At 72.2% G+C, this 113,036-nt stretch carries 102 protein-coding genes and 1 tRNA gene (1 of these 103 running past the window's edge); 29 read left to right on the top strand and 74 right to left on the bottom strand.

Going from position 1 to position 113,036, the window contains the following annotated elements; genetic code table 11:
* Nucleotides 1–1,009: the 5' portion of a pyruvate kinase gene (gene pyk / locus ABZ883_RS31340; protein ID WP_360912090.1), read on the bottom strand. 440 nt of this gene lie to the left of the window's left edge; only the first 1,009 of its 1,449 coding nucleotides appear in the window; its start codon is at nt 1,007–1,009; its stop codon lies off the left edge, out of view.
* A gap of 175 nt (nt 1,010–1,184) precedes the next feature.
* Nucleotides 1,185–1,913, bottom strand: a complete 729-nt coding sequence (locus ABZ883_RS31335; protein ID WP_360912088.1) for an SIMPL domain-containing protein — start codon at nt 1,911–1,913, stop codon at nt 1,185–1,187.
* A gap of 149 nt (nt 1,914–2,062) precedes the next feature.
* Here ABZ883_RS31335 and ABZ883_RS31330 point away from each other — a divergent pair, with 149 nt between their 5' ends.
* Nucleotides 2,063–3,874, top strand: coding sequence for a 5'-nucleotidase C-terminal domain-containing protein (locus ABZ883_RS31330; protein WP_360912086.1), 1,812 nt, complete (start codon nt 2,063–2,065; stop codon nt 3,872–3,874).
* A gap of 4 nt (nt 3,875–3,878) precedes the next feature.
* On the opposite strand, the gene ABZ883_RS31325 is transcribed toward ABZ883_RS31330, so the two are convergent.
* Nucleotides 3,879–4,799, bottom strand: coding sequence for a LysR substrate-binding domain-containing protein (locus ABZ883_RS31325; protein WP_360912084.1), 921 nt, complete (start codon nt 4,797–4,799; stop codon nt 3,879–3,881).
* Between the two features lie 94 nt (nt 4,800–4,893).
* On the opposite strand from ABZ883_RS31325, the gene ABZ883_RS31320 reads away from it, so the two are divergent.
* Genes ABZ883_RS31320 through ABZ883_RS31310 form a run of 3 tightly spaced genes read left to right on the top strand, consistent with a single transcriptional unit; the run spans nt 4,894 to nt 8,275 of the window.
* Nucleotides 4,894–5,595: a succinate dehydrogenase cytochrome b subunit gene (locus ABZ883_RS31320; RefSeq protein WP_360912082.1), complete on the top strand. Its 702-nt coding sequence runs from the start codon at nt 4,894–4,896 to the stop codon at nt 5,593–5,595.
* Between the two features lie 2 nt (nt 5,596–5,597).
* The gene (locus ABZ883_RS31315; RefSeq protein ID WP_360912080.1) at nt 5,598–7,532 is read left to right on the top strand and encodes a fumarate reductase/succinate dehydrogenase flavoprotein subunit; all 1,935 of its coding nucleotides are present in this window, start codon (nt 5,598–5,600) and stop codon (nt 7,530–7,532) included.
* Nucleotides 7,529–8,275 carry a succinate dehydrogenase/fumarate reductase iron-sulfur subunit gene (locus ABZ883_RS31310; RefSeq protein ID WP_360912077.1) on the top strand — a complete coding sequence of 249 codons (747 nt, stop codon included), beginning with the start codon at nt 7,529–7,531 and terminating at the stop codon, nt 8,273–8,275. Before ABZ883_RS31315 ends, ABZ883_RS31310 begins: the two co-directional genes overlap by 4 nt.
* Here ABZ883_RS31310 and ABZ883_RS31305 read toward each other — a convergent pair.
* The 5 genes from ABZ883_RS31305 to ABZ883_RS31285 all read right to left on the bottom strand — a co-directional run bounded on the left by ABZ883_RS31305 (nt 8,229) and on the right by ABZ883_RS31285 (nt 14,667).
* Nucleotides 8,229–9,746: a SidA/IucD/PvdA family monooxygenase gene (locus ABZ883_RS31305; RefSeq protein ID WP_360912074.1), complete on the bottom strand. Its 1,518-nt coding sequence runs from the start codon at nt 9,744–9,746 to the stop codon at nt 8,229–8,231. The two genes, ABZ883_RS31310 and ABZ883_RS31305, sit on opposite strands and share 47 nt — an antisense overlap.
* Nucleotides 9,733–11,127 carry an aminotransferase class V-fold PLP-dependent enzyme gene (locus tag ABZ883_RS31300; protein WP_360912071.1) on the bottom strand — a complete coding sequence of 465 codons (1,395 nt, stop codon included), beginning with the start codon at nt 11,125–11,127 and terminating at the stop codon, nt 9,733–9,735. Before ABZ883_RS31300 ends, ABZ883_RS31305 begins: the two co-directional genes overlap by 14 nt.
* Nucleotides 11,128–11,314: 187 nt before the next feature.
* On the bottom strand, nt 11,315–13,810 hold the full coding sequence (pepN, locus tag ABZ883_RS31295) for an aminopeptidase N (protein WP_360912070.1): 2,496 nt from the start codon (nt 13,808–13,810) through the stop codon (nt 11,315–11,317).
* Nucleotides 13,811–13,886: 76 nt separating this feature from the next.
* A complete protein-coding gene (locus ABZ883_RS31290; protein WP_360912068.1) occupies nt 13,887–14,495 on the bottom strand; it encodes a sortase in 609 nt (202 codons plus the stop codon).
* Between the two features lie 4 nt (nt 14,496–14,499).
* On the bottom strand, nt 14,500–14,667 hold the full coding sequence (locus ABZ883_RS31285; protein ID WP_360912065.1) for a hypothetical protein: 168 nt from the start codon (nt 14,665–14,667) through the stop codon (nt 14,500–14,502).
* 162 nt (nt 14,668–14,829) lie between these two features.
* On the opposite strand from ABZ883_RS31285, the gene ABZ883_RS31280 reads away from it, so the two are divergent.
* The 3 genes from ABZ883_RS31280 to ABZ883_RS31270 all read left to right on the top strand — a co-directional run bounded on the left by ABZ883_RS31280 (nt 14,830) and on the right by ABZ883_RS31270 (nt 17,328).
* A complete protein-coding gene (locus ABZ883_RS31280; RefSeq protein ID WP_360912063.1) occupies nt 14,830–15,234 on the top strand; it encodes a VOC family protein in 405 nt (134 codons plus the stop codon).
* 129 nt (nt 15,235–15,363) lie between these two features.
* Nucleotides 15,364–16,392: a class I SAM-dependent methyltransferase gene (locus ABZ883_RS31275; protein ID WP_360912061.1), complete on the top strand. Its 1,029-nt coding sequence runs from the start codon at nt 15,364–15,366 to the stop codon at nt 16,390–16,392.
* A gap of 33 nt (nt 16,393–16,425) precedes the next feature.
* Nucleotides 16,426–17,328 carry a hypothetical protein gene (locus ABZ883_RS31270; protein ID WP_360912059.1) on the top strand — a complete coding sequence of 301 codons (903 nt, stop codon included), beginning with the start codon at nt 16,426–16,428 and terminating at the stop codon, nt 17,326–17,328.
* A 47-nt stretch (nt 17,329–17,375) separates the two neighbouring features.
* Here the strand turns inward: ABZ883_RS31270 and ABZ883_RS31265 are convergent, their stop codons facing one another.
* From ABZ883_RS31265 to ABZ883_RS31250, 4 genes are all read right to left on the bottom strand, one after another.
* Nucleotides 17,376–18,356, bottom strand: a complete 981-nt coding sequence (locus ABZ883_RS31265; RefSeq protein WP_360912057.1) for an alpha/beta hydrolase — start codon at nt 18,354–18,356, stop codon at nt 17,376–17,378.
* 79 nt (nt 18,357–18,435) lie between these two features.
* Nucleotides 18,436–20,262: an alkyl sulfatase dimerization domain-containing protein gene (locus ABZ883_RS31260; protein ID WP_360912054.1), complete on the bottom strand. Its 1,827-nt coding sequence runs from the start codon at nt 20,260–20,262 to the stop codon at nt 18,436–18,438.
* 38 nt (nt 20,263–20,300) lie between these two features.
* Nucleotides 20,301–21,371: a hypothetical protein gene (locus ABZ883_RS31255; protein WP_360912052.1), complete on the bottom strand. Its 1,071-nt coding sequence runs from the start codon at nt 21,369–21,371 to the stop codon at nt 20,301–20,303.
* Nucleotides 21,368–23,200, bottom strand: a complete 1,833-nt coding sequence (locus tag ABZ883_RS31250; RefSeq protein WP_360912050.1) for a polysaccharide deacetylase family protein — start codon at nt 23,198–23,200, stop codon at nt 21,368–21,370. The genes ABZ883_RS31255 and ABZ883_RS31250 overlap by 4 nt, the downstream gene beginning before the upstream one ends.
* A gap of 523 nt (nt 23,201–23,723) precedes the next feature.
* On the opposite strand from ABZ883_RS31250, the gene ABZ883_RS31245 reads away from it, so the two are divergent.
* The 3 genes from ABZ883_RS31245 (at nt 23,724) to ABZ883_RS31235 (ending at nt 26,977) form a co-directional block, all read left to right on the top strand.
* Nucleotides 23,724–24,974 (top strand): glycosyltransferase family 2 protein, encoded by a 1,251-nt coding sequence (locus ABZ883_RS31245; protein WP_360912048.1) that lies wholly within the window; start codon nt 23,724–23,726, stop codon nt 24,972–24,974.
* Nucleotides 24,975–25,043: 69 nt separating this feature from the next.
* Complete coding sequence (gene wecB / locus ABZ883_RS31240; protein WP_360912045.1) at nt 25,044–26,267, top strand: UDP-N-acetylglucosamine 2-epimerase (non-hydrolyzing); 1,224 nt, start codon at nt 25,044–25,046, stop codon at nt 26,265–26,267.
* Nucleotides 26,264–26,977 carry a calcium-binding protein gene (locus ABZ883_RS31235; protein ID WP_360912042.1) on the top strand — a complete coding sequence of 238 codons (714 nt, stop codon included), beginning with the start codon at nt 26,264–26,266 and terminating at the stop codon, nt 26,975–26,977. The genes wecB and ABZ883_RS31235 overlap by 4 nt, the downstream gene beginning before the upstream one ends.
* A 67-nt stretch (nt 26,978–27,044) precedes the next feature.
* Here ABZ883_RS31235 and ABZ883_RS31230 read toward each other — a convergent pair whose 3' ends face one another.
* From ABZ883_RS31230 to hisI, 13 genes are all read right to left on the bottom strand, one after another.
* Complete coding sequence (locus ABZ883_RS31230; RefSeq protein WP_360912040.1) at nt 27,045–28,505, bottom strand: glutamate synthase subunit beta; 1,461 nt, start codon at nt 28,503–28,505, stop codon at nt 27,045–27,047.
* Nucleotides 28,498–33,039, bottom strand: a complete 4,542-nt coding sequence (gene gltB, locus ABZ883_RS31225) for a glutamate synthase large subunit (RefSeq protein ID WP_360912168.1) — start codon at nt 33,037–33,039, stop codon at nt 28,498–28,500. The genes ABZ883_RS31230 and gltB overlap by 8 nt, the downstream gene beginning before the upstream one ends.
* A 345-nt stretch (nt 33,040–33,384) precedes the next feature.
* The gene (locus ABZ883_RS31220; protein WP_360912038.1) at nt 33,385–34,125 is read right to left on the bottom strand and encodes a VIT1/CCC1 transporter family protein; all 741 of its coding nucleotides are present in this window, start codon (nt 34,123–34,125) and stop codon (nt 33,385–33,387) included.
* 184 nt (nt 34,126–34,309) lie between these two features.
* Nucleotides 34,310–35,371, bottom strand: coding sequence for a prolipoprotein diacylglyceryl transferase (gene lgt / locus ABZ883_RS31215; RefSeq protein WP_360912036.1), 1,062 nt, complete (start codon nt 35,369–35,371; stop codon nt 34,310–34,312).
* 86 nt (nt 35,372–35,457) lie between these two features.
* Nucleotides 35,458–36,381 (bottom strand): thioredoxin domain-containing protein, encoded by a 924-nt coding sequence (locus ABZ883_RS31210; protein ID WP_360912034.1) that lies wholly within the window; start codon nt 36,379–36,381, stop codon nt 35,458–35,460.
* A 76-nt stretch (nt 36,382–36,457) separates the two neighbouring features.
* The gene (gene trpA / locus ABZ883_RS31205; RefSeq protein ID WP_360912032.1) at nt 36,458–37,267 is read right to left on the bottom strand and encodes a tryptophan synthase subunit alpha; all 810 of its coding nucleotides are present in this window, start codon (nt 37,265–37,267) and stop codon (nt 36,458–36,460) included.
* On the bottom strand, nt 37,264–38,508 hold the full coding sequence (gene trpB, locus ABZ883_RS31200) for a tryptophan synthase subunit beta (protein ID WP_360912030.1): 1,245 nt from the start codon (nt 38,506–38,508) through the stop codon (nt 37,264–37,266). The genes trpA and trpB overlap by 4 nt, the downstream gene beginning before the upstream one ends.
* A gap of 345 nt (nt 38,509–38,853) precedes the next feature.
* Nucleotides 38,854–39,663, bottom strand: coding sequence for an indole-3-glycerol phosphate synthase TrpC (gene trpC, locus ABZ883_RS31195; RefSeq protein WP_360912028.1), 810 nt, complete (start codon nt 39,661–39,663; stop codon nt 38,854–38,856).
* Between the two features lie 170 nt (nt 39,664–39,833).
* A complete protein-coding gene (locus tag ABZ883_RS31190) occupies nt 39,834–40,250 on the bottom strand; it encodes a DUF2752 domain-containing protein (protein ID WP_360912026.1) in 417 nt (138 codons plus the stop codon).
* A gap of 111 nt (nt 40,251–40,361) precedes the next feature.
* Entirely contained in the window at nt 40,362–40,577 is a 216-nt protein-coding gene (locus tag ABZ883_RS31185) for an HGxxPAAW family protein (RefSeq protein WP_360912024.1), read from the bottom strand.
* A 120-nt stretch (nt 40,578–40,697) separates the two neighbouring features.
* Nucleotides 40,698–41,378, bottom strand: coding sequence for a TIGR02234 family membrane protein (locus ABZ883_RS31180; RefSeq protein ID WP_360912022.1), 681 nt, complete (start codon nt 41,376–41,378; stop codon nt 40,698–40,700).
* A 43-nt stretch (nt 41,379–41,421) separates the two neighbouring features.
* A complete protein-coding gene (locus tag ABZ883_RS31175; protein ID WP_360912020.1) occupies nt 41,422–42,942 on the bottom strand; it encodes an anthranilate synthase component I in 1,521 nt (506 codons plus the stop codon).
* 326 nt (nt 42,943–43,268) lie between these two features.
* Nucleotides 43,269–43,616 (bottom strand): phosphoribosyl-AMP cyclohydrolase, encoded by a 348-nt coding sequence (gene hisI / locus ABZ883_RS31170; RefSeq protein WP_360912018.1) that lies wholly within the window; start codon nt 43,614–43,616, stop codon nt 43,269–43,271.
* Nucleotides 43,617–43,699: 83 nt separating this feature from the next.
* Here hisI and ABZ883_RS31165 point away from each other — a divergent pair, with 83 nt between their 5' ends.
* Both ABZ883_RS31165 and ABZ883_RS31160 read left to right on the top strand, forming a co-directional pair.
* Nucleotides 43,700–44,494: a hypothetical protein gene (locus tag ABZ883_RS31165; protein WP_360912016.1), complete on the top strand. Its 795-nt coding sequence runs from the start codon at nt 43,700–43,702 to the stop codon at nt 44,492–44,494.
* Between the two features lie 39 nt (nt 44,495–44,533).
* Nucleotides 44,534–45,172: a TIGR03085 family metal-binding protein gene (locus tag ABZ883_RS31160; protein ID WP_360912013.1), complete on the top strand. Its 639-nt coding sequence runs from the start codon at nt 44,534–44,536 to the stop codon at nt 45,170–45,172.
* Here ABZ883_RS31160 and ABZ883_RS31155 read toward each other — a convergent pair.
* The 10 genes from ABZ883_RS31155 to hisD all read right to left on the bottom strand — a co-directional run bounded on the left by ABZ883_RS31155 (nt 45,169) and on the right by hisD (nt 52,934).
* Nucleotides 45,169–46,434, bottom strand: coding sequence for an MFS transporter (locus ABZ883_RS31155; protein ID WP_360912010.1), 1,266 nt, complete (start codon nt 46,432–46,434; stop codon nt 45,169–45,171). The genes ABZ883_RS31160 and ABZ883_RS31155 overlap by 4 nt on opposite strands.
* 32 nt (nt 46,435–46,466) lie before the next feature.
* Nucleotides 46,467–47,081 (bottom strand): helix-turn-helix domain-containing protein, encoded by a 615-nt coding sequence (locus tag ABZ883_RS31150; RefSeq protein WP_360912008.1) that lies wholly within the window; start codon nt 47,079–47,081, stop codon nt 46,467–46,469.
* Nucleotides 47,082–47,186: 105 nt separating this feature from the next.
* The gene (gene hisF, locus ABZ883_RS31145; protein ID WP_360912006.1) at nt 47,187–47,951 is read right to left on the bottom strand and encodes an imidazole glycerol phosphate synthase subunit HisF; all 765 of its coding nucleotides are present in this window, start codon (nt 47,949–47,951) and stop codon (nt 47,187–47,189) included.
* Nucleotides 47,948–48,358, bottom strand: a complete 411-nt coding sequence (locus tag ABZ883_RS31140) for a RidA family protein (protein WP_360912004.1) — start codon at nt 48,356–48,358, stop codon at nt 47,948–47,950. Before ABZ883_RS31140 ends, hisF begins: the two co-directional genes overlap by 4 nt.
* Nucleotides 48,355–49,089 carry a bifunctional 1-(5-phosphoribosyl)-5-((5-phosphoribosylamino)methylideneamino)imidazole-4-carboxamide isomerase/phosphoribosylanthranilate isomerase PriA gene (gene priA, locus ABZ883_RS31135; RefSeq protein WP_360912002.1) on the bottom strand — a complete coding sequence of 245 codons (735 nt, stop codon included), beginning with the start codon at nt 49,087–49,089 and terminating at the stop codon, nt 48,355–48,357. Before priA ends, ABZ883_RS31140 begins: the two co-directional genes overlap by 4 nt.
* Nucleotides 49,090–49,103: 14 nt before the next feature.
* Complete coding sequence (hisH, locus tag ABZ883_RS31130; protein ID WP_360911999.1) at nt 49,104–49,754, bottom strand: imidazole glycerol phosphate synthase subunit HisH; 651 nt, start codon at nt 49,752–49,754, stop codon at nt 49,104–49,106.
* A 13-nt stretch (nt 49,755–49,767) separates the two neighbouring features.
* Nucleotides 49,768–49,920: a hypothetical protein gene (locus tag ABZ883_RS31125; RefSeq protein WP_319661089.1), complete on the bottom strand. Its 153-nt coding sequence runs from the start codon at nt 49,918–49,920 to the stop codon at nt 49,768–49,770.
* Entirely contained in the window at nt 49,917–50,510 is a 594-nt protein-coding gene (hisB, locus tag ABZ883_RS31120) for an imidazoleglycerol-phosphate dehydratase HisB (RefSeq protein ID WP_319661088.1), read from the bottom strand. The genes ABZ883_RS31125 and hisB overlap by 4 nt, the downstream gene beginning before the upstream one ends.
* 4 nt (nt 50,511–50,514) lie before the next feature.
* Complete coding sequence (locus tag ABZ883_RS31115) at nt 50,515–51,633, bottom strand: histidinol-phosphate transaminase (RefSeq protein ID WP_360912166.1); 1,119 nt, start codon at nt 51,631–51,633, stop codon at nt 50,515–50,517.
* Entirely contained in the window at nt 51,612–52,934 is a 1,323-nt protein-coding gene (gene hisD, locus ABZ883_RS31110; protein ID WP_360911996.1) for a histidinol dehydrogenase, read from the bottom strand. The genes ABZ883_RS31115 and hisD overlap by 22 nt, the downstream gene beginning before the upstream one ends.
* 130 nt (nt 52,935–53,064) lie before the next feature.
* On the opposite strand from hisD, the gene ABZ883_RS31105 reads away from it, so the two are divergent.
* From ABZ883_RS31105 to ybaK, 3 genes are all read left to right on the top strand, one after another.
* The gene (locus tag ABZ883_RS31105; RefSeq protein WP_360911994.1) at nt 53,065–54,588 is read left to right on the top strand and encodes an oxidoreductase; all 1,524 of its coding nucleotides are present in this window, start codon (nt 53,065–53,067) and stop codon (nt 54,586–54,588) included.
* A 597-nt stretch (nt 54,589–55,185) separates the two neighbouring features.
* Nucleotides 55,186–55,905: an LON peptidase substrate-binding domain-containing protein gene (locus tag ABZ883_RS31100; protein ID WP_360911992.1), complete on the top strand. Its 720-nt coding sequence runs from the start codon at nt 55,186–55,188 to the stop codon at nt 55,903–55,905.
* A 17-nt stretch (nt 55,906–55,922) separates the two neighbouring features.
* Nucleotides 55,923–56,423, top strand: coding sequence for a Cys-tRNA(Pro) deacylase (gene ybaK, locus ABZ883_RS31095; protein ID WP_360911990.1), 501 nt, complete (start codon nt 55,923–55,925; stop codon nt 56,421–56,423).
* A gap of 10 nt (nt 56,424–56,433) precedes the next feature.
* Here the strand turns inward: ybaK and ABZ883_RS31090 are convergent, their stop codons facing one another.
* The 4 genes from ABZ883_RS31090 to ABZ883_RS31075 form a co-directional block, all read right to left on the bottom strand.
* On the bottom strand, nt 56,434–57,018 hold the full coding sequence (locus ABZ883_RS31090; protein WP_360912164.1) for an ABC transporter permease: 585 nt from the start codon (nt 57,016–57,018) through the stop codon (nt 56,434–56,436).
* An 84-nt stretch (nt 57,019–57,102) separates the two neighbouring features.
* A complete protein-coding gene (locus tag ABZ883_RS31085; protein WP_360911988.1) occupies nt 57,103–57,936 on the bottom strand; it encodes an ABC transporter permease in 834 nt (277 codons plus the stop codon).
* A gap of 88 nt (nt 57,937–58,024) precedes the next feature.
* Nucleotides 58,025–59,038 (bottom strand): ABC transporter ATP-binding protein, encoded by a 1,014-nt coding sequence (locus ABZ883_RS31080; RefSeq protein ID WP_360911986.1) that lies wholly within the window; start codon nt 59,036–59,038, stop codon nt 58,025–58,027.
* Nucleotides 59,039–59,099: 61 nt separating this feature from the next.
* Nucleotides 59,100–60,338, bottom strand: a complete 1,239-nt coding sequence (locus ABZ883_RS31075; protein WP_360911984.1) for an NYN domain-containing protein — start codon at nt 60,336–60,338, stop codon at nt 59,100–59,102.
* Nucleotides 60,339–60,535: 197 nt separating this feature from the next.
* Here ABZ883_RS31075 and ABZ883_RS31070 point away from each other — a divergent pair, with 197 nt between their 5' ends.
* Nucleotides 60,536–60,709 carry a hypothetical protein gene (locus ABZ883_RS31070; protein WP_360911982.1) on the top strand — a complete coding sequence of 58 codons (174 nt, stop codon included), beginning with the start codon at nt 60,536–60,538 and terminating at the stop codon, nt 60,707–60,709.
* Nucleotides 60,710–60,808: 99 nt separating this feature from the next.
* Here the strand turns inward: ABZ883_RS31070 and dnaE are convergent, their stop codons facing one another.
* The 5 genes from dnaE to ABZ883_RS31045 all read right to left on the bottom strand — a co-directional run bounded on the left by dnaE (nt 60,809) and on the right by ABZ883_RS31045 (nt 69,411).
* The gene (dnaE, locus tag ABZ883_RS31065; protein WP_360911980.1) at nt 60,809–64,384 is read right to left on the bottom strand and encodes a DNA polymerase III subunit alpha; all 3,576 of its coding nucleotides are present in this window, start codon (nt 64,382–64,384) and stop codon (nt 60,809–60,811) included.
* A gap of 325 nt (nt 64,385–64,709) precedes the next feature.
* A complete protein-coding gene (locus ABZ883_RS31060; protein WP_360911978.1) occupies nt 64,710–66,374 on the bottom strand; it encodes an alkaline phosphatase D family protein in 1,665 nt (554 codons plus the stop codon).
* A 127-nt stretch (nt 66,375–66,501) separates the two neighbouring features.
* Nucleotides 66,502–67,311, bottom strand: coding sequence for a thioredoxin domain-containing protein (locus ABZ883_RS31055; protein ID WP_360911976.1), 810 nt, complete (start codon nt 67,309–67,311; stop codon nt 66,502–66,504).
* Nucleotides 67,312–67,385: 74 nt separating this feature from the next.
* The gene (locus ABZ883_RS31050) at nt 67,386–68,036 is read right to left on the bottom strand and encodes a hypothetical protein (RefSeq protein WP_360911974.1); all 651 of its coding nucleotides are present in this window, start codon (nt 68,034–68,036) and stop codon (nt 67,386–67,388) included.
* A 58-nt stretch (nt 68,037–68,094) separates the two neighbouring features.
* Nucleotides 68,095–69,411, bottom strand: a complete 1,317-nt coding sequence (locus tag ABZ883_RS31045; protein WP_360911972.1) for a DUF2252 domain-containing protein — start codon at nt 69,409–69,411, stop codon at nt 68,095–68,097.
* Nucleotides 69,412–69,581: 170 nt separating this feature from the next.
* Here ABZ883_RS31045 and ABZ883_RS31040 point away from each other — a divergent pair, with 170 nt between their 5' ends.
* The 4 genes from ABZ883_RS31040 (at nt 69,582) to ABZ883_RS31025 (ending at nt 71,286) form a co-directional block, all read left to right on the top strand.
* A complete protein-coding gene (locus ABZ883_RS31040; protein ID WP_360911970.1) occupies nt 69,582–70,121 on the top strand; it encodes a hypothetical protein in 540 nt (179 codons plus the stop codon).
* Nucleotides 70,122–70,428: 307 nt separating this feature from the next.
* Nucleotides 70,429–70,563, top strand: coding sequence for a DUF5958 family protein (locus ABZ883_RS31035; RefSeq protein ID WP_360912162.1), 135 nt, complete (start codon nt 70,429–70,431; stop codon nt 70,561–70,563).
* Between the two features lie 199 nt (nt 70,564–70,762).
* Nucleotides 70,763–71,236, top strand: coding sequence for a hypothetical protein (locus tag ABZ883_RS31030; RefSeq protein WP_360911968.1), 474 nt, complete (start codon nt 70,763–70,765; stop codon nt 71,234–71,236).
* Nucleotides 71,210–71,286: transfer RNA gene (locus tag ABZ883_RS31025), tRNA-OTHER, on the top strand. Before ABZ883_RS31030 ends, ABZ883_RS31025 begins: the two co-directional genes overlap by 27 nt.
* A gap of 248 nt (nt 71,287–71,534) precedes the next feature.
* Here the strand turns inward: ABZ883_RS31025 and ABZ883_RS31020 are convergent.
* The 4 genes from ABZ883_RS31020 to ABZ883_RS31005 form a co-directional block, all read right to left on the bottom strand.
* Nucleotides 71,535–71,714, bottom strand: a complete 180-nt coding sequence (locus ABZ883_RS31020) for a hypothetical protein (RefSeq protein ID WP_360911966.1) — start codon at nt 71,712–71,714, stop codon at nt 71,535–71,537.
* A gap of 326 nt (nt 71,715–72,040) precedes the next feature.
* Nucleotides 72,041–72,445, bottom strand: a complete 405-nt coding sequence (locus ABZ883_RS31015; protein WP_360911964.1) for a DUF6221 family protein — start codon at nt 72,443–72,445, stop codon at nt 72,041–72,043.
* Between the two features lie 40 nt (nt 72,446–72,485).
* On the bottom strand, nt 72,486–73,046 hold the full coding sequence (locus tag ABZ883_RS31010) for an SMI1/KNR4 family protein (protein WP_360911962.1): 561 nt from the start codon (nt 73,044–73,046) through the stop codon (nt 72,486–72,488).
* Nucleotides 73,047–74,087: 1,041 nt separating this feature from the next.
* Nucleotides 74,088–74,552 (bottom strand): hypothetical protein, encoded by a 465-nt coding sequence (locus ABZ883_RS31005; protein ID WP_360911960.1) that lies wholly within the window; start codon nt 74,550–74,552, stop codon nt 74,088–74,090.
* Nucleotides 74,553–75,154: 602 nt separating this feature from the next.
* Here ABZ883_RS31005 and ABZ883_RS31000 point away from each other — a divergent pair.
* Both ABZ883_RS31000 and ABZ883_RS30995 read left to right on the top strand, forming a co-directional pair.
* On the top strand, nt 75,155–75,559 hold the full coding sequence (locus ABZ883_RS31000) for a hypothetical protein (RefSeq protein WP_360911958.1): 405 nt from the start codon (nt 75,155–75,157) through the stop codon (nt 75,557–75,559).
* Between the two features lie 9 nt (nt 75,560–75,568).
* Complete coding sequence (locus ABZ883_RS30995) at nt 75,569–76,306, top strand: hypothetical protein (protein ID WP_360911956.1); 738 nt, start codon at nt 75,569–75,571, stop codon at nt 76,304–76,306.
* 139 nt (nt 76,307–76,445) lie between these two features.
* Here the strand turns inward: ABZ883_RS30995 and ABZ883_RS30990 are convergent, their stop codons facing one another.
* The 4 genes from ABZ883_RS30990 to ABZ883_RS30975 form a co-directional block, all read right to left on the bottom strand.
* On the bottom strand, nt 76,446–76,817 hold the full coding sequence (locus tag ABZ883_RS30990; RefSeq protein WP_360912160.1) for a hypothetical protein: 372 nt from the start codon (nt 76,815–76,817) through the stop codon (nt 76,446–76,448).
* A 62-nt stretch (nt 76,818–76,879) separates the two neighbouring features.
* Complete coding sequence (locus ABZ883_RS30985; RefSeq protein ID WP_360911954.1) at nt 76,880–77,095, bottom strand: hypothetical protein; 216 nt, start codon at nt 77,093–77,095, stop codon at nt 76,880–76,882.
* Nucleotides 77,096–77,158: 63 nt separating this feature from the next.
* Nucleotides 77,159–77,641 (bottom strand): hypothetical protein, encoded by a 483-nt coding sequence (locus tag ABZ883_RS30980; RefSeq protein WP_360911952.1) that lies wholly within the window; start codon nt 77,639–77,641, stop codon nt 77,159–77,161.
* 66 nt (nt 77,642–77,707) lie between these two features.
* Complete coding sequence (locus ABZ883_RS30975; RefSeq protein ID WP_360912157.1) at nt 77,708–78,289, bottom strand: dienelactone hydrolase family protein; 582 nt, start codon at nt 78,287–78,289, stop codon at nt 77,708–77,710.
* A gap of 80 nt (nt 78,290–78,369) precedes the next feature.
* Here ABZ883_RS30975 and ABZ883_RS30970 point away from each other — a divergent pair, with 80 nt between their 5' ends.
* Nucleotides 78,370–79,473, top strand: a complete 1,104-nt coding sequence (locus ABZ883_RS30970) for a mechanosensitive ion channel domain-containing protein (protein WP_360911950.1) — start codon at nt 78,370–78,372, stop codon at nt 79,471–79,473.
* Between the two features lie 25 nt (nt 79,474–79,498).
* Here the strand turns inward: ABZ883_RS30970 and ABZ883_RS30965 are convergent, their stop codons facing one another.
* The 5 genes from ABZ883_RS30965 to ABZ883_RS30945 form a co-directional block, all read right to left on the bottom strand.
* Entirely contained in the window at nt 79,499–81,094 is a 1,596-nt protein-coding gene (locus tag ABZ883_RS30965; protein WP_360911947.1) for a Na+/H+ antiporter, read from the bottom strand.
* Nucleotides 81,095–81,138: 44 nt separating this feature from the next.
* Nucleotides 81,139–81,576 carry a GNAT family N-acetyltransferase gene (locus ABZ883_RS30960; protein ID WP_360911945.1) on the bottom strand — a complete coding sequence of 146 codons (438 nt, stop codon included), beginning with the start codon at nt 81,574–81,576 and terminating at the stop codon, nt 81,139–81,141.
* Complete coding sequence (locus tag ABZ883_RS30955) at nt 81,569–82,510, bottom strand: RluA family pseudouridine synthase (RefSeq protein ID WP_360911943.1); 942 nt, start codon at nt 82,508–82,510, stop codon at nt 81,569–81,571. Before ABZ883_RS30955 ends, ABZ883_RS30960 begins: the two co-directional genes overlap by 8 nt.
* Before the next feature lie 117 nt (nt 82,511–82,627).
* Nucleotides 82,628–83,188, bottom strand: a complete 561-nt coding sequence (gene lspA / locus ABZ883_RS30950; protein ID WP_360911941.1) for a signal peptidase II — start codon at nt 83,186–83,188, stop codon at nt 82,628–82,630.
* Nucleotides 83,189–83,297: 109 nt separating this feature from the next.
* Nucleotides 83,298–84,086, bottom strand: coding sequence for a TraR/DksA family transcriptional regulator (locus ABZ883_RS30945; protein ID WP_360911939.1), 789 nt, complete (start codon nt 84,084–84,086; stop codon nt 83,298–83,300).
* 22 nt (nt 84,087–84,108) lie between these two features.
* On the opposite strand from ABZ883_RS30945, the gene ABZ883_RS30940 reads away from it, so the two are divergent.
* Nucleotides 84,109–84,735, top strand: coding sequence for a hypothetical protein (locus tag ABZ883_RS30940; protein WP_360911937.1), 627 nt, complete (start codon nt 84,109–84,111; stop codon nt 84,733–84,735).
* Nucleotides 84,736–85,141: 406 nt separating this feature from the next.
* Complete coding sequence (gene ileS, locus ABZ883_RS30935; RefSeq protein ID WP_360911935.1) at nt 85,142–88,270, top strand: isoleucine--tRNA ligase; 3,129 nt, start codon at nt 85,142–85,144, stop codon at nt 88,268–88,270.
* Nucleotides 88,271–88,577: 307 nt separating this feature from the next.
* Here the strand turns inward: ileS and ABZ883_RS30930 are convergent, their stop codons facing one another.
* The 17 genes from ABZ883_RS30930 to mraZ all read right to left on the bottom strand — a co-directional run bounded on the left by ABZ883_RS30930 (nt 88,578) and on the right by mraZ (nt 107,150).
* On the bottom strand, nt 88,578–89,759 hold the full coding sequence (locus ABZ883_RS30930; protein WP_360911933.1) for a DivIVA domain-containing protein: 1,182 nt from the start codon (nt 89,757–89,759) through the stop codon (nt 88,578–88,580).
* A gap of 46 nt (nt 89,760–89,805) precedes the next feature.
* Entirely contained in the window at nt 89,806–90,093 is a 288-nt protein-coding gene (locus ABZ883_RS30925) for a YggT family protein (RefSeq protein WP_319661048.1), read from the bottom strand.
* A gap of 62 nt (nt 90,094–90,155) precedes the next feature.
* Entirely contained in the window at nt 90,156–90,755 is a 600-nt protein-coding gene (gene sepF, locus ABZ883_RS30920) for a cell division protein SepF (protein WP_360911931.1), read from the bottom strand.
* A gap of 63 nt (nt 90,756–90,818) precedes the next feature.
* Nucleotides 90,819–91,559 carry a YggS family pyridoxal phosphate-dependent enzyme gene (locus ABZ883_RS30915; protein WP_360911929.1) on the bottom strand — a complete coding sequence of 247 codons (741 nt, stop codon included), beginning with the start codon at nt 91,557–91,559 and terminating at the stop codon, nt 90,819–90,821.
* Between the two features lie 12 nt (nt 91,560–91,571).
* On the bottom strand, nt 91,572–92,309 hold the full coding sequence (pgeF, locus tag ABZ883_RS30910; protein WP_360912155.1) for a peptidoglycan editing factor PgeF: 738 nt from the start codon (nt 92,307–92,309) through the stop codon (nt 91,572–91,574).
* A gap of 15 nt (nt 92,310–92,324) precedes the next feature.
* The gene (gene ftsZ, locus ABZ883_RS30905; RefSeq protein ID WP_360911927.1) at nt 92,325–93,560 is read right to left on the bottom strand and encodes a cell division protein FtsZ; all 1,236 of its coding nucleotides are present in this window, start codon (nt 93,558–93,560) and stop codon (nt 92,325–92,327) included.
* Between the two features lie 246 nt (nt 93,561–93,806).
* Complete coding sequence (locus ABZ883_RS30900) at nt 93,807–94,577, bottom strand: FtsQ-type POTRA domain-containing protein (protein WP_360911924.1); 771 nt, start codon at nt 94,575–94,577, stop codon at nt 93,807–93,809.
* 113 nt (nt 94,578–94,690) lie between these two features.
* Nucleotides 94,691–95,782, bottom strand: a complete 1,092-nt coding sequence (murG, locus tag ABZ883_RS30895) for an undecaprenyldiphospho-muramoylpentapeptide beta-N-acetylglucosaminyltransferase (RefSeq protein WP_360911922.1) — start codon at nt 95,780–95,782, stop codon at nt 94,691–94,693.
* 6 nt (nt 95,783–95,788) lie between these two features.
* Nucleotides 95,789–97,195, bottom strand: a complete 1,407-nt coding sequence (ftsW, locus tag ABZ883_RS30890; RefSeq protein ID WP_360911920.1) for a putative lipid II flippase FtsW — start codon at nt 97,193–97,195, stop codon at nt 95,789–95,791.
* 41 nt (nt 97,196–97,236) lie between these two features.
* Complete coding sequence (gene murD / locus ABZ883_RS30885; RefSeq protein ID WP_360912153.1) at nt 97,237–98,646, bottom strand: UDP-N-acetylmuramoyl-L-alanine--D-glutamate ligase; 1,410 nt, start codon at nt 98,644–98,646, stop codon at nt 97,237–97,239.
* A gap of 71 nt (nt 98,647–98,717) precedes the next feature.
* Entirely contained in the window at nt 98,718–99,782 is a 1,065-nt protein-coding gene (gene mraY, locus ABZ883_RS30880; protein WP_360911918.1) for a phospho-N-acetylmuramoyl-pentapeptide-transferase, read from the bottom strand.
* Nucleotides 99,782–101,206: a UDP-N-acetylmuramoyl-tripeptide--D-alanyl-D-alanine ligase gene (gene murF / locus ABZ883_RS30875; RefSeq protein WP_360911916.1), complete on the bottom strand. Its 1,425-nt coding sequence runs from the start codon at nt 101,204–101,206 to the stop codon at nt 99,782–99,784. Before murF ends, mraY begins: the two co-directional genes overlap by 1 nt.
* Nucleotides 101,203–102,948 (bottom strand): UDP-N-acetylmuramoyl-L-alanyl-D-glutamate--2,6-diaminopimelate ligase, encoded by a 1,746-nt coding sequence (locus ABZ883_RS30870; RefSeq protein WP_360911914.1) that lies wholly within the window; start codon nt 102,946–102,948, stop codon nt 101,203–101,205. Before ABZ883_RS30870 ends, murF begins: the two co-directional genes overlap by 4 nt.
* Before the next feature lie 47 nt (nt 102,949–102,995).
* Nucleotides 102,996–104,870, bottom strand: coding sequence for a penicillin-binding protein 2 (locus ABZ883_RS30865; RefSeq protein WP_360912151.1), 1,875 nt, complete (start codon nt 104,868–104,870; stop codon nt 102,996–102,998).
* Between the two features lie 220 nt (nt 104,871–105,090).
* Nucleotides 105,091–105,564, bottom strand: a complete 474-nt coding sequence (locus ABZ883_RS30860) for a hypothetical protein (RefSeq protein WP_360911912.1) — start codon at nt 105,562–105,564, stop codon at nt 105,091–105,093.
* The gene (gene rsmH / locus ABZ883_RS30855; protein ID WP_360911910.1) at nt 105,561–106,529 is read right to left on the bottom strand and encodes a 16S rRNA (cytosine(1402)-N(4))-methyltransferase RsmH; all 969 of its coding nucleotides are present in this window, start codon (nt 106,527–106,529) and stop codon (nt 105,561–105,563) included. The genes ABZ883_RS30860 and rsmH overlap by 4 nt, the downstream gene beginning before the upstream one ends.
* 189 nt (nt 106,530–106,718) lie before the next feature.
* Nucleotides 106,719–107,150 carry a division/cell wall cluster transcriptional repressor MraZ gene (gene mraZ, locus ABZ883_RS30850; protein WP_360911908.1) on the bottom strand — a complete coding sequence of 144 codons (432 nt, stop codon included), beginning with the start codon at nt 107,148–107,150 and terminating at the stop codon, nt 106,719–106,721.
* A gap of 244 nt (nt 107,151–107,394) precedes the next feature.
* Between mraZ and ABZ883_RS30845 the strand changes: the two genes are divergently transcribed.
* The 4 genes from ABZ883_RS30845 to ABZ883_RS30830 all read left to right on the top strand — a co-directional run bounded on the left by ABZ883_RS30845 (nt 107,395) and on the right by ABZ883_RS30830 (nt 112,887).
* Nucleotides 107,395–107,937, top strand: coding sequence for a carbonic anhydrase (locus ABZ883_RS30845; protein WP_360911906.1), 543 nt, complete (start codon nt 107,395–107,397; stop codon nt 107,935–107,937).
* A 109-nt stretch (nt 107,938–108,046) separates the two neighbouring features.
* Nucleotides 108,047–109,024, top strand: coding sequence for a MoxR family ATPase (locus tag ABZ883_RS30840; protein WP_360911904.1), 978 nt, complete (start codon nt 108,047–108,049; stop codon nt 109,022–109,024).
* Between the two features lie 33 nt (nt 109,025–109,057).
* Complete coding sequence (locus ABZ883_RS30835; RefSeq protein ID WP_360911902.1) at nt 109,058–110,401, top strand: DUF58 domain-containing protein; 1,344 nt, start codon at nt 109,058–109,060, stop codon at nt 110,399–110,401.
* Entirely contained in the window at nt 110,398–112,887 is a 2,490-nt protein-coding gene (locus ABZ883_RS30830; protein ID WP_360911900.1) for a DUF3488 and transglutaminase-like domain-containing protein, read from the top strand. Before ABZ883_RS30835 ends, ABZ883_RS30830 begins: the two co-directional genes overlap by 4 nt.
* Nucleotides 112,888–113,036: the final 149 nt, after the last annotated feature.

Here is a 113,036-nt window from a genome sequence, read left to right as displayed (position 1 = left end):
GCATGTCCTCCTCGGCGGAGGCGACGATCCGGCTCATGGTCTTCACCGTCTCGACGGGGTGCTTGCCGACGCTGGTCTCGCCGGACAGCATGACCGCGTCCGCGCCGTCCATGACGGCGTTGGCGACGTCGGATGCCTCGGCGCGGGTGGGCCGGGAGGACTCGATCATCGACTCCAGCATCTGGGTCGCCACGATCACCGGCTTGGCGTTGCGCCGGGCGAGGGTGACCGCGCGCTTCTGGACCAGGGGAACGGCCTCCAGCGGCATCTCGACCCCGAGGTCGCCGCGGGCAACCATGATGCCGTCGAAGGCGGCGACGATGTCCTCCAGGTTCTCCACCGCCTGCGGCTTCTCGATCTTGGCGATGACGGGGACCCGCCGGTCCTCCTCGCGCATGATCCGCAGGACTTCCTCGGCGTCCCGGCCGCTGCGCACGAAGGAGAGCGCGATGAGGTCGACCCCGGTGCGCAGCGCCCAGCGCAGGTCGGTCACGTCCTTCTCGGACAGGGCCGGCACGGACACGGCGACGCCGGGGAGGTTCAGGCCCTTGTGGTCGGAGATCAGACCGCCCTCGATGCACATGGTGCGCACGCGGGGGCCGTCGACCTCGGTGACCTCGAGGGTGACGCGGCCGTCGTCGACGAGGATCCGCTCACCGCGCGTGACGTCGCCGGCGAGACCGGCGTACGTCGTGCCGCAGATCAGCCGGTCTCCCTGGACTTCCTCGGTGGTGATGGTGAACTCGTCACCACGTTCAAGGAGTACGGGTCCTTCGGCGAAACGTCCCAGTCGGATCTTCGGGCCTTGAAGGTCCGCGAGGATCCCGACACTGCGGCCGCTCTCGTCGGAGGCCTTGCGCACGCGCTGGTACCGCTCTTCGTGATCGGCAAGGCAGCCATGGCTCATGTTCAGGCGGGCGACGTCCATTCCGGCCTCGACCAGAGCCTTGATCTGGTCGTAGCCGTCGGTGGCGGGCCCGAGGGTGCAGACGATTTTTGCTCGGCGCATGGAGCGAGCCTATGACCTACTTCACAGTAGAGAGCCCGCGGAAGGCGACTGTCCCGCGTCGCCATGATTAACGCTTGCCGACAACCGATGAACAGACGTCCGCGACATTCGGGATGATGCCGTGCGAACAGCACACATGCCCCCAAGAGCCGCGCCGGACGGCCGCCCCGCGCCCTCAGCCGCCGGACGCGGCGGGCCCGCCCGACAGGTCCGGGGCCGTCATGGTGAAGTGCGCCGTGACCTGTGCGTACACGCTCTGTTGCTCCGGTTCCATGTCGAGGGGCCGGGCCATGTCCTCCGCGCCTCCGGGCGCGCCGGCGAAGGCGGCGGCCCGCATCGCCGGGCGGCCCGGGAAGGCCAGTGTCTGCTGCATGCCCTCGTCGGCCAGTTCGACCAGGGCGAGCAGCCGGGCGCCGAGCGCCTCGGCGTACTCGCGGGCGCGCTGCACGGCGTCGCGCACGGCCTGCTGCCGGGCCGCGCGGTAGGCCGGGGAGTCGGGGCGCAGCGACCACCAGGGGCCGTCGACGCGGGTGAGGTCGAGGTCGGCCAGCCGGGTGGCGAGTTCGCCCAGGGCGGTGAAGTCGGTGAGGGTGACGCCGATGCGAACGCTGCCGTGGTAGGCCCGGATCCGCTCGCCGCGCCGGCGTTCGCGCAGCTCCGGGGTGATCACGAAGGCGCCGGTCTCCAGCTTGTCGACCGCCTCGCCGTAGCTCTTGACCAGGTCGAGCACCGCCGCGTTGCGGGCGCCGAGGTCGTCCAGGGTGCCGCGGCGGTCAGTGCCGCGGGCGCTGACGGTGACGGCGATCCGGGCGAGTTCGGGCTCGGCCTCGAGGGTCGCCTCGCCGCGGACGCCCACGTGCGGGACCTCGGGGGTCGGGTACGTCCTGGCCGCTTCGTTCGTCATGCGTCCCACTGTCCCAGGGCGGGACGTCGCTGACGAGTCATCTGATCGCAACGTGGGGGGGTGTTGCGGGGTGTAGTGACGGGGCCAGAATCTACGCGCGTTACCGCAAAGAACCGCCCATCGTTCCGTCAACAAACGGGAGCCGACGTATGCCGCTCAACCGCAGGGACTTCCTCAACCGTTCCGCCGCCACCGGGGCGGGCATCGCGCTGACCGGTGCGGCAGGCGTGCTGGCCTCGGCGGCTCCGGCCCAGGCCAGGAGCCACAAGCCGGAGGAGCCCGAGCGCTACTCGTTCAGTGTCCTCGGCACCACCGACCTGCACGGCAACGTCTTCAACTGGGACTACTTCACCGACGCCGAGTTCGACGACAAGCCGCACAACGACGTCGGCCTCGCCAAGATCTCCACGCTGGTCAAGCAGCAGCGGGCCGCCAAGGGCCGCCGTAATGTGCTGCTGATCGACGCGGGCGACACCATCCAGGGCACCCAGCTGTCGTACTACTACGCCCGGGTCGACCCGATCACCGCCAAGCACGGCCCCAAGCACCCCATGGCCCAGGCCATGAACGCCATGGACTACGACGCGGCGGCCCTCGGCAACCACGAGTTCAACTACGGCATCCCGCTGCTGCGCGAGTTCGAGGACCAGTGCAAGTTCCCGCTCCTGGGCGCCAACGCCCTGGACGCGAAGACCGGGCAGCCCGCCTTCGCGCCGTACTCCCTGCACCGTATGCGGGTGCAGGGCGCGCCGGACGTGACGGTGGCGGTCCTCGGGCTGACGAACCCGGGCATCGCGATCTGGGACAAGGGCAACGTCCAGGGCCGGATGACGTTCCCGGGCCTGGAGGAGCAGGCGGCGAAGTACGTGCCGCGGCTGCGCGCGATGGGCGCGGACGTGGTGGTCGTCTCGGCGCACAGCGGCACCTCGGGCACCTCCTCCTGGGGTGACCAGCTGCCGTACGTGGAGAACGCGGCGGCGCTGGTGGCCGAGCAGGTGCCAGGCATCGACGCGATCCTCGTGGGCCACGCGCACAACGAGATCCCCGAGTACGTGGTGGCGAACAAGCAGACCGGCCAGGGCGTGGTGCTGTCCGAGCCGTCCAAGTGGGGCCAGCGGCTGACCGTCTTCGACTTCGAGATGGAGTTGGTGAACGGCGCGTGGGAGGTCGTCACGGTCGGCGCGTCCGTGCTCAACTCCAACACGGTCGAGGAGGACCCGGAGATCACCGGGCTGCTGCGCGACGAGCACGCGAAGGTCGTCGCGTACGTGAACCAGGTGATCGGCGACTCCGCCGCGGCGATGACGGCGGCCGAGTCCCCGTACAAGGACACCCCGATCATCGACTTCATCAACCATGTGCAGGCCGAGACGGTCAAGGCCGCACTGGCGGGCACCGAGTACGCCGCGCTGCCGGTGCTGTCGCAGGCCGCGTGCTTCTCCCGCACGGCCGCCATCCCGGCGGGCCGGGTGACCCTGCGCGACGTGGCCGGCCTGTACGTGTACGAGAACACGCTGGAGGCCCGCATCCTGACGGGCGCCCAGATCACGGCGTACCTGGAGTTCTCGGCGAACTACTTCGTGCGGACCCCGGCCGGCGCCCCGGTCGACGTCGCGAAGCTGACCAACGCCGCCAACACCCCGGACTACAACTACGACGTGGTCAGCGGTGTCAGCTACGAGATCGACATCGCCAGGCCGGCCGGCTCGCGCGTCTCGAACGTGCGGTTCGGCGGTGCGCCGATCGACGAGTCCGCGCGCTTTGTGTTCGCCGTCAACAACTACCGCGCCAACGGCGGCGGCAACTTCCCCGGTGTCGCCTCCGCGCCGCAGGTGTGGGCGAACTCCGAGGAGATCCGCAACACGATCATCACCTACGTGCAGGCGACCGGCACCATCGACCCGTCGCGGTTCGCCGGCGTGGACTGGCGGCTGACCCGCGACGGCGTGCCGGTGTTCTGATCCGTCACTCCGGCGCAGCGCACCGGGTCGCGCAGTCCCTGTCCCGTACGTGCTCCAGCAGCACCCGGCGCAGTTCGCGGGCGGCGCGCGGGGGTTCGGCGTCCTTGCGGTGGGCGAGGGCGACGGTGCGGTGCAGCCCCGGTGGCGTGAAGGGCGTCGTCCGCAGCCGCGGGCGGCGCCCGGCCACCATGCTGGGTACGACGGCGTGGCCGAGCCCCGCCTCGACGAAGCCGAGGACGGCGTCCATCTCGCCGCCCTCGATGGCGAAGCGGGGCTCGAAGCCGGCCGCCCGGCACGCGCCGACGGTCAGTTCCCGCAGGTCGTAGCCGCGGCGGAACATCACCAGCGGCTGGTCGCGCAGATCGGCCACGTCGACGTGGGGTCCCGGCCAGGGGGGCGGCGTGTCGGCCGCGGTGACCACGACCAGGTCCTCGTGGAGCAGCGGGGTGGCGTCCAGCGCGGGGTCGTGGCTCTGCAGGGGCAGCACGATCAGCGCCAGGTCCAGGCTGCCGGAGGCCAGCTCCCGCACCAGGTCGCGGGAGCCGCCCTCCTCCACGACCAGCCGGATGCCCGGGTAGCGGGTGTGGAAGTCGCGCAGCAGGTCGGGGAGCAGCCCGGTGCACAGGCTCGGTGTGGCGCCGAGGCGCACCCGTCCGCGGCGCAGCTGCACCAGTTCCTGCACCTCCTGTGTGGCGGCCTCGGTGTCCGCGACGATGCGCCGGGCGATCGGCAGCAGCGCCTCCCCGGCGTCGGTGAGGGCGATGTTGCCCCGGGCGCGGCTGAACAGCTCCGCGCCGAGCTCCCGTTCCAGGGCCTTGATCTGCTGCGACAGCGAGGGCTGGGCCACGTGGACGCGCTCGGCGGCCCGGGTGAAGTGCCGGGTGTCGGTGACGGCGAGGAAGTACACGAGTTGTTGCAGTTGCACGCCGCCCACGGTAATCGACGATAGGGCCGACCTATCGAAACGAGCCCGAACGCGTCTTGGACCTTTCAATACGAGGGGATCTAGCGTCAGCCGCATGGCTTTGGCGACGAGAGCGGTGCGTCCGTCCGCGGTGCGGGCGCTGTGGGGCTCGACCGTGGGCAAGAAGGCGGTCATGGCCGCGACCGGCGTGATCATGCTGCTGTTCCTGGTCGCGCACATGGCGGGCAATCTGAAGATCTTCTTCGGCCCGACGGAGTTCAACGGGTACGCGGCATGGCTGCGCACCATCGGCGAGCCCGCGCTGCACAACGGCTGGTACCTGTACATCCAGCGGACGGGCCTGGTGGCCGCGGTCGTCCTGCACGGCGTGGCCGCCTACCAGCTCAGCAGGCGCGACATCAAGGCGCGCCCGGCGAAGTACGCACACACCAGGGCGCGCGCGAGCTACGCGACGCGCACGATGCGCTGGGGCGGGGTGATCCTCGGCCTGTTCATCGTGTGGCACATCCTCGACCTGACGACGCTCACCGTGAACCCGCGCGGCCAGGCGGAGCACCCCTACGAGAACGTGGTGGCCGACTTCCGGCTGTGGTGGGTGAACGTCGTCTACATCACGGCGATGCTCGCCCTCGGCCTGCACATCAGGCACGGCTTCTGGAGCGCGGCGCAGACCCTCGGGGCGGTCACCAAGCGCAGCGACCGGGCCCTGAAGGCCACCGCGAACGTGCTGGCGCTGGTGCTGACCGCGGGATTCGTCCTGGTACCCGTCTCCGTGATGACCGGATTGGTGGACTGACCATGCTGTACCGCGAGGGCGACCCGCTCGCCGACACCAAGGCGCCTGCCGCGCCCATCGAGGAGCGCTGGAGCCGCCGCAAGTTCGAGGCGAAGCTCGTCAACCCGGCCAACCGCCGCAAGCACAAGGTCATCGTCGTCGGCACGGGCCTGGCGGGCGGCTCCGCCGGCGCCACGCTGGCCGAACAGGGCTACCACGTCGTGCAGTTCTGCTACCAGGACTCGCCGCGCCGGGCGCACTCCATCGCCGCCCAGGGCGGCATCAACGCGGCGAAGAACTACCGCAACGACGGCGACAGCGTGCACCGGCTGTTCTACGACACCGTCAAGGGCGGCGACTTCCGGGCCCGCGAGTCCAATGTGCACCGCCTGGCCGAGGTGTCGCTGCAGATCATCGACCAGTGCGTGGCCCAGGGCGTGCCCTTCGCCCGCGAGTACGGCGGTCTGCTGGACACCCGCTCCTTCGGCGGCGTGCAGGTCTCCCGGACCTTCTACGCCCGGGGCCAGACGGGCCAGCAGCTGCTGCTCGGCGCCTACCAGGCGCTGTCCCGGCAGATCGACGCCGGGAACGTGGAGCTGCACGCCCGCACCGAGATGCTGGACCTGATCGTGGTGGACGGCCGGGCCCGCGGCATCGTCGCCCGCGACCTGGTCAGCGGTGAGATCTCGGTGCACCTGGGCGACGCCGTGGTGCTGGCGAGCGGCGGCTACGGCAACGTCTTCTACCTGTCGACCAACGCCAAGGGCTCCAACGCGACCGCGATCTGGCGGGCGCACCGCCGGGGCGCGTACTTCGCCAACCCCTGCTTCACGCAGATCCACCCGACCTGCATCCCGCGCTCCGGCGACCACCAGTCGAAGCTGACGCTGATGAGCGAGTCGCTGCGCAACGACGGCCGCATCTGGGTGCCCAAGGCCAAGGGCGACGACCGCCCGCCGCACGAGATCCCCGAGGACGAGCGGGACTACTACCTGGAGCGGATCTACCCCTCCTTCGGCAACCTGGTGCCCCGCGACATCGCCTCGCGGGCCGCCAAGAACGTCTGCGACGAGGGTCGCGGCGTCGGCCCCGGCGGCCAGGGCGTCTACCTGGACTTCGCCGACGCGATCGCCCGGCTGGGCCGCGCCGAGGTGGAGGCGAAGTACGGCAACCTCTTCGAGATGTACGAGCGGATCACCGCCGAGGACCCGTACACCCGGCCGATGCGGATCTACCCCGCCGTGCACTACACCATGGGCGGCCTGTGGGTGGACTACGACCTGCAGACCACGGTCCCCGGTCTGTTCGCGATCGGCGAGGCCAACTTCTCCGACCACGGCGCCAACCGGCTCGGCGCCAGCGCCCTGATGCAGGGCCTGGCCGACGGCTACTTCGTGCTGCCGTCCACGATCAACGACTACCTGGCGCGCGGCCCGCACGACGCCATCGCCGCGGACCACCCGGCGGTCACGGAGGCCGTCGCCGACGTCGAGGACCGGCTGAACCTGCTGCTGGCCGTGGACGGCGACCGCACCCCGGACTCCTTCCACCGCGAGCTCGGCGAGCTGATGTGGGACGAGTGCGGCATGGCCCGCACCGAGGCCGGGCTGCGCAAGGCACTGGAGCGCATCCCCGCGCTGCGCGAGGAGTTCTGGCGCCGCATCAAGGTGCCCGGCAGCGGCGAGGAGTTCAACCAGTCGCTGGAGAAGGCCAACCGGGTCGCGGACTTCCTGGAGCTGGCCGAGCTGATGTGCCTGGACGCGCTGCACCGGGCCGAGTCCTGCGGCGGCCACTTCCGCGAGGAGAGCCAGACCCCCGACGGCGAGGCGCTGCGCGACGACGAGAACTTCTCGTACGCCGCCGCCTGGGAGCACCCCGGCGACGGCGGCACGCCGGTGCTCCACAAGGAGGCGCTCGCCTTCGAGTACGTACACCCCACCCAGCGGAGCTACGCGTGAACCTCACCCTGCGCATCTGGCGCCAGCGGTCCTCGCAGGAGGACGGCGCCATGGTCACCTACCGCGTCGAGGACATCAGTCCCGACATGTCGTTCCTGGAGATGCTCGACGTCCTCAACGAGGAGCTGATCCTCGCCGGCGACGAGCCCGTCGCCTTCGACCACGACTGCCGCGAGGGCATCTGCGGCGCCTGCGGCATGGTCATCAACGGGCAGGCGCACGGCCCGGAGCGGACCACCACCTGCCAGCTGCACATGCGGCACTTCCAGGACGGCGACACCGTCGACGTCGAACCGTGGCGGGCGGCCGCCTTCCCGGTGGTCAAGGACCTGGTGGTGGACCGCTCGGCCTTCGACCGGGTGATCCAGGCCGGCGGGTACATCTCGGTGCCGACCGGCAGTGCGCCCGAGGCGCACGCCACCGCCGTCCCCAAGGCGACGGCGGACGTGGCCTTCGAGCACGCGGAGTGCATCGGCTGCGGGGCGTGCGTGGCGGCCTGCCCCAACGGCTCGGCGATGCTGTTCACCTCCGCGAAGGTCAACCACCTCAATGTGCTGCCGCAGGGCGGCCCGGAGCGGGAGACCCGGGTGCTGAACATGGTCGCCGCCATGGACGACCAGGGCTTCGGCGGCTGCACCAACACCGGCGAGTGCGCCACGGCCTGCCCCAAGGGCATCCCGCTGCCGTCGATCGCCGCTATGAACCGCGAATACCTGCGGGCCGTGCGGAAGGGATCTCGCTGACCGGTGCCGTGGCCGAGGTCAGGCCGTACGTCGTGAAGGCCGTGCGGGCGGGGAGCGGACAGGGCTCCTTGCCCGTCACGGAGTTGAGGATGACGGCCGAGCGCCACGCGGCCAGGCCCAGGTCGGGGGCGCCGACGCCGTGCGCGTGTCGGTCGGCGTTCTGCACGTACACCGATCCGCCGACCACCGGGTCCAGCACGATCCGGTGCTGCTCGTCGATCCGCGGCCGGCCCGCCGCGTCGTGCCGGATGTACGGGTCCAGCGCCGCGAGCAGCCCGCCGGCGGGCCGTTCGCGGTAGCCGGTGGCGAGCACCACCGCGTTGGTGACGATCCGGGTGCGGGTGCCCTGCTCCTGGTGCTCCAGGTGGAGTTCGACGGCGCTCATGCCCATCCGCCCGGCGGTCCGCACGGTGACACCGGGGGTGAGGACGGCGTCCGGCCAGCCGCCGCCGAGGGAGCGGCGGTACAGCTCGTCGTGGATGGCGGCGATGGTGCCGTGGTCGACGGCCCGGTGCAGCTGCCACTGCCGGGGCAGCAGGCTGTCGCGCACCGGCTCGGCCAGGCCGTGGAAGAAGCGCGCGTAGTCGGGGGTGAACTGCTCCAGGCCGAGCTTGCTGTACTCCATCGGCGCGAAGGCGGGGCTGCGCGCGATCCACGTCAGCCGCTCGCTCCCGGCGGGACGGGCGCGCAGCAGGTCGAGGAAGACCTCGGCCCCGGACTGGCCGGCGCCGACGACGGTGACATGGCCGGCGGCCAGCAGCCGGTCGCGCTGCGCGAGGTAGTCCGCGGAGTGCACGACCGGCACCACCGGCGCCTCGGCGAGCGGGCGCAGCGGCTCGGGGACGTACGGCTCGGAACCGATGCCGAGGACGAGGTTGCGGGCGTGGCCGCGGCCCCGCGACTGCGCCTTCCCGTCGGCGTCCAGCCGGGTGTGGGCGACCTCGAACAGGCCGCGGCCCGGGTCCCAGCGGACGGAGTCGACCCGGTGGCCGAAGTGGGTGCTGGTCAGCGACTCGGCGACCCAGCGGCAGTAGGCGTCGTACTCGGCGCGGTGCACCTGGAAGCGCTCGGCGAAGTAGAACGGGAACAGCCGCTCCCGGGCTTTCAGCCAGTTCAGGTAGCTCCAGCGGCTGGTCGGGTCGGCCAGGCTCACCAGATCGGCCAGGAAGGGCACTTGGAGCGTGGCGCCCTCGATCAGCAGCCCGGGGTGCCAGTGGAAGGCGGGCTCCTGCTCGTAGAAGGCGGCGCTGAGGTACGGGACGCCGTCGGCGAGTGCGGCCAAGGAGAGGTTGAACGGCCCGATGCCGATGCCGAGCAGGTCGAAGGGCTGCTCGGCGTACGGGGCGGTCTCCGCGGCGCGCTCGGCGGACGCGTACGGGGTGTACGCGGTGCGTCCCGGGTGCCCGCTGTATCCGCTGTGTCCGTTGTGTTGGGGGTACGCGGTGTACTCAGGGTCTTCAGCCACGGTCATCGGACGTGCTGCCTTCCTGGTGGGTCGCGCACACGAGCGCGAGGAGTGCCTGGAGGTCGCCGGCGGTCAGCGCCGGGTTGAGGAGGGTCGCCTTGAGCCACAGCCGCCCGCCGGCGCGGGCCCGGCCGAGGACCGCCCGTCCGTCGAGCATCAGCCGGCGCCGGATCGCGGCGACGTCCGCGTCGCCGGCCCCGGTGGGGCGCAGCAGCACGGTGCTGATCCCAGGGCGGGCGTACAAGGTGAGGTCCGGGTGCCGTTCCACCAGGTCGGCCAGCTCGTGGGCGCGGTCGCAGACGGTGTCCACCAGCCGGCCCAGGCCCTGCCTGCCGAGGGCGCGCAGCGTCACGGCGATCTTCAGCACGTCCGGGCGGCGCGTGGTGCGCAGCGAGCGGCCGAGCAGGTCGGGGATGCCGGCCTCGGTGTCGTCGGCGGCGTTGAGGTAGTCCGCCTGGTGCCCGAGCGGTCGCAGCGACTCCCCCTCGCGCACGGCGAGCACGCCCGCGGCGACCGGCTGCCAGCCCAGCTTGTGCAGGTCCAGGGTGACGGTGCCGGCCTCCGCCAGGCCGGCCAGCCGCGGCGCCCGACGGTCGCTGAACAGCAGGGCGCCGCCGTAGGCCGCGTCCACGTGCAGGGCGGCGCCGTACTCCCGCGCGGCGCGGGCCAGTTCGGGCAGCGGGTCGAGCGCGCCGGTGTCGGTGGTCCCGGCCGTGGCGACGAGCAGGGCGGGGCCCGGAACCGCGGCGAGCGCGGCGCGGGCCCGGGCGGGGTCGAGCACCCCGGCGGGAGTGTCCAGGACGACCGGCTCCGGCAGCCCGAGCAGCCATGCGGCGCGGGGCACGCTGTGGTGGACGTTGGCCCCGGTCACGATCCGCACACCGGGGGCGCGTTCGCGGGCGAGCAGCAGCGCGAGCTGGTTGGACTCGGTGCCGCCGGTCGTGATCAGGGCGTCGGGCGCGGCCGCCGCGGGGTGCACGAGCCGCGCCAGCGCCGCCGTCACCGCCGCCTCCAGGGCGGTCGCGGCCGGGGCCTGGTCCCAGGAGTCCATCGACGGGTTCAGCGCGCTCGCGGCCAGGTCGGCGGCCGCTGCCACCGCCAGCGGCGGGCAGTGCAGGTGCGCCGCGCAGAACGGCTCCGCCGGGTCCGCCGCGCCCTCGGCGACCAGCCGCACCAGCGTCCCCAGGGCCTCCTCCGCCCCCGTCCCGTGCTCCGGGAGCACGTCCGCCAAGGCCTGCGCGACCCGCGCGGACACCGCCCCGGGTCCGCCCGCGGGCAGCGGGCCCGCGCGCCCCGCGGCACCCTCCGCGAGCGCGTCCAGCACCACCCCCAGCAACGGTCGCAGCCGGCGCGGCCCTCCCCTGCCGCCGGCGAGCTGAGGTGACACGGCCTGGCACCCTCCGAGAACGCGTCGATCACCGCCGCACGACCCGTCCGCGCGGTCCGGACTGCGTAACGACGCCACCGGTCCGGGGATGCTGCCCCGGGTCCGAAGTCCCCCTCTTCGGACCGACGTCACCGCCGTGCGCGGGGGTGCGTGCCCGTCGGGCGCCCCCGCGCACCGCGGTGAGCGGTCACGCGCCCCGTACGCGCAGGGCGCGGGCCAGGTCGTCGAGCTGGTCGGCGAGCCGGCGCCGCAGGGCAGGGGTGGGAGCGGGGTCGGCGGAAGCAAGGCAGGCCTCGCCGAGTTCGAGGACGGAGGCGTCGACCACGGGGCCGGGGAAGGCCCAGCGGCCGGCGGCGTCGGCCAGCGCGGGGCCCCGGTGGGCGGCGAGGGCGACGGCGGCCGGGTAGTAGCGCGGCACCCAGTCGCCGAGCAGGTCGAGCTGCTCGGGCTGCCAGAAGCCCTGGGCGGTCGCGTTGAACAGGTAGTTGGAGAGCGTGTCGTCCTCGAACATCGAGGTCCACGCCTCCTGCTTGGCCTCCGCGTCGGGCAGCGCGGCCCGGCAGCGCGCGGCACCCTCCCGGCCCGTGGCGCTGGGGTCGCGCTCGAGTTCGGCGGCGATGTCGGCGCGGTCGGCGGCGCCCAGGACGGCGAGCCGGGTGAGGACCTGCCAGCGCAGTTCGGGGTCGAGCGGCGGCCCGTCCGGCAGGGACCCGGCGGTGAGCCAGCCGCGCAGTTCGGCGGGGGCGGTGACGGCGGTGATCAGTTCGCGGGCGGCGGCGAGCCGCATGCCCGGGTCCTCGTGGCGGAGCAGCTCGCGGGTGAGGGACTCCAGGACGGCGAGCGCGTCGGGCCGCTGCCCGGCCGGCAGGTAGCGGTCGGCGATCTGGTGGCGGGCGAAGCCGAGCACGCCCTGCACCACCGCGACATCGGTCTCGTGCGGCAGGTGGGCGCGGGCCACGTCCAGGTAGGCGGCGGGCGGCAGTTCGCCGTCGCGCACCAGGTCGCGGGCCGCGTTCCACACCAGGGCCCGGGCGAGCGGGTCGGGCAGACCGCTCAGGCCGCGGACGAGGGTGTCCCAGGACCCGGCGTCGAAGCGGATCTTGGCGTACGTCAGGTCCTGGTCGTTGAGCAGCACCAGGGCCGGGCGCGGACCGGGCCGCGTCGCGGCGGCCTCGGCGCCGGCGGGGACGTCGGTCTCGAAGCGCTCGCGCAGCACGAGCCGCGCCGGGTCCGCGCCGTCGCGGTCGTACGCGGCGACCGCGATGCGGTGCGGGCGCTCGCCCGCGCGGGCCACCTCCGGCCGCCAGCCGCCGTCCGCCTCGGCCGGGACCGGGGTGAGGGTGTCGACGCCGGTGGTGCGCAGCCAGCGGTCGGCCCAGGCGTGCACGTCCCGGTCGGTGGCGGAGGCGAGGGAGTCGATGAAGTCGGCGAGGGCGGCGTTGCCGAACCGGTGCCGGGAGAAGTGCTCGTTGATGCCGGCGAGGAAGTCCTTGCGGCCGAGCCAGGTCACCAGCTGCCGCAGGGCGGAGGCGCCCTTGGCGTACGAGATGCCGTCGAAGTTGAGCAGCGCCGACGCGGTGTCGGGCACGGCCCCGGGATCGGGGGCGACGGGGTGGGTGGAGGGGCGCTGGTCGGCGTCGTAGCCCCAGCCCTTGCGGGCGACGGCGAAGTCGGTCCAGGTGCCGGTGAAGCGGGTGGCCTCGGAGAGCACCTGGTAGCCCATGTACTCGGCGAAGGACTCGTTCAGCCAGATGTCGTCCCACCAGCGCAGCGTGACGAGGTCGCCGAACCACATGTGCGCCATCTCGTGGGCGACGACCATGCCGCGGGTCTGCCGCTCGGCGTCGGTGACGGCGGACCGGAACACCATCTCGTCGCGGAAGGTGACCAGGCCCGGGTTCTCCATCGCGCCCGCGTTGAACTCGGGGACGAAGGCCTGGTCGTAGGAGTCGAACGGGTAGGGCTCCGCGAACAGTTCGTGGTAGCGGTCGAAGCAGCGCCGGGTGATGTCGAACAGCTCCTCGACGTCGGCGTCGAGGTGGGGCGCGAGCGAGCGCCGGCAGTGCAGGCCGAAGGGCAGGCCCGCGTGCTCGGTGCGCACCGTGTGCCAGGGACCGGCGGCGACCGCGAGCAGATAGGTGCTGATGCGCGGGGTCGGCGCGATCCGCCAGTGGCCCTCGGCCTCACCGGTGCGCTCGGCGACGCCGTTGCCGAGGACGGTCCAGGCGGGCGGTGCGGTGACGGTGACCTCGAAGACGGCCTTCAGGTCGGGCTGGTCGAAGGCGGCGGCGACGCGCTGGACGTCGTCGAGGAAGAGCTGGGTGTAGAGGTAGGTCTCGCCGTCCGCCGGGTCGGTGAAGCGGTGCATGCCCTCCCCGGTGCGCGAGTAGCGCATGTCGGCCTCGATCCGCAGCTCGTGCGGGCCCGCCGTGAGGCCGGTGAGGGGCAGCCGGTTGTCCTCCAGGGCGGCCGGGTCGAGCACCCGGCCGTCGAGGACCGCGCGGTGCAGGGCGGCGGGCTTGAGCTCGGCGAAGGTGTCGCCGTCGGCGAGGGCGGTGAAGCGGATGACGGTAGTGGAGCCGAACACGTCGTCACCACGCGTCAGGTCCAGGTCGACGGCGTAGGTGTGGACGTCGAGGAGCCGGGCGCGGGTCTCGGCCTCGGCACGGGTGAGAGCAGGCATGCCGCCATGCTGCCTCATGGCCCGTGCGACCCGCACGGAAGTTCGCTGCGGGCGGCAGCGGCCGCCGCGCGGGGCGTCAGGAGGGGCGGACGGCCGCGGCGTCGACGACCAGGGTGCCGCCGCGGCCGCGGGTGCAGGTGATCAGGCGCAGGGCGGGGCCGCCGGTACCGGCGGACCAGGCACCGGTGAGCCGGGAGCGCCCCGGGACGCGGACGACCCGGGTGACCGCGAAGCGGGCACGGCTGCCGTCGCGGCGGGTGACGACGACCGTGTCGGACGGGCGCAGGTCGCCGAGGTCGTGGAAGACGCCCCGGGCGCCTCCCGTGTCGTGGTGGCCGACCAGCACGGCGGTGCCGGGGTCGCCGGGCGCGGCGCTGCGGTCGTACCAGCCCGCCCAGTGGCGGCCCTCGTCGCCGGCGGGGGTCTGCAGGCTGCCGTCGTCGTTGAGCCCGAGGTCCAGCACATGGGCGTGGACCCGGGCGCGGGCTATGTCGAGGCGCACGGGGGTGTGGCCGGCCGGATCGGCGGCGCGCGCGGAGGTGCTGCCGTGGACGACGGCGTCGCCCGCGCCGTGCCCGCCCGCGCCGGTGTGCCCGACGGCCCGGACCGTCACCGCGGTGGCGGCGGCGAGCAGCGCGAGGGCGAGCAGGTTGATCCTTCGGTGGGACGCCGGCGCGGGGCCCATGGGCTCACCGCGGGTGGACCGCGTAGCGCACACCCCACACGCCCAGGGCCAGCAGTCCCGCGAACACCGCCGCGAGCGGGCCGCACGCGACCGCCGCGCAGCACACGACGGCGGCGACCCCGGTGGCCAGGAGGGCGACGAGGGCGACGGGAGGCAGGGACAGGGCAGGCATGGCGCGGGGTCCTTCGCGGCTGGCGGCTACGGCGACGGTCCCCAGGGTACGGAGCCGGGGGCGTGCCGCGCCTCCCCCGTCCGTCCCGGCCCGTATCCACCGAAAGTATGGTCCGGGCCGAGGGCCTTGCGTCTCAGGGAGGACTTTGGGCAGGCTCGGCGGATGATCGCCGCGATGCAGCTCACCGTGATCGACTGTCCCGACGCGAGGGCGCTGGGCGCCTTCTACCAGGGGATCCTCGGCGGGTCCCTGGACGCCTCCGACGCCTCCTGGGTGACCCTGACCGCCCCGGGCGGCACGCGTTTCGCGTTCCAGGAGGTGCCGTTCCACCGCCCGCCGCGGTGGCCGGATCCCGAGCACCCGCAGCAGTTCCACCTCGACTTCGAGGTGCCCACCCGCGCGGACGTGGAACGGGCCCATAAGGAGGTGCTCGCGCTCGGCGCGACCTTCCTGCACGACAGCGGGGGCGAACGGAGCGGTTTCCGCGTCTTCGCGGATCCCGCCGGGCACCCGTTCTGCCTCTGCTACGGGCAGCTCCCGCCGCCCCCCGCACCCGCCGCCGGCTGACCCGGGGCCGCCCCCGGGACGCGGCGGCAGCCGGATGTCGGTGGTCACTTGTACGGTGTTTCCCACGCCGGCGCCGGGGCGTCCGGCGCGTCGTCAGGGGGCGAACGGATCCGGCCGAGGGGGGACGGCATGCTGCGGGGGCCGCACGCGTACGAGCCGATGGAGCACGATCCGCGGGACCCGGAGGCGGTGCGCCGGGTGACGTACGTGCTCTTCCTGCCGGACGGCCGCTGCGCGGTCCCCGCGGAGGGACACGGCGGCGCGGGCCTGCGGCTGCCGTCGGGCCGCGTGCTGCCGGGCGAGGACTGGGTGCTGGACACCTCCGAGCGCGTGCCGCTGATGACCGCCGGCTTCCTGCGGCAGCGGGTGCACCCCTTCGCCTACGACGGCCTGGAGCTGCGGCTGTACGCGTGGCTGGACGGCGACCGCTACCGCGGGCGGCGGCCGCACACCCGGGTGGAGCTGTTCTCCGGCACCCCGCAGGAGGTCGCCGCGCGGCTGGCGGACCGCACCGAGCGGCGGGCCGTGCTGGACGCGGCACGCTCCTTCCGCGAGCAGGACGACGCCTCGTGGTTCGCGGACAACCTGCGGCTGATCCAGCCCGCCTATCTGCGGGCCGCGACCGCCGAGGGCGGCTCCGGCTTCGGCGGCGGACCGCAGGAGTGGCGGGCGCGCCGCTCGATGGTGGTGGAGGCGCTGCACAAGGACGGCACCTTCCTCGACATCGGCTGCGCCAACGGGCTGCTGATGGAGTCCGTGCGGGCGTGGGCCGCCGAGCGCGGCCGGGCGGTCGAGCCGTACGGGGTGGACATGGCGCCGGGCCTGGTGGAGCTGGCGCGCCGCCGGCTGCCGCAGTGGGCGGACCGGATATCCGCCGGCAATGCGCTGGACTGGCGGCCGGAGAGCGGCCGGCGCTTCACCTTTGTGCACGTCCTCGCGGACTGCGTGCCGCCGGCGCGGCTCGGCGGACTGCTGCGCCGGCTGCTCGCCGAGCTGGTGGAGCCGGGCGGCCGGCTGCTGCTCAGCGCGTACCAGCCGGCCGGCGGGGAGGCGCCGGGCGCGGCGGAGCGGCTGGCGGGGACGGGGTTGCCGGTGGCCGGTTCCGCGTCGGGTTCGGGACCGGATCGTACGGCGACAACGGCGTGGGTGGACGCGTAGGCTCGAAGGGTCGCACCGCTTGGGGGAGGCGCCGTGGGCGAGCCGTCGTCCAGCCCGATCGAGCACGGCTTTCCGCATCTGGAGAAGGTGCGGTCGGCCCTGACCGCGCTCTACCGCAGACTGTCGTACGACACGGTGAGCCGCTTCGCGGCGAGCGTCCGCCCCGAGGCGGTGGAGTTCCCGCCGGACGAGGACCTGCACCTGGGCGCGCAGCGGGTGGCCCGGGTCATCGTGCAGCACTTCCGGCTGCCCGAGGCCCGGATGGTGGTGAGCTTCCGCGACATGACGCACGCGGGCAATGTGGAACTGGCCTCCGGCCCGGAGTACTTCGTGGAGCTGCACGACCGCTTCCGGGAGGACCGGCGCGACGTGGGCGCGGCGCTGGCGCACGAGGTCATGCATGTGTATCTGCACCGGCTCGGCCTGGAGTTCCCCGGCACGCGGGACAACGAGATCCTCACGGACACCGCCACGGCCTACCTCGGCGCGGGCTGGCTGCTGCTGGACTCCTACCGGGAGGAGCCGGCGCTGTTCGGCGACCGGGTGACGATGACGGCGACGAAGCTGGGCTACCTCACCCCGGAGGAGTTCGGGTACGTCCTGGCCAAGCGCGCGCTCGCGTTCGGCGACGACATCGAGCCGTGGCTGACCGGCCCCCGGGCCCGCGACGCGTACCGGGACGGTCTCGGGCTGGCCCGGGAGGACCTGCGGAACGCGCCGCTGCTGGGCTGCGGCTGGGCGAACCGCCGGCGCTACGCCCACGACCGCCGCCGCGGCGCCGCGCACCCGGTGGCCGGCTACGCCTTCGAGGGGGAGGCGCCGATGCGGGTCTCCTTCCCCTGCCCGACCTGCCACCAGCGCATCCGCGTCCCGGTGCGCGGCCGGGTCAAGGCACGGTGCGGGCTGTGCCGCACCGTGCTGGAGTGCGACACCTGAGCGGCCGGCGGGGCGGGAGGGGCAAGGCGCAAAGGACCGAGGACCGGTCAGACGCGGGCCGGGGCCGTCTCGCGGAGGAAGTCCAGCAGCGCCGCGTTGACCTCCTGCGGGCGTTCCTGCTGTGTCCAGTGGCCGCAGCCGGGGAGCACGACGGGTTCGCGCAGCGTCGGGTAGATCTGCGGCAGCGCCGGGACGAGGTCGGAGACGCCGGGGAAGGCGTGCACGACGTCGCGGTCGCCGGTGATGTACAGGCCGGGCACCTGGAGGGTGGCACCGTTCCAGGGCGCCGTCAACCGCCAGTTGAGGTCGAGGTTGCGGTACCAGTTGAGCCCGCCGGTGAAGCCCTGGGACCCGTACTCGGCGACGAAGGTGGCGACGTCCTCCTCGGTGAGCCAGGCCGGCAGCTTCTCCGGCTCGCCGACGAGGTCGAGGAACCCGTGGCCGGGCGGGACCAGCGGCTGCGCGGGAACGGGGTCGTTGGCGGGGTTGTCGCCGGAGGCGCCGTACAGGAAGCGGCGGAAGGTGGAGGTCGGGTCGGCGGCGAACTCGGCGTCGGCGACGCCGGGTTGCGCGAAGTAGTTCCAGTAGAAGCGTCCGTCGTACAGCTCCGACATGGCGCGCAGCGGAGGCATGTCCCCGCCGCGCGGGGTCGGCGGGACGCTCAGGCCGGCCACGGCCCGCACCACGTCGGGACGCAGCAGCGCGGTGTGCCAGGCGACGGGGGCGCCCCAGTCGTGGCCGACGACGACGGCGGTCTCCTCGCCGAGGGCGTGGATCAGCCCGATCACGTCGCCGACCAGGTCCAGCATGGTGTACGCGTCGACGGCTTCGGGGCGGTCACTGCGCCCGAAGCCCCGCTGGTCGGGCGCGACCACCCGGTAGCCGGCCGCGGCGAGCGGGCCGAACTGGTGGCGCCAGGAGTACCAGCACTCGGGGAAGCCGTGCAGCAGTACGACGAGGGGACCCTCGCCCTCCTCCGCGATGTGGAGGCGGAGACCGTTCACTTCGGCATAGCGGTGTTCGACCATGGCGCTCAGGCTATGCGCCCGCCGTCCGCCCGCGCCGCCGAAATCAGGTCACCGGGGCACGTCAACGCCCGCCCGCGGCTCAGGGGGTGACGACGGCGAAGTTCCGGTCGGGGCTGTCCAGCAGGCCGACGAGGGTGGTGACCACCTTCAGGTCGCCCTCGTGCTCGATCCCGTCGAAGCGCCCGCCGGCCAGCAGTCCCTGCAGCTCGGGCCGGGTGAGGGTGAGGGTGAGGTCGGCGTGCCGGCTGGGGCGGCCGTCCTGGGTGGACCAGTGGGTGAGCGCGCCGTTGGAGAGGGTGAGGTGCCAGGTGCGGTGCTCGTCGGTGAGCCGCCAGTCGATGGTGAGGTGGGTGTCCCAGGCCCGGGGGCCGTTGACGCGGATGGCGAGCGAGTCGATCAGCTGGTCGACCGTCAGCGCGGCGGTGAGCTCGGGACCGGCGGTCGTCGTCGGGGTCGGGCTGATGCCGTCGCGCAGTTCCTTGGCGCCCATCAGGTAGAAGTTGCGCCAGGGCCCGTTCTCGCAGCCGTAGCCCAACCGCGTGTACACGGCGGCCAGTTCGCGCCGGGCCTCCTCGTGCCCGGGGTCGGCGAAGACGGCGTGGTCGAGCAGGGTCGCGGCGAAGCGCAGGTCGCCGGCGTCGGTGTACTCCCCGGCCTTGGTCACGGTGGCGTCGACGCCGCCGAGGCAGTCCACGTACCGGCGCGCCTCCTCCGCCGGCGGATGCTGCCACAGGTGGGCGGGGTTGCCGTCGAACCAGCCCATGTAGCGCTGATAGACCGCCTTCACGTTGTGGCTGAGGGAGCCGTAGTAGCCGTGGTTGGCGTGGAAGCGCTCCAGGGCGGGCGGCAGCCGCAGTTCCTCGGCGATCTCGCTGCCGGTGAGGCCCTGGTTGAGCAGCCGCAGCGTCTGGTCGTGGAGGTAGGCGTACAGGTCGCGCTGGTGGGCCAGCAGCCGGTGGATGTTCTCCCGCCCCCAGGTGGGCCAGTGGTGGGAGGCGACGACGACGTCGACGGAGTTGCCGAACATCACCAGCGACTCGTTGAGGTACCGGGCCCACTCGCGGGCGTCGCGGACCTGGGCGCCGCGCAGGGTCAGGATGTTGTGCATGGTGTGGGTGGCGTTCTCCGCCATGCACAGCACGCGCTTGCCGGGGAGCACGAAGTTCATCTCGGCGGGCGCCTCGGTGCCCGGGGTGAGCTGGAAGACGATGCGGACGCCGTCGAGGGTCTCGTCCTGCCCGGTGCGGGTGACGGCGACGGTCGGGCGGATCAGGGCGATGGCGCCGGTGGAGACGGTCTGCCCGAGCCCGCAGCCGATCTGGCCGGCGGGGCCCTTGGGCAGTTCCGAGCCGTACATGTAGACGGCGCGGCGGTTCATGGCGGTGCCGGCGTAGACGTTCTCGCTGGCGGCGTGCTCCAGGAAGCCGGCCGGGGCGAGGACGGGCACCGGGTCGTGGCCGTACGGCAGGACGCCGCGCGCGCCGCCGAAGTGGTCGACGTGGCAGTGGGTGTAGATGAGCGCGGTGACCGGCCGGTCGCCCCGGTGCTCGCGGTAGAGCGCCAGGGCGGCGGCCGCGACTTCGGTGGAGTGCAGGGGGTCGACGACCACGACCCCGCGGTCGCCCTCGACGAGCGTCATGTTGGACAGGTCCAGGCCGCGGACCTGGTAGACGCCCTCGACGACCTCGAACAGCCCCTGCTTCGCCGCGAGCCTGCTCTGCCGCCACAGGCCCGGGTGGGCGGTGTCGGGGCAGGGTTCCCGCAGGAAGGAGTAGGCGTCGTTGTCCCAGACCACCCGGCCGTCGTCGGCGGTGACACGGCCGGGCGCGAGGGCGCCGAGGAAGCCGCGTTCGGCGTCGGCGAAGTCCGTCGTGTCCTCGTGGTCGGGGGGCGCGAGAGCGGTCATGGGAACACGATCCCAGCGATTCGCACCTTTTGTCTCGTTCATCTGCGCCAGGAGCGGCGCAGCACCTCCTCGGCGGGTTTGCCGTGCGGCGTGTAGGCCAGCCGCGCCGGTGTCTCACCGCTGTCCGGCCAGTCGTCCCACATCCACCAGCACACCCCGGCCCACCAGCGCTCCCCCTCCATGGCGCCGAGCAGGGCCTGGTAGGCGGCGGCCTGCTCGTCGTCGGCGGGACGCGCGCTGACCGTCCACGACCAGGGGGCCGTGGTCGTGCCGCGCTGGCTGACGTAGCCGGCCTCGGTGAACAGCACGCGGCGGTGGTGCCGGGCGGCGAAACCGGAGAGCTGCCGGGCGATCGGCCGCCAGGCGGCGCGCAGCCGGCCGACGTCGGTGGTGGGGCGGTCGGCCAGCGGCCAGTACGCGTCGACGCCGATGAGGTCGAGGTCGTCCCAGAAGGGGATGTGCGCGTACTCGTCGTAGTTGGCGGCGTAGACCAGGGGTCCCCGGTAGTCCCGCCGGACGGCGCGGACGACCGCCCGCCAGCGGGCGCCGTCCCGCGAGGTGCCGGCCAGTTCGGTGCCCACGGAGAGCTGCTCGGCCCCGAGGTCCTCGGCGAGGCGCGCGTAGTGGGTGATGAAGCGGGTGTACGCGGCGAACCAGGCGGCGGGGTCGGCGGGCCGGATCTGCGCGCGGTCCTGGTCGCCGGGGAGGTCGACGTGCGGTTTGAGCAGGACCTTGAGCCCGGCGGCGTGCGCCTCGCGGATGATCCGGCGCAGCGAGTCGTCGCTCGCGGTCTCCCCGGTGGTGTGCATCGAGGCGTCGCCCGGGGCCGACTGGTACCAGGTCGGGGTGAGCGACACCCAGCCCGCCCCGGTGGCCGCGATGTCGCGCAGGTAGCGGCCCGCGGCGGGGCTGTCGTAGTCCTCGGCGGACCACGACGGCAGGGCGATCCCGCGCAGCCGGGGCGCCCCGGCCCCGGCCGGTGCGGACGGGTGCGCGGGGGCTACGGAACGGCCGTCGTCCGCGGGGACGGCGGCGCAGCCGGCGGTGAGGGCGAGGACCGCCGCCGCCGCCGCGAGAGCGGCGGCGGCGGTCCTCCGGATCAGGGTCACGTGAGCGCCGCGGGGCTGACGAAGGTGTAGCCGAGGGCGCGGATGCCGTCGACCGTCTCCTGGAGCGGCTGGACCGGGTTGTACGGGTGGTAGAAGAAGCTGGCGAAGCCGTCGCGCACGGCGAGGTTCGCCTTGGCCGAGGCGATCAGGTCGGCGGGCAGCCGGGCCGGGTGGTTGTTGTACGCCTCGGGCTCGTAGTTGCCGATGTTCTCGGGCAGCACGGTGGTGCCGTACACGTCCTTCACCACGTAGGGGAAGAACTGCCCGATGAAGCGATGGGGATCACCGGCGGTGCCGCTCAGCGTCCCCGAGAAGTACAGCGAACGCTCCAGGCGGGCCGTGAAGTTCCGCGCGAAGACCTTGTAGTCGGTGGCGGAGGCCGCGTAGTGCGGGGTGGTCCACAGCTTCGGCGTCGGCAGCCCGGCGAGGGTGAACTGGGCGAGGCCGAGGGTCACCCGGGTCTGCGCCCACAGCGCGGAGTCCTCGGCGACCGGGCCGTCGTAGACCACGTTGTCCGCGCTGTCGACGTGGGCCCGGTAGAACTCGAAGTCGTCGCCGGAGACGCCGTTGTAGGGGTTGGCGACGGTGCCGTACTGGTGCGTGTAGCCGTGGTTCATCAGGACGGCGCCGCGCGCCAGCATGTACTTGAGCGCGGAGACCACTTGCGGGCGCTGGAGCAGGGTGACGGTCTCGGGCCGGCCGTTGTTGTAGGTGCCGTGCGGGTCGGTGTAGACGGGGATGACGTTGATGCCGTAGGGGATCCTCTGCGAGTAGAGGTAGTCGGCCGTCGCGCGCAGTTCGGCCGGGTCGGAGTCGGGGCTGATGTCCTCCAGCCGCAGCAGTGCCCGGTGCCGCTCGGGGGTGCTGGGCGCCAGGGCGTCGAAGAGCAGGTCCTCGAAGGCGATGACGCGGTCGGTCTCCGAGACGTAGGCGAACGGGATCTCACCGACGTAGGTGAGGTTGCCCGAGCGCACCGCCCACGGGAAGGACGTGCCGGTGCCCGTGTCGACCGCCCGGGCCAGTTCCGTCACCTCGGGATAGCCGGGCCCCGACGCGATGGTGGGGCGCAGCACGCCGCCGTCCTGGCCGGCCGGGATCTTCCGGGTCAGGGTCTGGTCCCGGTACGTCACCTGCGTGACGGAGCCGGAGTCGAAGTACGAGGTGCTGGGGTCCCAGCCGTACGTGCTCTGGAACTGGGCGACGCCGGTGGCGTTCGCCAGTGACCAGATGTTGTCCCCGACCCAGGTCACCGGGCGGGTGGTGGTGACCACGTCCTGGTAGAACGCGGCCGGGACGGCGTCGGGGACGCTGCCGCCGTAGTACGTCGAGCCGAGGTAGACGGTCGCCGTGTACTGGTTCACCATGCCGGCGGTGTACTGCTGGACCGGCTTGGCGGTCACCGTGCCGAAGTGGCCGGCGAGGTTGGCGGTGGCCATGGCGTACAGCTCACCGAGCTGTCCGTAGGGCCCCGCGGTGTCGTAGAGGACGAGCGCGGAGGTACCGGACGGCGCAGCGGCGGGTGCCGCGAGCGCCGCGGCCCGCGCGGCCGGCCGGCTCGCGGCGGCCTGCCGGGGCGGGCCCTCGGTACGGCGTTCGCGGTCCGCGGACTGCTGGGACTTCGCCCACGCGCCCAGGTCGATCGCGCCGACGCCCGAGCGGCCGACGAGATTCTCCGCGTGGCGGTGAAGGTGCCCGCCGAGGTCGGCCTCCGGGCCGCGGGGTGCGGCGCCGGCCGGGCCGGTCAGGAATGCGGCGCCCACGAGCGACGCGACGAGCATGACGACGACGGAGACCCGGGACTTCCGCGGTCTCCTGATGCGGGATTGCATATTCCCCCCATTGCACCGAATGAACAGGCCGCTGATTGTTCAGAGCCGCAATGCCCGCTGTCAACCGGATCATCGGATGTGCATCCCGTTCGATTATCCATTCCATTACCGCGGCCAATCCCACCCGGACGGGTGAATTACCTTCTCCCCCGACCCACCTCACCTGCGAGAACGCAAGGCTTACCAGGCGCCCTCTCCCACGGCTGACGCCATCGCGGATGATCGTCTAAAAGTATCTGCTAACTTCCGTGAGGGAGTTTCGGCCCGACTGTGGAGCCGAAGCGCATTGGGGGGACTCACTCATGTACGGAAGGCCCGCACTGGGCACAATGCTGCCGCTTGCCGGTATGGCATCGGCGACGAGAACCGTCCCTGGCATTCCTTTCGCCAGGGCTTTACAAATAGCAGCAGGAATGGGCTTCCTGCTGTACTGCCTGATCGCGTTCGGTCTGCTGACCGCCCGATGGTGGCTGCGCCGGCCCACCGGCCGGACCTCGGCCCCGCGGCTCCCCGGGAGCGGCGGATGATCTCCCGGATCCCGTTGTGGGCCGCCACCTCGCTGATCGTGATGGCCGGCGCCTACAACACCGTGCTCTTCCTGCTCTCCAGACGGCGGATCCGCCGATCCCGACGCCCCGGCACACCCCGCTTCTACGTCTTCCTGCTGGCCTGCCTCAACGAGGAGAAGGTCATCGGCGAGAGCCTGGCGCGCATCACCTCACTGCCCGCCGACAGCTTCGTCGCCCTGGTCATCGACGACGCCTCCGACGACCGCACGGCCGATGTCGTCCGCGCCGCCGACCCCGGCGGCGAACGGGTCTGGCTCTACCGGCGTCAACTGCCCGACGCCCGGCGCGGCAAGGGCGCCGCGCTCAACGCCGGCGTACGGCACCTGCGGTCCTCGGGACTGCTCGGCGGCCGCGACCCGCGGGACGTGATCATCTGCGTCGTCGACGCCGACGGCCGGCTGGACCCGCACACCCTGCAGTCCGTTGACCCGTACTTCGACGACCCGGGCACCGGCGCCGTCCAGATCGGCGTCCGGATGTACAACCGCCACCTCGGCCTGCTCGCCCGGCTCCAGGACATGGAGTTCGTCGTCTACGGCGACGTCTTCCAGAGCGCCCGGCGCTTCATCGGCAGCGTCGGCATGGGCGGCAACGGGCAGTTCATGCGGCTGTCCGCGCTGGAGTCGCTGGGCGGCGCGGGCCCGTGGAGCGACAGCCTCACCGAGGACCTCGACCTGGGCGTCCGGCTGATCGCCCGCGGCTGGCGCAACCAGTACTGCACCACCGCGGCGGTCTCCCAGCAGGCCGTGCTCGACGTGCGCCGGCTGGTGCGGCAGCGCTCCCGCTGGTTCCAGGGCCACCTCCAGTCGGCCAACCTCGTTCCGCTGATCCTGCGCGAGGTCGCCACCCGGCCGGCCCTGGACCTGCTCTACCACCTGTCCAGCCCGGTGCTGATCCTGCTGACCTCGCTGCTGCCGCTCTCCTTCCTCATCGCTCTCGCCGGCACCGCCGTCGCCTCCGTGCGGGCGGGCCACTCGCTCGTCTCGCCGATGTGGCTGCTCGGCCCGTACGTGCTCTCCTTCACCGCGGCCTATGTGTACGGGTTCGTCTACGCCAAGCGCGAGCGCACCCTCGGGCTGCTGCGCTCGGTCCTGGTCGCGCACGTGTTCATCCTCTACGGCTACATCTGGTTCGCCGCCGGATGGTGGGGCCTGTGGCGGATGGTCACCGGAAAGCGCACCTGGCTGAAGACCGCCCGCACCTGACGCGCACCGCGCGTTCCCCTCGCTCATCAGCACACCGACACAGACCGCCACACCGTCCCAGGGGGATCCATGTCCGCATACTCCGCCGATGCGCCCGAAGTGCCGGGCACCATCCGCGCGATGCTCGTTCTCGGCACCAGGCCGGAGGTGATCAAGCTGGCCCCGGTGGCCCGCGCGATGGCCGCCTCCGACCTCTTCGAACCCCTGGTGGTCACCACCGGGCAGCACCGCGAGATGCTCCACCAGATGCTGGACCTGCTGCGGGTCCCGGCCAGGACCGGTCTGGACGTGATGCGCGAGCGTCAGCAGCTGTCCGAACTGACCGCCCGTCTGGTGGAGGGCCTGGGCGAGGTGATCCGGGGCGACCGCCCCGACCTGGTCGTCGTCCAGGGCGACACCACCACCGCGCTGGCCGGCGCGCTGGCCGCCTTCTACGAGCGGGTACCGGTCGCCCATGTCGAGGCGGGCCTGCGCACCGGTGTCCTCGACAACCCCTTCCCCGAGGAGCTCAACCGGCGCCTCATCGGGCGCATCGCGCGCTGGCACTTCGCGCCCACGGCCCGGGCCGCCGGCCATCTGCGCGCCGAAGGGACCCCGGACACCCAGGTGTTCGTCACCGGCAACACCGTCATCGACAACCTGCTGTGGGTGATCGGCGAGGGCGTGGGCCGCAGCGCCTTCCCCGGCACCGGCCGCCGCCGGGTGCTGCTGACGCTGCACCGCAGGGAGAACCAGGGCGAGCGCATGCGCGCGATGGGCAGGGCGCTGCGCCGGCTCGGCGAGCGCGGCGACGTGGAGATCCTGCTGCCGCTGCACAAGAGCCCGGCCGTCCGCGACGCGCTGCTCCCCGAACTGACCGGCCATCACGCGGTGCATGTCGTCGAGCCGCTGGGCTACCCGGACTTCGCGGCGACCCTCGCCGACAGCGACCTGGTGCTCACCGACTCCGGCGGCATCCAGGAGGAGGCGCCGAGCCTCGGCAAGCCCGCCCTGGTGCTGCGTACGACCACCGAGCGGCCCGAGGCCGTCGAGGTGGGCGCGGCCCGGCTCATCGGCACCGACCCCGAGGCGATCCTCGGCGCGGCGACGCGGCTGCTGGACGACCCGGCGGAGTACCACCGCATGGCGACCGCGGGCAATCCCTTCGGCGACGGCCTCGCCGCCGACCGCATCCTCGCGCAACTGGCGGAGGACTTCGGGGAGTTCGGGGCCGACGTGCGCGGTGACGCGCTGCGCGGCGAACTCGCCGCGGCCGCTTCGCCGCAGGCCGCGGAGCCGTACTCCCGGGCATGACCACCGCGCCCCGGTTCCTGATGTCCCGGCCCCTCCCCCGCCCGCGGCGGAGGGGCCGCCGGCCTGCCGGGATCGCGCTGGCGGTGCTGCTGCTGGTGACGGGCGGCGTCGTGTACGCCTGCACCCGGCCCGGCGCGGCGGTCCCCGGCTGGGAGGACGGCTCGGTGCACGGGCGCTGGCTGTCGGTGTACGACGGGTACGGCGACAACCGCGGCGACGACACCTCGCTGACGCTCACCCCGGCCGCCTCGACCCGCCCCGACGAGACGCACGCCGGACTGGTGGTCACCACCGAGCGGTACGCCGACGTGGCGTACACCGCGCGCATGCGGGCCCTGCGCCGGCTGCGCTCCCCCGCGCCCAACCCGTGGGAGGTGCCCTGGCTGGTGTGGGGGTACGGCGACCCCGAGCACTTCTACTACGTCACCCTCAAGCCCAACGGCTGGGAGCTGGGCAAGCGCGACCCCGCCTACCCCGGCGGCCAGCGCTTCCTGGCGACCGGGCCGGCGCCGTTCCCGCCCGGCCCGTGGTACGAGGTCGGGGTGGAGCAGCGCGGCGCCGTGGTCACGGTCACCGTGGGCGGGCGCTTCCTGACCTCGTTCACCGACGCCGAACGGCCCTACGTCAGCGGCAGCGTGGGCGCCTACACCGAGGACGCGCAGGCCGCGTTCGCCGGCATGCAAGTGCGGCGCCTGCCCTCGGCCGGGTAGTGAGGGCAGACGCCGCCTTCCGTTCCGTACGCCGTTGTACGGGACAGCTCTCTTCTCCGCGGGACGCTCAGACCGTCAGCGGCCGGTCCGTCGGGCGGATCGGGGCGGGCAGGATGCTGGCGCCGGTGAGGAAGCGGTCCACCGCGCGGGCGGCGGAGCGGCCCTCGGCGATGGCCCACACGATCAGCGACTGGCCGCGCCCGGCGTCGCCGGCGACGAAGACGCCCTCGACGTTGGTGGCGAAGTCCTTGTCGCGGGCCACGTTGCCGCGGGCGTCCATCTCCAGACCCAGCTGCTCGGCCAGCCCGTTCTGCTGGTCGGTGCCGGTGAAGCCCATGGCCAGCGTCACCAGGTCGGCCGGGATGACCTTCTCGGTACCCGGCTGCGGGACGAACTTCCCGTCCTGGAAGACGACCTCGACCAGGTGCAGCGCCGTGACGTTGCCCTGCTCGTCGCCCTCGAACCGCACGGTGTTAACGGCGTAGACCCGCTCGCCGCCCTCCTCGTGGGCCGAGGTGATCTTGTACGTCATCGGCATCGTCGGCCAGGGCTGGTGCGCCGGGCGGTCGTCGGACGGCCGCGGCATGATCTCCAGCTGGGTGACCGACAGGGCGCCCTGGCGGTGGGCGGTGCCGACGCAGTCCGCGCCGGTGTCGCCGCCGCCGATGACGACCACGTGCTTGCCCGCCGCGCTGATCGGCGGGGTGACGAAGTCGCCCTCCTGCACCTTGTTCGCCAGCGGCAGGTACTCCATGGCCTGGTAGACGCCCTTGAGTTCGCGCCCCTCGGCCGACAGGTCCCGCCACTGGGTGGCGCCTGCGGCGATGACGACCGCGTCGTACCGCTTGCGCAGCTTCGCGCCGTCGATGTCGCGGCCGATCTCCACACCGGTGCGGAACTTGGTGCCCTCCGCGCGCATCTGCTCGATGCGCCGGTTGATGTGCCGCTTCTCCATCTTGAACTCGGGGATGCCGTAGCGCAGCAGGCCGCCGATGCGGTCGGCGCGCTCGTACACCGCGACCGTGTGGCCGGCCCGGGTCAGCTGCTGGGCGGCGGCCAGGCCCGCCGGGCCCGAGCCGATGACGGCGACGGTCTTGCCGGAGAGCCGGTCCGGGGGCTGCGGCGTGACGTCGCCGCTGTCCCAGGCCTTGTCGATGATGGTGACCTCGACGTTCTTGATGGTCACCGCGGGCTGGTTGATGCCGAGCACGCAGGCGGACTCGCAGGGCGCCGGGCACAGGCGGCCGGTGAACTCCGGGAAGTTGTTGGTCGCGTGCAGGCGCTCGCTGGCGGCCTTCCAGTCCTGGCGGTAGGCGTAGTCGTTCCACTCGGGGATCAGGTTCCCCAGCGGACACCCGTTGTGGCAGAACGGGATGCCGCAGTCCATGCAGCGTCCGGCCTGCTCGCTGATGATCGGCAGCAGCCCGCCGGGAACGTAGACCTCGTTCCAGTCCCGCTTGCGCTCCTCGACCGGCCGGGTCGGAGCGGTCTCGCGGGGCGTGGTGAGGAAGCCCTTCGGGTCAGCCATTTGCCGCCTCCATCATCTTCGCGGTGGTCTCGGACTCGGAGAGCCCGGCCTGCTCGGCGGCGTTCTTGGCGGCGAGCACTGCCTTGTAGTCCCTCGGCATGACCTTGCCGAAGCGGGTCAGGGTGTTCCCCCAGTCGGCGAGGAGCTTCTCGGCCACCGTCGAGCCGGTCTCCTCGTGGTGGCGGCGCACCACGTCGTGCAGCCACTTGATGTCGTCCGCGTCCAGGTCCTCGACGTTCACCATGCCGGTGTTGACGCATGCCGGGTCGAGGTCGAGGACGTAGGCGATGCCACCGGACATGCCGGCCGCGAAGTTGCGTCCCGTCGGGCCGAGCACGAGCGCCCGGCCGCCCGTCATGTACTCGCAGCCGTGGTCGCCCACGCCCTCGGACACCACCGTGGCACCGGAGTTGCGGACGCAGAACCGCTCGCCGGTGGTGCCCCGCAGGAACAGCTCACCGCCGGTGGCGCCGTACGCGATGGTGTTGCCGGCGATGGTCGAGTACTCGGCCAGGTGGTCGGCACCGCGGTCCGGGCGGACGACGATGCGGCCGCCCGACAGGCCCTTGCCGACGTAGTCGTTGGCGTCGCCCTCCAGGCGCAGGGTGATGCCCTTGGGGAGGAAGGCGCCGAAGGACTGGCCGGCCGAGCCGGTCAGCGTGATGTCGATGGTGTCGTCGGGCAGACCCGCGCCGCCGTACTTCTTGGTCACCTCGTGGCCGAGCATGGTGCCGACCGTGCGGTGCACATTGCGGATCCCGATCTGGGCGCGCACCGGGTCTCCGGTGTGCAGCGCCTCGCCGGCCAGCTCGATGAGCTGCTGGTCCAGCGCCTTGTCCAGGCCGTGGTCCTGCTCGGTGGTGCGGTGCAGGGCGGCACCCTCGGGCAGGTCGGGCACGTGGAAGAGCGGGGCGAGGTCCATGCCCTGCGCCTTCCAGTGGTCGACGGCCGCGGTGGTGTCGATCAGCTCGGCGTGGCCGACGGCCTCCTCGATCGAGCGGAAGCCCAGCTCGGCCAGCAGCTCGCGGACCTCCTGCGCGATGAACTCGAAGAAGTTCACCACGTACTCGGCCTTGCCGGAGAAGCGGTCGCGCAGCACCGGGTTCTGGGTCGCGATGCCGACCGGGCAGGTGTCCAGGTGGCACACGCGCATCATCACGCAGCCGGAGACCACCAGCGGCGCGGTCGCGAAGCCGAACTCCTCGGCGCCCAGCAGGGCGGCGACGACCACGTCGCGGCCGGTCTTGAGCTGGCCGTCGGTCTGCACCACGATCCGGTCGCGCAGCCCGTTGAGCAGCAGCGTCTGCTGCGTCTCGGCCAGGCCCAGCTCCCAGGGACCGCCCGCGTGCTTCAGGGAGGTCAGCGGGGAGGCGCCCGTGCCGCCGTCGTGGCCGGAGATCAGCACCACGTCGGCATGGGCCTTGGAGACGCCCGCCGCGACCGTGCCGACGCCGACCTCGGACACCAGCTTCACGTGGATGCGGGCGGCCGGGTTGGCGTTCTTGAGGTCGTGGATCAGCTGCGCCAGGTCCTCGATGGAGTAGATGTCGTGGTGCGGCGGCGGCGAGATCAGACCGACACCGGGGGTGCTGTGCCGGGTCCTGCCGATCCACGGGTAGACCTTGTGGCCGGGCAGCTGGCCGCCCTCGCCGGGCTTGGCGCCCTGGGCCATCTTGATCTGGATGTCGTCCGCGTTGACCAGGTACTCCGAGGTCACACCGAAGCGGCCGGAGGCCACCTGCTTGATCGCGGAGCGGCGCTCCGGGTCGTACAGGCGGTCCGGGTCCTCGCCGCCCTCGCCGGTGTTGGACTTGCCGCCGAGCTGGTTCATGGCGATGGCCAGCGTCTCGTGCGCCTCGCGCGAGATGGAGCCGTACGACATGGCGCCGGTGGAGAAGCGCTTGACGATCTCGGAGACCGGCTCGACCTCCTCGACGGGGATCGCGGGGCGCTCGCCGTCCTTGAAGCGGAACAGGCCGCGCAGCGTCATCAGCCGCTCGGACTGCTCGTTCACCCGCTGCGTGTACTGCTGGAAAATGTCGTAGCGGCGGGAGCGGGTGGCGTGCTGGAGCCGGAAGACCGTGTCGGGGTCGAACAGGTGCGGCTCGCCCTCGCGGCGCCACTGGTACTCGCCGCCGATCTCCAGCCGGCGGTGCGCGGGTGCGATGCCGGAGGCGGGGTACGCCTTGGCGTGGCGGGCCGCGACCTCCTGGGCGACCACGTCGATCCCGGCGCCGCCGATCTTGCTGGTGGTGCCGTGGAAGTAGGTGTCGACGAACTCGCCGTCCAGGCCGATCGCCTCGAAGACCTGCGCGCCGCGGTAGGAGGCGACGGTGGAGATGCCCATCTTGGACATCACCTTCAGCACGCCCTTGCCCAGCGCCTTGATCAGGTTCTTGATGGCCGTCTCGGGCTCGATGCCGGAGATGAAGGTGCCCGCGCGCAACAGGTCCTCGACCGACTCCATGGCCAGGTACGGGTTGACCGCGGCGGCGCCGTAACCGATGAGCAGGGCGACGTGGTGGACCTCGCGGACGTCGCCGGCCTCGACCAGCAGGCCCACCTGGGTGCGCTGCTTGGTGCGGATGAGGTGGTGGTGGACGGCCGAGGTGAGCAGCAGCGACGGGATCGGCGCGTGCTCGGCGTCGGAGTGCCGGTCGGACAGCACGATGAAGCGGGCGCCGGCCTCTATGGCTGCGTCGGCCTCGGCGCAGATCTCGGTGAGCCGCGCGGCCAGCGCCTCGCCGCCGCCGGAGACCCGGTACAGGCCCGACAGGGTCGCGGCCTTCAGGCCCGGCAGGTCGCCGTCGGCGTTGATGTGGATGAGCTTGGCCAACTCGTCGTTGTCGATCACCGGAAACGGCATGGTGATGTTGCGACAGGAGGCCGGCGAGGGCTCCAGCAGGTTGCCGGACGGGCCGACGGCGCTGATCAGCGACGTGACCAGCTCCTCCCGGATGGCGTCCAGCGGCGGGTTCGTGACCTGCGCGAACAGCTGGGTGAAGTAGTCGAAGAGCAGCCGGGGCCGCTCGGACAGCGCCGCGATCGGCGAGTCGGTGCCCATGGAGCCCAGCGGCTCGCCGCCGGTCTTGGCCATCGGCGCCAGGATGACGCGCAGCTCCTCCTCGGTGTAGCCGAAGGTCTGCTGGCGGCGGGTGACCGAGGCGTGCGTGTGCACGATGTGCTCGCGCTCGGGCAGGTCGTCGAGGTGGATCAGGCCGGCGTCCAGCCACTCCCCGTACGGGTGCTCGGCCGCGAGCTGCGACTTGATCTCGTCGTCCTCGATGATCCGGTGCCGGACGGTGTCGACCAGGAACATCTTCCCGGGCTGCAGCCGGCCCTTGCGGACGATCCGCTCCGGGGCGATGTCGTCCAGGACGCCGGACTCCGAGGCGAGCACGACCAGGCCGTCGTCGGTGACCCAGTAGCGGCCGGGGCGCAGGCCGTTGCGGTCCAGGACCGCGCCGACGACGGAGCCGTCGGTGAAGGTCACGCAGGCCGGGCCGTCCCAGGGCTCCATGAGGGTGGAGTGGTAGCGGTAGAAGGCACGGCGGGCCGGGTCCATCGAGCCGTGGTTCTCCCACGCCTCGGGGATCATCATCAGCACGCTGTGCGGCAGCGAGCGGCCGCCGAGGTGCAGCAGCTCCAGCACCTCGTCGAAGGTCGCCGTGTCGGAGGCGTCCGGGGTACAGACCGGGAAGATCCGCTCCAGGTCCCCGCTGAACAGCTCCGAGGCCAGCTGCGACTCGCGGGCGCGCATCCAGTTGCGGTTGCCCTTGACGGTGTTGATCTCACCGTTGTGGGCGACGAAGCGGTACGGGTGCGCCAGCGGCCAGCTGGGGAAGGTGTTGGTGGAGAAGCGCGAGTGGACCAGGGCGATGGCCGTGGCGACGCGCGGGTCGGACAGGTCGGGGAAGAAGGGCTCCAGCTGGCCGGTGGTCAGCATGCCCTTGTAGACGACCGTCCGGGCGGACAGCGACGGGAAGTAGACGTCCGCCTCGCGCTCGGCGCGCTTGCGCAGCACGAAGGACGGGCGGTCGAGCTCGATCCCGGCCCTCGCGGCGTCCTGTGCGTCGGCGACGAAGAGCTGCGAGAAGTACGGCATCGTCGAGCGCGCGGTGGCACCCAGGCCCGCGGCGTCGGTCGGGACCTCGCGCCAGCCGAGGACGGTGAGGCCCTCCTCGGCGGCGATGCGCTCGATGGACTCGACGGCCTTGCGGCGGTCCTCGTCCTCGACGGGCAGGAAGGCCATGCCGACGGCATAGTGGCCGGCGTCCGGCAGCTCGAAGCCGCGCTCGGCGGCGACCTCGCGCAGGAACACGTCCGGGATCTGCATCAGGATGCCCGCGCCGTCGCCGGAGTCCGGCTCGGAGCCGGTGGCCCCGCGGTGCTCCAGGTTGCGCAGCACCGTCAGCGCCTGCTCCACGAGCGCGTGGTCGGCCTCGCCGGTGAGGGTGGCCACGAAGCCGACGCCGCACGCGTCGTGCTCGTTGCGGGGGTCGTACAGCCCCTGGGCGGCGGGACGCCCGTCCATGTGGGCCCGGCCGGAACCGGAGGCGGCGGCCTGGAGGTGTGTAGGCCGGTGCAGAACAGGACGCATCTGGTCGGCTCTCCCGTCGTCGTCATCTGGCATATGCATGCGCGCTAGGGACGACGTTGGCCCTCTGCGATTTCGTGCAGGTTACATGATGGCCCGATGACCGAAAAGTGGATAGCGGATTCCATCATGTGGACTAAGCAGCGCTACGAGCAGGCAGTTCGGGGCCAGCATCGCTCACGTGAGACGCAGGCGACACTGCCCGCGGCGCCACAGACTGATGCCCTGTGTTGGTCGCGCTGAAACGAGCGGGTAACAAGTGGTTCGTGGCTCGGTCCCGCCTCAGCCGACGGCGGTTCCGAAAAGCGCGCCCAGAACGAAGGTAACCCCGGCGGCCGCTCCGCCCAAGACAAGTTGCCGCAAACCGCTGAACCACCAGCTGCGTGCCGTCACACGGGCCACAGCCGCACCGCAGAGGAACAGCCCGATCAGCGCCACGACCACCGCGGGCCACACCACGGTGGCGCCCAGCAGGTAGGGCAGCACCGGGAGCAGCGCGCCGATGCCGAAGGACAGGAAGGACGAGCCCGCCGCCACCAGCGGCGACGGCAGGTCGCCCGGGTCGATGCCCAGCTCCTCGCGGGCGTGGATCTCCAGCGCCTGCTCCGGGTCCCGGGACATCTGCCGGGCCACCTCGTAGGCGAGCTCCGGCTCCACGCCGCGCGCGACGTACAGCTCGGCGAGCTCCCGCAGCTCGTCCTTCGGATGACGGCGCAGCTCCCGGCGCTCTATGGCGAGCTCCGCCTCGACCAGCTCGCGCTGGGAGGCCACGGAGGTGTACTCGCCCGCCGCCATCGAGAACGCGCCCGCGGTCAGACCGGCCAGCCCGGTGATCACGATGGTCGACGGGGCGACATTGCCGCCCGCGACGCCGGTCATCAGCGCGAGGTTGGAGACCAGGCCGTCCATCGCGCCGAACACCGCGGGCCGCAGCCAGCCGCCGCTCACATCACGATGGGTGTGGTGCGCGACGTGATAGGGAGCGTTCCGCTCCAGTTCGCTGCTCTCCACGGCTGCCGACATGGCCCGCGTTCTCCTTCCCGCGGGTGGCGACCGCCCGCGTCCTCCCTGGGAACGCCTCGACCGTACGCCCGGATTCCCTGCGTTTCCAGCAAGGAAAGCCTCCCCTACCTGCGGAAACGACCGCGGCGCCGCCCGGGGACGTGCCCCTGGCGGCGCCGCGGTACGGCGTCGGTGTCTGCCGGGATCAGCCGTTCTTGGCGGACTCGGCCCGGGCCGTGGCCCCGGCCTCCGCCGACTCCTGCGGCTCGTCGTCCTCGGCGGCTGCGTCGGTCGCGTGGGTCGTGTCGGTCCCCTCGGCATCGGCGGCCTCGGGCTTGGTCAGATCGGTCTTGCCGTCCTTGCCGGCCTCGGCACCCTTGTCGGCCTCGGCACCCTTGCCGTCCTTGCCGTCCTTGTCCTCCGCCTCGCCCTCGGTGGCGGGCGCCGGCTCGACGTTCTCCTCACGGCCCGGACGGAGCCGCGCGGAGACGATCATGTAAGCGACGGCCCCGGCGAAGACGACGATCGACGTCCAGTCGTTGAGCCGCAGACCCAGGATGTGGTGGGCGTCGTCGACGCGCAGGTACTCGATCCAGAAGCGGCCTACGGTGTACGCCGCGACGTACAGCGCGAAGGCACGGCCATGGCCGAGCTTGAAGCGGCGGTCGGCCCAGATCACCAGCAGGGCCACGCCCACGCACCACAGGGACTCGTACAGGAACGTCGGGTGGTACGTGGCGACGCCCAGGCTGTCCGCCGGCCGGTGGGCGCTGTCGATCTTCAGCCCCCACGGCAGGTCGGTCGGCCGTCCGTAGAGCTCCTGGTTGAACCAGTTGCCCCAGCGGCCGATGGCCTGGGCGAAGGCGATGCCGGGGGCGACGGCGTCGGCGTACGCGGGCAGCGAGATGCCCCGGCGCCGGCAGCCGATCCACGCGCCCAGGGCGCCGAGGGCGATCGCGCCCCAGATACCGAGGCCGCCCTCCCAGATCTTGAACGCGTTCACCCAGTGCTTGCCCTCACCGAAGTAGAGCTCGTAACTGGTGATCACGTGGTAGAGACGGCCACCGACCAGACCGAACGGCACCGCCCAGACGGCGATGTCCGCGATCGTGGTCTTCTGTCCGCCGCGGGCGGCCCATCGCCTGCCGCCGAGCCAGACGGCTACGAAGACACCGATGATGATGCAGAAGGCATAGCCGCGCAGCGGTACAGGTCCGAGGTGGATCACCCCGCGCGACGGGCTGGGAATGAAGGCGATGAATTCCATGGCACGACCGACGCTACCGTGCCGGGCGGGTACGGCGGGCACCCGCCCGGCAACGGCTGAATAACGGGCTGCTGTACCGGCGGGCCTCAGCCGGTCGCCGAGGGGGTCGCCGGCTTGCTCGCGGGCGGGCTCGCGGGGGCGGAGGAGGCCGGGGCGGACGCCGTGCCGGACGCGGCGGCCGAGCCGCTCGCCGGGGCACTGGGCGGGGTCGCGCTCGGGGTGACCGTGCCGGGCTTCTTGCCCTTGTTGGCCTCGGCGACCATCTGCTCCAGCTTCTGCGGGGTCAGCGGCGCCGCCTCGGCCCCGTAGATGTTCTTCCCGTTGAGCAGCACGGTCGGGGTGGAGTTGAAACCGGACGACGAGAAGGCGCTGTTGTTCTTGTTCACCCAGTCGTCGTACGTGCCCTTGTTCACGCAGGTGGTGAAGGCCGGGGTCACCAGCCCGGGCACCTGGCCGGCGAGCTGCAGCAGGTAGGGCTTGCTCGCGAACTTGTCGTCCTGCTCCGGCGGCTGGTTCCGGTAGAGCACGTCGTGGTACGCGCGGAACTTGTTCTGGTCCTGCGCGCAGGCCGCCGCATTGGCCGCGTTGAGCGAGCCCGTGCCGCCCAGGTTGCCGTCGATGATCCGGACCAGGTGGTAGTCCACCTTCAGTTGGCCCTTGTCCTCCAAGGCGTGCACGGTGTCGCGGTAGCCCTGCTCGAAGGCGCCGCAGGCCGGGCAGCGGAAGTCCTCGTACACGGTCAGCGTGGACGGTGCGTCGCTCGCGCCGGTGGGGATGACGAGCTTGTTCTCGCCCGTCGCGCCCGCCGGGGAGACTGCCGCGGCCTCCTCGGAGTCGCCCCCGCTGTTGGCCACCAGGACCCCGATGACGGCGCCGATCACCAGGACCCCGACCACGGACCCGGCGACGATCGCCGTCCTCTTGCGCTTCTGGCGGCGCTGGTCCTGCGCACGCTGCTCCTGCAGCCGCTCGCGGGCGGTGCGCTTTCCTTCACGGTTCTTCTCGCTCACACCCCGGGACAACGAACCGGGGGCGCACCTGCGCGCGCCCCCGGCCGTAATTCGCCCGTTCGGGCGACGCCGGCCCTCAGCGGCGGACGCCCTTGGCCAGGTCGGCGGCGAGTTCGCGCACCGCCGTGAGGCCCTGCTCCAGGTCCGGCGCGTCCAGCAGCTTCTTGACGAAGGCCGATCCGACGATCACACCGTCGGCGAAGCCGGCGACCTCGGCCGCCTGCTCCCCGTTGGAGACGCCGAGGCCCACACAGACCGGCAGTGCGGTCTGCGCCCGGGTGCGGCCCACCAGCTCGGCCGCCTCGGCGCCGACGCTCGCCCGGGTGCCCGTGACGCCCATCAGCGAGGCGGCGTAGACGAAGCCGGTGCCCGCCGCCGTGATCTTCGCCAGCCGCTCGTCCCGGCTGCTCGGCGCGACGACGAAGACGGTGGCCAGCCCGTGCTGCTCGGCCGCCTTGCGCCAGCCCTCGGACTCCTCCACGGGCAGGTCCGGCAGGATGCAGCCCGCGCCGCCCGCCTCGGCGAGCTCCGTGGCGAAGCGCTCGGCGCCGTAGCGGTCGACCGGGTTCCAGTACGTCATGACCAGGACCGGCTTGCCGGTCGCGGCGTGCGCCTCGCGCACCGTGCGCATGACGTCCTTGATCCGGACGCCGCCGCGCAGCGCGATGTCGTCGGCGGTCTGGATGACCGGGCCGTCGAGCACCGGGTCGCTGTGCGGCAGGCCCACCTCGACGATGTCCGCGCCGCCCTCCAGGGCCGCCTTGACGGCCGCGATGCCGCCGTCGACCGTCGGGAAGCCCGCCGGCAGGTAGGCGACCAGCGCCGCCCGCCCCTCGGCCTTCGCGGCGGCCAGGGTCCGGTCCAGCAGTTCGATCCGCCCGCTCACTTCTCGGCCCCCTCGGCCCCGTCGTACAGCCCGAACCAGCGGGCCGCGGTGTCCATGTCCTTGTCGCCGCGCCCGGAGAGGTTGACCAGGATCAGGCCGTCCTCGCCGAGTTCACGGCCGAGCTGCAGCGCTCCCTCGAGGGCGTGGGCGCTCTCGATCGCCGGGATGATGCCCTCGGTCTGCGACAGCAGGCGCAGCGCCCGCATGGCCTCGTCGTCGGTGACCGGGCGGTACTCCGCGCGGCCGGTCTCCCTGAGGTAGGCGTGCTCCGGGCCGATGCCGGGGTAGTCCAGTCCGGCCGAGATCGAGTACGGCTCGGTGATCTGCCCCTCGTCGTCCTGGAGGACGAAGGAGCGCGAACCGTGCAGGATGCCGGGCTCGCCCTTGGTGAGCGTCGCGGCGTGCTCGCCGGAGTCCACGCCGCGGCCGGCCGCCTCCAGGCCCACCAGGCGCACCGACGCGTCGGGGATGAAGGCGTGGAACAGGCCGATGGCGTTGGACCCGCCGCCGACGCACGCGGCGACCGCGTCGGGCAGCCGGCCGGCCCGCTCCAGGATCTGCCGGCGCGCCTCGACGCCGATGACGCGGTGGAAGTCGCGCACCATGGCCGGGAAGGGATGCGGGCCGGCGGCGGTGCCGAACAGGTAGTGCGTGCGGTCCACGTTGGCGACCCAGTCGCGGAACGCCTCGTTGATCGCGTCCTTCAGCGTGCGGCTGCCGGACTTCACCGAGACGACCTCGGCGCCCAGCATGCGCATGCGGGCGACGTTCAGCGCCTGGCGCTCGGTGTCGATCTCGCCCATGTAGATCGTGCACTCCATGCCGAACAGCGCGCACGCGGTCGCCGTGGCCACGCCGTGCTGGCCGGCGCCGGTCTCGGCGATCACCCGGGTCTTGCCCATGCGCTTGGTGAGCAGCGCCTGGCCCAGCACGTTGTTGATCTTGTGCGAGCCGGTGTGGTTGAGGTCCTCGCGCTTGAGGAAGATCCGCGCGCCGCCGGCGTGCTCGGCGAACCGCGCCGCCTCGGTGAGCGGGCTAGGGCGGCCGGCGTAGTGCACCAGCAGGTCGTTCAGCTCCGCGGCGAAGGCCGGGTCGGACTTGGCCTTGTCGTACTCGACGGCGACCTCGTCCACGGCGGCGACGAGCGCCTCCGGGATGAACTTGCCGCCGTACCGGCCGAAGTAGCCCTCGGCGCTGGGCACCCGGCCCTCGGGGTCGGGAATGAAGAAGTCTTCGGGCATGACGTTTCTCGGCTCCTTCGGGGGCGCGTCGGCAGCCCCCAGAGTCTCGCGTACCAATGGTCACGTTACGGCGGTCGCCGCGCGGATCGCGCCGCCCGCGGCGGTGCGCGCGTCCGGAACCCGGGCAGCGGCGGGCGGTGTCCGGCGGCGGGTCGCCACCGGTCGCGTCCGCGTCCCGGTCAGGAGGACGGCGCAGCCGTCAGCGCCATCGGCGACCGTTGATCTGCCCCGGCTCGCAGCCGATGTGGTACCGCACGCGGCGCCCGAGAATGCGCCGCGCGGGCGCGCGGCAGCCACGGGGACGGCAGCCCCGGGCCAGTCGCGCGTACGTCTTCATGCGGGCCGTCAGCCCCGTCCGTGGCGCAGCGCGGGGTGGGCCCCGGCGGCGACGAGGTCGGCGACCGCGGTCCTGGGGTCGCGGCCGGTGACCAGCGACTCGCCGACCAGCACGGCGTCGGCGCCGTCGTTGGCGTAGGCGATGAGGTCGTGCGGGCCGCGGACGCCGGACTCGGCGACCTTGACGATGTGGTCGGGGATCTCCGGCGCGACCCGGGCGAAGGTGCCCCGGTCGACCTCCAGCGTCTTCAGGTTGCGCGCGTTGACGCCGATGACCCGGGCGCCGGCGTCGACGGCGCGGGCGACCTCGTCCTCGTCGTGCACCTCGACCAGCGGGGTGAGCCCGATGGACTCGGCCCGCTCGATCAGGGAGACCAGCGCGTCCTGCTCCAGCGCGGCCACGATCAGCAGCGCGAGGTCGGCACCGTAGGCGCGCGCCTCCCACAGCTGGTACGCGGTGACAATGAAGTCCTTGCGCAGCACGGGGATGTCGACCTTGGCCCGCACGGCCTCCAGGTCCGCGAGCGAGCCGCCGAAGCGGCGCTGCTCGGTCAGGACCGAGATGACCGCCGCGCCGCCCGCCTCGTAGTCCGCGGCGAGGCCCGCCGGGTCGGCGATGGCGGCGAGGGCGCCCTTGGAGGGACTGGACCGCTTGACCTCGCAGATGACGGTGACGCCCTCGCCGCGCAGGGCGGCCACGCCGTCCTTCGCGTCACGCGCCTTGGCGGCGCGCTGCTTGAGCTCGTCGAGCGAGACCCGGGCCTGCCGCTCGGCGAGGTCTTCGCGGACGCCGTCGATGATCTCGTCGAGCACACTCACGCGAGGGGACCCCTTCCGAAAGCGAAACGATCAAGCCAGTGAGATGTTCCACCAGCACTGCGATGGTAACCGCCGGGGGCCGCCGGACCCGCATCCGGCGGAACCAACGACCACCAGGTGGACAGATCGGACAGGCCCAGACAGCCACGGACAGGCACAGGCAGCCGCCGTCAGGGCGCCAGCGCGGCCCCGAACGGCAGGTTCCGGACAACGGTGAAGACCACCACGACCGCCCCCACCGCCCACCAGTGCGCCGGCCGCAGGTTGACCGAGAACGGCCGCCCCCGCAGCGCCCGGGAGATCCAGACGACCATCGCCACGGCGAAGACGAGGTACATGACGACGGCCACCGCGTTGAGGCCGAACGCGGTCCCGAAGTCACCGTGCGCCACCGCGTACGCGCTGCGCAGCCCGCCGCAGCCCGGGCAGTACAGGCCCGTGTAGTGCAGGAGCGGGCAGACCGGGTAGTGCCCGGGGTGGTTGGGGTCGACGGTCCCGACGTAGGCGAAGGCGGCGGCGACGCCGCCCAGCAGGCCCAGCGGGGCGGCGAGGGCGCTCGCCTTCGGTGTGATGGCGGTCTCGGTCACCCGCCGATTGTCCCGCGCCGGGCCGCTGGGGAACACCCGGGGTCGGCGTGGAAACGGCGAAACCGCCCGCGGCGCACGGCCGGGGCGGCTCCGGTGCCGTGGTGCGGCAGGTCAGCCGCGCGCGGCCTTGCCCGCCACCGGCTTGCCCAGACCGGCGGCACGCATGCCGAGGCCGATGAGACCGCCCACCGCGGCCAGGGCCAGGCCCGCGAACATGCCGATCGGCTCCGCCAGGACGACGAAAGCACCCGCGACGCAGAAGCCGATGAAGGCGATGATCACGCCGGTCCAGGCGGCAGGGGTGTGTCCGTGGCTGTTGCCCGCCATGAGTGCTCCCAAGTCGTTCTACTGAAGGTTCGTTTGGTCGTTCGCCGCGCGATGGCACGCGTCGCGGCCCATTGTCCCCTGTTCCGCTCACGCTCCGCGCGCGGGGGGTGGCCCGGCGCGTCAGCGCGCGTCGGTGGGGTCCTCGCCGCGGTCCAGCGCCTTCCAGATGTCCTCGGGGCGCTCCTCGCCGTCGGCGGTCCGGGCCTTCCGGGCCCCGGCGGGGCGGGCCGCCGCTCCGCCGTCCCGCTCGTAGCGGCTCGACATCCCCGGCCAGGCCGCGGCGCGCAGGACGGCCGTGACCCCGGCGAGCAGCAGCAGCGCCCCGCCCACGACCGACACGGCGGGCCAGGCGGTGGTGGCGGTGTCCGTCGCGGTGGCCCGGGTCAGTCCGCTGGCGGCGGCCGCGGCGGCGTCCAGCGAGGAAGCGTCCCCGGTGGTGAGCAGTGCGGCAAGCAGGGCGCCCGCCCCGCACAGCGCGAGCAGCGCGCTCACGACCCTGCGGGCCGCCCCGCGCACGGCGAAGACCGCGACCAGCGAGGCCAGTCCCACCAGTGCCAGTGCGCCCGGCACCGCCGTCACCTGGCTGCCGTCGGCGTGCACCGCCACCCCGGCACCCGCCGCACCGGCGAAACCGTGCTGCCAGGTCTTGCCCGCGGCCAGCAGTACGAGCGCCGCGCCCAGCGCTCCGCCCGCCAGCGCGACGGCCATGCTGCGACGGCCGCCCGCGCGGTGCGGCCCGGGGGGCACGGCCGTGCTTGCAGCATCGGCATCGGCACGGGGCTGGGGTACGGCGCTGGTCATCCCACCACTATCCCCCCTCGCCCCGCGGCCCGCGTACGCGGGGCTACGCCCCCGCGCCCATCCGGTTCGCCGTCGCCACGGCGCGCAGCACCGCCGCCGCCTTGTTGCGGCACTCGGTGTCCTCCGAGACCGGGTCGGAGTCGGCGACGATGCCGGCGCCCGCCTGGACGTACGCCGTGCCGTCGCGCAGCAGCGCGGTGCGGATGGCGATGGCCGTGTCCGAGTCGCCCGCGAAGTCCAGATAGCCCACGCAGCCGCCGTACAACCCGCGGCGCGTCGGCTCCAGTTCGTCGATGATCTGCATCGCCCGCGGCTTCGGCGCCCCCGACAGCGTCCCGGCCGGGAAGCACGCCGTCAGCACGTCGAACGCGGTGCGGCCGGCCCCCAGGGTGCCGGTGACGGTCGAGACGATGTGCATCACGTGGCTGTAGCGCTCGATCGACATGAAGTCGACGACCTCCACACTGCCCGGCTCGCACACCCGGCCCAGGTCGTTGCGGCCCAGGTCCACCAGCATCAGGTGCTCCGCCCGCTCCTTGGGGTCGGCCAGCAACTCGTCGGCCAGCGCCTGGTCCTCACGAGGCGTCGCACCGCGGGGGCGCGTGCCCGCGATCGGGTGCACCGTGGCGCGGCCGTCCTCCACCTTCACCAGCGCCTCGGGGCTCGACCCCACCACGTCGAAGCCCTCGAACCGCAACAGGTACATGTACGGGGAGGGGTTGGTGGCCCGCAGCACCCGGTACACGTCCAGCGCGCTCGCCGGGCACGGCGTCTCGAACCGCTGCGACGGCACCACCTGGAACGCGTCGCCGGCCCTGATGTACTCCTTCGTCCGCTCCACCGCCCCGTGGTACGCGGCGCCGCCGAAGCGCGCCGTGATCTCCTCCGGGAGCCGTGACGGGGGCAGTTCCACCGGCGCGGTGTCCACCGGCCGGGACAGGTCCGCGGTCATCGCGTCGAGCCGCGCCACGGCGTCCGCGTACGCCTCGTCCACCCCGGTGTCCAGGTCGTTGTGGTTGATCGCGTTGGCGATCAGCAGCACGGAGCCGTCCCAGTGGTCCAGCACCGCAAGGTCGGAGGTCAGCAGCATCGTGAGCTCGGGCAGCCCCAGATCGTCCCGCGCGTGGTCCCCCACGCGCTCCAGCCGGCGCACCACGTCGTACCCCAGGTACCCGACCATCCCGCCGGTGAACGGCGGCAGCCCCGCGTCCTCGTGCAGGTCCCGCGGCGTGTGCAGCGCCTCCGTCGTGGCCCGCAGCGCCTCCAGCGGATCGCCGCCCCGGGGTACCGCCACGGGCGGCGTCCCCAGCCAGTGCGCCTGCCCGTCCCGCTCGGTCAGCGTCGCCGCGCTGCGCACGCCCACGAACGAATACCGCGACCAGGAACGCCCGTTCTCCGCCGACTCCAGCAGGAACGTCCCCGTCCGCTCACCCGCCAGCTTCCGGTACAGCCCGACCGGGGTGTCCCCGTCGGCCAGCAGCTTCCTGCTGACCGGAATCACCCGCCGGTCCATCGCCAGCTTGCGGAACGTATCGAGGTCGGGGGTGACAGTGCCCGTGGTCATGCCCCGCAGCCTAGTGCCCCGGCGGTTCCGCTCCGCGCGGCGCGTTCCCGCGGCGCGGGGGGCCGAAGCGTGCCCGGAGCGTCCCCCTCCCCCGGGTTGCCCTGGCGCCGCTTGTCGCGGTCCGGCTGGGCCCGGTCGTCGGGCTCCCCCGGCACATTGCTGGAAGGTGCCCCGGCGAGTGAGCCGAAGGGGGAGCGGCCGCTGCCGAAAAGGAGAGCACGCGCAGGCCGTGAGGAACGAGCGGCTGAGCATGGTCGACTTCCCCCAGCTACCGCTGGGAGGTGCCCCCGGCAGCGGCTCAGCGACCCGGAGGCGAACCGAGCCCCTCAAGAAAGGGGCAGCACGTCCGCGTCGAAGCAGGTGCGGTCGCCGGTGTGGCAGGCCGCGCCGATCTGGTCGACCTTCACCAGGATCGTGTCGCCGTCGCAGTCCAGGGCCACCGACTTGACGTGCTGGACGTGCCCCGACGTGTCGCCCTTGACCCAGTACTCCTGGCGGCTGCGGCTCCAGTAGGTGCAGCGGCCGGTGGTCAGGGTGCGGTGCAGCGCCTCGTCGTCCATCCATCCGAGCATGAGGACCTCACCCGTGTCGTACTGCTGGGCGACGGCCGGGACGAGCCCGTCGGACGTGCGCTTGAGGCGGGCGGCGAGGGCGGGGTCGAGCGGGGATTCCATGCCCTCCATTCTGCCGCGTCCGGGCAGGCCGTACTTCGGCTCCCGCACACACGACGATCACCCGTATGGGGCATGCTTCGTCCATGAGTTTTCCTCCGCAGCCCCCTCCCGACGACCCGCGCTCCGGCCAGGGCGGCGGTTTCGGGCCGCCCCCCGGGGGTTTCGGTCCGCCGCAGCACCAGCCGCAGCAGCCTCAGCCCTACCAGCCCCAGCCGTACCAGCCCCAGCAGGCGCCGCAGGCGCCCTACCAGCAGCAGCCGCAGCCGGGTGGCTACGGCGGCTATCCGCCCCCGCAGCCTCCTCCGCGCAGCGGCGGCGGGGCGAAGATCGCGGCGTTGGTCATCGGGGCGGTCGTGCTGATCGCGGTGATCGTCGGCGGTCTCGCGGTGGCACTGGGCGGTGGCGACGACGGCAAGGACGCGGCGGCGTCCTCCAGCAGCCCGGCGGCCTCGGCCACGACCTCGTCGCAACCCACGGACCCGACGGACACCGGCACCTCGCCGGCGCCCGGGGAGACGTTCCGCAAGTACGTGGTGCTCGATGTGGGCCAGTGCTTCAACGACCCCGGGCTGGACAGCAGCGTCACCGAGGTCACGCCGGTCCCCTGCAACGGCCCGCACGACGCCGAGGTCATCGCCCACGAGAAGATCACCGGCACCTATGCCACCGAGGCCGCGCTGAAGACGAAGGTCCTCAAGCTCTGCGAGGCGGACGCCGGCAAGCGCCTGGACCACATCACGGACAGCCGCACGTTCTACTACTACGCGCTCTACCCGAAGCTGGCCGGGTACCAGGTGCAGGGCAAGGACACGGTCTCCTGCTCCCTGACGCTCAGCAACAAGCCCGATGGCGAGAAGCTGACCAAACCGCTCTCGTAGGTGCTGCCCGTGGGCGGGGAGCCGACGTAGGCTGACGGCATGTCGACTCATGCCCAGCGTGAACGTCTGCTCCTCGCCGACCTGCTGGAGAGCGCCGGCTCCGACGCGCCCACCCTCTGCAAGGGCTGGACCACCCGCGACCTGGCCGCGCACATCGTCGTCCGCGAACGGCGCAGCGACGCTTCGGCCAGCGTGGTCATCCCGCAGCTCGCGGCCCGGTCGGAGCGGATCCGCCAGGAGTTCGTGGCCAAGCCGTACGAGGAACTCGTCCAGCTCATCCGCACCGGGCCGCCGCGGCTGTCGCCGTTCGCCCTCAAGCAGATCGACGAAGCGGCCAACACCGTTGAGTTCTTCGTCCATTCCGAGGATGTGCGCCGGGCCCAGCAGGACTGGTCGCCCCGCCGGCTGGACCCGGTCTTCGCCGACCTGCTCTGGTCCCGCCTGGAGCGTTCCGCCCGGCTGCTGGGCCGCAAGGCGCCGGTCGGCGTCGTGCTGCGCCGCCCCGACGGGCAGACCGCGGTGGCACACCGCGGCACGCCGGTCGTGACGGTCACCGGCGAGCCGGCGGAGCTGCTGCTGTTCGCCTTCGGGCGGCAGGAGGCGGCCCAGGTGGAGACCGAGGGCGACAAGGATGCCGTGGGCCGGCTGTACGAGGCCCGGCTCGGTATCTCGGGCTAGGACCTGTCGGCGAGTTCGGCCCGGCGCAGCGCGGGCGCGGCGAGCCCGAGGAGGGCTCCCGCGGCCGCGACCGCCGCGCTCGCGACGAACACCGGCCGGGCGCCCCAGGCGCCGATGGCGGCGCCCGTCAGCGGAAAGCTCAGGGGTGCGATGCCGAGGGAGAACAGCGCGGCGACGGAGCTGACCCGGCCGAGGTAGGGACCCTCGGTGACGGTCTGCAGCAGGGCGCCGCAGAGCGCGCCGCTGAATCCGGCCACGAGGCCGACGACGGCCGCGACGGCGACCGCCGCGGGCAGGGCCGGCACGAAGGCGAGCAGCGCGACGGCGACCGCTCCGACGCCGAGGCAGCAGGACTGGGCGAGTCCGGCGCGCGGCAGCCGCCCGCGTACGGTCAGCAGCAGCGAGGCGGCGCCCGCGCCGGCGCCGAATCCGCTGACGATCCATCCGAGCCCCGCGGCGCCCCAGCCGCGTTCTGCGGCGAGCAGGGTGAGGCCGATGTTGAGCGGGCCGGCGAAGCCGAGTTCCCCCACCGCGATGACGGTCATGAGGGCGGCGAGCACGCGGCGCCGGCGTATGTAGCGCAGGCCCTCGGTCAGGTCCTTCCAGGGCGTGGCGGCCCGGCCCTCTGCCCCGAGGTCGTCGGGCGGCAGCGGCGCCAGGCGGACGGCGGCCAGCAGCGCGAGCGAGACGGCGAAGAGGGTGCCCGCGGCGGCGAAGGCGACGGAGGGGCCGCCCGTCGCGACGGCGGTGCCGCCCAGCGAGGCGCCGGCGACGCTGCCGACGCGGACCGCGATGCCCTTCATCCCGTTGAGCCGGCCCAGTTGGCCGGGGCCGGTGATGCGGGGCGGGAGGGCGCCGACGGCGGGGAGGAAGACGGCGTCCACCGCGCCGAAGAGCAGCGCGATCACGGCGAGGGCCCACAGTCCCGGCGTGGTGAGGGCGAGCAGCGCGGCCGCCGCGAACATGACCACGCAGCGCGTCAGGTCGCTGCCGATGACGATGCGGCGCGGGCCGAAGCGGTCGGCGAGCACGCCCCCGCCGAGCATCAGCACGGCGCGCGGCACCGCGCCTGCCGCGAGCACCAGTCCGGCCCGTCCGGGGTCGCCGGCGCGTGTCGCGGCCCAGGACAGGGCGAGGAACCACATGGCGTCGCCGATGAGCGAGGCCGTGAACGCGGCCAGCCAGCGCAGGACGTTGGCGTCCCGGTGGGCGGGGAGGCCGGGCGGGGCAAGGGGCGGTGCGGAGATTCCGGGGGCCGCCATGCGGTCGCCTCCTTCGTCGGCTGGTGCCGGGGTCAGGGCCGGTAGGGGAATCCGTACAGGTGCACGGCGACGTGCTCGCGGCCCGCGGTGTCGCCGGCGTCCTCGGCGGCGCGCGCCCGGTCGGTCCACCGCGTCATCAGTTCGTGGAGTTCCGCGCCGAGTCGGCGGGTCTCCTCCACCGTCAGGCGGGGCAGGTACTCGGAGCTGAAGCCGGCGTCCGACCATTCCCTGCCCCAGGCGTGCTGCTGGTCGAGGTAGGAGGCGTAGCGCTCGTACCGGGTGGCGAGCAGGTGGCGGGTGACCTCGCCCATCACGGCCGCGCCCTCGGGGCGGTCGACGAAGTCCGAGGAGCGGAAGGTGATTCCGCGCTCGGTGGTGACCTTCCACCAGCGTTCGCGGGCGTCGCTGCTCTGCCCGGGGGCCTCGGCGATGAAGCCGTGCGCGGCGAGCTTGCGCAGGTGGTAGCTGACCAGCGAGACGGCCTCGTCGACCTGGTCGGCCAGTTGGGAGGCGGTGGCGGTGCGGGCGGTGAACAGCGCGCGGTAGAGCTTGATCCGCAGCGGGTGCGTGAAGACCTTGAGCGCGTCGAGGTCGGTGATCCGGTGCGGGGCGTCCGCGGTGCCGTCGGGGGGCGTGGGCTCTGCCATGTCCCGGAGACTAGATACAAAAGAAAAGTTGCGCAAGATAATTTGCGCAACTGGTCGTGCGCATAACGGCGCGGGCTTTTCCGGGAGTTGTCCGCCGGGGGCGGATCAGCGGACGGGCCGGCCGGCCTCGCGCAGCGTCTGCTTGACCTCGCGGATACGCAGGTCGCCGAAGTGGAAGACGGAGGCGGCGAGGACCGCGTCCGCGCCCGCGGCGACGGCCGGGGCGAAGTGGGAGAGCGCGCCGGCGCCGCCGGAGGCGATGACGGGGACCGTGACGAGCCTGCGCACGGCGGCGATCATCTCCGTGTCGTAGCCGTCCTTGGTGCCGTCGGCGTCCATGGAGTTCAACAGGATCTCCCCCGCGCCGAGTTCGGCCGCGCGGTGCGCCCACTCCACCGCGTCGATGCCGGTGCCCCGGCGGCCGCCGTGCGTGGTGACCTCGAAGCCGGACGGGGTGCCGGCGTCCGTGCGGCGGGCGTCCACCGACAGGACGAGGACCTGCCGGCCGAAGCGTTCGGCGATCTCGCGGATCAGCTCGGGCCGGGCGATGGCGGCGGTGTTGACGCCCACCTTGTCGGCGCCGGCGCGCAGCAGCTTGTCGACGTCCTCGGCGGAGCGCACGCCGCCGCCGACGGTGAGCGGGATGAAGACCTGCTCGGCGGTGCGCCGCACCACGTCGTAGGTGGTCTCGCGGTTGCCGGAGGACGCGGTGATGTCGAGGAAGGTGAGCTCGTCCGCGCCCTCGGCGTCGTACAGCCTGGCCATCTCGACGGGGTCGCCGGCGTCGCGGAGGTCGCGGAAGTTGACGCCCTTGACTACCCGGCCGTTGTCCACGTCCAGGCAGGGGATGACTCGGACCGCCAGGGTCATTGCGCTCGGGCTCCTCGGAATGCTTCCAGTTCGACTTCGACCAGGACCCGCGGGTCCATGAACCCCGAGACCACGACGATCGTCGTGGCCGGGCGGGCGCGGTCGAAGAACTCCTTGTGCGCCCGGCCGACCTCCTCCACGTCATGGGTGTGGGTGAGGTACATGCGGGTGCGGACGACGGAGTCGGCGTCCAGTCCGAACGCCTCCAGCGCGGCGAGGGCCTTGGTGAACGCGACCTTCGCCTGCTCGTACGGATCGCCCTCGCCGAAGAGCACGGTGCCCTCGAACGGCATCGTGCCCGCGACGTGGACACGGTCCCCCGCCGCGACCGCGCGTGCGAAACCGAACTGCTCCTCCCAGGGGCTGTCGCTGTGCACCCGCCGTACGTCGTCGGGGGTTTCCGTCATCGGGACACCGCCTCCAGGGCCTCTTCCAGGGTGAACGCCTCGGCATAGAGCGCCTTCCCGACAATGGCGCCCTCGACGCCCTGCGGCACCAGGGAGGCGATGGCCCGCAGGTCGTCGAGGGAGGAGACGCCGCCGGAGGCGACGACCGGCCGGTCGGTGGCCGCGCACACGTTCTTCAGCAGCTCCAGGTTGGGGCCCTGCAAGGTGCCGTCCTTGTTGATGTCGGTGACGACGTACCGGGCGCACCCCTCGGAGTCCAGGCGGGCCAGCGTCTCGTAGAGGTCGCCGCCGTCACGGGTCCAGCCGCGGCCGCGCAAGGTGGTGCCGCGGACGTCCAGGCCGACCGCGATCCTGTCGCCGTGCTCCGCGATGACCTTGGCGACCCACTCGGGGGTCTCCAGCGCCGCGGTGCCGAGGTTGACCCGGGTGCAGCCGGTGGCGAGCGCCGCGGCCAGCGTCTCGTCGTCGCGGATGCCGCCGGACAGCTCGACCTTGATGTCCATGGAGCCGGCGACCTCGGCGATCCGGGCGCGGTTGTCGCCCGTGCCGAAGGCGGCGTCCAGGTCGACCAGGTGCAGCCACTCGGCGCCGGCCCGCTGCCAGGCGAGGGCGGCGGCCATCGGGTCGCCGTAGGACGTCTCGGAGCCCGACTCCCCGTGGACGAGGCGGACTGCCTGACCGTCGCGGACGTCGACGGCGGGGAGGAGTTCGAGGCGGTGCGTCGTGCTCATGACGGCGTCGGGTCCTAGTCCTTGAAGGTGTCGAGCCAGTTGGACAGCAACTGGGCGCCGGCGTCGCCGGACTTCTCGGGGTGGAACTGGGTGGCCCACAGCGGGCCGTTCTCCACCGCGGCGACGAACGGCTCGCCGTGCGTCGCCCAGGTGACCTTGGGAGCCCTGATGGCCGGGTTGCCGGTCTCCAGCTCCCACGAGCGCACCGCGTAGGAGTGCACGAAGTAGTACCGCGCGTCGGCGTCGAGCCCCGCGAACAACTGCGAGTCCCCGGGCGCCTTGACGGTGTTCCAGCCCATGTGCGGCACGATCGGCGCGCGCAGCGGCTCGACCGTGCCGGGCCACTCGTCGCAGCCCTCGGTGGTCACGCCGTGCTCGACACCCTGCGCGAAGAGGATCTGCATGCCGACACAGATGCCCAGCACCGGGCGGCCGCCGGCGAGGCGGCGGCCGATGGCCTGTTCGCCGCGCACCGCCTTCAGCCCCGCCATGCAGGCGGCGAACGCGCCGACGCCGGGCACGAGCAGCCCGTCGGAGTCCAGGGCCTTGCCGAAGTCGGCGGTGATCTCGACGTCCGCGCCCACCCGGGCCAGCGCCCGCTCCGCGGAACGCACATTGCCGAAGCCGTAGTCGAGGACCACGACCTTCCTGGCGGCCTTGCTCATCTGCGCGAACCCCCTACAGCCGCAGCAGGCCGGACACCAGCGACATGGCCGAGCCGATGCCGAGCAGCACGATGACGCCCTTGGGCATCTTCTGCTTCCAGAACGAGTAGACGCCGCCGGCCAGGAAGAGGCCCAACAGGATGAACAGGATGGCCGGCTTGGTCACAGCGCGCCCTTCGTCGACGGGAGGATGCCCGCGGCGCGGGGGTCGCGCTCGGAGGCGTAGCGCAGGGCCCGGGCCAGCGCCTTGAACTGGCACTCCACGATGTGGTGGGCGTTGCGCCCGTACGGCACGTGGACGTGCAGGGCGATCTGCGCCTGGGCGACGAAGGACTCCAGGATGTGCCGGGTCATCGTCGTGTCGTAGGAGCCGATCATCGGTGCCATGTTCTCCGGCTCGGTGTGCACCAGGTAGGGGCGGCCGGAGAGGTCCACGGTGACCTGGGCGAGGGACTCGTCCAGCGGCACCGTGCAGTTGCCGAAGCGGTAGATGCCCACCTTGTCGCCGAGCGCCTGCTTGAAGGCGGCGCCGAGCGCGAGGGCGGTGTCCTCGATGGTGTGGTGGGTGTCGATGTGCAGGTCGCCCTCGGTCTTGACCGTGAGGTCGAAGAGGCCGTGGCGGCCGAGCTGGTCGAGCATGTGGTCGTAGAAGCCGACTCCGGTGGAGATCTCGGTCCTGCCGGTGCCGTCGAGGTCGAGCTCGACGACGACGGAGGTCTCCTTGGTCGTGCGCTCCACGCGGCCGACGCGTGTCATGTGGTTACCGCTCCTTCTTCAGCTCGCGCACCGCTTCGAGGAACGCGTCGTTCTCGGCGGGGGTGCCCGCGGTGACCCGCAGCCACCCCGGTACGCCGTTGTCACGGACGAGGACGCCGCGGTCGAGGATCGACTGCCACGCCCGGTGGCTGTCCTCGAAGCGTCCGAACTGCACGAAGTTGGCGTCCGAGTCGACGACCTCGTACCCGATCCCCCGCAGTTCCCCGACCAGGCGGTCCCGCTCGGACTTCAGCTGCTCGACGTACCCGAGCAGGGTATCGGTGTGCTCCAGCGCGGCGAGCGCGGTGGCCTGGGTGACCGCCGACAGGTGGTACGGCAGGCGCACCAGCTGCACCGCGTCCACGACCGCCGGGTGCGCCGCGAGATAGCCCAGGCGCAGGCCGGCGGCGCCGAAGGCCTTGGACATGGTGCGGCTGACCACCAGGTGGGGGCGGCCCTCGATCAGCGGCAGCAGCGACGGGGAGTGGCTGAACTCGCCGTACGCCTCGTCGACCACGACCAGCGAGGGGCGGGCGGCCTGCGCGGCCTCGTAGAGGGCCAGCACGGTGTCGGCCGCGACCGCGGAGCCGGTCGGGTTGTTGGGCGAGGTGATGAACACCACGTGCGGCCGGTGCTCGGCGACGGCCCTCCCCGCGGCGGCCACGTCGATGGTGAAGTCGTCCTCGCGGGGCCCGGCCACCCAGCCGGTGCCGGTGCCGCGCGCGATCAGGCCGTGCATCGAGTACGAGGGCTCGAAGCCGATCGCGGTGCGGCCGGGGCCGCCGAAGGTCTGCAGCAGTTGCTGGATGACCTCGTTGGAGCCGTTGGCGGCCCACACATTGGCCGGCCCCACCGCGTGGCCCGCGGTGCGGGTCAGGTACTTGGCGAGTTCGGTGCGCAGCTCCACCGCGTCCCGGTCGGGATACCGGTTGAGGTCGCGGGCGGCCTCGCGGACCCGCTCGGCGATCCGCTCGACCAGCGCCTCGGGCAGCGGGTACGGGTTCTCGTTGGTGTTCAGGCGTACGGGGACGTCGAGTTGGGGCGCTCCGTACGGGGACTTGCCGCGCAGCTCGTCCCGGATGGGCAGGTCGTCGATGCCGGTCACGAGCCCGGTACCGTCCAGTCGAATCGTGCCCGCACCGCCGCGCCGTGCGCCGGCAGGTCCTCGGCGTCGGCGAGCGTCACCACGTGGCCGGCGACCTCCGCCAGCGCCTCGCGCGTGTAGTCGACGACGTGGACGCCGCGCAGGAACGACTGCACCGACAGGCCCGAGGAGTGGCAGGCACAGCCGCCGGTGGGCAGGACGTGGTTGGACCCGGCCGCGTAGTCGCCGAGCGAGACGGGGGCGTACGCGCCGACGAAGATCGCGCCCGCGTTGCGCACCCGGGCGGCGACCGCCCTCGCGTTCTCGGTCTGGATCTCCAAGTGCTCGGCCGCATAGGCGTCCACCACTCGCAGGCCCTGCTCGATCCCGTCGACCAGCACGATGCCGGACTGGCGGCCGGACAGGGCCGGGGCGATCCGGTCCTCGACGTGCTTGGTGGCGGCGACCTGGCGCTCCAGCTCCTTCTCCACCGCCTCGGCGAGGTCGACGGAGTCGGTGACCAGGACGGCCGCGGCCAGCGGGTCGTGCTCGGCCTGGCTGATCAGGTCGGCGGCGACGTGCACCGGGTCGGCGGTGGCGTCGGCGAGGATGGCGATCTCGGTGGGACCGGCCTCCGCGTCGATGCCGATACGGCCCTTGAGCAGGCGCTTGGCAGCGGCGACCCAGATGTTGCCGGGGCCGGTGACCATGTTCACCGGACGGCACTCCTCGGTGCCGTACGCGAACATCGCGACGGCCTGGGCGCCGCCCGCCGCGTACACCTCGTCCACGCCGAGCAGCGCGCACGCGGCGAGGATCGTCGGGTGCGGCAGACCGCCGAAGTCCTTCTGCGGCGGCGAGGCGACGGCCATCGAGCCGACCCCGGCCTCCTGGGCGGGAACCACGTTCATCACCACGGACGACGGGTAGACCGAGCGGCCACCCGGCACGTACAGCCCCACCCGCTCCACCGGCACCCAGCGCTCGGTGACCGTGCCGCCCGGCACGACCTGCGTGGTGTGGTCGGTGCGGCGCTGCTCGCCGTGGACGAGCCGGGCGCGGCGGACCGACTCCTCCAGCGCTGCCCGCACCTTCGGGTCCAGCTCCGCCAGGGCGCGGGTCAGCGCCCCGGCCGGAACCCGTACCCGGTCGATGGTGACCCCGTCGAACCTCTGCGCGTAGTCGATCAGTGCCGCGGTGCCGCGATGCCTCACGTCGTCGCAGATCGGCCGCACCTTCTCCAGGGCGGCCTCGACGTCCAGCTCGGCACGGGGCAGCAGATCGCGGTCGATGCCGTCCTCGGGGAAGGCGTCACCGCGCAGATCGATTCGGGAGATCACCCTCCCAAGTGTAGAGAACCGGCCACCGCGGCTTCGCCGAGTATCAGTCCCTGATACGCGTACGGCTCCCCAGGGGTGATCATCCCCGCTACCGTTTCCGTCGTCGTCGCCAGCAAGGGGAGGGAACCCGGTGACCGAGCCGCCGGACATCGCGCCGCCGCACGACTGGACCCCGGTGGAACAGGGCCTGTGGCGGGCCTTCCGCCTCGGCGAGCTGTACGACCTGCGCACCGGCATACCCGAGCGCGACGACCCGGCCGCCGACCGCTTCTGGGGCCCCGACCGCACCGTGCGCGCCGAGACCGTCGCCCGGCTCCTGCTGGACGGACCGCCCGCCGCCTCCGGGCGTGTCTCCTGCGTGAAGCTGTCCGGCGCGCAGATCAGCGGGCAGCTCAACCTCTCCGGCGGCACGGTCGTGCCGTACGTGGAACTGCACGACTGCCGCTTCGAGCAGCAGGTGCTGCTCGCGGAGTGCAGCTTCACCACCCTGCGCATGGTGCGCTGCGCCATACCGCGACTGGAGGCCGCCCGGCTGCACACCTCCGGCGACCTGCACCTGCCGCAGTGCACCATCGAGGGCGGCGTACGGCTCACCGACGCCCACATCGGCACGGACCTGCTGCTCAACCAGATCACCCTGCGCAAGGACCGGCACGGGCGGGCACTGGCCGCCGACGGCCTGAGCGTCGCCCAGGACGTCGAGGCCGAACTCATGGAGGCGACCGGCGAGATCAGCCTGCGCAGCGCCCGCATCGGCGGCCGCCTCAGCCTGCGCGGCAGCCGGCTGCGCAACCCCGAGGGCCGCTACGCGCTCAACGCCGCCCGCGTGACCGTCGAGCACACCCTCTACCTCAGCTCCGGCGGCGTCCGGCCCTTCAGCAGCGACGGCGGGGTCCGCCTCGACGACGGGCGCTTCGGCAACGGCGTGATCATCCACCGCGCCCGCTTCCGGCTCGCGGAGGGCCAGCAGCTGTCGCTGCGCCGCGTCCAGACCCCGGAACTGCGGATCACCCTCGACCAGCCGCCGACCGGCACGGTCTCACTGGCCGCCGCCCGCGTCGGCAACCTCACCGACAACCGCACCTGCTGGCCCGGCACCGGCGGCATGGACCTGACCGGCTTCACCTACGGCTCCCTCACACCCGAGGGCTCCTTCCCGCTCCGCGCCCGCATCGGCTGGCTCGCGGCGGCGACCCCCGAGTACAGCCCCGAGCCGTACGAGCAGCTGTCCGCCGCCCTGCGCGCCGGCGGCGAGGACTCCGACGCCCGCGAGGTCCAGCTCGCCAAGCAGCGACGGCGCCGCGAGACCCTCCCCGTCGCCGGAAAGCTCTGGGGCTTCCTCCAGGACATCACCGTCGGCTACGGCTACCGCCCCGGCCGCGCGGCGATCTGGATGGCCCTGCTCTGGGCGATCGGGGCGGTCTACTTCCAGGTCCACGGCGCACCCAGGCCCGTCGACAGCGGCGCCTTCCCGAACTGGAACGCCCCCCTGTTCGCCCTCGACCTGCTGCTGCCGGTCATCAACCTCGGGCAGGACAACGCGTGGCGCCTCAGCGGGAGTGCCCAGTGGGCGGCGGCGTTCCTGACGATGCTGGGGTGGATCCTGGCGACGACGGTGGCCGCGGGTGCGTCGCGGCTTCTGCGCCGCGGCTGACGTTTCCGGGCCAGGTCTTTCCCCCGCCCTCCCGCCCGAGTGCCCGGCACGGTAAGTGCGGGCCCCGCTCCGTTTGCCGTGGGGTCGGTGCCGCGCCGGGGTACGTCCTCAGCGCTCGCGGGTCGGCCCCACATCGTCCGGCATCGACCACGCGGTCACCGCTCGTCGCTTCCGGGCGCACCCCGCCACACCCCCTCCCGGGTCGCTGGGGCGACCTACGGCCGGTGGGGGGTCAGAGAGCACTTGCGACCACCCCGGACCGCCCCTTCACCCACCCACCGGGGATCAGGCGCATGGCGAAACCTGAGGGGGCGGGGGAGTTGGGGGCACCTCCCAGCGGTAGCTGGGGGAGGGTGGCGTTCTGGACTGTGGAGCATATTTGGGTGCACAACCCGGAGTGCGCAGCAGACAGTGCTTGAGGCACCTAAATGTGCTGTCCAGAATGGCAGCCCCGGAGGCCCCGAACCCGGCCCCCCAACAACGCGCGTCGGGGCGCGTGACTTCACAGGGCTGGGGGCACCCCCGGCCGAAGGTTGGGGGAGGGCGGGAGGGTGGGGAAAAGGCCAGGACCGGAAAGCCGGCCCGAAGGGCCTAGGCTTGCTCGTCGTGAACGCTCGTCTCCCCCTCTTCCCCCTGAGCTCCGTCCTCTTCCCCGGCCTCGTGCTCCCCCTCAACGTCTTCGAGGAGCGCTACCGCGCCCTCTTCCGCGCCCTGCTGGAGCTCCCGGAGGAGGAGCCGCGCCGGTTCGGGGTCGTGGCGATCCGGGACGGTCACGAGGTGGCCCCCGCGGGCGAGGAGGACGGCGCGGCGGCGGGCTTCGGCCCGGATCCGGCGGCGTCGCTGTTCACCGTCGGCTGCACCGCGGAGGCGGCCACGATCGGTGAGCGCGAGGGCGGCGGCTTCAAGGTCGTGGCGACCGGCACGACCCGGTTCCGGCTGGTGTCGGTGGACACCTCGGGCCCGTACCTCGTCGGCGAGGTCGAGGAGGTGCCGGAGGAGAACGGCAGCGGTTCCGGCGCGCTGGCGGCCGGTGTCGCGCGGGCCTTCCGCACCTACCAGAAGCGGCTGGCCGGGGCGCGCGAGTCCAGCATCGCGGGCGTGCAGGAGCTTCCGGACGACCCGACCGTGCTGTCGTACCTGGTGGCCGCGGCGGCCGTCGTCGACACCCCGGCCAAGCAGCGGCTGCTGGAGGCCGCGGACACCGCGAGCCGGCTGGAGCAGGAACTGCGGATTCTGCGCCGGGAGGCGGCGGTCATCGACAAGTTGGGCACCCTGCCCGCCGTGGACCTCACCCGCCAGGCTCCGAGCCTGAACTGACGGGACGTCAATTCATCATGGCCAAGAAGAAGCAGTCGCCGTCCGGCGGTACGCCCGCCACCGTCGCCCTGGAGAAGGCGGGCGCCGTCTTCACCGTGCACGCCTACGCGCACGATCCCGCCTCGGAACTGGGGTACGGCGAGGAGGCGGCGCAGGCGCTCGGCACCTCTCCGGACCGGGTGTTCAAGACCCTCGTCGCGGACGTGGACGGCGCACTGACGGTCGCGGTCGTCCCGGTGGCCGGTTCGCTGGATCTCAAGGCGCTGGCCACCGCGGCGGGCGGCAAGCGGGCGGCGATGGCCGACCCGGCGGCCGCGGAGCGTACGACGGGCTATGTGCGGGGCGGTATCTCCCCGCTGGGGCAGCGCAAGCGGCTGCGCACCGTCGTGGACGCCTCTGCCCTGGAGCACGCCACCGTCTTCGTCTCGGCGGGCAAGCGCGGTCTGGAGGTCGAGCTGGCCCCGCAGGACCTGGTCAGGCTCACGGACGCGGTCACCGCGCCGATCGGCCGGGGCTGAGCGGGCCGCGTCAGTCCTTCGGGGGCAGGTGCTGCCCGGGGTGGTCCCAGTACGGCATGAGCGGGGGTTCGGGGTCGCGCGGGCCGAGGCCCACGGTCAGCAGCAGGTGCGTGAGGACGGCGCCCACGGGCCAGGCCAGCAGGGCGCCCTTGGCCTGGAGCTGGAGGGGGCCGTCGAAGACCTTCTTCGGGCCGACGGCCTTGGCGTGCGCTATCAGGTCCGAGGTGGGGCCGAGCCAGACCCCCAGCCGCCAGGCGATCACGGAGCCGAGCAGGGCGCCCACGGCGAGGCCGAACACCACGCCCACTCCCCCGCGCCGTACCCGCCAGAAGGCCAGGGCGGCGGTCAGGACGCCCATGCCGAGGCCGAGCAGCACGAAGGTGCCGTCTCCGCCGACGGCCTGCTCGCCCTCGGTGTCCTTCAGGTAGACCGCCTTGCCGTCGGAGATCAGCGGCACCCGGGGCGCCAGCCAGAGCCACAGCAGTCCGAGCAGCACCCCCGCCACCGCCACGAGCACGGCGGTCAGTGCGCCGTTCCTGAGCTCCTGCGCGGGGGCCATGCGCGAGTCGTCGTCCTTGGGCGACGGCAGCGGCATGGAGGGCCAGTGGTCGTGCGGCGTCAGAGGTGCGGTCACCCTGCCATCGTGCCAGGTACACCCGCGCGACGCGTCATCAGCCCCTCAGCGGCAGGCGGCCCTGCGGTAGGCCCAGGTGGCCACGGCCAGCGAGGCCAGGCCGACGGCGGCGCACACCGACAGGTCGCCGATCACGGCCGGCCAGTGCGGGTGGGCGTCGAAACTGCGGATGAACGCCTCGACCCCGTACGTGGACGGCAGCAGGTCGCGCACGTACCCGATCGGCGCGGGCAGGTTGCCCGCCGGGAGGACGCCCAGCAGCAGCGCCGCGGACATGCCGAGCTGTCCGGCGAGCGTGGCCAGCTCCTGGCGCGGTGCCAGCAGCCCGAGGGCGGCCCCGAGTCCCGACAGCGCGGCGCCGGCCAGCGGAATGACGGCGGCCAGTACCCACAGATGGGTGAACGGGAGCTGGAAGAGGCCGCAGCCGATGGCGGCGGTCACCAGGGTCCCGGGGACCGTGAAGGACGCGTACGCGCCGGCCGCGCCGAGCACCACCGCCGCGGGCGGCACGGGCAGCGTCGCGTAGTGGTCGAGGCCCCCGGAGGCGCGCAGCTGGCCGAAGTACTGGGCGAGCAGGTTGAGCGCGACGAAGGCGACGACGAGGACGCTGGAGCCGGCGACCACCGCGCGGGCGGCCGCGCCGCCGTGCACGACGCCGCGCATGAGCACCATGATCCCGACGGACTGGAACGTCGCGACGAACAGCAGCGGGATGCGCGCGACCCGGGCGCGCGACAGCTGGGCCCGGTAGACCGCGATCATCGCCGGGATCAGCCGGGCACGGGGGGCGAGCGGTGCGGGCGCGCCGGCGAGGGGGGCCGCGGGGGCCGCCGTACGCGCCGCCGCGGTGGTGTCCGCGCCCGCGGAGAGGATGGTCACGCCGCGCCGCCCCGTTCCCCCGCGCGTCCGTCCGGGATCTCGTACACGGCCGTTCCCCTCATGGCTCCGTCGCCGCTGTTGCCGCCGTTCACGCCTTGACCAGCCCCTTCCGGCGGCCGCCGAGGGCCAGGTAGACATCCTCCAGGCTCGGTGTCGCCAGCGTGAAGTCGTCGAGCGCGGCGAAGGCCGGTCCGCCGGTCACCTCGGCGACCACGGCGCGGGCGCGCTCCTGGGGCAGCCGCAGCGTCCAGCGCCGCCCGGTGATCCGCGCGCTCTCGCGCAGCCCCGCGATGCCGGGCACCGACAGCGGGGCCTCGTCACGCCAGACCAGGTCGAGCCGCACCTCGTCGGCGACGAGCGCCTTGAGGCCGGCCGGGGTGTCGCAGGCGATGACACGGCCCTCGTCGACGACCGCGACGCGGTCCAGGACGGTCTCCGCCTCCAGCACGTTGTGGGTGACGAGCAGGACGGTGACGCCGCGCTCGGCCCGCCGCCGGTCGATCGCCGCCCACACGGCGCGCCGGGCGACCGGGTCCATGGAGGTCGTCGGCTCGTCGAGAACGAGCAGTGGCCGCTCCCCCACCAGCGCGGTGGCCAGGCAGGCCAGCCGGCGCTGTCCGCCGGAGAGCTTGCGCAGCGGGCGCCCGGCGAGTCCGGTCAGCCCCAGCTCCTCCAGGACGGCGTCGCGTTCGGCGCGCGCTGAGTGCGCGTCCAGTCCGCGCAGCCGGCCGGTGGTCTCGGCGGCAAGGGCGACGGTGAGCTCGTCCAGGGCGCTGGACTCCTGCCCGAGGTAGCCGATGAGCCGGGAGGCCCGTTCGGGGTGGCGCACCAGGTCGTGGCCGAGGAGGTCGACGCTCCCGGCGTCCGGGCGCAGCAGGCCGGTCAACTGCCGCACCAGGGTGGTCTTCCCGGCACCGTTGGGGCCGAGCAGGCCGAAGATCTCGCCGCCGCGGATGTCGAGGTCGATGCCGTCGTTGGCCCGCACGGCCGGTTTCGCGGCCGCGCGGCGTCCGCGCCCGGCCGGATAGGTCTTGACGAGTCCGCGCACGGTCACGACCACCGCCGTGCGTGCGGCGGTGTCCTGTCCCGTGCCGGTACTCACGAGGGTCGAGACTACGCTCCATCCCGGGCGGTATGCGCCCCAGGGTCGGTCCGGGGCACCCTCACTCCGCGACGGGGGGCCGGGGGACGACCGCGCGGGCGTCGACCTCGCGCCAGAAGCCCGCCCGGATGGCGTAACGGTCGTGCTCGTCGATCTGGTCGTCCTTGTGGGCGAGCAGTCCGAAGCGGGCGGCGTAGCGCAGCAGCTCGCCGTCGATGCGGTGCGGGACGCGGGGGTACTCGGCGGACAGCAGCTGGAGGTGCAGGCCCTCGGTGAGCCGGGCGATCCAGCGCCGGGCGAAGACCTGTCCTACCTCGTAGGGGTCGCCGCTGACGGCGGTGATGTCCTCCTCGCGGTCGGCCCAGCGCTGCTCGGCGCTGGTGAGCTGGGCGAGGGTGGGCAGCCCCGCGTCCACGGCGTCGCTGCCGCCGATCATGCCGCGGTCGGAGGACCAGCGCAGGGTGGCGCCGGCCGCGGCGGAGGAGGGGTGCGGGGCGGAGTGGCCGCGGTGCACGAGCCCGGCGAGGTCCTTGGGGGTGGGCACGAGGCCCTTGCCGACGGTCGCGGGGGGATCGGCGAGCAGTCCCGAGCCGTTCTGCGCGGCGACGGCCACGGCGGGCTCGGCCGCGGGCGGCGGCTCCTCGGGTGCCGCGGGCGGCTGCTTGGCGGCCGGTGCGGGTTCGGGGAGCGGGGCGGAGAGAATGGCGGCGATCTCGGGTCGCGGGGTGGGCGGTGCGCAGACCCCGGCGGGCTCCCGGACCCGGATCGCGCGGGTGATCCACTCGCGGTCCAGCACACGGCGTTCGTCGGCCTCGGCGACCAGGTCCTCGGACTGGTTGAAGTCCCCGTCGGCGGCCTGGACGGCCCACAGGTGGACGGCGACGCCGTGCTCCTTGGCCGACATCATGCCGGGCAGCAGGTCGCCGTCGCCGGTGACGAGCACGACGTCGGAGCAGGCCCGGTTGCGGGCGAGCTCGGACAGTTCGGCGTGCATGGCGGCGTCCACGCCCTTCTGGGCCCAGCGTCCGTCGGTGCGGGTGAGCGCGCCGAGCCGCACGGTGACGCGTGGCATGACCCGCAACCGCCGGTGTTCGGGCTGCGGTACGCGGTCGGGGGCGCCGTCGAACCAGTAGATCCGCAGCAGTGGCTGCCCGGTCTCCTTCTCGGCGCGTTCACGCAAGCCCGCGACGACTTCCGCGTGATCGACCAGGATCCGGGAGCGCGAGGGCTCTCCGGCGAGCAGGCTCGCGGCGGCGCCGAGCAGGTAACCGGCGTCCACCAGGACGACGCAGCGGTCCATCGGTCTCACCCTCTTTTCCGGAGTCCTGTCGTCCGTCCCCCCGACGTTTCCCCGAGTCTGCCCGAACACCGGCTCGTTGTGACCTGTTGGGCGATCACCGGCGCGCCACACAGGGCAACTGCCCGAAATGCGACCTTCGTACTCCCGTGCAAGCCTGAGTGCGGCCCATTCCGTGATTTCCCCCAAGGAGGAACATCGTGGGCAAGAACAAGAACCGGGGCGAGCGCACCGGCCAGCGGTCCGAGCGCAGCACCTCCGCGACCACCGAAGAGCACGCGAAGGGCTCCGGACGCGAGCACATGACGATGACGGCCCCCGGCGCCGAGCCGCATGTGTCGCAGAAGCGGCAGAAGAAGTTCGGCCACAACTAGCGCCGGGCGTCAGTGATCAAGGGTGGCATCCCGCTCGGGGGTGCCACCCTTGATCGTCTTCTCCCTGTGTACGGAGGGTGATCGGGCGGAAGCCGGCGATCAGCTCGCCTGCTGTGCCGCGCCGAGGCAGGCGGGGCCCAGGAGGGCCTTGAGGTCACCGTAGAGCGCCGGGTCGGCAGTGACCCGGTGCCGGTCCAGCCGCAGCACGGTGGTCGAACGGACGCCCTCCAGCCGCACCCGTACCTCGGTGCTGCCCTTGTGGCTGGCCAGCACCTCGCCGAGCCGGGCGACCAGCGGCGGGGTCACCTTGACCGTCGGGATGGAGATCGTCACGGGCGCGTTGGCGCCGGCGTCGCTGAGGTCGGGGACCATCAGCTCCATCGCGACCAGCCGCGGGATGTCCTCGCGCTTGTCCAGGCGGCCCTTGACGAAGACCACGGCGTCGTCGATCAGCTGGGTCGAGACCAACTGGTAGGTGGCGGGGAAGAACATGCAGTCGATGGAGCCGCCGAGGTCCTCGACGGTGGCGATGGCCCAGGCGTTGCCCTGCTTGGTCATCTTCCGCTGGAGGCCGGAGATGATGCCGCCGATGGTGACGATCGAGCCGTCGGAGTAGTCGCCGGCGAGGGCGGCGATGGACGCGTCCGCCTTGTCGTTGAGGACGTGCTCGATCCCGAAGAGCGGGTGGTCGGAGACGTAGAGACCGAGCATCTCCCGCTCCTGCGCGAGCAGATACGTCTTGTCCCACTCGATGTCGGAGAAGGTGACGTCGAGCCCGAAGCCCGGCTCGTCGGCCGCGGCGTCGTCGCCCATGCCGCCGAAGAGGTCGAACTGCCCCTCGGCCTCCTTGCGCTTGACCGCGACCACGTTGTCGATCATCGGTTCGTAGTGCTCGGTCAGGCCCTTGCGGGTGTGGCCCATCTCGTCGAAGGCGCCCGCCTTGATCAGCGATTCCACGGTGCGCTTGTTGCAGACGACGGCCTCGACCTTGTCGAGGAAGTCGGGGAAGGCGCTGTACTTCCCCTTGGCCTTGCGGCAGCGGATGATCGAGTCCACCACGTTCTGGCCGACGTTGCGGACGGCCGTCAGGCCGAACAGGATCACGTCGTCGCCCTGCGCGGTGAAGTTGGCGTCCGACTCGTTGACGTTCGGCGGGAGCACCTTGATGCCCATGCGGCGGCACTCGTTGAGGTAGATCGCCGACTTGTCCTTGTCGTCGCGCACCGAGGTGAGCAGCGCGGCCATGTACTCGGCCGGGTAGTTGGCCTTGAGGTAGGCGGTCCAGTAGGAGACCAGGCCGTACGCGGAGGAGTGCGCCTTGTTGAACGCGTAGCCGGCGAAGGGGACCAGCACGTCCCACACCGCCTGGATGGCCTGGTCGGAGTAGCCGCGCTCGCGCGCGCCCTTCTGGAAGGGGATGAACTCCTTGTCCAGGACCTCCTGCTTCTTCTTGCCCATCGCGCGGCGCAGCAGGTCGGCCTGGCCCAGCGAGTACCCGGCGAGCACCTGGGCGGCCTTCTGCACCTGCTCCTGGTACACGATCAGGCCGTAGGTGATGTCGAGGACCTCCTTGAGAGGCTCCTCCAGCTCCGGGTGGATCGGGGTGATCTCCTGCTGCTTGTTCTTGCGCAGGGCGTAGTTGATGTGCGAGTTCATGCCCATCGGGCCCGGCCGGTAGAGGGCCGAGACGGCGGAGATGTCCTCGAAGTTGTCGGGCTTCATCATGCGCAGCAGGGAGCGCATGGGGCCGCCGTCGAACTGGAACACACCCAGGGTGTCGCCGCGGCCGAGCAGTTCGAAGGTCTTGGGGTCGTCCAGCGGCAGCGCGAGCAGCTCGATGTCGACACCCTTGTTGGCCTTCACCAGCTTGACGGCGTCGTCCATGATCGTGAGGTTGCGCAGGCCGAGGAAGTCCATCTTCAGCAGGCCGAGCGACTCGCAGCTCGGGTAGTCCCACTGCGTGATGGTGACGCCGTCGGAGTGCCGCACCCAGACCGGGACGTGGTCGGTGATCGTCTCGCTGGACATGATCACGCCGGCGGCGTGCACGCCCATCTGCCGGACCAGGCCCTCGACACCGCGGGCGAGGTCGATGACCTTCTTGGCGTCGGGCTCGTTCTCGTACATCCCGCGGATCTCGCCGGCCTCGCTGTAGCGCGGGTGCGTGGGATCGGTGATGCCGTTGAGCGGGATGCCCTTGCCGAGGACGTCGGCGGGCATCGCCTTGGTGAGCCGGTCGCCGACCGCGTACGGGTAGCCCAGGACGCGGGCCGAGTCCTTGATGGCGTTCTTGGCCTTGATGGTGCCGTAGGTGCCGATCATGGCGACCTTGTCGGCGCCGTACTTCTCGGTGACGTAGCGGATCACCTCGGCGCGCCGGCGCTCGTCGAAGTCGATGTCGACATCGGGCATGGAGACGCGCTCGGGGTTGAGGAAGCGCTCGAAGATCAGGCCGTGCTCGATGGGGTCGAGGTCGGTGATGCCCATGGCGTACGCCACGATCGAGCCGGCCGCGGAGCCGCGGCCGGGGCCGACGGCGATGCCGTTGTTCTTGGCCCACATGATGAAGTCGGCGACGACGAGGAAGTAGCCGGGGAACCCCATCTGGATGATGGTGTCCATCTCGTACTCGGCCTGCTTCATCCGGTCGTCCGGGATGCCGCCGGGGTACCGGCGGTGCATGCCGCGCAGCGTCTCCTCGCGGAACCAGGTGACCTCGGTGTACCCCTCGGGCACGTCGAAGCGGGGCATCAGGTTCTTCTCCTGGAACCAGCCCTCGGTGTCGACCTGCTGCGCGACCAGCAGTGTGGTGTTGCGGCAGCCTTCCTGCCAGGCGTCGGAGGAGTCGATGGCGAGCATCTCGTCCGTCGTCTTGAGGTAGTAGCCCGTGCCGTCGAAGCGGAAGCGGTCGGGGTCGGAGACGTTCTTGCCGGTCTGGATGCACAGCAGGGCGTCGTGGGCGTCGGCCTCGCTGGCGTACGTGTAGTGCGAGTCGTTGGTCACGACCGGCGGGATGCCGAGCTTCTTGCCGATCTCCAGCAGCCCGTCGCGGACCCGGCGCTCGATCTCGATGCCGTGGTCCATCAGCTCCAGGAAGTAGCGCTCCTTGCCGAAGATGTCCTGGTACTCGGCCGCCGCCTTCAGCGCCTCGTCGAAGTGGCCGAGCCGCAGCCGGGTCTGCACCTCGCCGGAGGGGCACCCCGTGGAGGCCATCAGGCCCTCGGACCACTGGGCGATGGTCTCCTTGTCCATCCGGGGGTACTTCGTCAGCCAGCCCTCGGCGTAGGCGTCGGAGGAGAGCCGGAAGAGGTTGTGCAGCCCCGTCCGGTTCGCCGCCCAGATCGTCTTGTGCAGGTACGAACCGGAGGCCGAGACGTCGTCCCGCTTCTGGTGCGGCTGGCCCCAGAGGATCTTCCGCTTGTTGCGCCGGGACTCCGGCGCCACGTACGCCTCGATGCCGATGATCGGCGTGATCCCGGCACCCTTGGCCTGGTGGAAGAAGTCGTACGCCCCGTGCAGGTTGCCGTGGTCGGTCATGGCGATGTGCGTCATGCCCATCTCACCGCAGGCCTTGAACATGTCCTTCAGCCGCGCCGCTCCGTCCAGCAGCGAGTACTGGGTGTGAACATGCAGATGGGTGAAGGGCGTGGTCACGGGAAGCGACACCTCCGGCATCGGTGGTCATCTGGCGGCGAGGGGAATCCTACGCCGGGGGTCCGACAACCACGGCCGGGACGGTCCGCGCCGGGCGGGTGACCGCGTACGGCACCGACGACAGGGCCGGTGCGGGGGAGGGCGGCCCGGGCGCCTTCCCCCTCCCCGCCCCATCGGCGTGCCCGGGGAGGCGTAGCGGATGTCGCCGGAACGGCGGACCCGGGTCCGCGCCGCGGACCGTACCCGGGCCGGTGCCGGGCCGGGCGGCGCGTCCGGATGCGGAATCCGGACGCGCCGGCCGGCGACCGGCACTCAGGCGGCGGTCAGAGGGCGCTCAGGGGGGCGCTCAGCGCACCGGCGAGTCGGCCCGCTCCACCTTCTGGGTGCCGGACAGCGTGCGGTACGAACGCTCCCATGTGGAGGTCGCGTTGGCGCTGGTCCGGTCGGACAGGACGTAGTAGTCCATCTGGGCCCGCTCGCTGGTGATGTCCAGCACGCCGTAGCCGTGCGAGTCCATGTCCACCCACTTCACGTGCCGGTTGGCGACCTTGACGGCGGCCTCGGCGATCGGGGAGACGGTCCCCGGGGCGACCTTGAGGATGTCGTCCAGGTTGTCCGAGGTGACGGAGGTGACCACGAACTCGGTCGCCGCCGTCGCCGACAGCGGGTAGGTGGCGGCCTTGACCGGGACGTCGTTGGCCCACGCCATGTGGATGTCGCCGGTCAGGAAGACGGTGTTGCGGATGCCGTTGTCCCGCAGGTGCGCCAGGAGCTCGCGGCGGTCGTCGGTGTAGCCGTCCCACTGGTCGGGGTTGATCGCCAGGCCCTCGCCGGGCAGGCCGAGCAGCTTGGCCAGCGGCGCGAGCAGGTAGTCGGGCAGCGCACCGAAGGCGACCGGCGAGATCATCACCGAGTTGCCGATCAGCCGCCAGGTGGTGTCCGAGGCCTTGAGGCCCGCCTTCAGCCAGTCCAGCTGCGCGCGCCCGGTGATCGAGCGGGCGGGGTCGTCGACCGAGCCGCTGCCGACACCGGCCTGCTGCGAGCGGAAGGAGCGCAGGTCCAGCAGCGACAGGTCGGCGAGCTTGCCGAAGCGCAGCCGCCGGTAGGTCGTGCCCGCGATCGAGGGCCGCACCGGCATCCACTCGAAGTAGGCCTGCTTGGCGGCCGCCACCCGGGCGGTCCAGGTGCCCTCGGCGCCCTCGGTGTGGTTCTCGGCGCCGCCGGACCAGGCGTCGTTGGCGAACTCGTGGTCGTCCCAGATCGCGACGACCGGGGCGGCGGCGTGCAGCGCCTGGAGGTCGGTGTCGGTCTTGTAGCGGCCGTGCCGGGTGCGGTAATCGGCCAGCGTGACGATCTCGTGCGTTGGGGCGTGCGGGCGGACGACAGTGCCGCGGGCGGCGTAGCCGCCACTGGCGTACTCGTAGATGTAGTCGCCCAGGTGCAGCCAGGCGTCCAGGTCGCCGCGCGCGGCCAGGTGCTGGTAGGAGGCGAAGTACCCCGCCTCCCAGTTCGAGCAGGACACCACGCCGAAGCGCAGGCGGGCGGCGCTGGCGTTGTCGGCCGGGGCGGTACGGGTCCTGGCGACGGGCGAGTCCACGCCGCCCGCGGTGAAGCGGTACCAGTAGTCGGTCGCGGGGAGCAGGCCGCGCACATCGGCCTTGACGGTGTGGTCGGAGGCGGCGTCCGTGGTGGCCGTGCCGGTCGCGACAACGGAGGTCAGCGCCCTGTCCGTGGCGACGGTCCAGGTCACCTCCGTCGCCGGGCCGAGCCCGGAGCCGGGGACCGCCTCGGGGGCCGGCGTCACACGGGTCCACAGGAGGATGCCGTCGGGCAGCGGGTCGCCGGAGGCCACACCGTGCAGGAAGGCGGGGGCGGAGGCCGCCTCCGCCTGACCGGCGGTGGCGGCGAGGGGTATGAGCGCGGCGCCCGTCACCACGGCGCCGGCCTTGACCACCGAACGGCGGCTGGGTGTTCTCGGAGAGGTCTGTGAGGATGCAGAGGTCTCGGTCACGGCCGATCAGATTACGCGTCAGTAACCGCTCTCCGGCACCCCGCGCCGCAACTGTTGGCGAACACTTCGCCCCCCGGCCCCCGGCAGGTCGCCGGGGGCCGGTGGCCCCGCAAGTGCGGTGCGGTGCCTACTGCTTGGCGCCGATCTGCGCGTCCACCGCCGCCGTGAACTGCTGCGGCGTCATGGTCTGCACGTTCTCGATCGTCTTGCCGTCCAGCTTCACGGTCGGGGTGCCCGTGATGCCGTCCGTGTCGAACTGCTTGGCCATCGTCAGCGCCCACTTGTCGTAGGTGCCGTTGCGGACGGCGTCCTCGAAGGTCTTGTTGCCCTTGAGGGCGTCGACCTTCTGCGCAATCTCGATCAGCTTGGCGTCGCTGCCGAAGTCGTCCTTGGTCTCCTCGGGGTGGACGTCCTTGGAGTACAGCAGCGCGTGGTACTGCACGAAGGCGTCCTTGCTGACGTTCAGCGCGGCACCGAGCGCGCTCAGCGCGTTCTTCGAGCCCTGGCCCTGCTTGAGGGCGTCGTCGAGGAAGGCGCCCATCGTGTACGAGATCTTGTACTTGCCGTCCTTGGCGTCCTTCTGGACCTCCTCGCCGGAGGTCTGCTCGAACTGCGCGCAGACCGGGCAGCGCAGGTCCTCGTACACCTTCAGCGTGTGCTTGGCACTGGCGTCGCCGATCTCGATGGACGTGCCGTTCTTGCCCGTGGAGTTGGCGGGCTGGACCAGCTTCTGGTCCGCGGCCTTCTCCCAGTAGGACGGCGCGTTCATCTTGACCACGGCCACGGCTATGCCGGCGCCCAGCGCCAGAACGCCGACGACGGCGCCGCCGACGACCAGTTGGCGGCGCACCTTGTCGCGCTTGGCCTGGCGCTCCCGCTCGGCGCGCAGCCGCTCGCGGGCCGCGGTCTTGGCGGTCTGGCTGTTCCTCTTGCTCATGGTGGTGGGTTCTCCGTGTCGTCGTGACGTGCGTGAGGGGATGTGCGGGGTGGAAAGGCCGTGCTCGGCTCGGTTCAGCGAGCGAACGAGGCGGCCGGGGGCCCTCGGCGTACGACGGTGTGGAGCAGCAACGGCAGCGCGGGCGCGACGGCGGCCGCCGCGGGCACGCGACGGCGAGCCGCGGCCCGCGGCCGGGCGGTGCCGCGGAAGGCGGCCACGGCGACCATCAGCGGCAGGAAGACGGTGCGCAGCAGGCCGTGCAGCGCGGCCTCGCCGCTGCGCAGCCACCATGCGGCGGCCAAGCCCACGGCGACGTGCACGGCGAGCAGCAGCCACGGCGAGGCCGAGTGGCCCGGTCCCCCGGCGGCGCCGGCGAGCGGGCCGCCGACATCGCCGCCGTGGCAGGCCAGTGCCTCGTTGATGGAGCGCCACGAGCCCGTGACGGGCCCGCCGGCGGGGCCGTAGCAGGTCTGCTGGCCAGCCGTGAACAGCGTGTCCACGGCCAGTTCGAGCGGGACGAGGAGACCGGCGATCGGCCAGTAGCCGCGCTCCCGGCCGCCGAGCGCGTACGCGACGGCGAAGACGCCGACGGCGGCCCCCGCCGTGGTCACCAGCGGCAGGGGCTCCCTCGACAGCAGGATGTGGGCGGTCGCGGACAGCGTGACGCACAGCGCGGCGAAACACCCCGCGCGCAGCGCCCTCAGCTGAGGCCCGGTCCCTTCCATGGCGCCGAGTGTGCCATGCCGGTGTGTAAGCACTGCCTAAACCCCCGGAAATCAGGGATCAGAGCCCAGGGAACCGGCCGTTGCGAAACAGGTCCACGAAGATCTGGTGGTCCTCGCGGGCCCGCGCCCCGTAGGAGTGCGCGAAGTCCACGAGCGCCTCCAGGAAGCCCTCCTCGTCCCGCGCGATGGCCTCGTCGATCGCGTCCTCCGTCGAGAACGGCACCAGGGAGTGGCCGCTCTCGTCGTCCGCCGCCGCGTGCATGGCGGCCGTCGCCCGGCCGAGATCGGCCACGACCGCCTCGATCTGGGCCGGGTCGTCGAGGTCCGACCAGTCCAGGTCCACGGCGTACGGGGACACCTCGGCGACCAGCTGGCCGACGCCGTCCAGCTCGGTCCAGCCCAGGTAGGGGTCGGCGTGCGCCTGCAGCGCGCGCTGCGAGATCACCGTGCGGTGGCCCTCGTGGCGGAAGTACTCGCGCACCGCGGGGTCGGTGATGTGCCGGGAGACCGCCGGGGTCTGCCCCTGCTTCATGTAGATCACGACGTCGTTCTCCAGGGCGTCGGTGTGCCCCTCGAGAAGGAGGTTGTACGAGGGCAGGCCCGCGCTGCCGATCCCGACGCCGCGGCGGCCGACCACGTCCTTGACGCGGTGGCTGTCCGGGTTGATCAGGCTGGTCTCCGGCAGGGTCGCCAAGTACCCCTCGAAGGCCCGCAGCACCTTGGCGCGGGTGGCCTCGTCCAGTGCGACGGCGCCGCCGTCGGGGCTGAAGCGGCGGTCCCACTCGCGGATCTCGGTCATCGAGTCCAGCAGGCCCACCCGCGTCCGGGCGCGCGCGTGGCGCAGCGCGTCCAGCAGGGTGCCCTCCGCGGTGTCCAGGGTGAGCGACGGCACGGCCTCGTCCTGGGCGAGGGCGCGGATGCGCTCGCGGTAGGCGGTCGCATAGGTGCGTACGAGGCCGGAGATCACGTCGTCGGCAAGGGCCTTGCTGTAGCCGATCAGTGCAATGGAGGCGGCGAAGCGCTGCAGGTCCCAGGTGAAGGGGCCCACATAGGCCTCGTCGAAGTCGTTGACGTTGAAGATCAGCCGGCCGTTGGCATCGAGGTAGGTGCCGAAGTTCTCGGCGTGCAGGTCCCCGTGGATCCACACCCGGGAAGTGCGCTCGTCCACGAAGGGGCTGTCGTCCTTCGCCTCGGCGAGGTCCGCGTAGTACAGGCAGGCCGTGCCGCGGTAGAACGCGAACGCCGAGGCCGCCATCTTGCGGAACTTGACGCGGAAGGCGGCCGGATCGGCCGCGAGCAGCTCGCCGAACGCGGTCCCGAAGACCTCGACGATCCGCTCACCGCGCTGCTCGTCGCTCGTGAGACCTGTGGCCATCTGTCCTGCGCCTCCTGGCGGTACGTGTGCCGGATCGCCGTCGACCGGTCAACCCAGGAGCGTACGCCCGCGTCGGCCGGCGCGGCCCTCGGCAGTAGGTGATATTCGCGTCACCGACGCCGCGCGTTCAACCGGGCACTTAACGCTCGTGCCGGGCGTTGTGGGGGGCGATGAACACCACCAGGGGGCGGGACACCACACGCGGCCGCAGCGTCCGCCGCACCGTTTTCGGGCTGCTCGTGATCGGCGCCCTCGTACTGGCCGCTGTGGTCTGGCCCACTCTCTCCGCCCAGGTCCGCGCGGCCAACTGGCCGAAGGAGGCCCCCGGGGGCCCCGACCACATCACCCCGCGCATGGCGGCCGTCCGCGACGCCGTCGTCGCGGAGTTCGGCCCCCGCGGCCTCCGCGGCGCCCCCGGCTGCTACCGCGAGGACGGCGGCATCGCCGGCGGTGGCGAACACCCCCTGGGCCGCGCCTGCGACTTCATGCTCATGCCGGCCGGGCACAAGGTGACGGGCAAGCCCGAGGATCTCGGCAACGACATTGTCGCCTGGGTCCGCGAGCACGCGGACGAATACGGCATATGGTACGTGATCTTCGAGCAGCACATATGGTCCAGCCGCCTCCCCCAACAGGGCTGGAAACTCATGGAGGACCGCGGCTCGATCACCCAGAACCACTTCGACCACGTGCACATATCGGTCTACTGACCGGCCGCTTGGCTGCGCTGGGCCTCCGGACGGAACAGCCCGCTGAACAGCGTTGGCGCTGTCACTGGTTGTCAACGTTGGTCAGCGCCGGTCCACCTTCCGCGGCCCAGAGACGGCCCCGGGCCATCGTGCCCCGCTGGTCACATCCTCGGCTCGCAGTGCAGCAGCACGCGCGAACCTGCGATCCCGCCACCAGAGCGAAGGCCGGCCGGGGAAGGCCTCCTCCAAAGGGCACGTCGCTCTGCCGGCTCCGAGTCCGCGACAAGGGGATGCGGCGGTGGCCTCGGGCACATGACGATGGGCAGACATCCGAGGAGAGGCCTTCCGCCTGCTGATCGCCTTGCTGGCTGTCGCGGACGGCAGACGCAGGGCACGATGCCGTGTCCACGGCTGCAGCCACCACTGGCATCACCTGACCGCCGGCCGGGAGACGGCCCCGTGACGACCCTCGCTCACGGGCGACACCCGCTCCAGGAGTTAAATCCGGGCCTGCTGCGGCGGCTTGCGTCGATTGGTGCGACGGCCGGGCAGAGGTGCTGGTGTACGCACCGTCCAGCGTCGTTCATGTCAGCCGCTTTTGCAGGCGGGGCGGCGCTGTTGAGCGATTGGGGCTGTCTCTGACGTGGCGGAGAATGGTGCTCATGAGCGCTCTTTTCGACCCCTCTGAGCCTCGCCGCGTCTCGCCGGGCGAGTACCCGGTGTGGGACCAGGCTCTCGCCCTTCTGAACCGGGACTTGGCGGTGACGCTTCCCCATCTGGCACCCCTGCAGCTGCTGGCCCTTCCGTCCTACGACGCGGATGAGCCGGAGAATGTCCACGTCGCCATGGCCAACGGCGAGTGGCACGGCAACCACTTGGACCCGAACTCACAGGACAGCCTTGCCTCTGCACTAGCGAGCGTCGCCGATGCCGCGCAGGAGACCGTCATGGAGCTTCTGTGGCAGGCGTGGCCCCTGTGCCCCGAGCATGGCCTGGGCCTGCATCCAAGGGAGGACACAGAAGAGCGACTGTCCTGGTGGTGCGCGGGAGAACGGTTGCGTCGCGGCCCGGCTCATATCCACGCGGCTGTGGGTGCACTCGACGCTTTGGGAGCGTCGATCCGTACACGGTCCTGAAAACCGTCGTGGCAGCGATGTCACCGTGGGTTCAAATCCCACCCTCTCCGCATGTGAACCGCCCCTGACCAATGATTGTGGTCGGGGGCTCGTTGCTGTCCGAGGCCCCTTGAGTGACCGCTGTTTCCCGGCTTTTACCGCCTTGTACGGCACGGATGTGGCACGACCACTCTTCGTCCCGAAGCAATGCGAGCGACCGTGTGACCTGCGGCCGAACCGCCCGCGAGCTGCGCGGACCATCCGCGAGCATCCGTGGTTGTGCGCCCCGGTACGGGGCCGTTGCAGCGCAGTTGGACACTCAGTGGGACGACTTTGGATCCTGCGCGGCTTTGGCGCCATGGTTACCCATGGGCCACGGGACCGGCAGCGACTCGCGCAGTTGCGCCTCCGGATCCCAGTCGCCCGGCTGGTCCTCGGCGTCCCCCTTCCACGGGTAGCCCCGGGCAATCCAGTCGCTGCGGGCCCTGATCACGCCCATGTCCGTTGAGTCCTCGTACCCAAACTCGATCCCGCAGCACCCACAGATGTCGAAGGTCGCGACGCCCCCGCTTTCGCCCCAGGGCGCGTACTCAAGGTCGAACCCGCAAACCGGGCAATGATTCCCTGGCCTATTGCTTCGCACCCTGCCCACCCTACTGAGATCCCCACTCGTCGGCTGTAGGCACATTGCCCCGGGACAGCTCGAGCCCTGAGCTTGAAAATCACCGGCTATTCCCCGCTGGGGCAACTACTGACCTGCGCAAACAGGAGACGCGAGGCACGTTGTGGGGTTGTTCTTGTGACCGTGGTCCGGTGATCACTGCCCTATCTGGTCCGGTTCTGGTGCGGCAGCCACTTCTCTTGGAAGCCGGGGTGGTCGGAGTAGGGCAGCGCCAAGTCGAGCAAGTCGGCGCAGGGCCAGCTCTCCCCGTCCCACTGGCAGTCGTCTCGGTTGTCCCAGGGCAACTCTGGATCACCGACAGCAGGGCTGAGCACATGCCGTGTCAGGATGCGGCGCTTGGCTGCGACCTCTCGGAGCACGCGAGCAGGATCGTGCAGTGCCACGTGCTCCGCGATCGTCGGATGGAAACCGGAGAGGTCCACCTGACAGAAGTCCACGGTATGGCCGTGGGCGGTCCACTGTCCGCAGCCGTCACCATCGCATCGGCCGGCCAACTCGGCGTCCTCGTCGAGTCGCCTCCGCAGGAACTCCGTCAAGTCGTCGCTCATGAGTGCATCATCGACCTTGCACCCACGCTCGACACCCGCTTCAGGAGCGAGGTTCGGCGACCTCACAGACCGGATGGTTTCCATCGGCGATCTTCGTCAGCCTCTCCGCGACGGAGTCGAAATAGTGCGCCAGCGATTCGTACTCGCCCGTGATCGTGATCTCACCCACGAACCACCTGCCGACACGGCCGTCCCGCACATCGATGAACTTTCCCGTCCAGGCGTCCTGGTCCGACAGGAACGGGATCCATTCATTACGCCAAAAAGGATTGTCCGGCTGGTCCGGAGGGTCGAATCCACCGAGCGTGGAGCGGTTCGCGTAGAGCCTCCCCATCGCCCGGACGCCGAGAAAGAAGCTTCCCTCATCCGGGAACCCGGCGAAGCCGCAACATGCCACATCGTCGTCCACATCTTCCTCAGGAAGATCCAGATTGTTCTGCAGCAGCCACACCCGTAGATCCTGAGAGAGGGGGATACCCATCCGTTCCTCGGCGGCCGCGAGCATCTGTTCCGTAGCGGGCCCAGGGAGATCCGCGTGATCTGCCGGGGCGTGCTGCCGAAGAAGATTCATCACGCGGGACCAGCTCTCCGCCACACTCATTCCACTCTGCCCTCTCTGCACGGATGCCCCGTACGACTGAGCCGCTGCGGGGGTTGCGGAGCGCCGACGTGAGGACCTCGCAGGGATGGTACGCCGAGCAAGCTTCCCCGGGACCCGTTCGCCGGCGACCATCTCCCCCGACTCGACGGCGTGTTGGAGAGCGGCCCCGATCTGCATATACAGGGGCCGCTCGTCGTCCGCCGGTAGGGCAGGGAGCTGGTGCATGCGTCCATCCTCCTGGATGTTCTCCGGAGAACTTCCTTCGGAGGCATGGGAAAGGCGGTGTCCGCCTGGCAGCAAGTCACCGCGCCTCTGGGTTCCCCGAAGGGAAGTTCCATCATGCCTGTGATGCCTGCTCGTGCGGAGGTCGGTGCGTTGACTTCGCGTCCGGCTCCGGTGGTGACGGTTCGTTCGTCGCCTTCCTGCGTGGTCTGTGGTGACCGTCGCGGTGTCGGGACGTCGCTGCGTGTGCCGCGTACTTCGAGGCCCGGTCCTGGATGGTGTTCGGCCTGGCAGTGGATGGTGTGGACGCTCTGGACTCGGTGGTCCACGTAGTGCGCCAGGTCAAGCTGATCGGCGACCGCCCGGTCTTCGCCCCGCCAAAGGGCGGCGAGCTCCGGAGCTGAACCGCAACGTCTTCACTCGCACGATCTGGCGCCCGGCGCTGACTGCGGCAGGTGTCCCCCACGCCCGTGAGGACGGCATGCACGCCTTGCGCCACGCGGTGAACCCGTCAGCATGCCCTTTGCGTTGTCGAGCCACCGCACCGTCCGCCGACGTGCCGCTGACGCCGGGCCGCCGGACCGGGCTCGGTTCGCTGCCGGGCCACTGCCGGTGGCCGGCGAGCCCGGTCGCGGTGCGGTGCGTTGCGTTGTGGCTCGACACGGCGTCACTTCCGGGCACGCGAGCGGCCCCCATTCGGCGGCGTGGTCATCACGCGTCGAGGCGGTCGCGGCCGGTCGCGCAGGAGTGTGCTCTCGTACGTGCGCCCCGCGCGGCACTGCCGCGCGGGGCGCTGTCGAACCGCTCGGCTCGTTTGCGCTAGTCGCTGCCCCCGTAGCCACCCCAGTCGTCACCGCTGTGCCCGCCACCCCAGTCGTCACGCCCGTGGCCACCGCCCCAGTCGTCACGGCCGTGCCCACCGCCCCAGTCGTCACGCCCGTGCCCGCCACCCCAGCCATCATGACCGTGGCCGCCACCCCAGCCATCATGACCGTGCCCGCCACCCCAGCCGTCGTGCCCGTGGCCACCACCCCAGCCATCATGACCGTGCCCGCCACCCCAGCCATCATGCCCGTGCCCACCGCCCCAGTCGTCACGGCCGTGGCCGCCGCCGTAGCCGTCGTCGTCGTCGGGGCACGGTGCTCGGAAGCACTCGATGACACCGACATGGGACGGAGCCGTCTCCGGAGCGGAGGCGGACGCGATGCCCGCGCTTCCACCTGCGAGGAGAATTCCCGCAAAGGTCGCGATCACGGCCTTGCGTGCGAGGTTGTCCCTGGTCATTTGGCTTGACTTCCTTCCAGCATTTGACATGGCCATGACATGCTTCAGAGAGTGACGACTGCACCGTGATGCGGTGTACGTCGTGAGGGCCGGTGAATTCCGGCCTGCTACGCCAACTCCCCTGCGTGCGGACCACTCCTGCACTTATGGCGTCCTTAAATTCGACCCTAGCGAGCGGTGTGCAGCGTGTCCACTTATGGCCCAATACACGTATTTGATACCTCAACTGTCGCGAAGCCATGGCGATGACCAGCGGAAATGGGCGAGTTCATTTCGGTGCCTGCGGCAATCATCAAGGCAGGCGAGTCATCGAGTAATGCTGACCGGACACCACGAAAGCCCCCCGCATCGCAGCGGCGGGGCTTCGGCGTCGTGCGATTCACGGGAACGGCTCGACGGCCGCTCACCATCGGCTGTCCGTCCGCCCCGCTCGTGTGCGAACTCGCGCGCCGGCAGGGTGAACCCGCTCGTCGTCACGAGCGCCACGGCGTCCTCGACGTGATGCCGCACGACTGCTGTCGCGTCCACCGGCGCGGGTTGCAGCCCGTGGTCGGCGGGATTGCCCCTGCGGCACGGCCCCATATGGGGAATGATGGGGTCGCGTGCGGGCCGGCGGCTTGCCGGACCCCTGGTCGTTCTACTGGACGGGCATCCTGCCGATGGATCTGCCGGAATCTCTCGGCCTGGCCGTGACGGTCCTCAAGGCCCCGCTGGAACACGCCGACCGCGAGCAGGGCTGGACCGACGAACTGCGCCGGGAGATCCAAGAGGAGATCTCGGTCAGCCGCTCCGTGCTGCGGCGTCTGGGGCCTTGGGCGGTCACGCTCCTGCGTCCCCGCCTCGACGAGTGGATGGCGCACGAGCGCGTGCGGCCCGGACGCCTCCGCGATGTGGTCATGGAGGCGCAGACCCGCATCGTCGAGGCGCGCGACGCCGCCCGCCGGCAGACGGCCGGAAGCCCGCCGGAGGCTGCCGGGCCCGGTGCGGGGAACGGCGGGTCGCCCTAGGATCCACGGGTGCCCGCGACCGAGATCCTGACGACCAGTGAGCAACCCGAGCTGTACCAGCAGGTCAAGGTCGCGTTGCGCGACCGCTGGCCGGCCTTCGTTCTGCATTCCCCGGTCTCGGGGAGATGCCGCCGCCGGGCGTCGGCGTACTTCCCGCGCTTCGACGTGCTGCTCGTGCGCGACGGCGAGGTCGTCGCCAACGCGGCAGCGGTCGCCCTGCGCTGGGACGGGGACGTGGACACCCTGCCGGAGGGCTACGACGGCGCGCTGGAGCGTTCGGTGGCCGAGCACGAGGCGTCCCTCGAACCCGACACGCTGTGCGTCATGGCCGCCACCGTGCTGCCCGGGCACGCGGGCCGCGGGCTGGCCGGGGAGGTGCTCACCGCGCTGCGCGGGCGCGCGGCCGACGCCGGGCTGCGCCGCGTGATCGTGCCGGTGCGGCCGTCCCTCAAGGCGCGGTATCCGCTGACCCCGATGGAGGACTTCGCCCGCTGGACACGTGCGGACGGCCTGCACCTCGATCCGTGGATCCGCACCCACCAGCGGCTCGGGGCGACCGTCCTCGCCACCGCTCCGCGTTCCATGGTGATCCCCGGAACCGTCGCACAGTGGGAGGAATGGGCCGGCATGGCCTTCCCGCAGACCGGACGCTATGTCGTGCCGGACGCCCTCGACCCCGTCGAGATCGACCGCGAGCGCGACCGGGGAACGTACTGCGAAACCAATCTGTGGATGCGGCACATGTAGCGAGCGGCACGTCGAGTCGCCGCAACGGGAGGGGACATGGGGATCGGCTGCAAGACGTCCTGGCTCGCGGTCCGGGACGCCGGGCCCGAGGAGCCGGCGGACGCCCGGACCTGACGTCCGGACCTGGCACCCGGCGGGCTCACGCCATGGCGACGAACCCGCCCCGCGACCGGCCGCCGGTGAAGAGTTCGTCCCAGTCGATGTCCTCGGGCGGAACGTCGAAGGAGTCCAGGGAGACGACGACGGCTCCCCCGGCCTGCTCCGCCGCGTCGCACCACTGGGCCATGGCCTCGGCCTCCTCCTGCGACCGGGCACCCTGGACCAGGCATCCCGCGTCGCCGGGGCCGTCGACCACCGACATGGTGAGCCTCGGCATGAGACGCCACTCGGGGCACGACGGCATCCTGCCCCCGGGCGCGTGCAGCACGGGCAGTACGGAGTGGATCGGCGCTCCGGCGAGCAGGAGGAGCGGCACGGGTCCCAGCACGAAGTGGGTGTTCTCACGAGGCATCAGCACCCGCCGACTGTCTCACGGCCTCCCGGCCGCGCCCTGCCGGGACACCGCTCCACGGCCTATCCGCCGTACGGCCCGCCCGTCGTGAAGGGGTAGTTGTGCGTCGCGACCGAGCTGTACGACATCCGGTCCTCGTGGGCCTGGTCGCGGTGGGCCTGCTCGATGCGCAGGCCGTCGGCGTTCTGCGTCCTGGACGTGCCGCGGCGCAACAGTTTGACGATCAGAAGGGCCGCGAAGGACACCAGCAGGCCCAGCAGGACACACAACTCGACCACAGCAGCTCTCCCCCGTGTCAGCGGCTCGGTGTTCCGCATCGTAGCCTGGCCGGGCCGGGCCTGTCAGGGGCGGATCCAGCAGTAGAGGCGGCGGCCGGTGGAGCGGGCGCGGCCGGCCAGGGCGGCGAGGTCCTTGAGGAAGGCGCCGAGGGCGCGGGGGTCCAACTCCGCGCGGGAGGCGCCGGGGACGGCCGGGGTGCGCGAGGTGCGGGCCCAGCCGACGGCGACGTCCTCCAGCAGGCGGGGGTCGAACGCGGCGAGGGCGTCACGGAAGGTGTCGGTCAGGGAGACGGCGACGACCCCGCCGTCCCCGGCCATGCCGACCAGCGCGCCGCGGCGGGGGTCGGTCTGGACGTCCTCGGGCGCCCGGCCGGTGATCAGTACCTCGGCGGGGAGGAGTTCGAGCACCGGGTCGACGCCCTCGACCACGAGCGGGTCGTAGCCGGGGGCGAGGGCCGCGGCGTCGTCGCGGACCTCCGCGCGGAGCACGGCGCGGACCGCGTCCCGGTCGTCGCCGGCGGAGTAGTAGCCGTACAGAGCACCCATGACCGGATGATCGCATCCGGCACTGACAACGACCCCTGCGTGAAGGGCAGTTGCGGATCCGCTCCGCTACTGCGCGTCCGCCGCGATGTCCGCGAGGAAGTCCAGGGCGACCGCCCACGCGCGCTCGGCGGCCTCCGCGTCGTAGTCGTCGAGACCGGGGTCGGTGAACAGGTGGCCCGCGCCGCGGTAGCGGTGCACCTCCACGTCGGCGCCCGCCTTGCGCATGCGCAGGTACCAGGCGTTCAGCCAGTCGTCGGGCTCGAAGGGGTCCGGCTCGGCGACGTGCAGCTGGACGGGCATGCCGGTCGAGGCGTCGTCGGCGATGTCGGACGTGCCGTGCAGCAGCAGGAGGCCGCGGGCGTTGTCGTCGGCGAGGGCGAGGTTCTGGGCGATCGAGCCGCCGAGGGAGAAGCCCGCGTAGACCAGGCCGCGTTCGGAGAGCGGACCGGAGACGGTGACGGCGCGCATCAGCAGCTCGTCGCGGCCGATCTCGTCCTTGATGGCCATGCCCTCTTCGACGGTTTCGGCGGTCCGGCCCTCGTACAGGTCGGGCACGTGCACCTCGTGCCCGGCGGCGCGCAGCCGGTCGGCGGCGGCGTGCACGGCGGGACGCAGGCCGTAGGCCGAGTGGAAGAGCACGATGGTCATGCCGGAGGTCACAATCTCACGTCCCATGGGTGGTGCACGATCGGGGTACGGGCTCCATCATGCCCGTTACCGTCGAAACCATGGACTCCGTCGTACGGCCGCTGGGCGTGGTGGGCGGCTCCCTCATCGTGACTCTTGCCGTGGGCTGGGCCGTCGACCACGCGCTGCGCCGCGCCGACGCCCGTCATCCCGAGACCCCTCTGTGGCAGCTGCTTCGGCGCGCCAGGCTGCCGCTGCAACTGGTGATCTGCAGCTCCCTGCTGCGGGGTTCGTACAAGCAGGCGCATCTCGCCCGGGGCCACACCCAGGCGGTCGGCCAGGTGCTGACCCTGGTGCTGATCGGGGCCTGCGCCTGGCTGGTGGTCCGGGTCGCGGCCGCGATCGTGGAGGCCTCGTACTCGCGGTACGCCTCCGGGGCGCAGGACGCGGCGCGGGTGCGCCGGGTGCGCACCCAGGTGTCGCTGATCCAGCGGGCGGTGTCGGTGGTGGTCGGTGTGGTGGCGGTGGCGGCGATGCTGCTGACGTTCCCCGCCATGCGCGGCTTCGGGGCGTCGGTGCTGGCCTCCGCCGGCCTGATCGGCATCGTCGCGGGTATCGCGGCCCAGTCGACGCTGGGGAACCTGTTCGCGGGGCTGCAGATCGCCTTCGGCGACATGGTGCGGATCGGCGACGCCGTGGTGGTGGAGGGCGAGTGGGGCACGGTCGAGGAGATCACCCTGACCTATCTCGTGGTCCGCACCTGGGACGAGCGGCGGATCACGATGCCGGTGTCGTACTTCACCAGCAAGCCCTTCGAGAACTGGTCGCGCGGCGACGCCCGGATGACGGGCACCGTCTACTTCCACCTCGACCACACCACTCCCGTGGACCTGATGCGCGCCCGGCTGCAGGAGGTCCTCAAGGAGTGCCCGCAGTGGGACGGCCGCGCCTGGGGCCTGGTGGTGACGGACGCGACCCCCACCACCATCCAGGTGCGGGCGCTGGCCACGGCGAAGGACGCGGACGACATCTGGACGGTGCGCTGCGTGGTGCGCGAGCAGATGATCGACTGGTTGCGCCGTGAGCACCCGTACGCCCTGCCCCGGATCAACACCGCCCAGGCGCCGGGCCTTGCCGAGGCCCCGGAACGGGAGCAGGCGACGCCGGACGCGAGCGACATCGGGCCGGGCCCCGGCGCCCGTTAGCCGGGCGCCGGGACACCGGGAAGCGCTAGCGGGACACCCGCAGGCTGCGGACGTCGAGCTGGCGCAGCACCCGGTCGACGATCTCCGGGTCGTAGCCGGGTTCGCTGCGGGCGGCCAGGATCTCGTGCCGGGCCGCGGAGAGCATGTCCCGCTGCACGCGCTCCAGGGTCCTGATGCGGCTCACCCGTGCGGTGTGCCGGTCGCGCTTGTCGTCGTCGACGATGTCGGGGCAGATCCGCGCCCCGACGTCGAAGGCGCGGCGGTGCAGGAGTTCGGAGACCTCCTCGGGGAAGCTCTCGGTCGCCTCCACCTCCTTCAGCCGCTGCTTGGCGGCCGCCATGGCGCGCAGCGCGAGCAGCATCTCCATGTCGTGCTCGATCTGGGTGTCGCTGCTGACCCCGAGCCGTCTGACGACCCACGGCAGGGTGAGGCCCTGGAGCACCAGGGTGGTCAGGACGACGGCGAAGGCGATGAAGAGGATCTCGTCGCGTGCCGGGAACGCGTCGCCGTTGTCGCTGGTGTGCGGGATGGCCAGGGCCAGGGCGACGGACGCCACGCCGCGCATGCCGGCCCACCACATGACGACGGTCTCCCGCCCGCTCATGGGGATGTCCTCGTCCAGGTCGCGCCGTTTGTGCAGCTTCCTGGCCAGCAGCGAGGCGGGCAGCAGGTACGCGAGCCGTACGACGATCACCGCGCCGACAACCAGTGCCGCGTGGCCGACCATCGTTCCCCAGCGGCCGGCCCCGACACCGAAGACGTTGTGCAGTTCCAGGCCGATGAGGCCGAAGGCGACGCCGGTGACGAGGGTGTCGACGACCTCCCAGAAGGTGGCGCCGACCAGCCGGCCCGTCACGTCGTCGGCGTCCACGGCGTGCTCGGCCAGGAAGAGCGCGGTGGTGAGCACGGCGAGGACGCCGGAGCCGTGGGCCTCGTCGGCGATGGCGTACGCCGCGAAGGGGACGAGCAGCGACAGCCCGATCTGCAGGGTCGGGTCGCCCACGACCCCCATCAGCTTGGAGGCCATCCAGCCCAGGGCGAGGCCCACCACGACCGCGACGACCGCCGACAGCAGCAGCTCGCCGAGCGCCTCCGGCCAGGAGAACGCACCCGTGACGGCCGCGGCGACGGCCACGTTGTAGACCACGATCGCGGTGACGTCGTTGAACAGCCCCTCGCCCTCCAGCGTGGAGACCATGCGCCGGGGAAGCCCGAGCCGCCCCGCCACGGCGGTGGCCGCCACCGGGTCGGGAGGGGCGACGAGCGCGCCGAGCGCGACGGCACCGGCGAGCGAGATGCCGGGGACGACGGCGCTCGCGATGCCGCCCACGGCCACCGTGGTGATGAGCACCAGGGCGACGGCGAGCAGGAAGATCGCCCTCTTGTTGGCGGCGAACTGCCGCCACGAGGTGCGCTGCACGGAGGCGTAGAGCAGCGGCGGCAGCACGAGCGGCAGGATGAGCGCGGGGTTGATCTGCACGTTGGGCACGAACGGCAGAAGGGCCAGCACGACCCCGAGCAGTGTCATGAGGACGGGCGACGGCAACCCCAGCCGGTCGCCCAGCGGCACCATGATGATGGCCGCGAGCATCAGGGCGAAGAACAGCGCGAGTTGATCCACGCCCCTAGCGTGACATGTCCGCGGAGCCGGTCCCGGTCAGCCCGTCACAGCGCGCGCCTCATGGAGCGGTGGGCGATGCCCGCCTCCTCGTACTCCTCGCCGTAGGGCGCGTAGCCCAGGCGCTCGTAGAAGCCGAGGGCGTGGACCTGTGCGTGCAGTTCGACGGTGTGCAGTCCGCGCAGCCGGGCCTGCTCCTCCACGGCCCGCACCAGTGCCGCCCCCAGGCCCAGCCCGCGGGCCGCGGAGAGCACGGCGAGACGGCCCAGCACACCGGTGCCGTCCGCGCCGGGGAGCAGCCGGCCGGCGCCCAGCGCGCCGTCGGGGCCGATCGCCACCACATGGACGGCGGTCGCGTCGAGTTCGTCGTACTCCAGGTCGGCGGGCACCTTCTGCTCCAGCACGAAGACCTCGTGCCGCACGGCGAAGTACGCCTTCAGGTCGTCCGGGCCCTCGGGCACCCGGATCGTGTAGGTCTCAGGCACTGTCGCCCCGCACGATGTCGAGGGCGTGCTGGAGGTCCTCGGGGTAGTCGCTCTCGAACTCGACCCAGCTGCCGTCACCGGGGTGCGTGAAACCCAGGCGCACCGCGTGCAGCCACTGGCGTGCCAGCCCCAGCCGTTTGGCGAGGGTCGGATCGGCGCCGTAGGTCAGGTCGCCGGCGCAGGGGTGGCGGTGGGCGGCCATGTGCACGCGGATCTGGTGGGTGCGGCCGGTCTCCAGCTTGATGTCCAGCAGCGAGGCGGCGCGGAACGCCTCGACCAGGTCGTAGTGCGTCACGCTGGGCTTGCCGTCCGCGGTCACCGCCCACTTGTAGTCGTGGGTGGGGTGGCGGCCGATCGGCGCGTCAATGGTGCCGCTGAGCGGGTCGGGGTGGCCCTGGACGAGGGCGTGGTAGCGCTTGTCGACGGTCCGCTCGCGGAACTGCTGCTTGAGGTCGCTGTAGGCGATCTCCGACTTGGCCACGGCCATGAGGCCGGAGGTGCCGACGTCCAGCCGGTGCACGATGCCCTGGCGCTCTGCCGCGCCCGAGGTGGAGATCCGGTAGCCCGCCGCCGCCAGGCCGCCGATGACGGTCGTGCCGGTCCAGCCGGGGCTGGGGTGCGCCGCGACGCCGACCGGCTTGTCGACGACGACCACGTGCTCGTCGTCGTGGACGATGCGCATGCCCGGCACCGGCTCGGCGACGATCTCCACGGGCCGCGGCGGGGCCGGCAGCTCGACCTCCAGCCAGGCGCCGCCCGAGACGCGGTCCGACTTTCCGGCGGTGCTGCCGTCGATCGTCACCTTCCCCGACGCCGCCAGCTCGGCGGCCTTGGTCCGGGAGAAACCGAACATACGGGCGATGGCGGCGTCGACACGCTCGCCTTCGAGACCGTCGGGAACAGGGAGGGACCGAACTTCGGCAGACATACTCACCTGGTCGAGTATGCCGGATGGGTGACCGGTGCTTTCCCGCCCGCGCGTTCCGGCCGCTCCCGGCGGCCCGGCGACCACGCGACCTGGCGACCGGGCGACCGCGCGACCTGGCGGCCGTCAGTCCTTGTGGACCGTGCCGTCCGGGTCGAGGCCCCGGAAGGAGAGCAGGACGATCAGGATGCCGCCGCAGACGATCGCCGAGTCGGCGAGGTTGAAGACGGCGAAGTGGGCGGGCGCGACGAAGTCGACCACGTGCCCCTGGAAGAAGCCCGGTGCCCGGAACACCCGGTCGGTGAGGTTGCCGAAGGCGCCGCCGAGCAGCAGCCCGAGCGCGATGGCCCACGGCACACTGTGCAGCTTCCGCGCGATGCGGGCGATCACCACGATGACCGTGACCGCGATCACGGTGAAGACGATCGTCATTCCCTGCCCGAAGCCGAAGGCCGCGCCCGCGTTGCGGACCGCCTCCAGGCGCAGGTAGTGACCGAACACGTCGATCGGCTCACGCCCCTCCAGGCGCGTCACCACCCAGATCTTGGACAGCAGGTCCAGGGTGTACGCCAGCGCCGCCACACCGAGCAGCACGGCAACGCGCCGCGGCCCCTTGGGGACGGTCGCCTCCGTGCCACCGGTCGGCTCGTCCGCGGTGTCCGTCGCCGTCTCCTGTGCCTTCGCCATGTGAGTCCTTCAGCCCCGATGTCCCGGCCAGGCCTGATCCTGACGCTGACGAGGTTACGGCACACACGTCCGAGCGGCGGGGGCGGCCGGGCGCTGCCCCCGCGAAATCTCAGTAGCGGCGCTCCTGCCGCTGCTTGCAGTCGACGCAGAGCGTGGCGCGGGGGAAGGCCTGCATCCGCGCCTTGCCGATGGGCTCGCCGCAGGACTCGCACAGCCCGTACGTACCGGAGTCGAGCCGTTCCAGCGCGTGCTCGGTCTGGGCGAGCATCTCGCGGGCATTGGCGGTGAGCGCCATCTCGTGCTCGCGGGTGATGTTCTTGGTGCCGGTGTCGGCCTGGTCGTCACCAGCGCCGTCGCCGGAGTCGCGCAGCAGGCCGGTGATGGCGTCCTCCGAGGTCGAGATCTCGGTCCGGAGCCGGTCCATCTCGGTCAGCAGCTCGGCGCGGGCCGCGTCCACCTCCTCGGCGGACCAGGGTTCCTCGCCGGGCCGGACCGGCAGGTCGCCGGGGGCCACGATGCCGGTCGGCCGGGCGATACGGGCCGTGGGCACCGCGGAGGCGGATCCCCCTGATGCGGCCGTACCGGCCGCGGTCTTCTTCGCTACCACCTTCTTGGCTCCCTTTTTCGTGGCCTTCGCGGTCGTGCCGGTCTTCGCGGTCGTGCCGGACTTCGCCGGCCCGGACTCCTTGGGGGGCCCGGCAGTCCGCCCCGCCTTCGCGGTCTTCTTCGGCGCGGCGGCGGCCTTCTTGGCCGCCGGCGCCTTCTCCGCCGCGGGGGCGGTCCTCTTCGCGGGGGGCGCGGTCCTGTGGGCCGCCCGTCCCGCCGTCTTGCCGGCCTTGCCCGACGGGCCCGTGGTGCGTGCGGGCGCCGTCGTCGTGGTCTTCTCAGCCTCCGCCACGGCAGCTCTCTTCCCTGCGGCCTTGACCGCGGTCCTCCGCGCGCCTTCCGCGGTCTGCTTCACGGCACCGGCCGCCTTCTCGGCGGGCGGCTTCTCGGATGCCGTCCCCTTCGAGGATGCCGCCTTTGTGACGGATTTCGCTTTTCCGGAGGTCGCCGGTTTCTTCGCGGGGGTCGCGGAAGCGGTCCTGGAGACGGCTTTGGCAGCCTTGGCAGGAGCCTTTGCACGGCTCTTCGCCGGGCTCTTCACGGGCTCCTCCGCCGAAGCCGTCGCCTTGCCGGGCTTCGCGGCCCTCTTCGCGGCCTTCCCCGCCTTGGCGGACGCGGCGGCCTTCCTGCGTGCGGGCGCGGAAGGGGCGGGGCGTTCGGCCGCGGCCTTGGGCGCGGCTTTCCCGCGGGCCGCGGTGGCGGCCCTGGGCGTCGTTTTCTTCGCCGTCGCCTTCTTCGTGGCGGTGGTCTTCTTCCCCACCATGGTCGCGGCCCCTTCACATATTGTGATCTTGCACGCGAATCGTGCCGGAACGATAAATCGGCTCCGGACCCGCGGCAACGGGGCACGCCGCCGGATTCGCCCGCCTTGCCCGGTCGGGAGGCGGGCATGCATCCGTTGTGCCCAGCTCTCCGCCAGGTATTCCGGTACCGACCGGTAGCGCGGGGCGCACCCGGCCATTCGGGTCACTCCGGCCCCGCGGGCGACCCGGCCCAGAGCGGCCGCTTAATGCCTGGCCTTCGGCGGGGGCGACCCCAGTACACTGGCCTGAGCGAAAGGCGTGGAAGGGGACGAGTAGCGCCGCACGCAGCCCATAGCGACCCGGGGACGGTGGAAGCCCGGGGGTGTGCGCGACGTGAAGATCACCCCGGAGCCACCGGAAGAAAGCCCGCGAGGGCGAGTAGACCCGGTAGCGCGACCCCAATGAGGGGGCTGCGGAACGACCCCGCGAGGGGCCCGCCCGCCGCCAAGGAGGGTGGTACCGCGGGACCGGCGCAGCAGCCGGCTCTCGTCCCTCCGACGGAATACGCACGCACCAATGACGTGTCCGCCGGAGGCAGAATCCGATGACGCAGTACCGCCAGGTCCCCGCCCAGGTCGACCTGCCCGCGCTGGAGCACGAAGTGCTCGCGTTCTGGCAGGAGAACAAGGTCTTCGCCCGTTCGCTGGAGCAGACCCGGGGCAAGCCGGAATGGGTCTTCTACGAGGGCCCGCCGACGGCCAACGGCATGCCCGGCGCGCACCACATCGAGGCCCGCGTCTTCAAGGACGTCTTTCCCCGCTTCAAGACCATGCAGGGCCACCATGTGACCCGCAAGGCCGGCTGGGACTGCCACGGCCTCCCGGTGGAGCTCGCCGTCGAGAAGGAGCTCGGCTTCACCGGCAAGAAGGACATCGAGGCGTACGGCATCGCCGAGTTCAACGCCAAGTGCCGGGAGTCGGTGACCCGGCACACCGACGCCTTCGCCGAGCTGACGACCCGTATGGGCTACTGGGTGGACCTCGACGAGGCCTACCGCACGATGGACCCGGAGTACATCGAGTCCGTCTGGTGGTCGCTGAAGCAGATCTTCGACAAGGGCCTGCTCGTCCAGGACCACCGCGTCGCGCCCTGGTGCCCGCGCTGCGGCACCGGCCTGTCCGACCACGAACTCGCCCAGGGCTACGAGACCGTGGTCGACCCCTCGGTCTTCGTGCGTTTCCCGCTGACCTCCGGCCCGCTCGCCGGCGAGGCCGCGCTCCTGGTGTGGACGACCACACCTTGGACGCTGGTGTCCAACACCGCCGTCGCGGCGCACCCCGACGTCACCTATGTGGTGGCGAGCGACGGCACGGAGAAGCTGGTCGTCGCCGAGCCGCTGCTCGGCAAGGCGCTCGGCGAAGGCTGGGAGCCCACCGGGCAGAGCTTCACCGGCCGGGAGATGGAGCGCTGGACGTACCGGCGCCCCTTCGCGCTGGTCGAGATCGAGAACGCGCACTACGTCGTCAACGCCGAGTACGTCACCACCGAGGACGGCACGGGTCTGGTCCACCAGTCGCCCGCGTTCGGTGAGGACGACCTCAAGACCTGTCGCGCCTACGGCCTGCCCGTGGTCAACCCGGTGCGTCCCGACGGCACCTTCGAGGAGGAACTGGAGCTCGTCGGCGGCCAGTTCTTCAAGAAGGCCGACGAGGCCCTGGTGGCCGACCTCCAGGAGCGCGGCCTGCTCTTCCGGCACCTGCCGTACGAGCACAGCTACCCGCACTGCTGGCGCTGCCACACCGCGCTGCTCTACTACGCGCAGCCGTCGTGGTACATCAGGACGACCGCGGTCAAGGACGCGCTGCTGCGCGAGAACGAGCGCACCAACTGGTACCCCGAGGCGGTCAAGCACGGCCGCTTCGGCGACTGGCTGAACAACAACATCGACTGGGCGCTGTCCCGGAACCGCTACTGGGGCACCCCGCTGCCCATCTGGCGCTGCGAGGAGGGCCACCTCACCTGCGTCGGCTCGCTGACCGAGCTGTCGGAGCTGACCGGCACCGACCAGACCGGCCTCGACCCGCACCGCCCCTTCATCGACGACGTGACCTTCGCCTGCCCGCAGTGCCAGGGCACCGCCACGCGCGTGCCCGAGGTCATCGACGCCTGGTACGACTCGGGTTCCATGCCGTTCGCGCAGTGGGGCTACCCGTACCGCAACAAGGAGGTCTTCGAGCGCAGCTTCCCCGCGCAGTTCATCTCCGAGGCGATCGACCAGACCCGCGGCTGGTTCTACACGCTGATGGCGGTCGGCACCCTGGTCTTCGACCGGAACTCCTACGAGAACGTGGTCTGCCTGGGCCACATCCTCGCCGAGGACGGCCGGAAGATGTCCAAGCACCTGGGCAACATCCTGCAGCCCATCCCGCTCATGGACCAGCACGGCGCCGACGCCGTGCGCTGGTTCATGGCGGCCGGCGGCTCGCCCTGGGCGGCCCGCCGGGTCGGTCACGGCACGATCCAGGAGGTCGTCCGCAAGACGCTGCTGACCTACTGGAACACGGTCGCCTTCCAGGCCCTGTACGCCCGCACCGCGGGCTGGGCCCCCGGCGAGGCCGACCCGGCGCCCGCCGACCGCCCGTTGCTGGACCGCTGGCTGCTCGGCGAACTCGGCACCCTGGTGCGGGAGGTCACCGGCGCGCTGGAGTCGTACGACACCCAGCGGGCCGGAAAGCTGCTCTCCTCGTTCGTGGACGACCTGTCCAACTGGTACGTCCGCCGCTCCCGCCGCCGCTTCTGGCAGGGCGACAGGGCGGCGCTGCGCACCCTGCACGACGTCGTGGAGACCGTGACCCGGCTGATGGCCCCCCTGGTGCCGTTCATCACCGAGCGCGTCTGGCAGGACCTGGTCGTCCCGGTCACCCCGGGCGCACCGGAGTCCGTGCACCTGACGAACTGGCCGACGGTGGACGAGGCGCTCGTCGACCCCGCCCTGTCCGAGCAGATGGCCCTCGTACGGCGTCTGGTGGAGCTGGGCCGGGCGACGCGGGCGGAGTCCGGGGTCAAGACCCGTCAGCCCCTCTCGCGGGCGCTGGTGGCCGCGGCGGGCTTCGAGTCGCTGGGCGAGGAACTGCGGGCGCAGATCGCCGAGGAGCTGAACGTCGTCTCGCTGGCGTCCCTCAGCGAGGTCGGCGGCTCCCTGGTGGACACCACGGCCAAGGCCAACTTCCGCGCGCTCGGCAAGCGTTTCGGCAAGGGCGTCCAGGCCGTCGCCAAGGCCATCGCCGAGTGCGAGGCGGCGGCGCTGTCCCTCGGCCTGCGCGAGGGCACAGCCTCCGTCGTGGTGGACGGCGAGCCGGTCGCCCTGTCGGCGGAGGAAGTGATCATCACCGAGACCCCGCGCGAGGGCTGGTCGGTCGCCTCCGACTCCGGCGCGACCGTCGCGCTGGACCTGGAGGTCACCCCGCAGCTGCGCCGGGCGGGGCTGGCCCGCGACGTGATCCGGCTCGTCCAGGAGGCCCGCAAGAACAGCGGCCTGGACGTCGCCGACCGCATCGCGCTGCGCTGGGCGGCCGCGGACGCGGAGCTGGCCTCGGCCCTGGAGGAGCACGCGGGGCTCGTCGCGGACGAGGTCCTCGCGACGGACTTCGCCGCCGGCGGTCCCGAGGACGGCTACGGGACCGCCTTCACCGACGAGGCCCTCGGCCTCACCTTCCACCTCCGCAAGCGGTAGGCACCCGACGGAAGTCCGGCGGTCTGCGGCGCGGGACCCGCGCCGCAGACCGCCGGCTCCGCTTGGTCCATCCGGGTGTTCCGGCGCCCCGCCGCCCCCGTCCACGGCACCGTGGGCGGGGGCGGCTCCTTTGTGCGTCCGAAGCGGCCGCCACGCCCCGGCCACGGGCCCTGGAGGCTCGGCGACGCGAAGGGCGCACCGGGAGACAGCGGACCACGCACAAGGGCCGGGCCCCCGAGGGAAGTGATTCCCTGGGGGCCCGGCCCTGTGTCGTGCGGTGGTGCGTGTCGCGTGAGCGACCGTGCGGCTAGTTGTCGTCCTCGTCGATCAGGAACCCGCGCATCGGCGTGGGCGCCTGCTGCAGCGGAGCCGGGCCCTGCGGCCGGACCGGTGCCATCGGCTGGGTCATGGCCGGGGACATCTGCTGCTGGCCGCCGTAGGTCGGGTTGGGGCCGCCGTGACCGCCCATGCCCTGACCGCCGTAGCTCTGGCCGCCACCCATGGTGCCGGCGCCGGCCGTGGCCATGCCGCCGCCGCCCATACCGCCCATGCCGCCGGAGCCGGAGGACAGGGAGGGGGCCGCGGAGGTCCGCGGCGGGGCGAGCGAGTCGTCGGCCTGGTTCTCCAGCTGGCGCAGCTGGCTCTCCAGGTAGGACTTCAGACGGGTGCGGTACTCGCGCTCGAAGCCGCGCAGGTCCTCGACCTTGCGCTCCAGCGTCGCGCGGGCGGACTCCAGGGAGCCCATGGCCACGCGGTGCTTCTCCTGCGCGTCCCGCTCGAGCGCGTCCGCCTTGGCGCGGGCGTCGCGCTCCAGACCCTCGGCGCGGCTGCGGGCCTCGCCGACGATCTTGTTGGCCTCGGCGCGGGCCTCGGCGATCGCCTGGTCGGCCGTCTGCTGGGCGAGCGAGAGCACACGGGCAGCGCTGTCGCCGCCGGGGCCCTGCTGCTGCATCGGGTGCCCGCCCTGCATCGGGCCGGGACCCTGCTGCTGCATCGGGTGCTGGCCCATGTGGCCGGGACCCTGCTGCTGCATGGGGTGGCCGCCCTGCATGTGACCGGGACCCTGCTGCTGCATCGGGTGCTGGCCCATGTGGCCGGGACCCTGCTGCTGCATGGGGTGCTGCCCCATGTGGCCCTGCTGAGCGCTGGGCCCGGCGGGCAGGGCGAGGCCGCTGCCGGGTCCCTGGGGGCCGCCCATCTGCTGCGGCGGCACCGGCTGCGGTCCGGATATGGCGGCGGGCACGGGGGCCCCGGGGCCGCCGCGACCGTCCTGCGGCTCGGGCTTGCGCATGCCCTGCTGCTGGTTCTGGGCAGCGGCGCGAGTGGCCGCGGCCAGCTTCGCGCGCAGGTCCTCGTTCTCGCGCAGCAGCCTGGTCAGTTCCGCCTCGACCTCGTCGAGGAAGGCGTCCACCTCGTCCTCGTCATAGCCTTCTCGGAGGCGGACGGTCGTGAACTGCTTGTTCCGCACGTCCTCGGGGGTCAGTGGCATCTCTTCACCTCAACGTGATCGTCGACATATCGGGAGCCCGCATCGGTCATCTCAAGCCCCCCACGACGGTGAGCAGGATGTACACGATGATCATCAATACGAAGAAGGACAGGTCGAGCGCCACGCCCCCGAGACGCAGCGGCGGGATGAACCGCCGCAGAAGCTTGAGTGGCGGATCGGTGACAGTGTAGGTGGTCTCCAGGACGACCACCATGGGCTTCCCAGGCTGCCACGATCGGGCGAACTGGAAGACATAGTCCATCACCAACCGGAAGATCAGGACAAGCAGGAAGCACATCAACGCGATCCACAGCACCTGGAGTGCGATGTCCATCGCGCTTCCCTCTCCTCTGCCTGTCCATGGGCCTCGCGGCCGGTTTCGTGCGGTTGCGTATCTCAGCTCTGATTGAAGAACCCGCCCTCGGCGATGCGGGCCTTGTCCTCCGCCGTGACATCGACGTTAGCAGGCGACAGCAGAAACACCTTCTGCGTCACCCGCTCGATGCTCCCGTGCAGCCCGAAGACCAGACCGGCGGCGAAGTCGACAAGTCGCTTTGCGTCTGTGTCGTCCATCTCCGTCAGATTCATGATCACCGGGGTGCCCTCGCGGAAGTGTTCCCCGATGGTACGGGCTTCGTTGTACGTCCGGGGGTGGAGTGTCGTGATCCGGTACGGCTCTCGTTCGGACACGACCTTAGGCATGATCACCGGTGCGTTCTTCTCCAGGCTATGGCGTTCTTGTGTGATGGATGCCACTGGGGCGATCCGTGGTTCCCGGGGGACCGGCGGGTGCACGAGGCGTGCCGGCTCCTCCGGTTGCGTCTGGTGCGGCGGCTGGTGGGACGGGTGCGGCTGGTGCGGCTGGTGCGACCGGCGGGGACGCTCCGGCTCCGGCTCGGGCTCGAACTCGTCGTCCGGGTCGAATCCCGGGCCGTCGTACCCGTCGTCCTCCACGAGGCCGAGGTAGACCGCCATCTTGCGCATCGCGCCGGCCATGCTCTGCGTCCTCTCAGCGGGGAAAGACCATATTTTTTGTGTGGTCCGACTTGGTTGGTGACGTTACCGGAGCCCGGTCCGGACTCCGAGTACCGCGCTACCGATGCGTACGTGTGTCGCACCTGCGGCAACAGCCTCTTCGAGATCCGCGCTCATCCCTGCCGAGACCATGTTCGCAGCAGGATGCATCTCGCGCAGGCAGGATGAGATTTCCGCCAGCCGGTCGAACGCGGCGCGGGGTTGACCGGCGTAGGCCCCGGCCAGCGGCGCGACCGCCATGAGGCCGTCAAGTCGCAGGCCCGGAGCGGCAGTCACCGCTTCGGCGATCCCTTCGACGGCATCCGGTGCGATTCCGCCGCGGGTACCCTGAGCCCCCGACTCGGCGTCCAGCGCGACCTGGACGAGGCAGCCCAGTTCGCGCCCCGCCCGGTCGGACCTCATGACCGCGGCGGACAGCGCCTCGACCAGCCGGACGCGGTCCACCGAGTGCACGACATCGGCGTAACCCACCACCGAACGCACCTTGTTGGTCTGCAACTGGCCCACGAAGTGCCAGGCGAGCGGGAGGTCGGCGCAGGCCGCCGCCTTGGGCGCGGCGTCCTGGTCGCGGTTCTCCGCGACCTCGCGGACGCCGAGCCCCGACAGGATCCGGACGTCACTGGCGGGGTAGGTCTTGGTGACCACGACCAGGGTCACCTCGTCCCGGGCCCGGCCGGCCGCCGCGCACGCGTCGGCGATCCGCCGCTCCACCCGGGCCAGGTTGGCCGCGAGTTCGGCCCGTCGTTCTTCCGTTCCGTCAGTCATTGCGCGCGCCGCTCACTGGTCGCCGTCCAGCCAGACATATCCGGCGAGCCGGCCGGTGGTGCGCTCGCGGCGGTAGGAGAAGTGGTCACCCGACTCCATGGTGCAGATATGTGATTTCTCACCTGCGGGGACGCCGAGACGGGCGAGTTGGGCGTGCACCCCGGCGGCGACGTCCACGGAGGGGGTGCCCCAGCTGGTGGTGGCCCGCGCCTCGGGAACGGCCGAGGCCACGTCCTCCCGCATCTGCTCGGGCACTTCGTAGCACGCGCCGCAGACCGACGGCCCGGTGACGGCGGTGATCCGCTCCGGCCTGGCGCCGAGTCCGACCATCGCCTCGACCGCCGCCGGGACGACACCGGCCACCAGTCCCGGCCGGCCGGCGTGGGCCGCGGCGACGACTCCGGCCTCGGTGTCGGCCAGCAGGACGGGGACGCAGTCGGCGGTCAGCACCGCGAGCGCGAGACCGGGCCGGGTGGTGACGATGGCGTCCACCTCCGGCACCCGGCGCTCGCCCCAGGGGGCGGCGACGACGGCCACGTCGTTGCCGTGCACCTGCTTCATCCACACCACGTGCGCCGGGTCCAGCCCGAGTTCACGGGCGGCGAGGTCGCGGTTGGAGAGGACGGCGGCCGGGTCGTCGCCGACCGCACCGCCGAGATTGAGGCTGTCGTACGGAGCGGCGCTCACCCCGCCCCACCTGTCGGTGAAGGCGAAGTGGGCGCCGCCCGGACGTGCGTGGTTGTGCGTTATCACCTGAGGCTGTGCTTACTTGAGGAAGTCGGGTACGTCGAGTTCCTCGGCGCTGGTGTCCTGGTAGGGACGCGCCGGGGGAACCTGCGGGGCGGTCGGCTGGGCCGGGACGTCGGCCACCGGCTCGGGCTGGGCCGGCTCCTCGTCGCGCTGGGTGACACTGCCCAGACCCGCGAAGGCCGGACGCGAGGGCTCGGCCGGCGGGGTGGCCGGACGGACCGGGGCCGTCGCCGTGCTGCCGCTCTCGTCGCGGGAACCGCCGTACGTCCCGAGCACCTTGTCCCGGTTGCTGCGGGTCGGGGGCTGGCCGCCGTCGAACCCGGCCGCGATGACGGTGACCCGGACCTCGTCGCCCAGGGCGTCGTCGATGACGGCGCCGAAGATGATGTTGGCCTCGGGGTGGGCGGCCTCGCTGACCAGTTGGGCCGACTCGTTGATCTCGAACAGGCCGAGGTCGGAGCCGCCGGAGATGGACAGCAGGACGCCCCGGGCGCCGTCGATGGACGCCTCGAGCAGCGGGGAGGAGATCGCCATCTCCGCGGCGGCGACCGCGCGGTCGTCGCCGCGGGCCGAGCCGATCCCCATGAGAGCGGAACCCGCCTCGGACATCACGGACTTCACGTCGGCGAAGTCGAGGTTGATCAGGCCCGGGGTGGTGATCAGGTCGGTGATGCCCTGGACACCGGAGAGCAGCACCTGGTCGGCGGACCGGAAGGCGTCCAGCACGCTCACCTGGCGGTCCGAGATGGACAGCAACCGGTCGTTGGGGATCACGATGAGGGTGTCGACCTCGTCGCGCAGCTGGGCGATGCCGTCCTCGGCCTGGTTGGCGCGGCGGCGGCCCTCGAAGGTGAACGGGCGGGTGACCACCCCGATCGTGAGGGCGCCCAGCGAGCGGGCGATGTTGGCGACCACAGGCGCGCCACCGGTGCCGGTGCCGCCGCCCTCACCCGCGGTGACGAAGACCATGTCGGCGCCCTTGAGCACCTCTTCGATCTCCTCGCGGTGGTCCTCGGCGGCCTTGCGGCCGACATCGGGGTTGGCGCCGGCACCGAGGCCGCGCGTGAGTTCGCGGCCGACGTCCAGTTTCACGTCGGCGTCGCTCATCAGCAGGGCCTGTGCATCGGTGTTGATCGCGATGAACTCGACGCCCTTGAGACCGACCTCGATCATCCGGTTGATGGCGTTGACGCCACCGCCGCCGATGCCGACGACCTTGATGACTGCGAGGTAGTTCTGCGGTGCTGCCACGTCGAAGGCCTCTCGCCTCGAGTTACGTATACCTGTGGGACGGTCGGGAGGTGCCGGCCGACCCGAACCCTAACCCTCAGGTTTAGGGTTACCAGTATGTCTGTCCCGCACGTTCTTTGGGACAGGACACTAAATCGACAAGCGGTTCGCGTTCAACGAACACGCCGAACCTCCCGTTTTTCTTTTGACCCTATGTGATCACGCAGGAGCCGGACCAACCAGGGTGTCGAACGGAAGGCTGAGACGTCAACCGTCCGATGCCGCAGGGGCTGTTGGGGCACTCACGTCGTAGAAGACGGCATGCTCTTCGACTTTCATGAGCGTCGCGAGCGCGAACGCCTTTTCCTCGCCACGCTCCACGCTCCCCCACACCACGGTGCGTCCGCCCGCCAGCTGCACCGAGATGTCGTCCCAGGAGCGGACTTCGATCAGACGGGCCTGCTGGTAGGCGGCTTTCGGGAGGTCCGCGGCGACCTGGACGGCGGCGGCGAGGAGCCGCTTTGTCCCGAAATGACGAAAGCTCGCCGAGTCGCGGTCGGGGTTCAATTCGATGACGGGGACGCCCTTGATGAGGTCGCGGATCTTGGCGAACCGTACGCCGTCGGCGTCCACTTCGATGAAGTTCCCGCCATCTTTCACCAGGGCCGCGGGAGTTCGCTCCGTCACTTTAAGAACGATCGTGTGCGGCCATGAACGTTCCACTGTCACATTCGCGATCCGCGGAAGGCGTTCCCGCAGCCGGCCGGCCACCGCGTCGGTGTCCACGGAGACCAACGGGCCGTCCAGCGGCACCCCGGCGGCGTCCCGCACCTCGTCCGGTGTCAGCACGTCGGCGCCGGTCACGGTGACGGACGTCGCGCGCAGCCAGGCCGAGCCGTACAGCAGCCAGGCGGACGTGCCCGTGAGCAGACCGGCGGCCGCGAGCACCGCGAGCGTGATCGCACGGCGGCGGCGGGCCGATCCCGGCGACGGCTGGATCTGGTCGGCGGCCGGCTCGGCGGTCGTCGGTACGGCCACGTTCGCCTCCGGGGGTTGGGGGTGGGTTCGTCCGCTGCGCAGCAGGCTAGCCGCCCCGCCCGGCTCACCTGCGGGCGCACGCCGGTGGGTGGGCCGGGGCCCACCCACCGGGCTCAGCGACGACGGGCCGCGATCGCCTCGTGCACCATGCCGACCAGCAGCTCGTCGGCGTGCGGGCGGCCGAATTCGGCCGCGGCGCGCGACATTTCATACAGTCGGTGCGGATTGGTCAGAACGGGCAGGACATGGCCCAGCACCCACTCCGCGGTCAGTTCGGCGTCATCGACGATGACGCCGCCGCCGGCCTTGACCACCGGCTGCGCGTTGAGCCGCTGCTCGCCGTTGCCGATGGGCAGCGGCACATAGGCCGCGGGAAGGCCCACGGCGGACAGCTCGGCCACCGTCATGGCGCCGGCACGGCAGAGCATCATGTCGGCGGCGGCGTAGGCCAGATCCATCCGGTTCAGGTAGGGCACCGGGATGTACTGCGGCATGCCGGGCATATTGTCGGCCTGCGGGAGTTCGTTCTTGGGGCCGACCGCGTGCAGGATCTGCACGCCGGACTGCTGAAGTCGCGGCGCCACGGAGGCGATCACCTCGTTGAGCCGCCGCGCGCCCTGCGAGCCGCCCGAGACCAGCAGCGTCGGCAGGGTCTGGTCGAGCCCGAACGCGGTCCGCGCCTCGCCCCGCATCGCGACACGGTCCAGCGTCGCGATGGAGCGGCGCAGCGGGATGCCGATGTAACGGGAGTGCCGGAGCTTGCTGTCGGGGGTGCTCACCGCGACGTGCTCGGTGTAGCGCGAGCCGATCTTGTTCGCCAGGCCGGGGCGGGCGTTGGCCTCGTGCACCACGATCGGCACACCGAGCCGCTTGGCGGCCAGGTAGCCGGGCAGCGCCACATAGCCGCCGAAGCCGACCAGCGCGTCCGCCTTGGTGCGCTCCAGGATCTGCTCCGCGGCCTTGATCGTGCCGCGCAGCCGCCCGGGCACCGTGATCAGCTCGGGGGTGGGCCTGCGCGGCAGCGGGACGGCGGGGATCAGAGCCAGCTCATAACCGCGCTCGGGCACGAGCCGGGTCTCCAGGCCCCGTTCCGTGCCCAGCGCGGTGATCCCCACGGTCGGGTCCTGCCTGCGCAGGGCATCGGCAAGCGCGAGCGCGGGCTCGATGTGGCCGGCGGTCCCCCCACCGGCGAGTACGACGTGCACCGAAATTCACCGCTCCCTGGACGGCCGCCGTGCGACGAACCGCCTCATCGTCCGTGTCATTGCCCCCGGCCAGTAGCCGGGCCCCCGCGCCTTGAGTGCCGCCCGCGCCCCGGGCTCGCTCCTTGCGAAGGAAATGAGCAGCCCGATCGCGAACATGGTCGGCAGGAGGGCCGAGCCCCCGTAGGAGAACAGCGGGAGCGGGACGCCGGCGATCGGCAGCAGACCGAGCACCGCACCGATGTTGACCACGAACTGAGCCGTGATCCACGTCGTCACCCCACCCGCGGCAAACCTGACGAAGGGGTCCTCCGTACGACCGGCCACGCGGATACCCGCATAGCCTAGAGCCGCGAAGAGGGCGAGCACCGACAGCGTCCCCGCCAGGCCCAGTTCCTCCCCGGTCACGGCGAAGATGAAGTCGGTGTGCGGTTCGGGCAGTTGGCCCCATTTTTCCACACTCGCACCCAGACCGGAACCGAACCATCCGCCGGAGGCCAGGGCGTAGATCCCGTGCACGGCCTGCCAGCAGCCGCCACTGGGAGTGACATCGGTGGCCCCGATGCAGGCGAGCCGGCCCATCCGGTTGCCGCTGGTCTTGATCAGCAGGAAGCCGATGACCCCCGCCACCGCGAGCACGCCCGCGAACAGCCGGGTGGGGGCGCCGGCGATCCACAGCAGGCCGAAGAGGATCGCGGTCAGGATGATGGCGGTGCCCATGTCGCCGCCGAGCATGATGAGGCCGAGCAGCAGGAAGGCGATCGGCACCAGCGGGATCAGCAGGTGCTTCCACTGCACGAGCAGCTTCTTGTCGTCCTTGCGGGCCAGCAGGTCCGCGCCCCACAGCACCAGGGCGAGCTTGCCGAACTCACTGGGCTGGAGCTGGAACGGGCCGCCGAGGTAGATCCAGTTCTGGTTGCCGTGCACCGACTGCCCTATCCCCGGCACCTGTACGAGTGCCATCAGGAAGACCGAGCCCACCAGCAGCGGGTACGCCAGCGCCCGGTGCAGCCGCACGGGGATCCGGGACCCCACGATGAGCAGCCCGGTGCCCAGTACGGCCGCGAAGAGCTGCTTGCGGAAGTAGTACGTGGAGGGCAGCCCGTACTCCAGGGCCTTGATCTGGGAGGCGGAGAAGACCATCACCAGGCCGAGGACAGTGATCAGCAGGCTGCTGCCGAGGATCACGTAGTACGCCGTCAACGGGCGGTCCCAGGCCCGCTTCACCCGGTCGAAGACCACCTTGGCGCCGCGCAGGGCGCTCCCCCGCGACGAGCTCCGCGGGGGCCGGGGCGCGGGCGGCCGCGCACGCCCCGGGCGGGGCAGTGCCGCCGCCGGGCGCGCCGGGCGGGCGGGGGCGCCGAGCGCGTTGCGGGAACGAGAACCGGGGGCGCCACCGTGGTCGGCTGCCGTCATGTCCCCTCCTTGGTCGCGGTGCGTGCCGGAGCGGCCTGCGGCTACTGCCCGGTGCCGGGGGCCCGCAGGTCCCGTACGGCCTCGGCGAACGCGTCGCCGCGGACGTTGTAGTTCGCGAACATGTCCATCGAGGCACAGGCCGGGGCCAGGAGCACCGTGTCGCCCGGGTGGGCCAGGTCCCGCGCTGCGCGGACGGCGGCCGCCATCGCCCCAGTGTCGGTGCGGTCGAGGTCGACGACCGGGACCTCGGGGGCGTGTCGCGCGAGCGCTTCGCCGATGAGCGCCCGGTCGGCGCCGATCAGCACAACACCGCGCAGCCGCTTGGCGGCCCCCGTGACGAGCCCGTCGAACGTCGCGCCCTTGGCGAGGCCGCCGGCGATCCAGACGATGTGCTCGTACGCGGCCAGGGAGGCCTCGGCGGCGTGCGTGTTGGTGGCCTTGGAATCGTCGATGTACGTGACGTCGTCGACCGTGCCGGCGTGCGCGATGCGGTGGGCGTCCGGACGGAAGGCGCGCAGTCCGTCGCGCACGGCGGCCGGCTGCACGCCGAAGGCACGGGCGAGGGCGGCCGCGGCCAGCGCGTTGGCGATGTTGTGCGGGGCCGGCGGGTTCACGTCGGAGATCTCCGCGAGCTCCTGGGCGGAGGTGTGCCGCTCGGGGGCGAAGGCCCGGTCGACCAGGATGCCGTCCACGACACCGAGTTCGGAGGGCCGCGGGCTGCCGAGGCCGAAGCCGATCGCGCGGCAGCCCTCCTCGACGTCGGCCTCGCGCACCAGCGCCTCGGTCGCGGGGTCGGCCAGGTTGTACACGCAGGCGACCGTGTTGCCCTCGTAGATACGGCCCTTGTCGGCGGCGTAGGCCGCCATGGAGCCGTGCCAGTCGAGGTGGTCCGGGGCGAGGTTGAGCACCGCGGCGGAGTGCGGGCGCACGGAGGGCGCCCAGTGCAGCTGGTAGCTGGACAGCTCGACGGCCAGCACGTCGTACGGCTCGTCGGAGAGCACGACGTCCAGGACCGGGGTGCCGATGTTCCCCACGGCCGCGGTGCGCAGGCCCGCGGCGTTCAGGATCGAGGCGAGCATCTGCACGGTCGTGGTCTTGCCGTTGGTGCCGGTGACCGCGAGCCAGGGGGCCGCCGCGGCGCCCCGCAGCCGCCAGGCCAGCTCCACGTCGCCCCAGACCTCGACCCCGGCCGCCTCGGCGGCCGTGAAGAGCGCGCTGGTGGGCTTCCAGCCCGGGGAGGTGACGATCAGTTCGGTGCCCTCGGGCAGGGTGGCGCCGTCGCCGAGCCGCACGGCGACGCCGAGCGCCTCCAGGGGGGCGGCCTGCGCGCGGTGCCGCTCGCTGTCGCCGCCGTCCACCACGGTGACCCGCGCGCCCAGCGCGGCCAGCACCTCGGCGGCCGGGATCCCGGAGACCCCGAGTCCGGCCACCGTGACACGGCGGCCCGGCAGTCCGAGCGCGCGGGCCGCCTCGACGGCGTGCGCGGGCAGCGTGCGCGGGCCGCCCCGCCCGGAGGGCGGCGTCACTGCGCGGCCACCCAGCCCGCGTAGAAGAGGCCGAGGCCGACGGCCATGCACATGCCCTGGATGATCCAGAAGCGGACCACGACCAGGACCTCGCCCCAGCCCTTGAGCTCGAAGTGGTGCTGCAGCGGGGCCATGCGGAAGACCCGCTTGCCGGTGAGGCGGAAGGAGCCGACCTGGATGACCACGGAGAGGGTGATCAGGACGAACAGGCCGCCGAGGATGGCGAGCAGCATCTCGGTGCGGGAGCAGATGGCCAGACCGGCCAGCGCGCCGCCCAGCGCGAGGGAGCCCGTGTCGCCCATGAAGATCTTCGCGGGCGAGGTGTTCCACCACAGGAAGCCGAAGCAGGCGCCCATGAGCGCGGCCGCGACGACCGCGAGGTCCAGCGGATGCGGCACGTCGTAACAACCCGGCCCTGCGGTGACGACGTTCGAGCAGGACTGCCCGTACTGCCAGACGCCGATGACCGTGTACGAGGCGAAGACCATCACCGAGGCGCCGGTGGCGAGGCCGTCGAGGCCGTCGGTGAGGTTCACGCCGTTCGACATCGCCAGGATCATGAACAGCGCCCAGATCACGAAGATCACCGGGCCGAGCGACCAGCCGAAGTCCTGGGTGAAGGACAGCCGCGTGGAGGCGGGGGTGACCCCGCGGGAGTCGGCGAACTGCAGCGACAGCACCGCGAAGGTGATGCCCACGATCAGCTGGCCGGCCATCTTCGCCTTGGCGCGCAGACCGAGGCTGCGCTGCTTGACGATCTTGATGTAGTCGTCCAGGAAGCCGACCACGCCCAGGCCGGCGAAGAGGAAGAGCACCAGCAGGCCGGAGACCGTCGGCCGCTCGGAGGTGATCACCTTGGTGAGCGCGTACGCGAAGAGCGTGGCCAGGATGAACGCGATGCCGCCCATGGTGGGCGTACCGCGCTTGCTGTGGTGTTCCTTGGGGCCGTCGTCGCGGATGAACTGGCCGTAGCCCTTGCGGGCCAGCAGCTTGATCAGCATCGGAGTGCCGATCAGGGAGAGGAAGAGTCCGAGGACGCCCGAGACCAGGATCTGGTTCATTACTGAGCGACCCCGCCCTCGACGCCGTCGAGCAGCGCGAGCGCGACCCGTTCCAGTCCGACTGCCCTCGATGCCTTCACCAGCACGACGTCCCCCGGACGCAGCTCACTGCGCAACAGGTCGATCGCCGCCTCAGCGTCGGACACGTGCACCGACTCCTCACCCCACGAACCCTCGTTGTAGGCGCCCATTTGCACCCAGGCGGCCGCCTGGCCGCCGACCGCCACCAGCTTGCTGACGTTGAGCCGGACGGCGAGCCGTCCGACCGCGTCGTGTTCGGCGAGGGACTCCCCGCCGAGCTCGGCCATCTCGCCCAGCACCGCCCACGTGCGGCCCCCGCGTGCCTCGGCGGCGCGCCCCATGGCCGCGAGCGCGCGCAGGGCGGCCCTCATGGACTCGGGGTTCGCGTTGTAGGCATCGTTGACGACCGTCACGCCGTCCGGCCGCTCCACGACCTCCATACGCCAGCGGGACAGCGTCCCGGCTTCGGAGAGCGCGGTGGCGATCTCGTCTGTGGGCATGCCGAGTTCACGGGCTACGGCGGCCGCGGCGAGCGCGTTCGACACGTGGTGCTCACCGTACAGGCGCATGGTCACTTCGCTGCACCCGGTAGGTGTTGTGAGCGTGAAGACCGCCTGACCTCGGTCGTTGAGACGGACGTTCTCGGCACGCACGTCGGCGTCGGGGGCCTCGCCGAAGAACACGACGCGCGCCTTGGTGCGCGATTCCATGGCGCGCACCAGGGGGTCGTCCGCGTTCAGCACGGCGATGCCGCCCTCGGCGGCCTCCGGCAGCCCCTCGACCATCTCGCCCTTGGCCTGGGCGATCTGCTCGCGGCCGCCGAACTCGCCGATGTGCGCGGTCCCGACGTTGAGGACCAGGCCGATGCGCGGCGGGGTCAGCTCGGTGAGGTAGCGGATGTGGCCGATGCCGCGGGCGCCCATTTCCAGCACCAGGTGCCGGGTGGACTCGTCGGCCCGCAGGGCGGTGAGGGGCAGCCCGATCTCGTTGTTGAGGGAGCCGGGCGTCCAGACGGTCGGGGCGAGCCGCTGGAGCACCTGGGCGATGAGGTCCTTGGTGCTGGTCTTGCCCGCCGAACCGGTCAGCGCCACGAGGGTCGCGCCGAGCCGTTCGATCACGTGCCGGGCCAGCCGGCCGAGGGCGAGCTGGACGTCGTCCACGACGATCGCGGGCACACCGACCGGCCGGGCGGCCAGTACGGCGACCGCGCCGGCCGCGACGGCCTGCTCCGCGAAGTCGTGGCCGTCCACGCGCTCGCCCTGGAAGGCGACGAACAGTCCGCCCGGCCGCACCTGACGTGAGTCGATCTCCACGGACCCGGTGACCCGGAGGCCGGGGTCCGGTATGTCGTACGTGCTCCCGCCGACCGCCTGGGCGACCTCGGCGAGGGTGAGTGGGATCACAGCTGGTCCTGGTCCTTCTCCTGCGCTGGTGTGCCCGCGGCGTGCCCGATGGCCGCGCGGAGTACTTCTCGGTCGTCGAAGGGGCGTACCACTCCGGCGATGTCCTGGCCCTGCTCATGGCCCTTGCCGGCCACCAGTACGGTGTCGCCGGGCCCGGCCAGGGAGACGGCCGTCGCGATGGCGGCGGCCCGTTCCGGCTCGACGATCACGTGGCCCCGCTCGTGCGCCGGGACCCCGGCGGCACCGGACAGCATCGCGGTGAGGATCGCGAGCGGGTCCTCGGAGCGGGGATTGTCGGAAGTGAGCACCACGGTGTCGGCGAGCCGCGCGGCGGCGGCGCCCATGGGGCCGCGCTTGGTCCGGTCGCGGTCGCCGCCGCAGCCCAGCACAATGTGCAGGCTGCCCTTGGTCACCTTGCGCAGCGCCCGCAGCACCGACTCGACGGCGTCGGTCTTGTGCGCGTAGTCCACGACCGCCAGGTACGGCTGGCCCGCGTCGACGCGCTCCAGCCGGCCCGGGACGCCCGGCACGGCGGCCACCCCGTCGGCGGCCGTCTGCGGGTCGATCCCGGCCACCGCGAGGGCGGTGATCGCGGCGAGCGCGTTGGCGACGTTGAAGGGGCCCGGCAGCGGCGAGACGGCGCTGATCCGCCGCCCCCCGGGACCGACCGCGGTGAACGTGGAGCGCAGCGCGCCGATCTCGACGTGCTCGGCGCGCCAGTCCGCGTCCGGGTGGCCCTCGGCGGAGAACGTCGTCACCGGCACCTGCGCCTCGCGCACCAGCCGGCGGCCGTACTCGTCGTCGAGGTTGACCACGCCGAGCCGGCTGCGGCGCGGGGTGAACAACTGCGCCTTGGCCTGGAAGTAGTCCTCCATGCCCGAGTGGAACTCCATGTGCTCGGGGCTGAGGTTGTTGAAGACCGCGACGTCGAACACCGCGCCGTCCACCCGGCCCAGCACCAGGGCGTGGCTGGAGACCTCCATGACGACCGCGCCGACGGCCCGTTCGCGCATCACTGCGAACAGCGCCTGAAGGTCGGTGGCCTCGGGGGTGGTGCGCTCGCTCTTGATCCGCTCGTCGCCGATCCGCGACTCCACGGTGCCGATGAGGCCGGTACGGGTGCCGTGCACCGCGCGCAGGCCGCCCTCGACGAGGTAGGCGGTCGTGGTCTTCCCGGACGTGCCGGTGATGCCGATCTGCAGCAGGTCCTCGCCCGGCCGGTCGTAGATCTCGGCGGCCAGGTCGCCCATCGAGGAGCGGGGGTCCGGGACGGTCAGGACCGGCAGCCCGGTCGCGGCGGCGCGCTCGGCGCCCGCCGGGTCGGTGAGGACCGCGACGGCGCCCAGAGCGGCCGCCTGGGCGGCGAAGTCGGCGCCGTGGAAGCGGGCCCCGGGCAGGGCCGCGTAGAGGTCGCCGGGGCGGACGGCACGCGAGTCGTGGGTGATCCCGGTGACCGGGGCGGCGTCCTGCGCGGGCGGCCGCACGCCCAGCCTCGCGGCCAGATCCGCGGGCGACTTGGGGCGGACCCGGGTAGGGCGGGGCGCGCCGGGCTGGGGCTGTTCGGGTGTGGGGGACTGATCAGCGAGTGACACGGCGGTGAGAGTACCCGCCGGGCCGGTCCCGGGGCCAAAAGGCCTCCGCCCCGGTTCCCGGGCGGCACTTCGCCCCCCGGGGCCTCCCGCACGGTCCGCGTCCGCCGCGCCACCGTGCGTGCCCGCCGCGGCGGGGCCGTCCTCGGTCATGTCCGCCGTCCTTCCGCCCGCACGCCGTTGATGTCCCTCACGCCCCTTCACGACTTCGACGAGCCCCATTCGACCGGCAGGGCCGGCGCACGCGTACCGCTGGGCGGAACCCGCAGGGACTTCAGGGCGAACTCCATGACCTGCTTGAAGACCGGGCCGCAGATCTGCCCGCCGAAGTAGCTGCCGCGCGTGGGGTTCTGGATCACGCAGGAGACGGTCAGCCGGGGCTTGTCCGCCGGCGCGAAACCCATGAAGGAGGCGGTGTAGCCACTGTAGGTGCCGGTGTCCGGGTCCACCCGGTTGGCCGTGCCGGTCTTGCCCGCGACGCGGTACCCGGCGATCCGGGCCTTGACGCCGGTGCCCTGCTCGCTGCCGACGACCGACTCCAGCATCGTGGCGAGCGTCCGGGCGGTCTTGGTGCTGACCACCCGGGTCTTCTTCGGTGCGGCGGCGGGCACGAACTGCCCGTCGGGGCCGGTCGTCCCGCGCACCAGGCTCGGTTCCACCCGGACACCGCCGTTGGCGATGGTCGAGTAGACCGAGGTGGCCTGCACGGCGTTCAGCGACAGGCCCTGTCCGAACGGGATCGTGTACTGCTGGGACGCGTTCCAGTCGTCCGGCTTGGCCAGGATGCCGGGCGTCTCACCGGGGAAGTCCAGCCCGGTGGGCCGTCCGATGCCGAACCGGCTCAAGTAGGAGTAGAGGACGCGATTGGCCTGTTTCTGGTTCTTGCCGAGCTGTTCCGCGGCGAGGATCGTGCCGATGTTGCTCGACTTGGCGAGCACGCCGTTGAGCGTCAGGTACCAGGTGCCGTGGTCCACGTCGTCGTGGAAGACCCGGTCGGCGCGGGGCAGGGTGCCCGGCACGGTCACATGGGTCTCCGGGGTGGCCACGCCCTCGTCAAGGACGGCGGCCATGGACATCAGCTTGCTGACACTGCCGGGCTCGTAGGCGTCCTCGATCGCGAAGTTGTGCAGCGACGAGGCGTCCGCCCTGGACAGGTCGTTGGCGTCGAAGCCGGGCGAGTTGGCCATGGCCAGGATCTGGCCGGTGCGGGTGTCCTGGACGACGACGTAGCCGCGGTCGGCGTCGGACTCGGCGACCTGGTCGGTGATGGCCCGCTGCGCCGCCCACTGGATGTCCCGGTCGAGGGTCAGCTCGACGTCCGTGCCGGGCTCCGCCGCCCGTTCGCGGACGCTGGCCGTGGGCACCCGGCGGCCGCCGGACTGGGCGTAGGTGATCGTGCCGTCCTTGCCGGCCAGGAGCTTGTCGAGGCTGTTCTCCAGGCCGCCGCCGCCCACGTCGGAGGCGTTGACCCAGCCGATGACACCGGCGGCGAGATCCCCGGCGGGGTAGACCCGCTTGCTGTGCCGCAGCCGGAAGACGCCGGCGAGATAGTTGCCGCCGTTGTCCTTGGCCGCCTTGTCGGCCAGCGCGTTCTGCAGGTCCCTGATCTGGTTCCAGACCTGCGGCGACTGCTGATGGGCGATGATCTCGTTGCGCGACTTGGGGTAGTTCGCCAGCTGCTTGGCGATGGTCTGCGCGTTGCCGTCGACGATCGGGGCCAGGAGCTCGGCCGCGCGCTGCGGGCCGTCCTTGACCTTGGCGTACTCGGGGGTGAACAGCAGCGGGTCGGCGGTGATGTCGTACGCGTCGACGGTGGTGGCCAGGTCGATGCCGTTGCGGTCGGTGACCGTGCCGCGCTCGGCGGGCAGCGTGGCCTTGAAGTTCCGGTTGATCTCGGCCTTGGCGGTGAACGTCGCCGCGTCGACGGCCTGCACCTGGAAGAGCCGGATGACGAAGGTCAGCATCACGAGGGAGAGCGCCAGGCTCACCAGCCGCAGCCGGGGGCGCGGTCTGCCCAGCCGCAGCAGCGCCGCCCCGGAGGGCGAGACCGGTCCCCGCGGCGCGGGACGGCGCACCCGCTGCCGCGGCGGCGGGTTGCCGCGGGCGTGCGCCTCACGGGGCGGAACGGGCCTGCGCGCGCCGCCGCGCGGAGGCTGGCGGCGCCCCGCCGCGTCGTGGCCGGCACCGGGCACGGGCCGCCTGCGGGGCGGTTCGCCGTCGTGGCTCACCACGCGGCGGTACCTTCACCGGCGCGGGACGGCGGGGTGCGCCGGCGTCCCGGTACGGGGTCGGGGGTCACGGCGTCTCCTGAGGGGTGACGGACGGACTGGCGGACGAACCGGCGGGCGGGCTCGCGGGCGGGCTGACGGAGGGCGCCGGGCCCAGCGAGGCCGCGGCGGAACCGCTGGGGGCCACCGTGGCCGGGGCGGTGCTCGGGGACGACGGCGGCGCGGCGGGGTCGTCGCTCGCGTTGCCCGGGTCGCCGAGCACGGAGCCGTCGGGGGCGAGGAAGGCCGGGTTGCCGCCGGGCACCATGCCGAGATCGCGGGCGCGCCGGTCGAGCGCGTCCGGGGCGGAGTACTGGTCGACCTCCTGCTGGAGCTCCTGCTCGTCGTCGGTGTACTGGGTGGTCTCCTTCTGCAGCTCGCTGAGCTTGAAGGAGTCCCGGTTCACCGCGGAGTTGAGAAGCAGCAGGGTGATCAGGCCGCCGCCGAGCAGGAGCACGATCAGCAGGACGAAGGGCGACCGTGCCGCCGTGCGCCGGCTCATGCCCGGGCCTCCCTGATCCGCTGGGCGCCGCGCAGCCGGGCGGGGGCCGCCCGGCGGTTGGCGGCGATCTCGTCCTCCGTGGGCAGTTCGGCGCCGCGCGTGAGCAGCTTCAGCCGGGGCTGGTACTCCTCGGGCACCACGGGCAGCCCGGGGGGCGCGGTGGTGGCCGCACCGGCCGCGAAGACGCCCTTGACCAGGCGGTCCTCCAGCGAGTGGTACGACAGCACGGCGATCCTCCCGCCCACCGCGAGCGCGCCGACGGCCGCCGGGATCGCCCGCTCCAGCACCGTCAGCTCGCCGTTGACCTCGATGCGCAGCGCCTGGAAGGTGCGCTTGGCCGGGTTGCCCCCGGTGCGCTTGGCCGCCTGCGGAAGGGCCTCGCGGATCAGCTCGACCAGCCGCGCACTGTGGGAGAAGGGCTCGCCGGCCCGCTCCCTGACGACCGCCTCGACGATCTTGCGGGCGAACTTCTCCTCGCCGTACTCGCGCAGGACGCGGACCAGCTCGCCCGGCGGGTAGGTGTTGAGCACTTCGGCGGCGCTGATGCCCTTGCTCTGGTCCATCCGCATGTCCAGGGGAGCGTCCTGGGCGTAGGCGAAGCCGCGGCCGGCCTCGTCGAGCTGCATGGAGGAGACGCCGAGGTCGAACAGGACGCCCTGCACCCGGGGCGTGCCGAGCCCGGCCAGCACCTCGGGCAGTTCGTCGTACACGGCGTGCACGAGGGTGGCCCGGTCGCCGTACGGGGCGAGCCGCTCCCCCGCCAGCTTCAGCGCGGCGGGGTCGCGGTCCACGGCGACGAGCCGGGCCTGCGGGAAGCGCCGCAACAGGGCCTCGCTGTGCCCGCCGAGGCCGAGGGTGGCGTCCACGACCACGGCGCCCGGGGCGCCGAGGGCGGGGGCCAGCATGTCCAGGCAGCGGTCCAGCATGACCGGGACGTGGCGTGGCTCGGAGGGGGTGGTGCTCATGGGGCCCTTCTCAAGTACTTCCGGGGACGTACCACTGGGTCCCCGCCCGCTCGTGGACGGACCCCTGGCACCGGGGAAGGAGTGCCGGCGGACCGCGGAGCGGGAGGAGGCCGAGTGTCACGTACGCGTACGTGAGCCATCAGGCTAGATCAGAGGGTGTGCGGCGGGGCAGGTCGGGACGGGGCGTTGTCACAGTAGGCCCGGGGGCACCTCCTGCGACAACGCGGAGAAGGCGTCCTCCTGGGCGGCCAGGTACTCCTCCCAGGCGGTGGCGTCCCACACCTCCACCCGGGTGTTGGCGCCGATGACGGCGCAGTCCCGGCGCAGGCCGGCGTAGTCGCGCAGCGGCTGCGGAAGGGTGACGCGGCCCTGCTTGTCGGGCACCTCGTCGTGGGCCCCGGCGAACAGCACGCGCATGTAGTCCCGGGCCGCCTTCGAGGTGACCGGCACCCTGCCGAGCTCCTCGGTGAAGGCGCGGAAGCCCGCCGCGGGCCAGACGCAGAGGCAGCGCTCCTGCCCCTTGGTGATGACCAAGCCGTCGGCGAACTGCTCGCGGAACTTCGCGGGCAGGACCAGTCGGCTCTTCTCGTCCAGCCGCGGCGCGTACGTCCCGAGGAACATCCGCACCTCCCGCTTGACCGGCCACTGGCTGGCGACCCACTTCGCGCCACTTTACTCCACGGGGCCCCACGGTCAACGAGAAGCCCGCCCCGGCACGGGCGTACAGGGGTACGGCCGTGACGGAATCACTCGCATGGGCGATCCGCGCCGACGCCTGTGGCTTACCTCACACTGCGGGTGTTTGACCGAGTTTTGCCGGACCCGGCAGCGGGTGTGTCGGCCCCGCGCCGTCTACGGTCGTCCCATGTCGACAAACGCGCAGCAGCCCGCCACCGGCGCCGGCACCGCCACCTCCTCCGTCACCGATCGCCTGGTCGAGGCGAACCGCGGCTACGCGGCGCGGTTCACCGACCCCGGCATGGACGCCCGGCCGGTCCTCCAGGTCGCCGTGGTCGCCTGCATGGACGCCCGGATCGACCTGCACGCCGCGCTCGGCCTGGAGCTCGGCGACTGCCACACCATCCGCAACGCGGGCGGCGTGGTCACCGACGACACCATCCGTTCGCTCACCATCAGCCAGCGCGCCCTCGGCACCCGCTCGGTGGTGCTGATCCACCACACCGGCTGCGGCCTGGAGTCGCTCACCGAGGACTTCCGCACGGAGCTGGAGGAGGAGGTCGGCCAGCGCCCGACCTGGGCCGTGGAGGCGTTCCGCGACGTGGACCAGGACGTCCGGCAGTCCATACAGCGTGTGCGGACCTCGCCGTTCCTGGCACATGCGGATGATGTGCGCGGATTTGTCTTCGACGTCCACACCGGCCTGCTCCGGGAAATCACGAACGAGTAACGGAAGCCGAGTGACGCGGAGCATAGTTGAAGGGGAGAATGCTCCTTAAACACGGGGAGGGCCGGTCCAGGGATGACCGCGACCCCAGGAACGGGCCGAGGAGAACCGGGTGACGACCTATGAGTCGCGAGCAAGCCTCAGCGATCTGACCGCCACGGCGGACCGCGTACGACGGTCGGTGGAGAACGTGATCGAGGGCAAGCCCGAGGTCGTACGGACTGCCCTGACGGTGCTGCTCGCCGAGGGACACCTCCTGATCGAGGACGTCCCCGGCGTCGGCAAGACGATGCTCTCCAAGGCGCTGGCCCGGTCGATCGACTGCTCGGTCCGGCGCATCCAGTTCACGCCGGACCTGCTGCCGTCGGACATCACCGGTGTGAGCGTCTTCGACCAGCAGCGCCGCGACTTCGAGTTCAAGCCGGGCGCGATCTTCGCGCAGATCGTCGTGGGCGACGAGATCAACCGCGCGTCGCCCAAGACGCAGTCGGCGCTGCTGGAGTCGATGGAGGAGCGGCAGGTCACCATCGACGGCAGCACCTACCCGCTGCCGAGCCCCTTCATGGTCATCGCCACCCAGAACCCGGTGGAGATGGAGGGAACGTATCCGCTGCCCGAGGCGCAGCGGGACCGTTTCATGGCCCGGGTCTCCATCGGCTACCCGAGCATGGAAGCGGAGCTGGAGATGCTGGACGTGCACGCGGGCGTCAGCCCGCTGGACGACCTCCAGCCGGTGGCCCACGCCCACGAGATCGTCAAGCTGGTCGAGGCGGTGCGCACCGTGCACGTGTCGGCCGCGGTGCGGCACTACGCCGTCTCCCTGGTCGCCGCCACCCGCGACCACCCCGACCTGCGCCTGGGTGCCTCCCCCCGCGCGACGCTGCACCTGGTGCGCGCCGCCCGCGCGGCGGCGGCCCTGGACGGCCGGGACTTCGTCCTCCCCGACGACGTCCAGTCGCTGGCCTCCACGGTCCTGGCGCACCGTCTGCTGCCCACGGCGCAGGCGCAGTTGAACCGGCGCACGCCGGAACAGGTCGTCGCCGAGATCGTGCAGCGCACCCCGGTCCCCGACCCGTACGGCAGCCGATGAATCCGAGACAGGGCGGGGCGCAGGAGGCATCACGTGACCGAGCGTGAAGGCGGCCTCCGCGCCGCCCTGGGCGGTCTCACGACCCGTGGCCGCTCCTTCCTCGCGGCGGGCGTGGCCGCCGCGGTCTGCGCGTTCGTACTCGGCCAGACCGACCTGCTGCGCGTCGGGCTGCTGCTGGCCGTACTGCCGCTGCTGTGCGTGGCCGTGCTCCACCGGACGCGGTACCGCGTCGCGGGCAGCCGCCGGCTGACGCCCTCGCGGGTGCCGGCGATGTCCGAGGCCCGGGTCCACCTGCGCATGGACAACGTGTCGCGGCTGCCCACCGGGCTGCTGATGCTCCAGGACCGGGTGCCGTACGTGCTGGGCCCCCGGCCGAGGTTCGTGCTGGACCGCGTGGAGCCCGGCGGCCACCGGGAGGTCTCCTACCGGGTCCGCTCCGACCTGCGGGGCCGCTACCCGCTGGGCCCGTTGCAGCTGCGGCTGACGGACCCCTTCGGCATGTGCGAGCTGACCCGGTCCTTCAGCGCGCAGGACACCCTGACGGTGGTGCCCCGCGTCGAGCCGCTGCCCGCGGTCAAGCTCAAGGGCGACTCCTCCGGCTACGGCGAGAGCCGCACCCGGGCGCTGGCCCTGGCCGGCGAGGACGACGTGATCCCGCGCGGCTACCGCCACGGGGACGACCTGCGCCGCGTCCACTGGCGCTCCACCGCCAAGTACGGCGAGCTCATGGTGCGTCGCGAGGAGCAGCCGCACCGGGCCCACTGCACCATCCTGCTGGACACCCGGGCAGTGGCCTACTTCGGAGCCGGGCCCGACTCGGCCTTCGAGTGGGCGGTCTCCGGAGCCGCGTCCGTCGCGGTGCACATGCTGGAGCGGGGCTACACGGTACGGCTGCTGACCGACAACGGCAGCACCGTGCCCGGCCACGAGGGCTTCGGCGCGGACACCTCGGACGCCGCCGGGGTCCTGCTCGACACACTGGCCGTCGTCGACCACTCCGACGGCGCCGGGCTGTCGCGCGCGCTCGACGTGCTGCGGACCGGCAGCGAGGGGCTGCTCGTGGCCTTCTTCGGCGACCTGAACGAGGAGCAGGCGGCGATGGCCGCCCGGATGCGCCAGCGGGCCGGCGGCGCCGTCGCCTTCCTGATGAGCCGCGAGGACTGGGGCGGGGCGGACACCGGCGAGACGTACCACGGCACGGACCGGCCGGACCTGCCGGCGGGCGCGGTGAGCGACCAAGACGGCACCGCGCGCAGCGTGCGGCTGCTGCACGAGGCCGGCTGGACGGTGCTGCCGGTCTCCCACGGCGACGGTCTGGCGGAGCTGTGGCAGCGCGCCGACCGGCGCCGCGCCCAGGAGGAGGCGGGAACCCGATGATGAGCGGACGCGGACGGATCGCGGCGTTCGCGGCGCTGGCGACGATCCTGACCTCCTTCGCGCTGACGCCCCTGGCAACGCCGAGCTCGTGGGTCGTCCAGGCCATGGCCCTGGTCCTGCTGCAGACCGGCGTCGGCGCCGCGGCCCGGCGGGTGCCGCTGGCCAGGCCGCTGACGATCGCGGCACAGGGCATCGTGTCGCTGCTGGCGCTCACCCTGATCTTCGTCCACGACCAGGCCGTGCTCGGGGTGTTCCCCGGGCCCCCGGCCTTCACCGAGTTCGGGCGGCTGCTGACGGCCGGCGTGCAGGACGTGGGCCAGTTCGCCATCCCGGCGCCGGTCACCGACGGCATCCGCCTGCTGCTGGTGGGCGGCGTCCTGGTGATCGGGCTGGTCGTGGACGCGCTGGCGGTCACCTACGGCAGCGCGGCCCCGGCGGGACTGCCGCTGCTGGCGCTGTACTCGGTCGCGGCCGGGCTGTCCGGGGGCGCGAGCAAGTGGTGGCTCTTCCTGCTCGCCGGCGTGGGCTATCTGCTGCTCCTGCTCGCCGAGGGCCGGGACCGGCTCTCGCGCTGGGGACGGATCTTCGGCGGGCCGGGCGGCGCGGCGCGCGGCGGGGGCGGCCCCGCCGCGCTGTCGGGCGGCGGCACGGTGGCGCCGGTGCGCACCGGACACCGCATCGGGGCGGTCGCGCTGGGCGTGGCGCTCCTGGCGGGCCTGGTCCCCGGGCTGGGCGGCGGACTGCTCCAGGCGACGGGCGCGGGCCAGGGCGGCGGGGGCGGTGGCGGGACCATCGCCGCGGTCAACCCGGTGGTCGCCCTCCAGGACAACCTGAACCAGCCCCAGGACCGGGAGGTGCTCCGCTACCGCACCAACAGCCAGTCGACCGGCGACATGTATCTGCGGATCGTCTCCCTCGACCGGTTCACGGGCGACAAGTGGGAGCCCTCGCAGCGCGCCCTCACCGACGTGCCCAAGGTGCTGCCCGTCCCGCAGGGCCTCGGCCCGCAGACAGCGACCTCGCTGACCGAGACCTCGATCGTCGCGGACCGCGGCTATGTGCAGATGTGGCTGCCGATGCCGTACCCCGCCCAGCAGGTGCACGTCGACGGCCGCTGGCGGTACGAGCCCGAGGGCCGCACCATCATCGGCGACCGCGGGCAGAACACCTCCGGTGCCAGCTACCAGGTCACGAGCCTGCGGCTGCAGCCGACGGCCCAGCAGCTTGCCGCCGCCCCGCCGGCCCCGGCGCAACTGCGCGCGGAGTACACCAAGGTGCCGGACTCGCTGCCGGAGGAGGTCAACCGCACCGCGCTGGACATCACCAAGGACGCCACCAACGACTACGAGCGGGCGGTGGCGCTGCAACGCTGGTTCACCTCCGGCGCCTTCACGTACGACACGTCGGTGCGCTCCGGCACGGGTGTGCAGGCGATCACGCGCTTCCTGAAGAACAAGGAAGGCTTCTGCATCCACTTCGCCTTCACCATGGCCGCGATGTCCCGGACGCTCGGCATCCCGGCCCGGGTGGCCGTCGGCTTCACCCCGGGCACGCCCCAGTCGGACGGCACGTACACGGTGGGGCTGAAGGACGCGCACGCCTGGCCCGAGCTGTACTTCGAGGGCATCGGGTGGACCCGCTTCGAGCCCACCCCGACCCGGGGCACCACCCCGGACTACACCGCGCAGACCACGGCCCCGGACCCGGCGGGCGTCACCACCGACACCCCGCAGCAGGACCCGACCGTCGCGCCGGAGCACGGCCCGACGGCCACGCCGACCTGCGCGGCCAAGGACATCCAGCTCGGCAACTGCGACCCGCTGGCCGGATCCGCCGACAGCGCTCCCCCGGCGGGCGGCTTCTGGCAGAACATACGGGACCTGCTGGGCACTGTGTGGTTCTGGGTCGTGAGCCTGCTCGTGCTGCTGGTCCTCGTGCTCTTTGTGCCGTTGCTGTGGCGGCGCCGGGTGCGGGCACGACGGCTGTCCGGCCGGCACGACCCGGCGGCCGAGGAGGCGTGGCTGCGGCTGACCGGGCGGGACCTCGCCGAGCCGGGCGCCCGTGAGGGCGCGCGCACGCTGGCGGTGTGGCAGGAGCTCGTCGACACGGCCTGGGACTACGGCCTGCGGCCGAACGAGTCCGAGACACCGCGCGCCGTGGTGGCCAGGCTCGTCGGGGGCGGCGGGCTGGAGGGCCCCTCGCAGGACGCGGCCCGGCGGCTCGGCGACGCCGTGGAGCAGGCGCTGTTCTCACCGCGGCCGACCGCGGCCCTGGGCAGCGCGGCCGATGTGCTCCTGGTGGCGGACGGCCTGCGGCGCTCGGCGGACGGCACCGCCCGGCTGCGCGCGCTGCTGCTGCCGCGCTCGTCGGTCCGTCTCCTGTGGCGGATCAGCGAGGTCTGGACGGACTGGAGCACCCGGGCCTCCGACCGCCTCAGGAGCACCGGTGACCTGATGCGCCGGCCGCTGCGGCGCGGCGCTTCCTAGCCCGCGTACGGGAGAGGGGGCGGCATTCCCGACGGGAATAACGGCCGGTCCCGGCGTTCCGCCTCCCGGGCCGCCGAGACGAGCCGGTCGAGTCCGCCACGCAGCCACGGCATCCTGGCGCGCAGCGGATGCCAGGCGTCGCCCAGCCG

Source organism: Streptomyces sp. NPDC046977 (genome assembly GCF_040644455.1).
Lineage (GTDB): Bacteria > Actinomycetota > Actinomycetes > Streptomycetales > Streptomycetaceae > Actinacidiphila.
This window is presented reverse-complemented; position numbering and strand designations above follow the sequence as displayed.

Bases quoted from the DNA above. Each gene is read 5' to 3' on its own strand.
- ABZ883_RS31335 (WP_360912088.1), bottom strand. From the start codon at position 1,913: ATGACGAACGAAGCGGCCAGGACGTACCCGACCCCCGAGGTCCCGCAC.
- ABZ883_RS31330 (WP_360912086.1), top strand. From the start codon at position 2,063: ATGCCGCTCAACCGCAGGGACTTCCTCAACCGTTCCGCCGCCACCGGG.
- ABZ883_RS31320 (WP_360912082.1), top strand. From the start codon at position 4,894: ATGGCTTTGGCGACGAGAGCGGTGCGTCCGTCCGCGGTGCGGGCGCTG.
- ABZ883_RS31315 (WP_360912080.1), top strand. From the start codon at position 5,598: ATGCTGTACCGCGAGGGCGACCCGCTCGCCGACACCAAGGCGCCTGCC.
- ABZ883_RS31305 (WP_360912074.1), bottom strand. From the start codon at position 9,746: ATGACCGTGGCTGAAGACCCTGAGTACACCGCGTACCCCCAACACAAC.
- pepN (WP_360912070.1), bottom strand. From the start codon at position 13,810: ATGCCTGCTCTCACCCGTGCCGAGGCCGAGACCCGCGCCCGGCTCCTC.
- ABZ883_RS31290 (WP_360912068.1), bottom strand. From the start codon at position 14,495: ATGGGCCCCGCGCCGGCGTCCCACCGAAGGATCAACCTGCTCGCCCTC.
- ABZ883_RS31285 (WP_360912065.1), bottom strand. From the start codon at position 14,667: ATGCCTGCCCTGTCCCTGCCTCCCGTCGCCCTCGTCGCCCTCCTGGCC.
- ABZ883_RS31280 (WP_360912063.1), top strand. From the start codon at position 14,830: ATGATCGCCGCGATGCAGCTCACCGTGATCGACTGTCCCGACGCGAGG.
- ABZ883_RS31275 (WP_360912061.1), top strand. From the start codon at position 15,364: ATGCTGCGGGGGCCGCACGCGTACGAGCCGATGGAGCACGATCCGCGG.
- ABZ883_RS31265 (WP_360912057.1), bottom strand. From the start codon at position 18,356: ATGGTCGAACACCGCTATGCCGAAGTGAACGGTCTCCGCCTCCACATC.
- ABZ883_RS31260 (WP_360912054.1), bottom strand. From the start codon at position 20,262: ATGACCGCTCTCGCGCCCCCCGACCACGAGGACACGACGGACTTCGCC.
- ABZ883_RS31250 (WP_360912050.1), bottom strand. From the start codon at position 23,200: ATGCAATCCCGCATCAGGAGACCGCGGAAGTCCCGGGTCTCCGTCGTC.
- ABZ883_RS31245 (WP_360912048.1), top strand. From the start codon at position 23,724: ATGATCTCCCGGATCCCGTTGTGGGCCGCCACCTCGCTGATCGTGATG.
- wecB (WP_360912045.1), top strand. From the start codon at position 25,044: ATGTCCGCATACTCCGCCGATGCGCCCGAAGTGCCGGGCACCATCCGC.
- ABZ883_RS31235 (WP_360912042.1), top strand. From the start codon at position 26,264: ATGACCACCGCGCCCCGGTTCCTGATGTCCCGGCCCCTCCCCCGCCCG.
- ABZ883_RS31230 (WP_360912040.1), bottom strand. From the start codon at position 28,505: ATGGCTGACCCGAAGGGCTTCCTCACCACGCCCCGCGAGACCGCTCCG.
- gltB (WP_360912168.1), bottom strand. From the start codon at position 33,039: ATGGACGGGCGTCCCGCCGCCCAGGGGCTGTACGACCCCCGCAACGAG.
- ABZ883_RS31220 (WP_360912038.1), bottom strand. From the start codon at position 34,125: ATGTCGGCAGCCGTGGAGAGCAGCGAACTGGAGCGGAACGCTCCCTAT.
- lgt (WP_360912036.1), bottom strand. From the start codon at position 35,371: ATGGAATTCATCGCCTTCATTCCCAGCCCGTCGCGCGGGGTGATCCAC.
- trpB (WP_360912030.1), bottom strand. From the start codon at position 38,508: ATGCCCGAAGACTTCTTCATTCCCGACCCCGAGGGCCGGGTGCCCAGC.
- ABZ883_RS31185 (WP_360912024.1), bottom strand. From the start codon at position 40,577: ATGGCGGGCAACAGCCACGGACACACCCCTGCCGCCTGGACCGGCGTG.
- ABZ883_RS31180 (WP_360912022.1), bottom strand. From the start codon at position 41,378: ATGACCAGCGCCGTACCCCAGCCCCGTGCCGATGCCGATGCTGCAAGC.
- ABZ883_RS31175 (WP_360912020.1), bottom strand. From the start codon at position 42,942: ATGACCACGGGCACTGTCACCCCCGACCTCGATACGTTCCGCAAGCTG.
- hisI (WP_360912018.1), bottom strand. From the start codon at position 43,616: ATGGAATCCCCGCTCGACCCCGCCCTCGCCGCCCGCCTCAAGCGCACG.
- ABZ883_RS31165 (WP_360912016.1), top strand. From the start codon at position 43,700: ATGAGTTTTCCTCCGCAGCCCCCTCCCGACGACCCGCGCTCCGGCCAG.
- ABZ883_RS31160 (WP_360912013.1), top strand. From the start codon at position 44,534: ATGTCGACTCATGCCCAGCGTGAACGTCTGCTCCTCGCCGACCTGCTG.
- ABZ883_RS31155 (WP_360912010.1), bottom strand. From the start codon at position 46,434: ATGGCGGCCCCCGGAATCTCCGCACCGCCCCTTGCCCCGCCCGGCCTC.
- ABZ883_RS31150 (WP_360912008.1), bottom strand. From the start codon at position 47,081: ATGGCAGAGCCCACGCCCCCCGACGGCACCGCGGACGCCCCGCACCGG.
- hisF (WP_360912006.1), bottom strand. From the start codon at position 47,951: ATGACCCTGGCGGTCCGAGTCATCCCCTGCCTGGACGTGGACAACGGC.
- ABZ883_RS31140 (WP_360912004.1), bottom strand. From the start codon at position 48,358: ATGACGGAAACCCCCGACGACGTACGGCGGGTGCACAGCGACAGCCCC.
- priA (WP_360912002.1), bottom strand. From the start codon at position 49,089: ATGAGCACGACGCACCGCCTCGAACTCCTCCCCGCCGTCGACGTCCGC.
- hisH (WP_360911999.1), bottom strand. From the start codon at position 49,754: ATGAGCAAGGCCGCCAGGAAGGTCGTGGTCCTCGACTACGGCTTCGGC.
- hisB (WP_319661088.1), bottom strand. From the start codon at position 50,510: ATGACACGCGTCGGCCGCGTGGAGCGCACGACCAAGGAGACCTCCGTC.
- ybaK (WP_360911990.1), top strand. From the start codon at position 55,923: ATGGCCAAGAAGAAGCAGTCGCCGTCCGGCGGTACGCCCGCCACCGTC.
- ABZ883_RS31090 (WP_360912164.1), bottom strand. From the start codon at position 57,018: ATGCCGCTGCCGTCGCCCAAGGACGACGACTCGCGCATGGCCCCCGCG.
- ABZ883_RS31075 (WP_360911984.1), bottom strand. From the start codon at position 60,338: ATGGACCGCTGCGTCGTCCTGGTGGACGCCGGTTACCTGCTCGGCGCC.
- dnaE (WP_360911980.1), bottom strand. From the start codon at position 64,384: ATGCCGGAGGTGTCGCTTCCCGTGACCACGCCCTTCACCCATCTGCAT.
- ABZ883_RS31055 (WP_360911976.1), bottom strand. From the start codon at position 67,311: ATGAGCAAGAGGAACAGCCAGACCGCCAAGACCGCGGCCCGCGAGCGG.
- ABZ883_RS31050 (WP_360911974.1), bottom strand. From the start codon at position 68,036: ATGGAAGGGACCGGGCCTCAGCTGAGGGCGCTGCGCGCGGGGTGTTTC.
- ABZ883_RS31045 (WP_360911972.1), bottom strand. From the start codon at position 69,411: ATGGCCACAGGTCTCACGAGCGACGAGCAGCGCGGTGAGCGGATCGTC.
- ABZ883_RS31040 (WP_360911970.1), top strand. From the start codon at position 69,582: ATGAACACCACCAGGGGGCGGGACACCACACGCGGCCGCAGCGTCCGC.
- ABZ883_RS31030 (WP_360911968.1), top strand. From the start codon at position 70,763: ATGAGCGCTCTTTTCGACCCCTCTGAGCCTCGCCGCGTCTCGCCGGGC.
- ABZ883_RS31020 (WP_360911966.1), bottom strand. From the start codon at position 71,714: ATGGGCGTGATCAGGGCCCGCAGCGACTGGATTGCCCGGGGCTACCCG.
- ABZ883_RS31015 (WP_360911964.1), bottom strand. From the start codon at position 72,445: ATGAGCGACGACTTGACGGAGTTCCTGCGGAGGCGACTCGACGAGGAC.
- ABZ883_RS31010 (WP_360911962.1), bottom strand. From the start codon at position 73,046: ATGAGTGTGGCGGAGAGCTGGTCCCGCGTGATGAATCTTCTTCGGCAG.
- ABZ883_RS31005 (WP_360911960.1), bottom strand. From the start codon at position 74,552: ATGACCAGGGACAACCTCGCACGCAAGGCCGTGATCGCGACCTTTGCG.
- ABZ883_RS30990 (WP_360912160.1), bottom strand. From the start codon at position 76,817: ATGCCTCGTGAGAACACCCACTTCGTGCTGGGACCCGTGCCGCTCCTC.
- ABZ883_RS30980 (WP_360911952.1), bottom strand. From the start codon at position 77,641: ATGGGTGCTCTGTACGGCTACTACTCCGCCGGCGACGACCGGGACGCG.
- ABZ883_RS30975 (WP_360912157.1), bottom strand. From the start codon at position 78,289: ATGACCATCGTGCTCTTCCACTCGGCCTACGGCCTGCGTCCCGCCGTG.
- ABZ883_RS30970 (WP_360911950.1), top strand. From the start codon at position 78,370: ATGGACTCCGTCGTACGGCCGCTGGGCGTGGTGGGCGGCTCCCTCATC.
- lspA (WP_360911941.1), bottom strand. From the start codon at position 83,188: ATGGCGAAGGCACAGGAGACGGCGACGGACACCGCGGACGAGCCGACC.
- ileS (WP_360911935.1), top strand. From the start codon at position 85,142: ATGACGCAGTACCGCCAGGTCCCCGCCCAGGTCGACCTGCCCGCGCTG.
- ABZ883_RS30930 (WP_360911933.1), bottom strand. From the start codon at position 89,759: ATGCCACTGACCCCCGAGGACGTGCGGAACAAGCAGTTCACGACCGTC.
- ABZ883_RS30925 (WP_319661048.1), bottom strand. From the start codon at position 90,093: ATGGACATCGCACTCCAGGTGCTGTGGATCGCGTTGATGTGCTTCCTG.
- sepF (WP_360911931.1), bottom strand. From the start codon at position 90,755: ATGGCCGGCGCGATGCGCAAGATGGCGGTCTACCTCGGCCTCGTGGAG.
- ABZ883_RS30915 (WP_360911929.1), bottom strand. From the start codon at position 91,559: ATGACTGACGGAACGGAAGAACGACGGGCCGAACTCGCGGCCAACCTG.
- ftsW (WP_360911920.1), bottom strand. From the start codon at position 97,195: ATGACGGCAGCCGACCACGGTGGCGCCCCCGGTTCTCGTTCCCGCAAC.
- mraY (WP_360911918.1), bottom strand. From the start codon at position 99,782: ATGAACCAGATCCTGGTCTCGGGCGTCCTCGGACTCTTCCTCTCCCTG.
- ABZ883_RS30870 (WP_360911914.1), bottom strand. From the start codon at position 102,948: ATGACCGAGGACGGCCCCGCCGCGGCGGGCACGCACGGTGGCGCGGCG.
- ABZ883_RS30860 (WP_360911912.1), bottom strand. From the start codon at position 105,564: ATGAGCCGGCGCACGGCGGCACGGTCGCCCTTCGTCCTGCTGATCGTG.
- rsmH (WP_360911910.1), bottom strand. From the start codon at position 106,529: ATGAGCACCACCCCCTCCGAGCCACGCCACGTCCCGGTCATGCTGGAC.
- mraZ (WP_360911908.1), bottom strand. From the start codon at position 107,150: ATGTTCCTCGGGACGTACGCGCCGCGGCTGGACGAGAAGAGCCGACTG.
- ABZ883_RS30845 (WP_360911906.1), top strand. From the start codon at position 107,395: ATGTCGACAAACGCGCAGCAGCCCGCCACCGGCGCCGGCACCGCCACC.
- ABZ883_RS30830 (WP_360911900.1), top strand. From the start codon at position 110,398: ATGATGAGCGGACGCGGACGGATCGCGGCGTTCGCGGCGCTGGCGACG.